This is a genomic window from Planomonospora sp. ID67723, assembly GCF_015711605.1.
In the GTDB taxonomy this organism is placed as follows: Bacteria; Actinomycetota; Actinomycetes; order Streptosporangiales; family Streptosporangiaceae; genus Planomonospora_A.
In genome coordinates this window covers 1,888,385-2,003,727 of sequence record NZ_JABTEZ010000002.1, presented here as the reverse complement: position 1 = coordinate 2,003,727, position 115,343 = coordinate 1,888,385, and the positions used below count along the sequence as shown (strand labels likewise).

Genomic DNA, 115,343 nt, shown 5'->3' with positions numbered 1-115,343 from the left:
GTGCCCGCCGACGTCGAGGCCCTGCGCCGCCGGGACCCCGGGGCGGCCAAGGCCTGGCGGCACGCCGTGCGCGAGGTGCTGGGCGGCCTCATGGCCGAGGGCGCCCGCGTCACCGGATTTCACCAGAAATCGTGCTATGTCGTAGAAAGGCCCGGCTGACCGGCCGGGAAGCCCGGCGGGCGCACCGTCCCTCCCCTCCCCGCACCCCTCTTCCCGCACCGTCCCTCTCCCCGCACCGCGAGGAGTCGTGCCGGACTCCTCCCCGCGGCCGAGACCCGGGACCCCACCGTCAAGGAGATTCGATGGAGATCACCGGAGTCGAGCTGCGGCGGATCACGATGCCGCTGGTCGCACCGTTCCGCACCTCGTTCGGGACCGAGACGGCCCGCGACGTGCTGCTGGTCCGGGTCGTCACCCCCGGGGCCGAGGGCTGGGGCGAGTGCGTGGCCATGGCCGAACCCCGCTACTCCTCCGAGTACGCCGACGGGGCCGCCCAGGCCCTGCGCCGCTTCCTCGTCCCCGCCCTCCCCCGGCACGCCGACGCCCACGCCGCCGGCCGGGCGATGGAGCCGTTCAAGGGCCACCGGATGGCCAAGGCAGCCCTGGAGACCGCCGTCCTGGACGCCCGGCTCCGCGCCGCCGGCGAGTCGTTCGGGTCCTTCCTCGGCGCCGCCCGCGACCGCGTCCCGTGCGGCGTCTCGGTCGGCATCATGAACTCCGTCCCCGAGCTCCTCGACGCCGTCGCCGGTTACGTCGAGGAGGGCTACGTGCGGATCAAGCTGAAGATCGAACCGGGCTGGGACGTCGCCCCGGTTCGAGCGGTGCGCGAGCGCTTCGGCGACGACCTGCTGCTCCAGGTCGACGCCAACGCCGCCTACCGCCTCTCCGACGCCCACCACCTCGCCCGGCTGGACGCCTTCGGGCTGCTGCTGATCGAGCAACCCCTGGCCGACGACGACCTGGTCCAGCACGCCCGGCTGGCGAAGCTGCTGCGCACGCCGATCTGCCTGGACGAGTCGATCGAGTCCGCCGCGCACGCCGCCGCCGCGATCTCCCTGGGCGCCTGCGCCATCGTCAACGTCAAGCCCGGCCGCGTCGGCGGCTACCTGGAGGCCCGCCGCATCCACGATCTGTGCCGGGCGCACGGCGTGGCCGTCTGGTGCGGCGGCATGCTGGAGACCGGCCTCGGCCGCGCCGCCAACGTCGCCCTGGCCGCGCTGCCCGGCTTCACCCTGCCCGGCGACACCTCCGGCTCGGGCCGCTACTACGCCACCGACATCACGCCGCCGTTCGTCCTGGACGGCGGGCACCTGCCCGTCCCGACCGGCCCCGGCCTCGGCGTGGAGCCCGTCCCGGAGATCCTGGACGAGGTCACCGTCTCCACCGAGTGGATCGCCCTGTGACACCGTCCCCCCGGCACGGGCTCTCCCCCGCCCCCTCAGGACGCGGAACGCCGGTCCGCCGGCCGGGTCACTTCAGGACGGTGACCTCGGGGTAGCGCTTGGCGGGCCCGTCGAACAGCGGCTGTGCGCGCCCGCGCAGGTGGAGGTCGAAGAAGGCGCCGGCGTACGTGCGGGTGATCTCCAGCGAGCGCGTCCCGGAGAGGGTGCCGAACATCTCCTTGTCGCCGAGCCGGTCGGCCAGCAGCGGCGCGTAGTCGGTGAAGGATCCGTGGCCCGCGGTCCCGACCGCGGCCCAGCGCCGCCAGCCGGTCATGCGCTGCCAGTCCCGGGTCCAGGTGGGGTCGCCCACGCCCGGCTCGGTCCGTCCGGCGCCCAGCAGCAGGAACGGCTTGCCGAGCCCCTTGTCCGGGATCGGGATCCAGAAGGTGCCGTCCATGTTGATCCCGGCGCGCACCCGGGAGTCGGTGAGCATGGTGTGCGTGGCGCTGTTGCCGCCGACGGAGTGGCCGGCCATGCCGATCCGGGACCGGTCGATCAGGCCGGCGTGCTTCCAGGCCGGCTTCTTCCCGGTCAGCCGGTCGAGGACGAAGGAGACGTCCGCCGCACGGGTCCGGGCACTCTTCTCGCCGAATCCGGGCTCGTTCTGCGAGGCGCAGGAGACACAGGTCTCGGTGCGCCCTCCCGGGAAGGTCGTGGCGGCCTCGTGCGTGTGGTCGACGCCCACGACCGCGTAACCCCGGCTCGCCAGATCCTCCGCCAGCGCCGTCAGCGAGCTGCGGGGCATGCCGAAGCCGGGTGAGAGCACGACGAGGGGCAGTCCGCGACGACGCCCGAGCGGCGCGGCGTCGGCGACCGCGTTGGTCCGCGTCCGGCTCAGCGACTCCCCGGGCACGCCGGCGCCCTGCCCCTGCAGCAGCAGCTCCGCCTCCTTCACGGTCATGTACGGCGCCGTCCCCTCCTTGCCGGTCCTGGCGGGGTACCAGATCGAGACCATGAGCTCCCGGGCCTTCTGCTCGGGCACCCACGGGTCGGGGCGGGAGCCGTCCACCAGGTGCAGCGTCGTCACGCCCACCGCGTGCGGTCCCGTCGGCCGGGGCAGGGCGAGCGCACCGGCCGGATCCGGTGCGGTGGCGGGAGCGCCCGCGGCGGGCGCGGGCGGCGCCCCGGTCGCGGCAAGAGCGGTGACGGGAGCAACGAGGACGGCAGATGCGACAGATGCGGCCAGAGCACCGCGAAGTACTGATCGTGACATGCGGATCATCCTCGCGGCACCCGGCCGCGCGCACCTCGGCCGAAAAGGCACTCGGCGGATACGACTTCCGCAGGAACCCCTACGCCGGTGGTCGCAGTCGCACGCCACGCGGACCACGACGAAAGGCGGTGCCCCTCAGCCCGTGGCGGGAGGCCGCACCGGGCGGGTCCCTCCTCTCATCGCCCGCCCGCAGGCGGGGCCGACGGCACCGCGGCCAGATGGTCCTGGAGTTCGGCGTGCCGGAACTGGTAGACCGGGCCGACCGCACGGAGCAGGCCGAGGCGGTGGGCGTCGTCCAGGAAGGACATCAGTTCCCGGGGGAGTCCGACGGTCAGGGCGAGGCGGGCGGTGGCGATCAGATAGGCCGTCCAGGCGTGGTGACGCCCGGCCACGAGCCCTGCGGTCACGCCGAAGGTGAGAGCGTAGACCAGCCCGACCGCCAGGCCGAAGGCGGGGGTCTCGGTGAACCCGGCTGCGAGCCCGCTCGCCAGGCCGCCCATCAGCGCGCCGGTGGAGCCGACGGTGGCGGCACGTACGAGGTTGAGGGTCCGGTCCGCACGCCAGCTGGCCAGAGGCGTGCCGGCCCGCCCCTCCGGGGACGGGGCCTCGGCCCATGCGGCGAACCCCGCCGCGAAGCCGTGGGCCAGGCCGACCGCCAGCCCGGAACAGATCCCGGCGACGAGGACGTCGACGATGGAATCGACCGTCAGCCACATCATGACCACCATCGCCAGCCCGGCGCCGAAGCCGGAGAGCAGCCCGCGCACCGGCCTGAACGAGGGTCCGGACCGGCGTCCTCGCGGCCGGAGGTCGGCGAAGCCCGGCGGCTGCCGCGCCCAGGAGCGCGCCGAGTGCGCGATCACGAGGCCGGCGGTGAGCCCGAAGGCCAGCCCGTAGGCCAGGCCGTGGACCGGGAACGGCGTGAACCCCTGGGCGAGACCGGTCGCGATCAGAGAGACCGCCGCGATCGTGAGCGCGACGACGAGGCCCAGCGCGAGCCGGACCATGAGGGTGACGGCGCGGGTGGTGCCGGCCAGCCGCCACCAGGCCAGGTCACGCGTACGGGGCGTGCCGTCGGCGTTGCGCGGGTGGGTGAGGTGGTGGGCCAGGTAGCCGAGCACGTACCGTACCCGGTCGGGGTCGTGGCGGCGGCGCGGCCGGAATACGTCGCCCGGATGGCGGCTGGGCGGACGGGTCTCGATCAGCGCTGCGACGAGCCGGTCGAGCAGATGGGCGCGGAGCGCCTCGGGGCCGGGGAACCGTACCGGGTCGAGCAGGGCCGCCGGATCGGCGTCCGGAGCGACGTAGACGGCGCGCAGCAGCCACAACCCGAGCGGGGTCGCGGCGACCCCGGCCAGCGCGCCGATGGGACCCGCCTCGGCGGCGGGAGCGGCGGCCAGGCCGGTGAGGATCCTCTCCCAGGCCGGTCCCGGCCGGACGGGAAGGCAACGTCGCAGGTATCCGGCGGCCGCGGCGGGGTCCAGCGGATCGGGTTCCAGGACCACCGCCGAGGTGAGCACGTCGCCGCCGCGCTCAACGGCGCCGCGGTAGTCATGGGTCCGGGCGGTCACGACGAGCTGGTCGGTCGCGCCGAGTGAGCGGTTGAGCGCGGCGATGACGGTGACCCGGGCCGCCGCGGGGAGCTCGTCCAGCCCGTCCAGCACCGGTAGGACATGTCCGCGGGCGGCCAGGATCACGGGCGCCTCGGAGCCCAGGCCCGTGGCGCGCAGCGCCGGATAGTCCTGGGCGAGCCGCGCCGCCAGCCAATCCTGCAGCAGTGGGAAGGCCGCGGTGTCCCAGTCGGCGACCGGCAGCAGCACGGGCACCGGCTCTTCCGCATGGTCGCGGCGGGTGGCCAGCAGTTCCAGCAGCAGCTGGACCGCCAGGGTGGTCTTGCCCGTGCCCGGCCCGCCCAGGATCACCAGGCGCCGGCGGCCCATCGCACGGAACCGGCCGGCCAGCGCGGCGATGTCGCCGCTCGACGCGGTCAGCGGAGACGGATCGGGAGTGAGGTTGGCCGGATGGTCCATCAGCCGATCGTCGCCGGTCAGCCGCCAGCGCACCGGGATGGGGTCGGGGTCGGCCAGCGACCGGAGCCTCGCCTCTGCGCGCCACTGCTGGTCGACCAGCCCGGCCAGCACCTCTCCGGCGTCCGCCACGGCATCCGCCGCCGGTGCCGTGGGACCGGTCCTGCGGGACCGCTCCGGCCGAGTCGATCGGGGTGACGGCTCCGGCGCGGAGACGGACGACGTCCCCGTCCCGGTCGCCGGAGGATCGGGGGACTGCAGCCGCCTGGCCGCCTCGCCGGCCTGCCGCCTGTCGCTTCGCAGTCCGGCCAGCCGTACCAGCAGTTCCCGGTAGGCCGTGTCCCAGGCCTGGGGCTCGCTCAGCTCGGCGGGCAGTGGCCGGCCGGACTCGCCGGCGATGCGCAGGCAGGTGTCGACGAAGACCTCGACATGCTCCTGCTCCGGCCGTACGGGACGGGTCTCACTGATCATTCCGGCGATCGTGCTGCGTTTCAGCCGCAGCGGGGGCTGCCCGGTACGGCGGCGGGGCGTCCGGGCGCTGGCCGACTCCAGATCCCGGACCGAGACCGCGGCGGCGTCCTTCAACGCCCGCAGCCGCCGCGCGAACGGCAGCCGGGGATCCGAATCGTCGAGCACTCCGAGCACCTCGCCCTTGCCGCGCTGCCGACCCCCCGGGTGTCCGGCGGCGCCGGACACCTCCCGCGCCCTGAAGCATAAGTCACCACCTGCGGCTCGGCAGTCCGCTCGGACGAACCGTCCGGGTCCGTTGCCGGACACCCGCCCGGACACCCAGCCTCGGTCGCACACCGGCCGCGGGCGACGCCTCGCCGGCGGCCACCGAGGAAAGGACTCCCCATGAAGCATCCGGCTCCCTGGCTCATCATCGGCGGCCTGCTACAGGCCGCGGCCGGCGTCTGCGGGGCGCTGGTCCCCCCGCTCGGGTTCGACACCCGCTCACCCGTCTGGTGGACGGTGTTCCTGGCTCTCATGCACGTGCCCCAGGCCGCCGGGTTCTTCCTGCTGGCGCGGTCGCCGCAGGCCGTGCCCTCCGCGGCCGGCAGGATGGGCCTATGGACGACCGCCATGGCGGTGGCCGCGTTCGTTCCCGCCGAACTGACGGCCCTCGTGTCGGCGGACGCGGCGGGCACGGTCTTCGCGATCGTCACGCCGGTGGCCGGGCTCGGCCTGCTCGTGGCGGGCGCGGCCACCGTGCGCCGCGGCCACCGCCCGGGCGCCGGGCGTTTCGTCCCGCTCATCGCGGGCCTGTACGTCTTCGTCGTCCTCATCCCGTCCCTGGCCGCGTTCGGGCCGGTCGCCGCCGTGCTCGCCATCGCCGGCTGGGGCGTGTGCTTCGCCCTGCTCGGCGCCGCCGTACACGAGCGGCTCCCGGAACCGCGCTGAGGACGGGACCGGCCGCCCCGGGCTGCGGCCCTTCCCGGATGCCGGGGCGGCCGCACCCAGGGTCGCGTGAGCGGATGTCCGCTCACGCGACCCTGGGTGTGGCCCGGACGCCGAAGTGCACGTACGGCGAGCCGTCGGCGAGCGTGTAGAAGACCACGGGGATCCAGTGGGGATCGCCGTCCGGACGCCCGACGAAGGTGGTCTCGTCGACCGGGACGAGCTCGAACTCCAGAGGCGGGCGGAGCCCGGCGAGGGTCCCCGTGGCCGCGCTGTGCAGCAGCAGCCGCCCGTCGCGGACGGTCAGCGTCACCCGGTTCCCGGTCCGCTCGTAGACACCGGCGTACCGCTCGACGTCCACCTCCACGGGCGACTCGGGCGGTCCCAGCGGCGGCGGCACGGCCAGGCCGAGCAATTCGTCGAAGAGCTCGGTGGCCAGGGCGTGCTGGAAGGCGGCGGTGCGGCCGCCGTTGGCCAGCACGCACGCCGCGGTCCCGCTGTCCGGCACCGCCCAGAGCATGGCGGCCTGGCCGATGGTGTTACCGCCGTGGGAGACGATCCGCTTGCCGTCCCACTCGTCCAGGACCCATCCGATCCCCCACTGCCTGCCCAGGGTGTAGGGATTGGGGATGTCCACCTGCGGTTCCCGCATCGCCTCCGGGGCGGCGAGCAGCTCCGTGCCGAAGTGGGCGCGGGCGAAGGCGACGACGTCGGCGGGGCGCGAGCAGATCAGCCCGGCCGGGCCGCAGGAGCGCATGAGGCCCCAGACCGGGCTGGGGACGCCGTCGAAGTGGCCGGTGGCGGCGCGGAAGCGGATGACGTCCTCGGGCAGGGTCCAGGTGTGGGTCAGGCCGAGCGGCTCGATGATCTGCTCGCGCAGTGCGGCGTCCCACACCTGCCCGGTCAGCCGCTCGACGATCCGCCCGGCGATGACGAAGCCGGAGTTGCCGTAGGACTGGGTGACGCCGAGCGGGTGGTTGCGGGCGAGGTCCGCACAGGCCGCGACGTACCTCTCCAGGCAGTCGTCGCCGCGGCCGGTGTCGAGGAACAGGTCCCCGTCGATGCCGGAGGTGTGCGAGAGCAGGTGCCGTACCGTGACCGTCCCGGCCAGTCCGGCGTCGGCGAGCCGGAACTCGGGCAGGATCTCGATGACCGGGGTGTCGAGGGTGAGCCTTCCCTGCTCCGCCAGGAGCATGATCTGGGTCGCGGTCCACACCTTGGTGACCGACCCGATCTGGAAGAGCGAGTCCGTGGTGACCTCGACCCCGGTGCCGGTGCTGAGCACGCCGGCGGCGAACTCGTGCACCCGTCCCTCGTGCAGGAAGGCCAGGTTCGCCCCGGGTACCTCGAACTCGGCGATCAGCTCGGCGAGCCGTCGCGCCCACCGTCCGGGATCCGTTGCTCCAGCCACACGATGCTCCTCTCCCCGGCCCCGCCCGTTGGAGCGATGATCCACGGCAGAGGCCGGGAAGGGAACCCCCTCGAAAGCCGGATCCCGGGCCGGTCGCGGCCGCCCCGGCGGGCACGGGGGTACGGCGGGCGCAGGCCGGCCGCCCCGGCGGAGAACCACCGGGGCGGCCGGCCGCGGGCATACCTTCGCGGGTCGGGGTATGGGCCGGCCATGGGAATGAGGAGTTCGACCACGAAACGGGCGGAGGGCGGCACCGGCGTGCGGGCTATCGTGGAGTCCGCCACGGGAGCCCGGCCGAAGACGCTCACGAGGACGCTGCTCGCCGTGACCGCGGCGGCCGTCGCCGGGAGCGCGGCCACCACGACCGCGTCCGGATGGTACCGGCGGCTGCGCAAACCGGCCTGGCAGCCGCCGCCCCAGGCGTTCGGGCTCGTGTGGACCCCGCTGTACGGACTGATCGCCCTGGGGGCCGCCCGCGTCCTGGACCGCCGGCAGGGCGCCGCCCGCCAGGCGTTCACCGCCCAGCTCACGGCCAACCTGGTGCTCAACGCCGGGTGGACCCTGGCCTTCTTCCGGGCGCGCTCCCCCAGACTCGCGCTCGCCGAGATCTCCGCGCTCAACGCCTCGAACGCCGTCCTGATCAAGCAGGCCTGGGACACCGACAGGACCGCCGGCGCCGCCCTGCTCCCCTACGGGGCGTGGACGCTGTTCGCCACCGCCCTCAACACCGCGATCGTCCGGCTCAACTCCGGGGACGGCCGATCCCCCGCATGACCCTCGGAGCAGGCCCCACCGTCACCGGGCCGACGCGCCAGGGCCGGTTCCTCAAGGCCGGCGCGGCCTCCGAGGCGGAGTCCGCCGTGGCGGTCACCGCGCGCCGGGGGCACCGGCGCCACCGGCGACGCACCGCCCGCCGACCGCCCGCCGGCCGCCCGGCCCCGCCGCCGTTCCGGGGCCGGGCTCCTGCGCTCAGAAGAGCTCGGCGAGCACCTCCTCCACCGGGGTGGCCCCGACCCCGAGGACCTTCTCGGTCTCGGAGAAGTCGGAGACGTACGGCACGCCCGGCGCCTCCAGCACCTCGTCGAGCTCCGCCCAGAACGGGTCGGTCAGAGCGAGCAGCGCCAGGTCGCGCTCGGTCAGCTCCTCCAGCCGGGGTGCGGGCGCACCGGCCCGCTCGGCCAGCCGGACCGCCAGCTCGCGGACCGAGGGCGTGACGACCGGCGCGTGCCAGGCCCGCCCCCAGGCCCGCTCGTCGCGGCTCGCGGCGATGAGCGTGCGGGCCGTGTCGCCGACGGATGAGTAGCTGTGCGGCAGGTCCAGTTCCTGCGGCACCAGGGCGAGCGCGCCCGCCAGTACCTTCGGCTGCACCATGAGGGTGAAGACCGACACCGCACCGGCCCCGTAGAACTGTCCGGCCCGCACCTCGGTGACCCGCGCGCCCGAGGCCGCGGCCTCCTCCCACAGGCGCGCCCTGATGCGGCCCTTCGGCCCGGTGGCCAGCAGCGGCAGCCCCGGCCCGATCGGGCCCTCCACCGGGCCGTAGGCGTACAGGTTGCCCAGCATGACGTAGGGCACGCCGGTGCGCAGCACGGCGGTCAGCAGTCCGGCCGCCAGTGCGGGGAACTCCTGGGGCCAGCGGTGGTACGGCGGCGCCGCGCAGGTGAACAGCGTGGCCGCCCCCTCCAGCAGCACGGTCAGCCGGTCGGCGTCGGAGGCGTCGGCGGCCACCTTCTCGACCAGCGGGTGGTCGGGCCCGCCGCCCTTCCTGCTGACGATCCTGACGTGCTCGCCGTCCCCGGCGAGCAGGAGAGCGGTGCGGGAGGCGGTCGCACCGGCCCCGATGATCACATGAAAGGTCATGGCCTCACCCTGCCCGCCGGGTCTAGGCTGCGGGCAGTGGCTTGAATGCCATCTATCCGGAGGATCTGGCCAATGCATCGTGTCGCCCTCGTCGTGGTCCCGCCCGTCATGAGCTTCGACGTCTCCATCCCGCACATGGTCTTCCTCAGCGTCGAGGCCGACGGCGCCCCCGGATACGCGGTCCGGACGTGCACGGCCGAGCCGGGCGCGACGGCCACGGTCGGCGGCCCCGAGATCCTCATCCCCCACGGCCTGGAGGCGGTGCGCGGGGCCGACACCGTGATGGCGGTGGGCAGCGGCGGCGGACCGGCCCATCCCGACGCGCTGCGGGCACTGCGGGAGGCGGCGGCGGCCGGGGCGCGGATCGCGTCGCTGTGCACCGGGGCCTTCGTGCTGGCCGAGGCGGGCCTGCTGGACGGCCGCCGCGCGACCACCCACTGGGGCCTGGCCGCCGAGCTGGCCGCCCGCCACCCCGCGGTCGACGTGCGGCCCGACGTGCTCTACGTCGACGACGGCCAGGTGCTGACCTCGGCGGGAGCGGCCGCCGCCATCGACCTCTGCCTGCACCTGGTGCGGCTCGACTACGGCGCGGCCACCGCCAACGCCGCGGCCAGGGCGGCGGTCGTCTCACCGGTGCGGCCGGGAGGCCAGGCCCAGTTCATCGAGACGCCGCTGCCGCCCGAGCGCGGCACCTCGCTGGCCGAGACGAGGGCGTGGGCGCTGCGCCGGCTGGACCGCCCGCTGGCCCTGAAGGACCTGGCCGGGCATGCCGGCACCAGCGTGCGGACCCTGACCCGCCGTTTCCACGCCGAGACCGGCCTCAGCCCGCTGCAGTGGCTGCTGCACCGGCGCATCGACCGGGCGCGCGAGCTGCTGGAGACCACCGGCCTGCCGATGGACCAGGTCGCCTGGCGGAGCGGGCTGGGCAGCGCCGACTCCCTGCGCAAGCACCTGGTCGCCCGGCTGGGGGTCACGCCGACCGCCTACCGTGCCGGCTTCACCCGGATGGGGCGCTGACCGCCCGCCGGCGGGCGGCATGCTTGCACCTATGAGTTCATCCATGAGTTATCGCGTGTGCGTGGTGTGCCTGGGGAACATCTGCCGCTCCCCCATGGCGGAGGTCGTGCTGCGCAGGACGCTCGCCGAGCACGGGCTGGACGGGCTCGTCACGGTCGACAGCGCCGGCACCGGCGGCTGGCACCAGGGCGGCCCGATGGACGAGCGGGCCGCCGCGACGCTGGCCGAGCACGGCTACGACGGCTCCGCGCACCGGGCCAGGCAGTTCCTCAAGGAGTGGTACGGCCGGGTGGACCTGGTGCTGGCGATGGACCGGGAGAACCTCCGGGCCCTGCGCCGCCTGGCCCCGGAGGGGGCCGACGTGCGGCTGTTCCGGTCGTTCGACCCGGCCGCGCCGGAGGGCGCCGAGGTGCCCGACCCCTACTACGGCGGTCCCGAGGGCTTCGCCGACGTGCTGGAGATGGTCCGGGCCGCGTCCGAGGGCCTGGCCAAGCACCTGTCGGACAAGCTCCGTCCCTGAGCCCTCGTCACCGTCACGGGCCAAGCCGGAGCAGAAGGAGCTCTCCCCTGACCGCGATCTGGCCGCGGTGCGCCGGGATCCGCCCGCCGGCCGGCGGGCGGGGCGGGGCGGGGCGGGGCGAGCGGATGATCACTTCCTGCGGGAGACGGCCACCCCGGCCAGGCAGAGCAGGCCGCCGGCGAAGGTCAGCCAGCCGGGTACCTCTCCGAGCACCGCCCAGGACATCAGCACCACCAGGGCCGGGACGACGTAGGTGGTGGCGCCCATCTTCCCCGCGGTGGTGCGGGCCAGCGCGTAGGCCCAGGTGGTGAAGGCCAGGGCTGTCGGGAAGACCCCCAGGTAGACGACGTTCAGCAGCGCGGCCGGCGGGGCGGCGGCGACCTGCTCGATCAGTCCGCCGGCGAACGGCAGGCAGGCCGCCGTCCCGACGAGGCAGCCGAAGGTCGTCACCTGCAGTGCCGAGGCGTGCCGCAGCGCGGGCTTCTGGCAGACGACGCCTCCGGCGTACGAGACGGCTGCGAGCAGGCAGAGCAGCACGCCCAGGATCGACGACCGCCCGCCTCCCGACATGGAGACCCCCACCACGACCGCTCCGGCGAACGAGACCGCCATCCCGGCCATCAGGTTGCGGGGGAACCCCTCCTTCAGCAGCCAGCCGCCCAGCAGTGCGATCAGCACCGGCCCGACGTTCACGACCATCGCCGCGGTGCCCGCGTCCACCTCCTGCTCGCCCCAGTTCAGCACGACCATGTAGAGGCCGAACCAGAGCACCCCCGCACCCGCGATCCCCGGCCACGCCGCCCGCGGCGGCCACCCCTCACGCCGCGCCAGCAGGATGGTCCCCAGGACGGCCGAACCCGCCAGCAGCCGCCCCAGGGCCAGCGGGCCGGGTGAGAAGTACGGCGCGGCGCCCCGGATGGAGACGAAGGCCGACGCCCACAACACCACCGTGACCCCCGCCGCCGCGAGCGCCCGGCGATCGACCCGGGCCCGTACTGAGATGTCCTGGTTCATGTGTCGAACCCTAGGGGGCGGGATCTTCGGTCCGTACCGAATTATTCGGACCTCGTTCTGGTGGCCCGGGACCGGGCGCCCGGTGTTCCCCGGCCGGCCGCCGGAGCGCGTTGCGGTGGACGCGTGCCGCGGGGAAGATACGGAGCCTGCGGTTCAGGATCTTCGGGGGCGCTCCCCAAGGAGGCAGTGGTGTCGGACGAGTTCGACGTGATCGTGATCGGTGCCGGCCCGGCCGGGGAGAACGTGGCGGGCCGGGCCGTACGCGGGGGCCTGAGCGCGGCCGTCGTGGAGGAGAACCTGGCGGGCGGCGAGTGCTCCTACTGGGCGTGCGTGCCCAGCAAGGCGCTGCTGCGCCCCGTCGAACTGGCCGCCGAGACCCGCCGGGTGCCCGGGCTGGCGCTCGGCCCGATCGACGCCGAGGCCGTGCTGTCCCGGCGGGACGAGGCCGTCTCCCACTTCGACGACGCGGGTCAGGTGGAGTGGGTCGGCGGGCTGCCCGCGGAGTTCGTGCGGGGGCGGGGCCGGCTGGACGGCCCCCGGCGGGTCCGGGTGACCCTGCCGGACGGCTCCGAGCGCTCGCTGACGGCCCGGCACGCGGTCGTGCTGGCCACCGGGAGCCGCGCGGTGGTCCCGCCGGTCCCAGGCCTGGCCGAGGCCGCGCCGTGGGGCAGTCGCGAGGCCACCGCCGCCAAGGCCGTACCCGGCCGGCTGGCGGTGATCGGCGGCGGGGTGGTGGCGTGCGAGATGGCCCAGGCCATGCACGGCCTCGGCGCGGCCGAGACCACGGTCCTGGTCCGCGGCCGGGGCCTGCTGGAGCGCATGGAGCCGTTCGCCGGGAAGCTGGTGGCCGAGTCGTTCGCCGCCGCCGGCATCGCCGTACGCACCGGGGTCGAGGTCGTCCGGGTGGAGCGGCCCGCACCGGGCGGGCCGGTCACCGTGCACCTGTCCGAGGGGGCGCCGGTCGAGGCCGACGAGCTGCTGGTGGCCACCGGCCGGCGCCCGGCCACCGGCGGCCTGGGCCTGGAGACCGTCGGGCTGCCCGCCGACCGGCCGGTGGAGGTCGACGACAGCATGCGCGCGAGCGGCGTCGAGGGCGGCTGGCTGTACGCCGTGGGCGACGTCAACGGCCGCGACCTGGTCACCCACATGGGCAAGTACCAGGCACGGGTGTGCGGGGACGTCATCGCGGCCCGGGCCAAGGGCGAGGACGACGGCCGGCCCGCGCTGCGTGACGTGGCCGGCGGGTACGGCGCGCCGCAGGTGGTCTTCACCGACCCGCAGGTCTGCGCGGTCGGCCGCACCGAGGCGCGGGCCCGTGAGGAGGGGTTCGGCGTGCGCGCGGTCGAGTACGACCTGGGCTCGGTGACCGGGGCCTACCTGCTGGGCGACGGGTACAGGGGGCGGGCCAAGGCGGTGGTGGACACCGAGCGGCGGGTCCTGCTGGGGGTGACCTTCGCCGGGCCGGGCGCAGCGGAGCTGCTGCACGCGGCGACGATCGCGGTCACGGCGGAGGTGCCGCTGGAGCGGCTCTGGCACGCGGTGCCGTCGTTCCCCACGGTCAGCGAGATCTGGCTGCGCCTGCTGGAGACCTACGGCCTGTGATGCGATCACCCCGATGGCCTGGGAGTCTTCGTCTCCCGTTGTGATCATTCCGATAGCGGGGATACGTCCTCCCGCCGGAGTGATCACCGCTATGCTGGCGGCGAAACAGCGTGACACCAATACTGGAGTCCCGACATATCGGACTCCAGTATTTATTTTTCCCCTTAGCCCGCCCAATCTTTGGCAGCCCTGATGGCCAGCGAGACCCAGACGGTTGTGAGCTGTGTTCCGACACCGGAAACAAGCTCAGGGGATATAAAGGCATTGGAACCGGCACGGGGGAGGAAACACGGTGTCCGGATCCGCGACGTAAAGGACTTCCGGCGGCTCTGGACCGGCTCGGCGCTATCCATGATCGCGTTCCGGACCCTGGGAGTGTCCTATCCCCTGATCGCCCTGGCGATCACGGACTCCCCCGCCGCGGCGGGATGGGTGGGGTTCGCCTGGACGGTTCCCGGCGTGCTGTTCTACATCCCGGCCGGCACCCTGATAGGCCGGCTGAAACCGAGGTCGGCCATGCTGTGCGCCGAGGCCGTCCGCGGAACCACGGTCATCAGCGTCTTCGCCGCGCTTTCCCTCGGATCGCTCTCGATGGCCCACCTCACCGCGGCCGCCGTGGTGGAGGGCGCGATGTGGGCGCTGCACTCGCTGGCCGAGACCACCCTGATCCCCTCTCTCGTCACCCGCGAGCAGCTCCCCCGCGCACTCGCGCGCAGCGAGACCAGCTTCCACATCGCAGTCATGACGGGCAGGCCGCTCGGCGGGCTGCTGCTCGGGCTGGGACAGGCGGTGCCCTTCGCGGTGAACACGGTGCTGTTCGCCCTGTCCTTCGGCTCCCTGCTGCGTATGGACGACAAGGGCACCCGGTACCGGCACGGCCCCAACATCCTCATGGAGATCACAGACGGCGTGCGGATCCTCTCCCGCCATCCCTTCCTGTACATCTCGATGGCGCTCATCGCGACCACCAATCTCATGATCAACGCATTGATCATGGTGTTCCTCACGGGATCGGCCGGCCTGTCCCCGTTCGCCGTCGGTTCGGTGCTGGCCGCCGGAGGGCTCGGAGGGCTTCTGGGCTCTTTCATGGCCCTGCGGATAGCGGTTCCTCCCTACATGCCGTTCGTCCAGATGTGGGCGTGGGTGGTCGCGCTCCTCATCGCCGCGGCCGGTCGGCAGCCGGTGTTCTTCGGTTTCGCGACCCTGCTGACGGGGTTCTTCGGGGCTCTCAACAACGTCACCGTCAGAACGTTCGAGGCCGATCGGATCGCCCCGCGCAAGCTGGCGCGGGTGGCGAGCGTGTCTCGGCTCGTCACCCGCGGATCGATCGCCGCGGCGGCACCCGTCGGCGGCCTGCTCGTCGCGGGCTTCGGCATCGAGAGGGCCGCCGTGCTCCTGTTCGCCGCGATGGCCGTGATCGCGACGGCCGTGACGTCCATTCCCTCCGCACGAAGAAGCCTGGGAGTCGTGCCGAGATCCCGGGCCGGAACCTGGACGTTTCTCAGGCCGGAGGAGTCCGGGCTATCCGATCCGCCTCCTCCCTGAGATGGGCCGGTAGCGCCGGCGACTGCGCCGCTCTCGCCTGGCGGGCCAGTTCTGCCGCCGCGCCGCCGTCACCGGCGGCCTCTCTGACCTTCGCCGCGTAGAGCAGCGCCGGGCCATGGTCCTCCGCCTCGGGCAGCAGTTCCGCGATCTCCCGCTCCGCCTCGGCCGCCCGGGCGGTCAGGGACAGCGCGAGGGCATACGCGGCTCGGGCGGAGGGCCACTGCAGCGGCCGGATCCGCTCGAGATCGCGCAGGGCGGCGTTCCCCTGCCCGGTGACGGCCAGGATCTCCCCACGTGCCCTCAGGGCCTCGGCGGTGTTTCCCTCCCTGGACAGCACATCGTCGAGAACGTCCCGGGCCGCGTCCGGATGGCCGTCATGCCAGAGCGCCCAGGCGAGCTCGGTCTGGATGGCGGCGTCGTTGGGAACGCGGCGGATCGCGGAGAGCAGTTCCCGGACCGCGACCGAGGGGCGCCCCTGGGCGAGTCTCAACCGGCCGATCCCGGCGAGCAGGCGGCCGACGGCCGAGGTGGCCCCCAGCGTCTCGAACAGGACGGCGGCGGTGCGGTAGTGCGTGACGGCCTTCTCGTAGTCCTCGCGCCGGTGTGCCACGTTTCCGATGAAGGACTCGATCTCCGCACGGAGCCGGGTGTTGTCACCGCACCGCTCCAGCGCCTCCTCTGCGTGCTTGGCGGCCAGCCCGAACTCCCCGTCTCGAAGAGCCAGCTCCGCAGCGCGCAGATATTCTTCCGGCCCGTCCGAGCGCTCCACCTGTTCGGTGGTGCGGTCGTTCTGGGTGATCGGCTGGATGAGACGATCATGGGAGAGCTCGCACCACCGGGTGCCGGCCTTGATCTCCTCGCGGAGAATGTGGCGCTCCACCAGCGCTCTGATCACATAGTTCGGCTCGCCGGCCGTGAGGGTCTCTCCCTGATAGACGATCTCCCGCGTGCCGAGGTCGGTGATGAAGTTCCGCCGCAGCCAGGATCTCAGTCTGTCGGCGTCATCACCGTAATGGGCGTGGGCCACTTCTCCGATCATCTGCTCGGAGAAGTCGGTGAGGGACCGGTCGGCGTTGGCGAAGCGGCGCACGTGATCGGAGGTGATGACCTCCACATCTGCGGGGAGGAAGCGCCACATCGCCGAACAGACCACCTGCAGGTGGACGGGCTCGACCGTTTTGGCGTCGGCCACCACCTCCTGACCGAGCATCCGGCCCACCCGGACCATCCGGAGCCCCTGAACGAGGGCGTCTGCGGCACCGGGGGCGAACGAGCGCCACGTGTCCTCCAGAGGTCCCTCGGTGGCGCGTACCGCCGCGGCCGGGTCCAGGAAGCCCAAGGGGAAGCGGCCCCTGGGCATTCCGGAGAGCTTGGGCTCGTGGGGCAGGATCGCCGCCAGGTAATCCTCCCGGATCGAGATCAGGAGGCGAAGGTTCGGATCATCGTCCAGTGCGTCGACGAGCTGGCCGATGAACCACTCGCGGTACGGCTGGCGATGGGCGAAGTCTCCGAACAACTCCTCGGCCTGGTCGATCGCGACGAGGGTGAGAACCGGATCGCCGTACGGGTCGTAGCGGCGGGGACGCCCCTGCAGGAACCCGCGGAGCGTCAGGCCCGCGAGCCTGGTGGGCGTCTCCACCGGCGCCCAGGAGGACAGCAGGGCGAACACGTGCGGGTTGTGCTGGGAGAGCGCGGCCGAGGGGAAAGCCGAGCCGTGGGAGACCCGACCGATCGGGAGGACGTCGGTGGTCCCAGGGTCGAGCAGTGGCAGCACTCCGGCGTGGATCAGCGATGTCTTGCCCGCGCCCGATGGCCCGTAGAGGATGGTCAGCCGGTTGGCCTGCCACAGATCGGCGAGCTCACGGGACTCCCTGGCTCGCCCGAAGAACCTGTCGCTGTCCTTGCGGCGGAATGCTCTCAGCCCGACATACGGCTGCTCCTGAGACTCGGTGCGAAGGTCGTCCCGGTTCATCATGGCACCGTTCCCATCCTCCGGCGCAGTTCGGCGCAGAACTCCGCCGCGGTCCCCCAGAAGATGGAGATCCGCCATTGTTCGTAGTATCTGGCGATCTGACGCTGCATCTCCTGCATTTCCGCCCGCGTGATGTCGGGCGTCGGGACGAGTTGAACACTCACGTTCCGGCGGCGGTTGATTCCCGGGACCGCCCTCAGCAGGGCACCGAACATGACACGGAACGTCCAGTCCTGGAGGCTGTACCCGATGAACAGCAGCGGACGCTGCGTGAGCGCGGCCAGGATCGCGGGAGGCAGCATTCTGGGAGCGGTCCTTCCTCCCTCCGCGGCCAGGCTGGTCAGGAACTCCAGGTAGTCGTCCTCGGCGAGAACCATCGACTTCGGATCCTGAAGACTGCCGTGCAGATGGTAAACGAGCGGCGCGTCCCGGTGAGGATTCCAGCCGGCCTCGCTTCCGAACAGTTCCTCGTCGTACTCCATGCCCTCATTCCACGGGCACAGCGCCGTGTTCGGCTGTTTGCCGACCGCCTTCAGCGACTTGAAGATGAAGTCGTCGTAATTGGTGGTCAGATAGACTGGCACAGGAAAACGGGCCAGCAGGCCGTGAGGTTCCAGCGGGTCCAGGAAATCGGGAGGCCCGCCGACCCCGAGTTCCGCGCAAACCTGCTTCTTCACGTATACGGCCTCACCGTATTTCATCGTCGCGAACTGCGCCACCCGGGGAAGATCATGATCGTCTTTATAGGGGTAACCCCATCTGACCGCCATCTGCCGGCTGAGACTCCTCCCGGTGGGAAGGGTGCCCGCGCAGGCACCGGACCCCAGGAACGGAGTGCAGTCTCCCGTCCTCAACTGGTGAATAAGGTGCTCCCACTCACCCTCTCCCATGTCATGCACGCACGGCACCACCTCACCTCTCGCGAGCCCGGACGGATCACGGACCCGACGCCGCACGTCCCCATCGGCACGGCCGGCAGCGGCGGGGCCGGAATCCGGCGCACTTCCCGCCGCCGCAGAGCAGGAACGCGACCCCTTCACGACCGTATTTCCACCGCACCGCGACCGGAAGGGCGGGACGGTCGCTTATATGGAGCTGTCAAACTTGGCGCACGGCGCCGAAGTCCTGCCCGGGGCGGCGACCCACTCCTCCAGAATCTTTCGCAGGGGCACGCTGTCGATCTCCGAGATGGCCGCCAGCGACAGTCCGCCCGGATCGACGAGGGCGGCGGCTCGAGGCTCGCCTTCATGCATTTGCACTCCTTGCGCCACGGCCACACGGGCCGTACGGATTTCGGTCCTCCGAAAGGAGGGGGAACGGCCGCCCTTTCAACGGGGTGGAGCTCTCCGGTGCACTTTTGTTCAATTCTGTAATGCCGCGCCCCCCGAATCAACCTCTAGGATGACCTCACGAGCTTTCCGGCATTACACGGCGGAGGCCACATTGGCAGAGCTTTCACGCACGGCACACGCGGCGCCGGAACGGCAGCCGGAGGTCTGGGAGAAGGTTCCTCCGCGCAACAGGAGCTTCACGGGCCGGGAAGACCTCCTCGCCAAGCTACGCCAGGGCATCAACACCGTGACCGCCGTCGTGCCCCAGCCTCAGGCACTCCAGGGATTGGGCGGTGTCGGCAAGACCCACCTCGCCATCGAGTACGCCCACCGCTACCGCTCTCACTACGACCTCGTCTGGTGGATCCCCTCGGACCAGCGCGTCCTGGTGCCGTCGGCGCTCGCGAGCATGGCGCCCGCCCTGGGGCTTCCTCCCGCCTCCGCCATGGGCGTGGAGGAGGCGGCCGAGGCCGTGCGCCGGACACTGCAGAGCGGCGAGCCGTACCACCGCTGGCTGCTGATCTTCGACAACGCCGAAGAGCCGGGTCAGATCGAGGAGTTCATTCCGCGCGGACCCGGCCACGTCCTCATCACCTCGCGCAATCCCCAGTGGGAGAACCACTTCGAGACTCTCCAGGTCGACGTTTTCGATCGCGAGGAGAGCATGGAGTTCCTCAGGAAACGCCTGAAGCGAAACATCCCCGAGGAGGAGGCCTTCCGCCTCGCCGAGAAGCTCGGCGACCTTCCCCTCGCGCTGGAGCAGGCCGGAGCGCTGCAGTACGAGACCGGCATGTCGACCGACGAGTACATCGAGCAGCTCGACCGGGAGGCCGGCCGGCTGCTGGGTATGAACCGGGCCACGGGGTACCCGATGTCGATGACCGCCGCGTGGAGGGTGTCGGTCTCTCTGCTGGAGGACCGTCTTCCCGAGGCGATCAAAGTCTTGCGATGCTGCGCCTTCTTCGGCCCCGAACCGATCCTCCGGGACGTCTTCCGCAAAGGCCACAAGGCCCTCCCCCGGGAGAAGAACGCCACGGACCTCCAGCTGGGCTCGATCCTGGCGGACCCCATCATGCTGAGCAAGGCCCTGGGCGAGCTGCGACGCTTCGCCCTGGCCCGGGTCGACCCCGACACCCGTACCATCCAGGTCCACCGCCTGGTCCAAGCCCTGCTCCGAGACGACCTGCCGAAGGCCGAGCAGGACAAGGCCCGCGCGGAAGTCCATCTCCTGCTAGCAGGTGCGGCGCCCACATCGGAGACCACCGCCAAATGGGACGACTTCGAGGGGATGCTGGCCCACATCGGCCCCGCCCGGGTAGCCGAGAGCGAGGACCCACGGGTCCGGGAGTTCGCTCTCAACAGCGTCCGCCACCTCTACGAGGCGGGTGACTACCAGCTCGCCCTCGACTTCCTGGAACGGTTCATCGCCAAGTGGACCGAATCCAGCGGTCCGCTCCACAAGGACGTGCTGGTGGCATGGACGCACCGAGGCAACATCCTGCGCGGCCTCGGCCGGTACGCCGAGGACTACGAGAGCGGCCGCAAGACCCTTCAGCAGATGCGGGAGACCCTCGGCCGGGAGCACCCCGACACCCTCTGGGCCGCCAACGGCTACGGAGGCTCCCTGCGATCCCACGGCGAGTTCCTTGCCGCGCGGGACCTGGACGAGGAGTCCCTCACAGCTCATCAGCGGCTCTTCGGACCGGACAGCCCGGCGACCTTGCGCGTCATGTACAACCTCGCGCTCGACCACGTCCTCACCAGTGACTACGCCAAGGCACAGGAACTGCACCAGGAGGCATACCTCGGAAAGGTCGACGCGGGGGATCTGATCAGCAAGAGCTCGCTACTGCGGTCGTGGAACGCGCTGGCGCAGGTGCTGCGGCTGCGCTGCGACTACGCGGAGGCGTGCGACCTGGGCGACGAGGCCCACGAGTACGGCATCAAGGAACTGTCCCTCGACCACCACCTGACCCTGCTCACGGCCAAGGACCTGTCCATCGCCCGGCGCCGGACGGGCGAGCTCGCCGAGGCGCTGGAGCTCGCCCGCGACACGCACGCCCGGCTCCAGCGGATCTTCGGTGACGACCATCCGGATACGATGGCCGCCGCCGTCAACGTCTCCAACACCCTGCGCACGGCCGGGGAGATCGACGAGGCGTTCGCAATCGCGAGCGAGGCCGTCTCCCTCTACCCCCGGGCGTTCGGCGACGACCACCCCTTCACCCACGCGTGCCGGGGCAACCTCGCGGTCCTGCACCGGTTGCGCGGTGACGCCGCCGAGGCCAGAGCCATCAACGGGGCGGCCAGGGAACGACTGATCGCCAAGGTCAGCCGGAACCACCACTACACGCTGACCTGCGCCGTCAACCTCGCCACGGACCTCGCCGCCCTGGGTGAGACGGCCGCGGCGCGGGAACTGGGCGAGGACACGCTCGAGAGGCTGCGCGAGCTCTTCGGCCCGGACCACCACCTGACGCTCGCCTGCGCCTCCAACCTCGTCCTCGACATGCGGGCGGCGGGAGCGGACAAGGAAGCCGACCTGCTGCACGCCGACACGGTGAGCCGTTTCGATCCACCCGGGGCATCGACCTCGGACCCGCCCGACCTCATCGCCGTCCACGAGGGGCGGCGCGTCGACTGCGACTTCGACCCGCCGCTGACCTGACCCGGCCCTGACGCGGTGGCCGGGTCAGGGCCCCGTCCGGCCCGGGTTGCGCCTGTTCCAGGCATCCCGGTGCCAGCCGGCCTCACGGTGGGCCTGTCCCGCCGCCGCGAGGTCCACCGGTTCCAGGAGCATGGCTTCGAGCGTGCGCCGCATCCCGGTGACGAACTCCACCCCGGCCTCCGTAAGGCTCTCGCTCTCCAGAAGCGTGCAAGTGACCAGGTATGCGCCCTCTCTCCAGCGAGCGAACTCCACCTGCGCACGGAACGCCGCCGCGCCCCGCTCCATCCCGCGGCGGCAGCGCCAGAAGTCCGCCACCCCCATGAAGGCGTAAGCGCCCTGCAGCAGTCCGTAGACGGGGCGGGGGTCCGGCCTCCACGGGGCGTAGTGACGCCGCCCGTCGTCCGGCAGGGTCAGGGCGACCGCATCGGTCAGCGCTGTGAGCTTGGTGTGCTGGATCTCGTGGGCGAACGTGGCGCCGAGGCCGAGGCCGTTTCCGGGCTCGGAGAGGGCGACGGCCCCGAACGTCTCCTGGGCGGTTCCGCTGTTGTCTCCGAAGGCCCGCGGCCTGAGGGGAGTGAGCACGGAGATCGCCGAGGCGACCTCCTCCGCAACGGTCCAGTGATCGGCGGTCAGGATGCGCCAGGCCTCGACGAGGCGTGACCGCCAGGTACGGCGCCGCCCGGCGGTGAGCCGTCCCTCCAGCTCGTGCGCCTCCGGCCACCGGTAGGGATCGAGATCGTCCAGGATCATGCCGATCCCGGGAGCCGCCGGGAGCCGGTGCAGGACCCGCCAGCCCGTTCCATCACAGGAGGGATCCACCCGCACCGCGAACCGGCCGACGCCGAGCTCGGCTCCGATCCCGTCCGGCCGCACGGCGACGTCCACCACCCCGTCCGGGCCCCGGGGAAGCACGGCCTCCCCCAGCGACGGCAGCATGAGCCTGCCTCCGGTGACGGGCAGCCGGACCCGGCATGCGGTCTGCGACCTGATCGCGGCCACCACGGCCATCGCGCCCAGCCGCCCGGGATCGTGGCCGCCCGCGTTCGGCCCGCCGGGGCCGTCTCCGGCCGCCGTCCTCTCTGTCAGGGCCAGGTAGGTCCGCCACGCCCACGCTCCCACGGCGGGATACCCCAGCACGCCGACGACCGCGTCCGCCGTACGGCTCTCCACCTCTGACAGCAGGTCGTACGCGTGGACCGCCAGATCGGCGTGGGGGTGACCGGTGGTCCTCGCCTCGTCCACGATGCCTCTCACCAGCAGCATGGTCTTGTCCCGCTGCAACGCGCGCAGCTCTCCTGCAGCCTCGGCCCCTCCCCCGCCCGCCGCCAGCTCGGTGAACGCCTTTCCGGAGACCTTGAGCGACGGCAGCTTCATCGGCTTCCCTTCAGACGGGCGACGTCGCGGGCGAGCCTCGTGCGGATGTGCGTGATGAGCCGGTAGAGGTCGGCGCAGTAGACGGAGGGGCCCATGAACCCGTCGACGAGGTTGTAGCGGTGGGCGTACAGTCCGCCGCCGCACACAGAGACGACCTCGCAGGCGTGGCACACCGGGGCGAGGGCCAGCTCGCCGATCTGCCGGGCCACGATCGCGGGGTGGCAGAGAACCGCGTCGAAGGAGTCACGCAGGACGTGCATCCGGGTGGCCGCGGCCCCGTGATAGCTGGACTTCAGGATGTCCGACTGCTCGATGCTGCCGTCGGTCTCCACCACGGCCATGCGCGCCGGTGACAGCCCGATCGCCTCGGTGCGCGAGGCCCGTCCCGTCAGCAACCGCATGATCTCGGTGAAGAACCGGATCTCCGTCTCCGACGGCGAGCCGTACCATCGGTCGAAGATCGGGATGAGCCAGTCGGCGTACGGCGTGACGGACGAGCCGGGGTCGCGGAAGGGAGGAGGCGTGGCCCAGTTGCCGTGCGGGAGCAGGAAGTCGACCGCCGGGGGGTCGAACGCCAGGAGCGCCTCGTAGGTCGCCAGCGGGTCGTTGCGAATGTCGATCGTGCACAACAGGCCGCTGAACAGATGGTGGAAGGGGCCGAAGGCCAGCCGGTGGAGCGAGGCCGAGACGATCGCGTGGCTCCCCCTTCCGTCGGCGAACCGCCGGTGCCGGTCCTGGGCCTGCTCGTCGCCGTCCAGGCTCACCCCCACCCGGATCTCCAGCCGGTCGAAGAGCCGCAGGAACTCCTCTCCGAGGCGGAGCCCGTTGGTCTGCACTCCCACACGGACCCGTGTGCCGACGTCGGCGGCCTCGCTCCTGATCGCGCGCACGGCGTGGGAGATGAAGTCCGGTCCCGCAAGAAGCGGCTCCCCGCCGTGCAGGACCACCTCCACCTCGGCCAGCTCGTGCGCCGCCGCATGCTCGGCGATGCGCGCCGCCGTACGCTCCACGATCGTCTCGGACATGCGCCGCGGCTGCGCCTTCCAGGACTGGTCGGCCATTTCGTACATGTAGCAGTATTCGCAGGACAGGTCACAGCGACTGTGTATCTTCAGGATGAACTGCTGAAAAGCCAGAGGCTGCCATCCCGAGGCGAGCAGGCCGTCCACGTCGAGTGTGGCCGGAAACGCGTTTTCGGGCGACAGATTTTCAGGTCCAGGATTCTCCGACAAAAGGGGTACACCCTCTCTTGCTTCATTCCCTATGTCGCATGATTCTGCACCGATAGTCAAGAATCGTTCTCCCGGAGGAGAGGACATCACGGAAAGCAGCCAATTCGCTACGCGAATGCCCGCGCCGGTTGCTGGGCGACCGCGGGTTAAACGGGACGACCCCGGACCCTCGCACGGACGACGCCGGTGCAGGCCCGGGACTTTGACGATCGAGCGTCCGCCGGGCCAGCCTCGTTCCTGTGGATGTGCCCGTGTTTCTTGAGTCATGCCCTGTGCGAGGCAGCCGGTTCCGGAGATGATGCGATCACCGAACACGTCGAGCAAGGAGGCGCCTGTGCGTCTGGGATTCAGCATCGGCACCCTGGGACCTGTCGCGTCCGCTCCCGACGAGCATCTCAAGCTCGTCAGGGAGGCCGAGCGGCTGGGGTACGAGTCGGTCTGGGCCTCCGAAGGGTACGGCGCCGACCCGGCGACGACGCTGGCCTGGCTGGCGGCCGGCACCGAACGCGTGGAACTCGGCAGCGGGATCATCCAGATCTCCGGCCGCACCGCCGTCGCCACCGCCATGGCCGCGGCGACGATCGACCGGCTGTCCGGCGGCCGGTTCCGGCTGGGCCTGGGCACCTCCGGCCCGCAGGTGACGGAGGGCTGGCACGGGCGGCGCTACGAGCGCCCGCTGGCCCACCTGCGCGACTACGTCCAGGTGGTGCGGACCGCGCTGGCCCGCGAACCCGTGCGCCACGCGGGCCCCACCCTTCAGCTGCCCCTGCCCGACAGCCGCGGCAAGGCGCTGAGCATGGCCATCGGACCGGTACGGCAGCCGCTCCCGATCCACCTGGCGGCCATGGGCCCCAAGGCGATCGCCCTCGCCGGCGAGATCGCCGACGGCTGGCTGCCGATCCACTTCCCGCCCGAGCACGTGGCGGAGTCCCTCGACCACCTGCGCTCGGGCGCGGCCCTGGCCGGGCGCGACCCGGCGGAGATCGCCGTCTCCCCCATGGTGATGGCGATGGTGGACGACGACGCCGACTACGCCCGCGACGTGGTGCGCCCGATGCTCGCGCTGTATCTGGGCGGCATGGGCAGCAGGGAGGTCAACTTCTACAACCGGCTCGCCCACCGCCTGGGCTTCGCCGCCGCGGCCGCCCGGGTGCAGGAGGCCTACCTCGGCGGCGGGATGGGCGAGGCCATGGAGGAGCTGCCCGACGACCTGGTGGACGCGCTGGCGCTCTGCGGCACCCCTGATCGGGTACGCGAGCGGCTGGACGCCTACCGCAAGGCGGGGGCGACGACCCTCGTCGTCGGGCTGAACGCGCCCACGCTGGACGACCGCCTGGAGCAGCTCGGCTGGCTGGCGGAGCTGAACTCCTGACGCGCCCTCCGGGTTCCGCGGGATCGCCTCCTGATCCCGCGGAACCCGGCCCGCTCTACGAGAGCCCCGCCGCGATCAGCTCGGCGAGGCGGTCCGGGGCTGGCGGACGATGGCGGCCGGAGCCGCCTCCTTCGCGGCGCCCCGCCCGCGCATCTCCTCGACCAGGGCCGCCATGCCCGTCACCGTGGGGACCTGGAACAGGGTGCGCATGGGGAGCTTCACCCCGGCCTTCTTGCGCAGCAGCGCGATGAGCTGGACCGCGACGAGCGAGTTGCCGCCGAGCTCGAAGAAGTCGTCCTCCACGCCGACCCGTCCCGCGCCGAGCACCTCGCCCCAGAGCCCGGCCAGCATGCTCTCGGTCTCGTTGCGGGGCGCGACGTAGCCCTCCGCGCCGGACCCGCCGCCGTCGGCCGCCAGGTCCAGCTGCTCGGCCACGGTCTCCTGGGTGAGCTCGCGCACACCCGCCACGAACTCCGCCAGCCCGGTCGCGTTGACGACCGTCTGCGGGCCGAGGCCCGCGGCGAGCAGGCGTCGGAAGGCGTCCGCGCCGTTCGCCGGCGAGATGCCGCGCTGGGCCCCTTCCAGGTCCACGCCCGCTCCGGCGGCCGCGGACTCCTCGGCCACGACGGGCTGCTCCGCCGTCTGCCGGGCGCCCTCCCCGACCGTGGCGGCGACGGCGCCGGTGTCGACCCGGCGGAGCACGAAGTCGGAGATGTCGGCGAGCACGCGGCCGTCGTCTCCGTAGAGCGTCAGGTCGACGGAGACGATCTCCCCTCCCCCGGTGTCCCGGTGCCGGGCGTGGCTCCAGATCCGGGCCTGCAACGGTGCGTGCACGGTGATCCGGCCGTAGCCCAGCGGCAGGTAGCTGTGCTCGCCCGCGGCGCTGACGAACGCGGTCGCCTCGTCGAGCAGAGCCGGGTGGAGTCCGAAGCGGCCGAGCTCGCCGGCGGCCTCGGGCGCCGCCTCCAGCCGGGCGAGCTCCTCCTCCTGCCCCAGGTGCACGGCGCGCAGGCTCCGCCAGCGGGGCCCGAAGGCGACCAGGCCGGACGCGGAGGCGAACATGTCCGCAGCCTCCTCGCGGGAGCCGTACGAGCACCGGTCCAGCAGCTCGTCCAGGTCGGCGGTCTGCGCGTCCGCGGGCACCCACGCCGCTCCGCCCCTGGCATGCGACCTGGTCGTTCCGCCGACGACGCTCACCACCTCGAACTCCACGCCGTCGCCGCCGGGCGAGAACAGCACCCGCAGCTCGGCCGAGGCGCCCTCGGCGACCGCCAGCGGCGCCACGAAGGCGACGTCGCGCAGCTCGACGGCGTGGCCGGGTCCCGGAGCGGGCACGGTCACCTCGAAGGCGTGGCGGACCGTCTCCAGGTAGCCGGTACCGGGCAGCACCGGTTCTCCGGCGACGCGGTGCTCGGCCAGCAGCCAGTGGGTGTCCGGGGAGATCGTCCCGGAGACCCAGGGCAGCCGGTCGGCGGAGTCGTGCCGGTGGGTGAGCACGGGGTGGTCCAGCGGGCTGACCCGGTCACCGCGCTGCAGCGCCCGGAAGGCCACCGGCGCGGCGACCTCGGCGGCCATGCCGACCTCCAGCCAGGCGCCCCAGTTGACCGAGATCACCTGTCCGGGCCAGATCTGCGCGTAGGCGTCGAGGAAGTTGTTGGCGGCGCAGTAGTCGACCTGGCCGAACCCTCCCGCCACCGCGGTCACCGAGGAGCACAGCATCACGAAGTCCAGCTCCAGATCGCCGAACGCCTCGCGGAGCGCGATCGTGCCGGCCAGTTTGGGCGCCATCACCCGTTCGGCCTCCGCGCGCTCCTTGACCTCGGCCATGCCGCCGCCGGGCAGGCCGGCGGCGTGCACGATCCCGTCGATCCGGCCGAACCGCGCGAGCGTCTCCTCGCGGGCGCGCAGCACGCTCGCCGGGTCGGTCACGTCCGCGGCCAGCACGAGCACCTCGGCACCCGCCTCCTCCATCCGGCGGACCGCCGCGACGGCCCGGGCGGTCCGGTCCGTCCCGCCGCCGAGCGCCTCCCACTCCTCCCGCGGGGGCAGCCCCGAGCGGCCGAGCAGGACCAGCCGGGCCCGCACGCGCCGGGCCAGGTCCTCGGCCAGGGTGAGGCCGATCCCGCCGAGGCCGCCGGTGACGAGGTAGACGCCGCCCTCACGCAGCCCTTCCGGCGTGCCGTCCCGGCCCGGGGCGGCCACCGGCACGGGCTCGTAACCGCGCACCCAGCGCCGCCCGGACCTCAGCACCACCGGAGAGGGCGGCGTCCCCTCCTCGGGGACGTCGAGCCCCGGATCCCGGGCCAGCTCGGCCAGCACGGGGCCGAAGCCGTACGGCGCCGCGCCGGGCTCCGCTGCGGCCTCCAGGTCGATGTGACGGACCGACAGCCAGGGCGCCTCCAGAGGGACGACCTTGGCGATCCCGGCCACCGTCGCGTGCTCGGGGCGGCGCAGGTCGGGGCCGAGCACGCCCTGCGTGCCCGCGGTCAGCACGTCCAGGTGCACGCCGGACTCCCGCTCGGCCGCCGACAGCGCCTGGACCAGGGTGAGCAGGCTGAAGAAGCCGAGATCCTGCGCGGCCAGGGTTGCGGCGGCGTCGCGGGCGGGCGTGCCGTCGAGCGCCCAGGCGTGGACGATCCGCTCCGGCACCCCGACCTCGGCGATCAGGGTCTCGTAGTCCTCGCGGGAGCCGGGCCGGATCGTGATCCCGCCGTCGGCCGTGCGGCCGTACCGCTCTCCGGCGGCGACGGTCAGCACCTCCGTCCCGGCCGCGCGCAGCGCCGCCGTCAGCGGGGCGGCGGACGGGCCGGCGAAGACGAGGCAGCGGTCGGGCCCCGGCGCGCCGGAGACGGGGACGGGCTCCTGCCGCCAGGCGGGAAGGCTGAACCACTCCTCCACGGGGAGCGCGCCGGTGCGCGGCGGGACCGGGTAGATCAGCTGCGGGTCGGGCAGGATCGGCACCCAGTGGTGGGAGCGTTCGAAGGGGTAGCCCGGCAGCGGGACGCGGCGCCCGGGCGCTCCGAGGGCCTCCGGATCGATCGTGACCCCCGAGGTCCACAGGGCCCCTGCGGTGGCGTAGAGCACCTCCGGGTCCGGCTTGGGATCCGCGGGGCCGGGCAGGCTCGCCAGCGGCGCGGGGGCGCCGGAAGGCAGCTGGGTCCTGGCCAGACCGGCCAGCTGGCGGCCGGGCCCGCACTCGACGAGCCGCCACTCCCCCTCCGACAGGAGAGTCGCCACGCAGTCGCCGAACCTGACCGCCTCCCGCAGGTGGCGGGTCCAGTAGGCGGGGTCGACCGCGTCCTCGGCGGTGATCCACGTCCCGGTGACGTTCGACAGGAAGGGCAGGGCGGGGGCGTTGCGGGGGGTCGAGGCGACGACCTCGTGGAACTCCGCGAGGATGGGGTCCATCATGGCCGAGTGGAAGGCGTGCGAGGTGCGCAGCATCGTGCGCCCCACCCCCTGCTCGGCCAGCCGCGCGCCGTACTCCTCGATCAGGCCGGTGGGCCCGGCCACGACGCAGGTCCCCGGCCCGTTGACGGTCGCGACCGACAGTCCGTCGGGCAGGTTTTCCCGGACCTCCGCCTCGTCCAGGCGGAGCGCGAGCATCGAGCCCGGCGGCATGCTCTGCATCAGCCTGCCCCGGGCGGCGACCAGGCGCAGCGCGCCGGGCAGGTCGAAGACCCCGGCCACGGTGGCCGCGACGTACTCGCCGATGCTGTGGCCGATCATCCCGGCCGGTTCGACGCCCCAGGAGCGCCACAGGCGGGCCAGCGCGTACTCGACGGTGAACAGCGCGGGCTGGGTGAGCGCGGTCTGCCGGAGTCTGTCGTCGGCGGCCTCCCGCTCGTCGTCCCCGGGGAAGAGCAGCTCCCGCAGGTCGAGGCCGAGCTCGTCGAGGAGAAGCCCGGCGCACTCGTCCACGGCCTCCCGGAAGACCGCCTCGGTGCGGTAGAGCCCGGCCCCCATCCCGGCGTACTGCGCGCCCTGGCCGGAGAACAGCCACGCCACACGCGGTGCCGAGCCCGCCGCGCCCTTGACCAGGCGGCGGGGGTCGGCGAGCGCGCGGGCCGCGTCCTCGGTGTCGGCGGCGACGACGACCGCCCGGTGCTTCATCTCCTTGCGCCCGGTGCGCAGCGTGAAGGCCACGTCCGCCAGGTCGAGGTCCGCCGCGCCGGACAGCCGGTCGGCGAGCCTTCCCGCCATGGCCTCCAGCGCGGACGACGTGCGGGCCGACAGCCGCAGGAGGTGGACCGGGCGGTCCTCACGAGGAGCGGGGGGGACGGCCGGGGCCTGTTCGAGTACGGCGTGCGCGTTGGTGCCGCCGATGCCGAAGGAGCTGACGCCCGCCCTGCGCGGGAACCCGCCGGTCTCCCACTTGGTGAGGGTGGACACGACGTGGAAGGGGTTCTCGCCGAAGCCGATGCGGGGATTGGGGCTCTCGTAGTTGAGGCTCGGCGGGATCATGCCGTGCTCGATCGACAGGACCGTCTTGATGAATCCGGCGATGCCCGCGGCGGGGCCGAGGTGCCCGATGTTGGTCTTGACCGAGCCGATCCCGCACCAGCCGGCCTCCGCGGTGTCCTTGCCGAACACGCTCGACAACGCCGCCACCTCGATCGGGTCGCCCAGGGAGGTGCCGGTGCCGTGCGCCTCCACGTAGGTGACGGTGCGCGGGTCGACGCCGGCCAGGTCCAGGGCCTGGGAGACCGCGACGGCCTGCCCCTCGACGCTCGGCGCCGAGAAGCCGACCTTGGTGGCGCCGTCGTTGTTGATGGCGTTGCCGATCACGATCGCCCGGACGTGGTCGCCGTCGGCGAGGGCGTCCGACAGCCTCTTGAGCACCGCGATGCCCCCGCCCCCGCCCCAGATGGTTCCCGCGGCGGATGCGTCGAACGCCCTGCAGTGCCCGTCCGGGGCGTAGATGCCGTCCTGGTGGTACTGGTAGCCCCATTCGGGCGGCATCTCGATCGACACGCCGCCGCTGAGCGCCATGTCGCACTCGCCGGAGCGCAGCGCCTCGCAGGCCACGTGGATGGCGACCAGGGAGGAGGAGCAGGCGGTGTGCAGAGTGAGGCTGGGGCCGCGCAAGTCGAGCTTGTAGGACACCAGCGTCGACAGGTAGTCGGGGTGGTTGCCGGTGTAGATGGCGAGGTTGCCGACGGAGGCGTGCGTCTTGCGGTCCCTGCGGATGAACATCCACTGGTACTCGTCGGAGCCGATCGCCCCGTAGACGCCGACCTCCCCCGGGTAGCGCGCGGGGTCGTAGCCGGCGTCCTCCAGCGCGCTGTGCGACAGCTCCAGGAACATCCGCTGCTGCGGATCTCGCAGCTGCGCCTCACGGGGGGACATTCCGAAGAAGGCGGCGTCCAGGGCGCCGTAGTCGTCGGCGATGGACGCCGCGCGCACGAAGTTGGGGTCGTCGAGCAGGTAGTCGGGTACGCCGAGCGCGGCCTGCTCCTCCCGGGTGTAGAACCTGACCGACTCCACTCCGTCGATGAGGTTGCGCCAGAACGACGGGACGTCCGGAGCCCCCGGCATCCGGCACGCGAGCCCGACCACCGCGATCGGCTCGACCGCATATTCCTCGGTCATTCCTCATTCTCCTGTCTTCCGGCCGGGTAGGGCCGGCGGGATGGTGCCCTTCGGGACGGGGTCCGGGCCTGCCGGGCGGCGATCCGCCGGGAGGCGCGTTCCGGACCCGGGGTGCGCCCGGCGCCGTCGAGGTGGGCGGCGAGGGAGCGGACCGTGGGGAAGCGGAAGAGGTCCACGATGGGGACGGCACGGCCGAGCAGCGCGGCGAGCCGGGCCTGGACCTCGGCGGTGGCGAGCGAGTGCCCGCCGATCTCGAAGAAGTTCTCTCCGGCGGAGATCCTCGGCAGGCCGAGCACCTCCCGCCACACCCCGGCGACGAGCCGTTCCGTCGCGCCGGACGGCTCGTCGGCGCGCGGGCCGGCCGGGCGCGGCACGGGTTCGGGCAGCGCGGCCCGGTCGACCTTCCCGTTCGGGGTGAGGGGCAGCGCGGGCAGCAGGACCACCTCGGCGGGGACGGCGTGGGCGGGCAGCCGGTCGCCGAGGTGCCGCCGGAGGCCGGCCGGCCGGACCCCCGCCCTCGCGGGGACGGCGTAGGCGCGCAGCACCGGCCCGCCCGGCCGGTCGGCGACCGCCGCCGCCGCGGCACGGACGTCCGGATGCTCCATGAGCACGCCCTCGATCTCGCCGAGCTCGACCCGGTAGCCGCGGATCTTCACCTGGCCGTCGGCCCGCCCGGCGAGCACGACCCGCCCGGCGGGGTCGTACCGGCCCAGGTCGCCCGTCCGGTACCGGCCCGTCTCGCCGTCCGCCTCCGCGGTGAAGCGCTCCTTGGTGAGCTGCTCGTCGAGGTAGCCCTCGGCCAGCCGCCGGCTGCGGATCACCACCTCGCCCAGCTCTCCCACCGCGGCCGGCAGCCCGTTCCCGCCGAGCACGAGCAGTTCCGCGCCGCCGACCCCGTGCCCGACCGGGACGGCGTCGCCGTGGTCGTCCTGGCCGCCGTGGTCCGCCCGCTCCTCCCGACCGCCGCTGTCACCGCCGGTGATCTCGAAGACCGCCTGGACCTGGGGCGTCTCGGTGGTGCCGTAGGCGTTCACCAGGCGCGCGCCGGGCGCGACCTTCCGGAACCGGGCGGCCTGCGCCCACGTGAGCCGGTCCCCTCCGAGCAGGACCAGCCGCAGGTCCGGCAGCGGCACCCCGGCGGCGGCCACGAGCACGGCCAGTTGCGGGGTGAGGTGGGCGACGGTGACGGCGCGGTCCCGCAGCCAGGCGGCCAGGCGGGCGGGGTCGCGGATGTCGTCCTGGTCGGGCACGTGGAGCGGGCCGCCCAGGACGAGTGGGGTGAAGGCGTCGCGGAGCAGGGGGTCGTGCGCCAGCCCGGCGAGCAGAGCGAACCGGTCCCGCCCGGTCAGGCCGTACGTTCCGGGGTACCAGTCGAGGAAGCGCGCGAGCGGCCCTTCCGCCGCCCGTACGGGTTTGGGATCGCCCGTGCTGCCGGAGGTGAAGGAGAGGTACCCGCGTTCCCCGGCCGGCACGACCGGCCCGGGCCCCGTTCCCGCCTCCGCCTGACTCCCCGCCGGAGGAAGGGGCTGCACCGGCGGAAGGCCGGCCAGTTCGGGCGGCGGAGCCGTACCGGGGCAGCACAGCAGCGCGCGTGCGTCCACGGCGGCCGCCTGGGCGGCCAGTCTGGCGGGCGGGAGGGCGGGGTCGAGCACGGCCCAGCGGGCCCCGGCGGCCAGCACCCCGAGCAGCAGGGCGGGCAGCTCGCACCGGCGGGCGGCCAGGACCGCGACGGCCTGGCCGGGGCCGGCCACGGCGGCGGTCGCGGCGGCGGTCCGTGTCGCCAGGTCGGCCAGCTCGCCGTAGGTCAGCTCGCCCCCGGCGCCGGAGACCGCGATCCTGTCCGGGTGCTCGGCCGCCCTGGCCAGGACGCGTTCCACGAGTCCGCCGGCGGCCGGGCCGGGCGGGGCTCCGGCGGCTCCGGCGGGTGCGGTGAGTACGGCGGGTGCGGCGGGTGCGGCGGTCGCGCTGCCGGGCAGCGGGGTGCCCGGGGGACGCATCGGCGCGAGCCGCACGGGCAGTTCCGGGGCGGCGACCAGCTCGCCGAGCAGGTGGACGTAACCGGCCAGCAGCGCCTCGATCCGCTCGGCGTGGAACAGCCTGGGGTTGTACACGGCCTGGAACACGTAGCGGTCGCCGCGCTCGCCGACGTAGAGGGTCAGGTCGAACAGGGAGCCGGGCAGCCCGGGCGGGAGCGGGCGGGCGCTCACCCCCGGCAGGTCCAGGCGGGGTTCGGTGAAGTCGTACATGTTGAACAGGACCTGGATCAGCGGGTTGCGCGACAGGTCGCGTCCCACTCCCAGCCTCTCGACGAGGCGCTCCAGCCGGACGTCGAGGTGGGCGAAGGCGTCGGACAGCTCCCGCTGGCACGCGGTGACGTGGCCGGCGAACGCCCCCTCGTCCGTCACGGCCAGCCGTACCGGGACGACTTGCACGAGGCAGCCGACCAGCGGCTCGAACGCCGGATCGCGGCGGTCGGCGACCGGTGTTCCGACGATCATCTCGGACTGCCCGGTGAGCCTCCTCATGACCTGGGCGAACGCGGAGAGCATCACGGCGTACGGCGTCGCGCCCAGCCGGGCGGCGAGTGCGCGGACCCCGGCGCCTGTCTCGGCGTCCGCCTCGGTCCGGACGGAGGCTCCCTCGAAGGTCTGCACGGCGGGGCGCGGAAGGTCGCGCGGCAGGTCCAGTACGGCGGGCGCCCCGCCGAGGTGCTCCACCCGCCGCTCCAGGGCCGCGGTGTCCTCGCGCGCGGCGAGCCAGGCCGCGTACCCGGCGAAGGAGGTGGCGAGCGGGACCGCGGGGTCGCCCCGGTAGGCACGCGCGATGTCGTCGTAGAGGACGTCCTGCGACCAGCCGTCGAACACGATGTGGTGCGCCGTGACGGCCAGCACGTGGTCGTCCTGCGCCAGCCGGAGCAACCGTGCCCGCCACAGCGGTCCCGCCGCGAGGTCGAAGGGCGTGCGGGCCTCCTCCTCCAGCCACGCCCCGGCCCACTCCGGCAGGTCGCCGTCCGCCCGCGCCCCGGCCGGGGACGGCTCTCCCGCTCCGGCGTCGACCGGGAGCGCGATCTCACCCGCCGGGTCGACGGCCACGCGCGGCACGCCCCCCGACTCCTCGATCCGCCAGCGCAGCACCTCGTGCCTGGCGGAGACCGCCGACAGCGCCGCGCGCAGGGCTCCGGTGTCGAGCGGGCCGGTCAGCCGCTGGGCCATGGCGATGTTGTGCACCGGTGTGCCGGGGGCCAGGCGCTCCACGAACCACATCCGCCGCTGCGCGGGGGAGAGGGCGGGGGCGGCGGCCGCGACGGGCGGGTCCTCGATCGGCGGGGCCTGCCCGGCCCGCAGGGCGAGGCCCTCCACCGTGCGGCCGGCCAGGACGTCCTCGACGGCGATCTCCCTGCGCAGCTCGGCCCGGAGCCCGGCCACCAGGTGCATGGCGAGCAGGGAGTGGCCGCCCGAGGCGAAGAAGTCGTCGTCGAGGCCCGGCTCGGGCACCTCGAACGTCCTCGACCAGACGGCGGCGACCGCCCGCTCCACCGCGTCCCGGGGAACCCGCCCTCCGCCGGAGGGGGCTTCCCGCGGCGCCGGGCCCGCTCCGGCGGGGAGGCCGTCCGCCTCCCGGCGGGGGTCCTCACCGCGGGAGCGCAGGCGGCCGAGATCCACCTTGCCCGCCACGGTCAGCGGCAGCGACGGCAGGCGGACGACCCGGGTGGGGACCATGTAGACCGGGAGCCTGGCCAGGCAGTGGTCGCGGATCCCGTCCAGACCGGGGGCGGACTCGGGGGCCAGGTAGGCGGTGAGCTCGGCCATCCCGCCGGGCCCGGAGTCCAGGTCGACCACCGCGTGGCCGACGTCCGGGTGGGCGCGGAGCACCGACTCGATCTCCCCGATCTCCACCCGCTGGCCCTGCACCTTGACCTGCCGGTCCAGCCGTCCGAGGAAGCCGATCCGGCCGTCGGCCTCCAGCACCACCCGGTCGCCCGTGCGGTAGAGCCGGGAGCCGGGCGGGCCGTAGGGGTCGGCGACGAACCGTTCGGCCGTCAGACCGGGCCGGTCGAGGTAGCCCCGGGCGAGCTGGGGGCCTCCGATGCACAGTTCGCCCGGCGTGCCCGGCGGGCAGGGGGCGAGCCGGTCGTCGAGGATCCGGGCGGTGCACCCGGGCAGCGCGTGGCCGATCGGCAGCGGCCGGTCCCAGGTGCCGGTCAGCTCGCCGCCGACCACGCAGACCGTGGTCTCGGTGGGGCCGTACCAGTTGTGGAAGCGCCGGACTCCGGGGCGCGACCAGCGGGCCACCTGCTCGGGACCGGCCGGCTCTCCGGCGGTGAGCAGGTCGCGCAGCAGGGGCAGCCGGTCCGGGTCGAGCAGCGGGAGCAGTGCGGGCGGGACGGTCCCCCAGGTGACCTCGTGGTGCTCCAGGAAACGCTGCAGGCGCGCCGGATCGGTCCGGTCGCCGTCGGGGACGAACATCACCGAACCGCCCCTGGCCAGCGGGGCGAACACGTCGAGGACCGACACGTCGAAGCCGAGCGCGGCGAAGCCGATGCTGCGGCACCCGGAGTCGAGGCCGAACAGCTCGCCGGCCATGGTGACGAAGGACACGGCGGCGGCGTGGCTGACCACGACGCCCTTGGGCCGCCCGGTGGATCCGGAGGTGTACAGGACGTAGGCCGCGTGATCGGGATGGGCAGGGCGCGGCGGAGCGGGCGTCCCGGCCGGACGGGCCGCGGGCCCCCGCCGGTCGTTGCCGTCCCCGGGCCGTCCGTGCGGCTCCTCCGCCCCGGTCCCGGCGCGCGGTCCCGTCAACCGTACCGGGGCCCCGGCGAGCAGCTCGCGTCCGGTGTCGTCGGCGACGACCGTGCCGATGCCGGCGTCCTCGATGATCGTGCGCAGCCTGGCGGGCGGGTGCGAGGGGTCCAGCGGCACGTAGGCCCCGCCCGCCATCATGATTCCCATCACCGAGACCAGCAGGTCGGGCGTGCGGCGGCCGCAGACGCCGACCCGGGTCTCCGGCCCGACGCCCGCCGCGCGCAGGCGACCGGCCAGCGCGCCCGCGGCATCGGCCAGCTCACCGTAGGTCAGCGTCCGGTCCCACTGCCGGACCGCCGTCGCGTCCGGCGTGCGGGCGGCCTGCCCCACGACGAGATCGTGCAGGAACTGCCCCGAGGTCATTGGCTCACCGCTCCGTCATCGATCGGTCCACATATCGGTGCTCAGCCGGGTCCGGCCGCGGGGCACCGCGACCGCCGCCAGCGCCTCGCCCAGCGGCGTGTGCAGGGACAGGAAGGTCACCCACCAGCCGGCGCCCGCGGGCCACGGCCCCGGGTCGGCCAGATCGGGGAACCCCGCCTCGGCCTGGGCGTGCGCCCCCGCGCGGGACAGCGCCCGCCTGGCCGTCCTGGCGCGGAGCTCCAGCCAGGGCCGGTCCTCCTCGGCCGCGTCCGCTACCTGCTCCCACTCCCCCGGCCCGAGCCCGTCCTCGTGAGAGGGACCGGGGAAAGCACGGCGGGAGGCGCTGTGGGAGGCGCTGCGGGAGAGAGCGTGGGCGGCGCCGTACGCCTCCAGCAGCCCCACGGCCGCGCCGACGGCGCCGCCGCGGACCGTCGCCTCGACCGCCAGGCCGTCCGCCCGGTCCACGGCGCGGGAGAGGCCGCCCGCGTCTCCGCCGGACGTGCCCTGCGGCTCCCCGGCGGGGAACACGCGGACGTGGACCTCGTCGTCCTCCATGGGCGGCGGGCCCGCGCCCCTGCCGGGGCCGGGGCCCGCGAGATCCCCGGCGATCAGCCGGGCGAGCTCCGCGGGACCGTCCTTGAGGAAGAAATGGCCGCCGCGCAGGGTCCGCAGGGCGAATCCGGCGCGGGTGTGGCGCGCCCAGCCGAGCATGTCGCCCGGCGGCACCTCCCCGTCGTCGAGACCCGCGAACGCCACCACGGGGACGTCCAGCGGCGGCTCGGGCGCGTAGCGGTACCGCTTGATCCAGGTGAAGTCCGCCCGCAGCACGGGCAGGAGCAGCTCCCGCAGCTCGGGTACGTCCCTGAGCTCCTCGGGGGCACCGGCGCGCCGTACGAGCTGGTCGATGAACGCCTCGTCGGGCAGGTCCGCCGCCGCGGCCAGCGGCACCCTCCGGTCGGGGGGGTGGGCGGCCCCGGCGTAGAGCCTCAGCGGCGGGGGCAGCCCCCGGCGGCGCAGCTCGCGTGCCACCTCGAAGGCGATCCGGGCGCCCATGCTGTGCCCGTAGAGGGCGTACGGCCGTCCCGTGTGCGGGGCGATCTCATCGGTGATCCGCGGCACGGAGAACTCGGGTGGCTCCTCGATCCGGTTCTCCCGGCCGGGAAGCTGGACGGCGACGACCTCGACGGCGTCGCAAGCGCCTTTCAGGCCGTAATAGGCACCTGCCGCCCCTCCCGCGTAGGGGAGGCAGAGCAGTACGGAGGTGTGTTCGGGAGGGGGATTCGGGCGGGGGGTCGAGGGGAGGGTGGGTCGCGTAATCGAGAGGGGCTCGATCGCCATGTGCCAGGTACTCCTCCGCGGGGTCACATCGCCCCGTACGGTTCAGAGGGATTTAATGCGCACGACAAATCACCTTATATCCACCCGCACAACCCGGCGTCAACCTTCATTAATTTTGTCCGATACTCGCCGTTTCGGACACACCGATTCACAAAACAGTCATTTATGACCTCCTCCCCATCTCGACTTGGCCGGGGCAGATATGGATGAATGTCCTCCATCCGATGTAACGCGCCGCCCACCCGAAAGTGAGCCAGGTGTGACATCCACGCCCGACCTGTCCTCGAGCAGTCTCCGGCTCTCCGACACCAAGCGGGCCCTCCTCGAACAGCGTCTGCGCCGCCGCACCCCCGTGCGGGCCACCGCCATCCCCCCGCGCCCTCCGGACCGGCCGGTCCCGCTCTCGTTCGGACAGGAGCGGCTGTGGTTCATGGAGCAGTTCGCCCCGGGGAGCGCCGCCTACACGATCCCGATCTCCCTGCGGCTGCGCGGCCCCCTCGACCCCGACCGGCTGGAGCTCGCCCTGCGCGCCGTCGTGGCACGGCACGAGAGCCTGCGGATGCGCTTCCCCGCCGACGAGGACGGCCGCCCGTACGTCCTCGTCGGGGAGACCGCCGACATCGAGCTGCGCCGCGCCACCGCCGACGAGGCGTCCGCCGCGGACATCTTCAGCGCCGAGACGGCCCGGCCCTTCGACCTGGCCGAGGGCCCGCCGATCCGCTCGACCCTGGTCCGGCTGGCGGAGGACGACCACGCGCTGCTGATCACGGTCCACCACATCGCGGCCGACGGCTGGTCCACCGAGATCCTCACCGAGGAGCTGCGCGCCCTGTACGGCGGGGCCGACCTGCCGGACCTGGAGGTCCAGTACGGCGACTACGCCCTGTGGCAGCGCGAGCGCCCGGTCGCCGAGGCGGATCTCGACTACTGGCGGGAGCGGCTCGCCGGGGTTCCGCCGCTGGAGCTGCCCGCCGACGGCAGGCGCGCCGCCGAGCAGACCTTCACCGGCGCCTCCCACGGCTTCCGCCTGGACCGCGAGCTGACCGATGCGGTGGCCGGGCTCGCCGGGGAGGGCGGCGCGACCCTCTACATGGCGCTGCTGGCGGCCTACCAGGTGCTGCTCGGACGCCACTCCGGGCAGGAGGACTTCGCGGTCGGCTCCCCGGTGGGCGGCCGGCCGCGCCGCGAGCTCGAAGGCATGATCGGCCTGTTCGTCAACGTGCTGGCGATGCGCGCCGAGCTGGACGGCGACCCGACCTTCCGGGAACTGCTCGCCCGGGTCAGGCGCAGCGCCACCGAGGCCTACGCCCACCAGGAGCTGCCCTTCGAGCGGCTCGTCGGGGAGCTCGGAGTCGTCAGGGACGTCTCCAGGCCGCCGGTCTTCCAGGTCGTCCTCACCCTGCAGAGCTACCGGAACGACCGCCAGGACGGCTGGCCCGGCCTGACGGCCGAGCCGTTCGACATGGAGGCCCGGGCCGCCCGATTCGATCTCGAACTCTTCCTGGAGGAGGAGCCCGACGGGCTCCACGGGATCTTCATCTACAACCGCGACCTGTTCGGCGCCGAGACGATCGCGAGCCTGGCCTCGCACCTCGAGACGCTGCTGCGTGCGGCGGTGGCGGAGCCGGACACCCGCATCTCGGAGCTGGAGATCATCACCCCCGGCGAGCGGGCGCGGATCCTCTCCCACGCCGCCGGCCCGCGCGAACCCCACGACCGCGAGGCCACCCTCGCCACCCTGTTCCAGGCGCAGGCGGCACGGACCCCGGACGCCGTGGCCGTGGAGTTCGAGGACGTGAGGCTGACCTACGCCGAGCTCGACGCGCGGGCCGGCCGGCTGGCCCGCCGGCTCCGCGGGCTGGGGGTCGGTCCCGGCTCGCGGGTCGCGATCTGCGCCGAGCGCTCACCCGAGCTGGTCGTCGGCCTGCTGGGCGTGCTGAAGGCGGGCGGGGCCTACGTCCCGCTGGACCCGGACTACCCCGCCGACCGGCTCGCCTTCATGCTCGCCGACGCCGAGGTGACGGCCCTGCTCCTCCAGCGGGCCGTCGCCGACCGCCTGCCGCCGACCGGTGCCGTCACGGTGCCGCTGGAGGAGGGGTGGGATGAGACGGCGGACGAGCCGGCGGGCGAGCCGCCGCCCTCCGCGAGCTCCTCCGACATCGCCTACATGATCTACACCTCGGGGTCGACGGGCCGCCCCAAGGGCGTGCCCAACACGCACTCGGCGATCGTCAACCGGCTCGACTGGATGCAGCGGGCCCACCGCCTGTCCGGCGGGGATGTCGGGGATGTCGGGGATGTCGTCCTGCAGAAGACCCCGGCGGGCTTCGACGTGTCGGTGTGGGAGTTCTTCTGGCCCCTCATCACCGGCGCCAGGCTCCTGCTCGCCCGCCCCGGCGGGCACCGGGACGCCGCCTACCTGCGCGACCTGATCGTCGAGCGGGGCGTCACGACGATGCACTTCGTGCCGTCGATGCTGGCGGCGTTCCTGTCCGAGGAGGGGATCGAGCGCTGCACCTCGCTGCGGCGGGTCGTGTGCAGCGGCGAGGAGCTGGCCCCGCACGTGGCCGAGCGGTTCTTCGCCCGGCTGCCGGGCGCGGAACTGTACAACCTGTACGGCCCGACCGAGGCGGCCGTGGACGTCACCCAGTGGCGGTGCGTGCCGGGGGACGCCACGGTGCCCATCGGGCGCCCGGTGCAGAACACCGAGCTGTACGTCCTCGACCGGCACCTGCGGCCCGTGCCGTTCGGCGTCCCGGGCGAGCTGCACATCGGCGGTGTCCAGCTCGCCACCGGCTACCACGCCCGCCCCGGCCTGACCGCCGAGCGGTTCGTGCCCGACCCGTTCGGCCCGCCGGGCGCGCGCCTGTATAAGACGGGAGACCTCGTACGGCTCCGCCGCGACGGGGCGATCGTCTTCCTCGGCCGGATCGACACCCAGGTCAAGATCCGGGGCCAGCGCATCGAGCTGGGCGAGATCGAGTCGGTCCTGCGCGAGCAGCCGGGCGTGGGCGAGGCGGTGGTGACCGTCCGGGAGGACGGCGCGCCCGGCGACCGGCGGCTGGCCGCCTACGTCGTGCCCGAGGCGCGGCCCGACGCGGCGGCCCCGGAGGCGCCCGGCCCGCAAACGGCCGTCTCCGGCCCGGCGCTCGACCCGGCCGGCCTGCGCGCGGCGCTCAAAGCCGTCCTGCCCGACGCCATGGTGCCCTCCGCGATCGTGGTGCTGGACGCGCTGCCGCTGAGTCCCAACGGCAAGCTGGACCGGGCGGCGCTGCCGGCCCCGCAGCGGCACGGCGAGGCGGGCGGGCGGGGGGCCGAACCCCGCACCCCCGCCGAGCGGGCCATCGCCGGACTCTGGCGGGAACTGCTCGGCGTGGAGACCGTCGGCGTGGACGACGACTTCTTCGAGCTGGGCGGCCACTCCCTGGTGGCCGTCCAGGCGGTCGCGCGCCTGCGGAAGGTGCTTCCCGGGCTGGAGGGAGGGCGCGCGGTCGGGGTCATGGACCTGTTCAAGCACCCGACGGTGCGCGCCCTGGCGGAGCTGGTGGAGCGGACGGACGTGCCGCGGGAACCCCGGTCCCTGCTGTACGAGCTGACCCGGCCGGGCCCCCGGCGGAGCATCACCTACGTCTGCGTCCCGTACGGCGGCGGCCAGGCGATGGTCTTCCAGCCGCTGGCGGACGCGCTGCCCGAGGAGTGCGCGCTGTACGCCATGGCCTTCCCCGGGCACGACCCCGGCCTGCCCGACGAGGAGACCAAGCCCCTGGACGAGATCGCCGACCAGTGCGTCACGGAGATCCTGGAGGGCATCGAGGGCCCGCTGGCGATCTACGGCCACTGCGGCATCGGCGGCGCGCTCGCCGTGGAGGTGGCCCGGCGGCTGGAGGCGCGCGGCCGGGACCTGGAGGCGGTCTACATCGGCGCGATCTTCCCGTTCGCCCGGCCCACCGGCCGCATCGCGGGACCTCTGGGCCGGCTGACCCGTCTCGACCGGCTGCGCGGCGACCGGGCCTACGAGAACCGGATGAAGTCGATGGGCAACGACGTCTCCGGGCTCGACGAGGAGCAGATCAGGTTCATGGTCCGCAACCAGCGGCGGGACACCCTGATCGCGGAGGAGAGCTTCACCCGGCTGCTGGCCGAGGAGATCGCCCCCCTCCGCGCGCCGGTCGTCTCGGTGGTCGGCGAGCAGGACCCCGCGACGGACTACTACCACGAGCGCTACCGGGAGTGGCACTTCCTCAGCCCGGTGACGGCTCTGGTCATCCTCGACGAGGCCGGGCACTACTTCCTGAAGTACCGGGCCGAGGACCTGGCGGAGATCCTGACCAACACCCACATCGCGATGGGGTACGGCGCCGCGCACACCCTCGACCGCACCTCACGCGGCCCGGCCGCGGGCTGGTGGATCGAGGAGACCTCCGCCCTCCCCGCAAAGGCCCCCGACGCCGTCCCGGAGGCCCCGGGCACCCGCCCGCCCGCGCCGCGGCCGGGCGGGACGGCACGCCCGGCTCCGGCGCGCGCGAGCGGGCGGGCCGCGCCCGACCCCAGCATGCGGCGCTTCATGATCGTCGCCCTGGCCCAGCTGGTCTCGATGACGGGCACCGCGATCACCGACTTCGCGATCCCCGTCTGGATCTATCTGACGACCGGGTCGCTGGTGGACTTCGCCCTGTTCACCGCGCTTTCGATCATGCCGGGCGTGGTGGCGGCACCGCTGGTCGGCGCGCTGGTGGACCGGGCGGGCAAACGCCGGATGATGACCGCGGGCGCCTGCCTGGCCGGCGGGACCCAGCTCGTCCTGGGCGCGCTGCTGTGGACGGGGAATCTGGAGATCTGGCACTTCTACCCGCTGACCGCCTGCCTGTCGGTCGCCCTGATCTTCCAGCGTCTGGCCTTCACCACCGCCCTCCCCCAACTGGTGCCCAAGCAGTATCTGGGCCACGCGGCCGGCATCGTGCAGATGGTGATGGGCACCTCCCAGTTCGTCGCGCCGCTGGTGGCCGTGGCGCTGCTGTCCTCCATCGGCCTGAGCGGCATCCTCGCCGTCGACGTGGCCAGCTTCGCGGTGCTGCTGGGAGTCCTGGCGCTCGTCCGCTTCCCCGCCACCATGGCCCACGTGCGCAGGGAGACGCTGACGGCGGAGATCGCCAACGGTTTCCGGATGTCGTTCGGCAACCGCCACCTGCGGGCCGCCCTGCTCTACTTCGCGGTCCTGAACGTGATGCTGGCGGCGCTGCTGCTGTCGATCTCGCCGCTGGTGCTGTCCTTCGCCACGCTCTCCACCGCCGGGCAGGTCTCCTTCGCGGGCGGCGTCGGCGCCACCCTGGGCGGTCTGGTGATCGCGCTGTGGGGCGGCCCGCGCCGGCGCCGGATGCGCGGGGTGCTCCTGGCCACGTTGCTGCTGAGCCTCTTCGCCATCGTGACCGGCCTGCACGCCTCCCCCCTGATCGTGGGCGTCGGCGCCTTCGGCCTGTGGGGCAGTCTCTCGATCGTCAACGGCATCTTCATGACGATCGTGCACGTGAAGGTGCCGCAGCGCTTCCACGGCCGCGTCATGGCGGTCAACCAGATGATCTCGTGGTCGACGCTGCCGCTCGGCATGGCCGTGGTCGCCCCGCTGGGCGAGCGCCTGCTGGAGCCGCTGCTGGCCCCCGGCGGCGCCCTGGCCCCGACCGTGGGCGCCGTGATCGGCGTGGGCGAGGGGCGGGGGATCGCCTTCATGTACATCGTGCTCGGCCTCGGTATCGCCGTACACGTGCTCGTCTCCATGCGGATCCCCGTACTGGCCCGGTTCGACGACGAGGTGCCCGAGGCCACGCCCGACGACCTGGTGGGGGCCCAGGCCCTGCGCGAGCGCGCGGGCAACCGGGTCAGCCTGGCCTGGAGCGCGCCCGCGTTCGCCAAGGCGCTCACCATGCCGCTGTCGCCGGAGAAGGCGTCCGCCCTGCTGGGCACCGAGGTGGAGCGGGTCGTGCTGCGCACCGGCGGGGAGATCAGCGCGGTCTACGAGGTCCGCTGCGCCGACCGGGGCCTGCCGCACCCGGACCTGATCGTGAAGCTCTACCCCGACCTGTTCACCGCCAGGCTCCGCAAGGAGATGCTCGTCTACGACCTGCTGCGCGGCAGCGGCGTCCCGGCGCCCGCCGTCGTGAAGTGGGACGAGTCCAGGCGCGACCTCCCCCACGCCTACCTGGTCATGACGAAGGTCGAGGGAAGACCTCTGTCGGAGGTGTCCGGGGCCCTGCCCGAGCCGGTGATCGCGGGCCTGTACCGGGAGATGGGGACCGCGCTGCGCGCCCTGCACGGGGTGGAGTTGCAGGAGTTCGGCCCGGTCGACGGGGTCCGCGAGCCGACCAACGAGGCTTATCTGGGCGGGCAGCTCGACCTGCGGACGGCCCAGTTCGCCGAGTTCGGCGGCGATCCGGCCCTGCACGCCGAGATCGTCGAGTACGTCGCGGCCCGGCGCCACCTGCTCGCGCGCTGCCGCACGCCCGTCCTGTGCCACCACGACTTCCACGAGCGGAACGTGATGGTCGCCGAACGCGACGGGTCATGGCACCTGACCGGCGTCATCGACATGGAGAACGCCCTCGGCGGCGACCCTCTCATGGACCTGGCGAAAACCGACTACTTCGCGGTCAGGGACGATTCCGTGCGCCGCCGGGAACTGCTGGCCGGATACGGCGAGCTGCCCGCCGACTGGGCCGTGCGCGTCGCCCTCTACCGCCTCTACCACGCGCTGGACCAGTGGGGCTGGCTGGCCACCATCGGCGAGACCGACGCCCTGGCCCCCATCACCGGCGAGATCCGCAACTGCCTGAAGGACTCATCGAAGGAGAGCCGTTGACCGGCGATGTCTTTCCCGCCTCGTTCGCCCAGGAGCGGATCTGGTTCCTGAGCGAGCTGCAGCCGGGGCTGGCGGTGTACAACATCGCCGCGTGCTCCTCCCTGCCCTGGATGCGGCCGGTGGACCCCGAGCTGCTGGAACGCGCGCTCGGCCTGCTGGTGCGCCGGCACGAGCCGCTGCGCACCTCGTTCGCCCTCCGGGACGGGCAGGTCGTGCAGACCATCGCCGCCGACGTCCCCGTGGTCCTGGCCAGGAGCGACGTGTCGGGCGCGGACGATCCCCGGGCGGAGTTCGAGCGGATCGCCGCCGAGGAGTCGTCGGCGCCGTTCTCCCTCGACCGGGCCCCGCTCTGGCGGGCCCGGCTGGTCTTCCTGGGACCGGACGAGACGGGCGAGGACGAGTGGCGGCTGCTCTTCGTCGCCCACCACACGATCTACGACGCCTGGTCCGCCCAGCTCTTCGCGGAGGAGCTGGGCGAGCTCTGCGCGGCGCTGCGCGAGGAGCGCCCGCCGCGCCTGCCGGAACTGGCGATCCAGTACGCCGACTACGCCGTCTGGCAGCGCGACCGGCTGGCCGACGGCGCGCTCAAGGCCGACCTGGACTACTGGCGGGAGAAGCTGGCCGGGAGCGTCCCGTTGGAGCTGCCGCCGGACCGGCCCCGCCCGGAGGAGTTCGGCTACGCCGGCGCCACGGTCGGGTTCTCCGTCCCGGACGGCACGTCCGAGCGGGTCGCCGAGCTGGCCAGGCGGACCTCCACCACGCCGTTCATGGTCCTGCTCACCGCGTTCGCCACGCTGCTGGCCCGCTGGACGGGCCGGACGGACGTCGTGGTGGGCTCCCCGGTGGCCGGTCGCGAGCCGCCGGAGCTGAACCCGCTGATCGGCATGTTCGTCAACACGCTGCCGCTCCGGATCGACCTGGGCGGCGACCCGGCGTTCGGCGAGGCGCTGGAACGGGTCCGCACCACGGTCCTGGAGGCTCTCGACCACCAGGACGTGCCGTTCGCCAAGCTGGTGGAGGCTCTTCGGCCGCCGCGCGACCCCGGCCGGACCCCGCTCTACCAGATCGGCTTCAACCAGCTCCCGATCGACGCCCACGGCCGCCAGCTCTCCACCGGGACGGCCAAGACCGACCTGACCCTGGAGGTGCAGAGCCCGCAGGGCCGGCTGAGCGGCTGGATCGAGTACAGCACCGAGCTGTTCGAGGAGGGCACCGTCCGCCGCCTGCTCTCGGCCTTCCTGGTCCTGCTGGAGGCGGCCGTCGACGACCCGGAGCGGCCGGTCTCCCGGCTCCCCCTCCTGGACGCCGGGGAGCGCGGCCGGCTGCTGACCTCCTGGCACGGCCCCGCCTCGCCGTATCCCGGCCGCTGCCTGCACGACCTGGTGGCGGAGCAGGCGGCGCGGGCACCGGATGCTCCGGCGATCGTGTCGGTCGGCGCGTCCGGCCCGGTGACGCTGACCTACGGCGAGCTGGAGGAGCGGGCCGACAACCTGGCCAGGCGGCTGCGCCAGCGCGGGATCGGCGCGCAGGCGCCGGTGGCGGTGTGCCTGCCGCGGGACGCCGAGCTGGTCGTGGCGCTGCTGGCGGTTCTGAAGGCCGGGGGCTGTTACGTGCCGCTGGACCCGGACTACCCGGCCGACCGGCTCCGGTTCATGCTGGCCGATTCGGGCGCCGGGCTGCTGCTGACCCGTTCGGTCCTGGTGGAGCGCCTGCCCAGCGACCACCCGCCGGCGATCCTGCTGGACGCGCTCCTGTCCGGCCCCCTCCCGCCGCTGCCCCCGGAGGAATCCTCCCCCGACGCCCTCGCCTACGTCATCTACACCTCCGGGTCGACGGGCACCCCCAAGGGTGTGATGGTCCCGCACCGGGGCGTGGTGAACCTGGTCACCGGCCTGGGTTTCACTCCGGCGGAGCGGATGCTGCTGCTGACCTCCCTCTCGTTCGACATCGCCGCACTGGAGATCTTCGGGCCGCTGCTGGCGGGCGGGACCGTGGTGATCGCCCCGCCGTACGGGACGAACGGCCTCGGCTCGCTGATCGCGGAGGCGGGGGTGACCACGGTGCAGGCGCCGCCCTCGGTCCTGGAGGAGATCCTCCGGCACCTGCCCGCCGGGCTGCCCCGGGTCTTCAGCGGCGGCGAACCGCTCTCCGCCCGCCTGGCCGACCGGATCCACGAGGTCGCAGGGGAACTGTGGAACCTCTACGGGCCGACGGAGACGACGATCTGGTCGACGGTCCACCGGACGTCCCGGGAGGCCGGGGCCGTGCCCATCGGCCTGCCGGTGGCCAATACCGTCGCCCACGTGCTCGACGGGGCGATGGAGCCGGTCCCGCCGGGGGTGGCCGGCGAGCTGTACCTTGGCGGCGACGGCCTGGCCCGCGGCTACCGCGGCCGCCCCGGTCTCACCGCCGAGCGCTTCGTCGCCGACCCCTTCGGGCGCGGCACCCGCCTGTACCGGACCGGCGATCTCGTACGGCGGGCGCCCGACGGCACGATCGAGTTCCTGGGGCGCGTCGACGACCAGGTCAAGGTGCGGGGCGTGCGGATCGAGCTCGGCGAGGTGGAGGCGGCGCTGTCGGCCCATCCCGGGGTGCGCAGGGCGGTCGCGTCGGTGCGGGACGACGCCCCCGGAGGCCGGGCGCTGGTCGCCTACGTCGACACGGAGGTCCCCGCCGGAGAGCTGCGGGCGTTCCTGCAGAACCACCTGCCCGCGACGATGCTGCCCAGCCTGTACGTGCGGGTCGGCGACTTCCCCCGGCTGCCCAACGGGAAGCTGAACCGGGCCGCCCTGCCCGCGCCGCACGCGGACGGCGGCCCGTCCCCGGCGGCGGAGCCGTCCACCGCGGGCGAGGAGCTGGTGCACGAGATCTGGTGCGAGGTCCTGGGCCGGGCGAACCTGGGGATCGACGACGACTTCTTCGACGTGGGCGGCCACTCGCTGCTCGGCACCCGGGTCGTCGCCCGGATCTGCTCCGAGATCGGCATCGACCTGCCGCTGAACGTCCTGTTCACCACCCGCACGATCCGCCGCCTCGCGGCCGTCGTCGAGGAACGCCTGGCCGCCGAGATCGACCAGTTGACCGAGGAGGAGGCCGAGTCGCTGATCGACGGACGCGCCTGAGCCGCGGAACCGGTGACCCGGATGCGGTGGGAGGCGGATCCGGGGGTAGGCGGAAGGCATGGCACCTTCCGCACCCGGCCAGGCGGGAACACCTGGACTGACCGCACCGACATCCGAGCTCCCCGAGACGTCCGGCCGGGACGGGAGGCGCGGCTGGACCGGGGCCGTGCGAGCGCTGGCCCGCGGTACCGCCGCGCTGCGCGGCGGGCGGGCCCTGCACACTCGCGGGCAGTCCTTCCTCGCCACCTTCGAAGTCATCGACCATCCCGACATCTACCTGGGCATCCCCGCCCTTGACGACCCGGGGGAGGTGGAGGTCCCGGTACGCCTGTCGAAGGGCGCGTCCCTGCCGGGGCGGTTGCCCGACGCCCTCGGCCTGGCGATCCGGCTGCCGTGCGGATCGAGCCCGTCCGGCCATCTCGACCTGCTGCTGACCACGACCGGCTGGCCGAGGTTCCTGCCCTTCCCCAGCACGGGATTCACCTCCGGCGTCTTCTCCACGCTGGTCTCCTACCGGCACGCGGCCGGGCGGATCCGGTTCCTGGCCGTCTCGGCGGAGCGCACCCGCAAGCTCCCCGCCGACCCCCGCGAGCTCGCACCGGCGGTCGAGGCCGCGCCGCTGAACTTCGTCCTGGGCATCGAGGGGTTCTACCAGCGGCCGCTGGCGCGCCTGACGGTCCACACCCCCACCCCGGACGGGGAGCGGCAGGCGTTCGACCCGGTGCTGAACAGCCATCCGGCCCTGCAGTTTCACGGCTGGCTGCGGCGGGCCCGCGCGGCCGCGTACGCGGGCTCCCGGCTCGGCCGCGACGTACGGCACGGCCGGGGCGAGCACGGCGGCCAGGAAAGCCCGAGCGGGCGGCGGAGTCCCGGTCACCGCCCCGAGCGCGTCTCCTGAAAATTCCCGGAAACGAACAAGTCAATCAAGCGTCAGGCCTTTTCCCGACTTCCTAGGTCATACGATTGCCTGACCCGTTCCAGGTTGATGCCTGCCCCCTTCCGGGCCGAGAGATGCGATGGTGAACATGGCTGAGACCGCCGACGCGACGAAGCGCGGGATCGCGAAGGCCGGTGACGTCGAGGAGCTGGACCTGCGCCAGCTCCTCGCCGGGCTCACAGCCGTGCGCGACGGCGACTTCGGCACGCGCCTGCCCGACGAGGGCGACGGGCTGCTGAAAGAGATCGCCACCGTCTTCAACGGCATGGTGGACCAGCTCTCCCTGTTCACCTCCGAGGTGACGCGCGTGGCCCGCGAGGTCGGCACCGAGGGGCAGCTCGGCGGCCAGGCCGACGTGCCCGGCGTCTCGGGCACCTGGAAGGACCTCACCGACTCGGTCAACGCCATGGCCGGCAACCTCACCGACCAGGTCCGCGACATCGCCCAGGTGGCCACCGCGGTGGCGACCGGCGACCTGTCGCAGAAGATCACCGTCGACGTCCGGGGCGAGATCCTGGAGCTGAAGAACACCCTCAACACCATGGTCGACCAGCTGTCCTCCTTCGCCGACGAGGTCACCCGCGTGGCCCGCGAGGTCGGCACCGAAGGACGCCTGGGCGGCCAGGCCGACGTCAAGGGCGTCTCCGGCACCTGGCGCGACCTCACCGACTCGGTCAACTACATGGCCGGCAACCTCACCAACCAGGTGCGCAGCATCGCCCAGGTCACCACCGCGGTCGCCAAGGGCGACCTGTCGCAGAAGATCACCGTGGACGCCCGGGGCGAGATCCTGGAGCTGAAGAGCACGATCAACACCATGGTCGACCAGCTGTCCTCCTTCGCCGACGAGGTCACCCGCGTGGCCCGCGAGGTCGGCACCGAAGGACGCCTGGGCGGCCAGGCCGACGTCAAGGGCGTCTCCGGCACCTGGCGCGACCTCACCGACTCGGTCAACTACATGGCCGGCAACCTCACCGACCAGGTCCGCAACATCTCCCAGGTGGCCACCGCGGTCGCCAAGGGCGACCTGTCGCAGAAGATCACCGTCTCGGCGCGCGGCGAGATCCTGGAGCTGAAGAACACCCTCAACACCATGGTCGACCAGCTGTCCTCCTTCGCCGACGAGGTCACCCGCGTGGCCCGCGAGGTCGGCACCGAAGGACGCCTGGGCGGCCAGGCCGACGTCAAGGGCGTCTCCGGCACCTGGAAGGCGCTGACGGAGTCGGTGAACGTCATGGCCGACAACCTGACGGCGCAGGTGCGCAGCATCGCCGAGGTGACGACCGCGGTCGCCAAGGGCGACCTGTCGCAGAAGATCCGGGTGGACGCCCGCGGCGAGATCATGGAGCTGAAGGAGACCATCAACACCATGGTCGACCAGCTCTCGGCCTTCGCCGACGAGGTCACCCGCGTGGCCCGCGAGGTCGGCACCGAGGGCAACCTGGGCGGCCAGGCCACCGTCCGCGGGGTCTCCGGCACCTGGAAGGACCTCACCGACAACGTCAACGTCATGGCCTCCAACCTGACCAGCCAGGTGCGCTCCATCGCCCAGGTGGCCACCGCGGTCGCCAAGGGCGACCTGTCGCAGAAGATCACCGTGGAGGCCAAGGGCGAGGTCGCGGCGCTCGCGCAGACCATCAACACGATGGTCGACACCCTCAGCGCCTTCGCCGACGAGGTCACCCGCGTGGCCCGCGAGGTCGGCACCGAGGGCGAGCTCGGCGGTCAGGCCCGCGTGCCCAACGTGGCCGGCACCTGGAAGGACCTCACCGACAACGTCAACTCGATGGCCGACAACCTGACCAGCCAGGTGCGCTCCATCGCCCAGGTCACCACCGCGGTCGCCAAGGGCGACCTGACCAAGAAGATCGACGTGGACGCCCGCGGCGAGATCCTGGAGCTGAAGACCACGATCAACACCATGGTCGACCAGCTCTCCTCGTTCGCCGCGGAGGTCACCCGCGTGGCCCGCGAGGTCGGCAGCGAGGGACGTCTGGGCGGCCAGGCCGAGGTGGAGGGCGTCTCCGGCACCTGGAAGCGGCTGACCGAGAACGTCAACGAGCTCGCCGGCAACCTCACCCGGCAGGTCCGCGCGATCGCCGAGGTGACCAGCGCCGTGACCTCGGGCGACCTGACCCGCTCGATCACCGTCGACGCCTCCGGGGAGGTGGCCGACCTCAAGGACAACATCAACTCGATGGTGAAGTCGCTGCGCGAGACCACCCTGGCCAACCAGGAGCAGGACTGGCTCAAGTCCAACCTGGCCCGGATCTCCGGCCTCATGCAGGGACACCGCGATCTCGCCGTCGTGGCCGAGCTGGTGATGAACGAGCTCGCCCCGCTGGTGCGCGCCCAGTACGGAACGTTCCTTCTGGCGGAGGAGGCCCAGAGCGGGCAGGAGCTGCGGGTGGTCGGCGGGTACGGCCACAGGGAGACGGGCCGCCGCCACGGTTTCGGCGACTCCCTGGTGGGGCAGGCCGCCGTCGCCAGGCGGCCCCTCCTCGTCGAGGACATCCCCGCCGGATACATCACCATCGCCTCGAGCCTGGGGGCGGCGGCCCCGGTCAACCTGATCGTGCTGCCGATCATCGTCGAGGACCAGGTGCTCGGCGTGATCGAGCTGGCCAGCCTCAACCGGTTCACCGCGGTGCACCGGGCCTTCCTTGAGCAGCTGGTGGAGACCATCGGCGTCAACGTCAACACCATCGTCGCCAACGCCAGGACCGACGCCCTGCTCGCCGAGTCGCAGCGGCTGGCGACCGAGCTCCAGATGGGGCAGGAGGAGCTGCAACGTTCCAACGCCGAGCTGGAGGAGAAGGCGGAGCTGCTCGCCCGGCAGAACCGCGACATCGAGACGAAGAACAGCGAGATCGAGCAGGCGCGCCAGGAGCTGGAGGACCGCGCGCAGCAGCTCGCGCTGGCCTCCAAGTACAAGAGCGAGTTCCTCGCCAACATGAGCCACGAGCTGCGCACCCCGCTCAACTCCCTGCTCATCCTGGCCCAGCTGCTCGCCCAGAACCCGGCCCGCAACCTGACCGCCAAGCAGGTCGAGTACGCCAACGTCATCCACTCGGCCGGCACCGACCTGCTCCAGCTGATCAACGACATCCTGGACCTGTCCAAGATCGAGGCGGGCAAGATGAACCTCAGCCTCGAACCGCTGCCCCTGCGGCAGCTCCTGGACTACGTCGAGGCGACCTTCCGCCCGCTGACCACGGAGAAGGGCCTGAGGTTCGACGTCACCGTGGCCTCCGACGTCCCCGCGGAGCTCCTCATGGACGAGCAGCGGCTCCGGCAGGTGCTGCGGAACCTGCTGTCCAACGCGGTGAAGTTCACCGAGAAGGGCTCGGTCGGGCTGCGGGTCGAGCGCATCGAGAAGGAGGACCTGCCGGGAGGACGGGGGCAGGGGACCCTCGCCTTCCACGTGGTGGACACCGGGATCGGCATCGCGGAGGAGAACCTCTCCCAGATCTTCGACGCCTTCCAGCAGGCCGACGGCACCACCAGCCGCAGGTACGGCGGGACCGGACTGGGACTGTCGATCAGCCGCGAGATCGCCGCCCTGCTCGACGGCGAGATCCGGGCGGTCAGCGCGGTCGGCAAGGGCAGCACCTTCAGCCTCTACCTGCCGATCGTCGAGCCCCCGCCCGGCTCGTCCAGGGCCGCGGGGAACGAACCCGCCGAGGAGAGCGCCGAGCCGGAGGCGGCGGCCCCTGCACGGCCCGCCGGGCCGGAGGCGGACAGGCCGTCCGACGGGGACGGGCGCCGCCTGCTCGTCGTGGAGTCGCGCCCCAACGGGCTGCTCTCCCAGCTGGCCGAGAGCGTGGTCGCCGACCTGGCCGAGACGCACGGGCCGGTCCTGGTCGCCACCGCCAACGACCCGGGCACCGCGCTGGAGGCCCTGACCCGCGACGACCACCACTGCATCGTCCTCGACCTGGGAATGCGGCAGGACGCAGTCGCGGAGTTCCTGCGCCTCCTCGACGAGAATCCCGCCCTGGGCGAGCTGCCCGTGCTCGCCCACCACACCCGCACGCTCACCCGCCCGCAGGAGAACCTGTTGCAGGGCCGCTCCAACGCCCAGTCTCTGGAGCGCCTGCCCAGCCTCGACGAGCTGCGCGAGCGCATCACCCTGCACCTGTCGGCGCAGCAGCCCGGTGACGTGCTCCCCCTGGTCCAGCCCAGCCCCGACGAGCGGCCCCGGGTCCCGGACGAGCCGGACACCGTCCTGGCGGACCGCAAGGTCTTGGTCATCGACGACGACGTGCGCAACGTGTTCGCGCTGACCAACATCCTCGAGCTCCACGGCATGCAGGTGCTCTACGCCGAGAACGGCCGCAAGGGCATCGAGACGCTGTCGCGCAACGAGGACATCGACCTGGTGCTGATGGACATCATGATGCCGGAGATGGACGGCTACGCGGCCGCCTCCGCCATCCGCAAGATGCCCCGCTTCGCCGACCTGCCGATCATCGCGGTCACCGCCAAGGCCATGCAGGGCGACCGGGAGAAAGCCCTGTCGGCGGGGGCGAGCGACTACGTCACCAAACCGGTCGACGCCGAGGAACTGCTCACCCGCATGCAGCGGTGGCTGGACATGTGAGCCGCCCCGCCGGGAGGTCCTGCGGTCGGCGGGGGAAGGTTCCCGCGCGGGCTTTCCCCTGCCGAGCCCGGTCGATATGATCTCCGCCTGATCTCGCCGTCGAAGGAGACCGCTCCATGGCCGAGCTGACACGCGTACCCGTCGGTGTCGATCCCAGCGTGCCGAGTTCCGCCCGCGTCTACGACTACCTGCTCGACGGCAAGGACAACTTCGAGATCGACCGGGCCCTCGCCGCCCGCCTGCTGGAGGTCGCGCCGGACACCCGGCTGGTCGCCAAGGCCAGCCGGCGCTTCCTCGTCAGCGCCGTCCGGCACATGGCGGAGAGCGGGGTGCGGCAGTTCCTCGACCTGGGCGCGGGCATCCCCACCTCGCCGAGCGTCCACGAGATCGCCCGGGAGATCCACCCCGACGCCAGGGTCGCCTATGTCGACTACGACCCGGTCGTGAAGCTGCACAACGAGGTGATCCTCTCCGTCGGGAAGGACGTGATCAGCCTCCAGGCGGACGTCCGCGACCCCGGAAGCATCATCGGAGCCCCGGAGATCACCGAGCTCGTCGACTTCTCCGAACCCGTGGGAGTCCTGCTGCTCGGGGTGCTGCACTTCGTCACCGACGCGGAGGACCCCGCCGGGATCGTGCGCGCCTTCCGCGACCGCATGGCACCGGGCAGCCACCTGTTGCTCTCCCACGCCATGGCCGAGAGCGCCCCTGAGGCCGTAGCGCAGCTGAAGGCCACGACCGCGGGCTCTCCGGCCCAGCCGACGTTCCGCACCCACGACCAGGTGCTGGCCCTGTTCGACGGGTTCGACCTGGTCGAGCCGGGACTGGTGCCGGTGCAGGACTGGCGGCCCGACCTGGAGGAGCCTTCGACGAAGCTGCGCGTCGAGGGCGGTCTCGGCCGCAGGAGCTAGAGGGCTCCGCGGCGGCTCACGGCTCCCGCCACAGGCGGCCCTCCTCCGCGAGGGGATCGTGGGCGAGGCGTCCGGGCGCGTCGAAGATCCAGGTCGGCCGGCCGTCCTCACCGAACGGCGGCCAGCCGGGATCCCCGGTGGTCACGAAGGCGACCCAGGCGGCGTGCATGTCACGGGCCAGACCCGGCGGCGGGTTCGGACCGCACATGCGGCCCACCCCCTCGGCGTCCAGGTTGTCGAACACGAACGGCAGGTCCACGCAGTGGCCCGCCCCCACCACCCCGCCGCGCGCCGGTGAGCGCCAGCGGAACTCGTAGGCGTGCACCGGCCGGCCCGCCTCCGCGCACGCCTCGGCGAGCCGCAGGGTCGGCACCCGGAAGATCCGGTCGGTCAGGATCTGTCCCAGCACGTCGAGACCGGCGGCCAGTCGTTCCTCGTAGAACCGCCGCACCCGCGGGCCGGCGTCCAGCGCACGCAGGGCGTCGTGGTACTCCTCCTCACCGGGGGGACCGGGCTGCGACCTGACACTTTCGTTGAACTCCTCGGCGGTGGCCCCGATGAGAACCGCGGCCGGGTGCGCCGAACCGTCCCGGATCATGTCGTACGGGCTGCGCGACACGACCTCGCCGTCGTTGACCGGGTTGAATCCCTTCGGGCCCGGCCGGAAGATCGCGCCGAGAGGACCGGGGCCGGGCTCCTCCGAGCCCAGCGAGCCGTACGCCGCGACCAGTTCCTCGGGGGCGAAGGCGGAGAACGCCTCGGCCGTGGGCGGCACGCCGAGCCGCGCGGCGAGCGCGCGGGCGGCCTGCCTGGCGGGCTCGACCGGCTCCCACGCCACCGCCCCGCCGCTCATGTCGATCACCCGATGGAGCAGGCCGGCGGCGCCGGGCACCGCGAGCAGGGTCATGCTCGCCTGGCCGCCCGCCGACTGCCCGCCGACGGTCACCGCGCCCGGGTCACCGCCGAAGGCCGCGATGTTGTCGTGGACCCAGGCGAGCGCCCGCACCCAGTCGAGGACGCCCAGGTTGACCGGGGCCCCGTCGAGGGGGAGGAAGCCCTCGACGCCCAGGCGGTAGTTGACGGCGACGAACACCACCCCGTCGCGGGCGAAGGTGGTCCCCCGATACCACGGGCTGGCGTTGCTGCCCCCGTTGAAGGCGCCGCCGTGGATCCAGACCAGCACCGGCAGCCCGGCCGACCCGGGGTCGGGCGTGAAGACGTTGAGGTTGAGGTAGTCCTCCCCGGCGATGAGCGGCTCGGGGACACCCTCGGTGTAGTCGCTCGGCGGCTGGGGGGCGGTCGGTCCGTAGGCGTGGCAGTAGCGCACCCCGTCCCAGGGACTCGGGGGAACCGGCGCGGCGAAGCGCCGCCGACCGGCCGGAGGGGCTGCGTAGGGGATTCCGAGGAACTCGGCCACACCACCGGCCCAGTGCCCGCACACCCGTCCGCTCGTGGTCACCACCTGGGGGTCCATGCCCTTTCCCTACCCCGCCACGGACCTCGCGGATCGGGGCCGGGCGACCGGGACCGGCGGCCCGCGGCGGCTCAGGTAGAGGCCGCGAGCGGCTCGTCCCCCTCCGCGGCCGCCAGGATCTCCTCCGGCGACGCCGCTCCGGACAGGGCCAGCGAGGTGTTCTCCCGCACCTTGCGCTCGATCAGGTCGAGGACGGGTGCGCACAGATCCACGTGCTCGAACCCGCCGAACGCCGGGAAGGAGTTGGTCTCCAGGATGACCGGGCCGTCCGCGCCGCGCAGCAGGTCGGCGCTCATCAGGTCGAGACCGGACGCGCGGGCCGCGCGCTCGGCGACGCTCACCTCCTCCTCGGTGAGGGCGACCGGGCGGCACACGTCCCCGGGCCCGTTGGAGCGGAAGTCACCGGGACGGCCGCCCGTCTGCTCGACCGCCGCGACGAACTTCCCGCCGACGACGATCACGCGGTGGTTGCGTCCCGCCGCCTCGGCGACGAACCGCTGCACCAGCAGCGGAATCCCCCGCTCCCGGATCGAGGCTGCCTTGGCGAGCAGTTCGTCCTCCTCACGCGCGAGAGTGACCTCCGCGCCCCTGGCCCCGTCCGGCTGCTTGAGCACGACCGGGTAGCCGTACTCCCGGGCGAACAGCCGCAACTCCCGGTCGTTGGGGCAGAAGGCCGTGGCGGGGGTGGGGACGCCGTGCGCCACCAGCCGGACGTGCGTGGCGAACTTGTCGGCCGAGCGCAGCACGGCGTCGACCGAGTTGAGGTGCGGGACGTCCTCCCCCACCGCGCCGAGGACGACGAGCCCGCCCAGCGCGTCGGTGGACATCTGGTGAATGATCCCGTCGGCCTCCAGCGGCACGCCGTCGGAGCAGAGTCTCGGCCCCCGGCTGTCGAGCGCCACGCTGAGCTCGTTCCACGGGACGACGCACGGCAGGTGTCCCCGCCGCCGTGCCCCTTCCTCCAGGTATCTGATGTCATCGTTCGCCGGACCTTCACCAGTTATGATCAACAAGCGAAGTCCGGGATCGTTTACCCCATTTTCCATACTCTCCGTATTTCCGTGATTACATAAAGTGATATCCCGCCGGGAGCAACGGTTCTCCACCGCGGCGGGAGTCCGGCCGCCCGGCTCAAGCGGGGCACCGGCCGTACGGAAAACCGGTTGACGGGGCGCTTAGCCTTAACGGGCTCTTCGCCGGGAATGGTGAGGGGCGTCAACTGAAGACCGTGAGGAGCGTGCTGCCTGCCGATGCCCCCTGATACCGAACCCACCGGCCCAGATCCCCGCACCCGACAGCTCCACCCGCGCCTCGCCAGGGCCGGCTCGCTCTGGCGGATGAAGTCCTACCTGCGCCCCTACACCGCCCGCCTGGCCGTCATCTGGGTGACCTCCTTCACCGGGATCGGGATCGGCATCGCCATCCCGCTGATCGGCCGGGAGATCATCGACGGCCCCGTCGCCCGCCGCGACCCCGGCGCCCTGCTCCCCCTCGCGCTGCTCGCCCTGGCCCTGGGCGTGGTCGAGGCACTCCTCGTCCTGGTGCGCCGCTGGCTCCTGGCCGAGGCCGTCCTCGGGCTGGAGACCGCCATCCGCGACGACCTCTACCGGCACCTGCAGCGGCTGCCGATGAGCTTCCACGGCGCCTGGCAGTCCGGCCAGCTGCTGTCACGCGTGACGACCGACCTGTCGGTCATCCGGCGCTTCCTCGGATTCGGCATGCTCTTCCTGGTGCTGATCAGCGTTCAGATCACCGTGGTGACCGTGCTGCTGCTCCGGCTGTACTGGCCGCTCGGCCTGCTGGTCGCCGCGTCCGCGGTGCCGGTCGTGATCACGTCGATGCGCTTCGAACGCGGCTACATCGACGTCTCCCGCCAGGTCCAGGACGAGCAGGGCGACCTCGCCACCGTCGTCGAGGAGTCCGCCGTCGGCATCCGCACGATCAAGGCGTTCGGCCGCGGCCGGCACGTCTTCGAGACCTTCGACGACGGAGCGCGCAAGGTCTACCGGACCTCGATGGAGAAGGTACGGCTCTCGGCCAGGTTCTTCACCTTCCTGGAGGTGATCCCGAACGTCACCCTCGCCGTCGTGCTGCTGCTCGGCGCCCTCGCGGTCGGCTCGGGCCTGCTGACGCTGGGCACGCTGGTGGCCTTCACCACCCTGATGCTGCAACTGGCGTGGCCCATCTCCTCCCTCGGCTTCATCCTGGCGATGGGCCAGGAGGCGATGACCGCGGCGGACCGGGTGGCGGAGGTGCTCGACACCGAGCCGGACATCACCGGAGGCGCGCAGGAGCCCGGGAGCCCGCGCGGGCACCTGCGCTTCGAGGGTGTGGAGTTCCGCTTCCCCGGGGCCGGCGAGCCGGTGCTGCGCGACGTCTGGCTGGAGGTGCGGCCGGGCGAGACGGTGGCGGTCGTCGGCGCGACCGGGTCGGGCAAGACCACGCTGACCTCCCTCGTCCCCCGGCTGCACGACGTCACCGCGGGGCGCGTCACGATCGACGGGCACGACGTGCGCGACCTGTCGCTGCCCGCGCTCCGCTCGATGGTCGCCACCGCCTTCGAGGAGCCGACCCTGTTCTCGATGAGCGTCAGGGAGAACCTCACGCTGGGGCGGCCCGACGCCACCGAGGAGGAGGTCGAGGCCGCGATCGAGGTCGCCCAGGCCGGGTTCGTCCACCGGCTGCCGTGGGGGCTGCAGACCAGGATCGGCGAGCAGGGCATGTCCCTGTCCGGCGGCCAGCGCCAGCGGCTCGCCCTGGCCCGGGCGGTCCTGTCCCGGCCGAGGGTCCTGGTCCTGGACGACACCCTGTCGGCGCTGGACGTCGAGACCGAAGCCCTGGTGGAGGAGGCGCTGCGGCACGTGCTGCGCGAGGCCACCGGGATCGTCGTCGCGCACCGGGCCTCCACCGTGCTCCTCGCCGACCGGGTCGCCCTGCTGCTGGACGGCACGATCGCGCACACCGGCCGTCACCACGAACTCATGGCGACCGTGCCGGAGTACCGCGCGCTGCTCTCCGCCGATCTGGACGGCGGCCCCGGTACGGCCGGCGGACCGGCCGGGGGTTTCGACGACGGTTTCGACGACGGCATGGACGATCTGGACGCAGAGGGGGCCCTGCGATGAGCGACACGACCGCAACGCGCGACTGGCGCGGCGTGGCCGCCGAGAGCCAGGACGAGCTGACGGACCAGATGTCGTTCCTGCTCCGCAACCGTTCCAGGCGGCTGCTCGGCGACGTGCTGAGGCCGTACCGCACCCGGATCGCCGTCCTCGTCGCGATCATCGTGATCTGCAACGCCGCCTCGCTCGCCATCCCCTTCCTGGTCAAGGTGGGCATCGACGCCGGCATCCCGCCGATGCGGTCGGGCGAGGGATCGGGCGCGCTGATGACGGTCGTCGCGGCGGTGCTGGCGGCGGCGGTGATCCAGGCGACGACCCGGCAGGTCTTCCTCAGGATGGCCGGCCGGATCGGCCAGAGCATCATCCTGGAGCTGCGCAGGCGGGTCTTCCGCCACTTCCAGCGGCTGTCGCTCTCCTTCCACGAGGACTACACCTCCGGCCGGGTCGTGTCCCGGCTCACCTCCGACATCGACGCCATCTCCGAGATGCTCCAGTCGGGTTTCGACAGCCTCGTCACGGCCGTGCTGACGCTGACCGGCACCGCGGTGCTGCTGCTGGTGCTGGACGTCCACCTCGGCCTGGTCGCCCTGCTGCCGCTGCCGGTCCTGCTGCTGTTCACCCGCTGGTTCCGGCGGCAGTCGAGCCTTGCCTACCGCAGGACCCGGGAGACCGTGGCCCTGCTGATCGTGCACTTCGTGGAGTCGATGACCGGCATGCGCGCGGTCCAGGCCTTCCGCGGCGAGCCGCGCAACCAGGAGATCTTCTCCCGGCTCAACGCCGACTACCGGGACGCCAACGTGCGGAGCATGCGCCTGATCGCGGTCTTCATGCCGGGGGTCAAGCTGATCGGGAACGTCACGATCGCCGCCGTCCTGCTCTACGGCGGCTGGCTGGCCGTCGGCGGCGAGGTGACGGTGGGCGTGCTCGCCGCGTTCCTGCTCTACCTGCGCCAGTTCTACGAGCCGATGCAGGAGATCAGCCAGTTCTACAACACCTTCCAGTCGGCCGGGGCGGCGCTGGAGAAACTCTCCGGCGTGCTGGAGGAGAGACCCGCGGTGGCCGAACCGCGCGAGCCCGTGACCCTGGAGCGGCCCAGGGGGCGGCTGCGGTTCGACGGGGTCGAGTTCTCCTACCTGGACGGCACCCCGGTGCTGCCCAGGACGGACCTGACGATCCCGGCGGGGCAGGTCGTGGCGCTGGTCGGCGCCACCGGGGCGGGCAAGACCACGCTGGCGAAGCTGGTCGCCCGGTTCTACGACCCGGTCTCCGGCCGGGTGCTGCTGGACGGAGTCGACCTGCGCGACCTCGGTGAGGACGCGCTGCGCGAGGCGGTCGTCCTCGTGACGCAGGAGAACTTCCTGTTCACCGGCTCGATCGCGGACAACATCAGGTTCGGCCGCCCCGGCGCGACCACGGCCGAGGTCGTCCGGGCCGCCCGCTCCGTCGGCGCCCACGACTTCGTCTCGGCGCTCCCGGAGGGCTACGACACCCAGGTCGGCAAGCAGGGCGGCCGCCTGTCGGCGGGCCAGCGGCAGCTCGTGGCGTTCGCCCGCGCCTTCCTCGCCGACCCCGCCGTACTGATCCTCGACGAGGCCACCTCCAGCCTGGACGTCCCCGGCGAGCGGCTCGTGCAGCGGGCCATGCGGACGATCCTCTCCGGCCGGACCGCTCTGATCATCGCCCACCGGCTCTCGACCGTCGAGATCGCCGATCGGGTGCTGGTGATGGACGGCGGCCGCATCGTGGAGGACGGGCCGCCCGGCCGGCTCATCGCGCGGGCGGGCCGGTTCGCCGGCCTGCACCGGGCCTGGCTCGACAGCATCTCCGACCGCGGCCCGGACCGTCCGCGGACCCACGGCTAGGGCCGGCTCCCCCGCCTCCGGTTCCGCCGGAGGCGGGGGCGTGCGGCGATCCCCCGCCGTGTCTCCTCCGGACGAAGCCGCTCAGATCAGGCCGCGGTCGCGGGCGTAGATCGCCGCCTGGGTGCGGTCACGCAGTCCGAGCCTGCCGAGGATGCGGGAGATGTGGTTCTTGACCGTTCCCTCGCTGAGGTAGAGGCGCTCGGCGATCTCACGGTTGGTGGAGCCCCGGGCCACCAGCCGGAGCACCTCGGTCTCGCGGTCGGTCAGCGCCGGATCCGCCCCGCCGCCGGGCGGGCCGGCCACCGGGGGGCCATCGGGCCCGGGACGGGTGAGCGCGGCCGCCAGACGCGCCGCCGCCGCCGGATCGAACTGCACGACACCGGCGTGCGCGAGCCGTACGGCGGCGGCGAGCTCCCTCGCCGGCAGGTCCTTCAGCAGGTAACCGCTCGCACCCGCGTGCAGCGCCTGCACGACGTACTCCTGGTCGTCGAAGGTGGTGAGCATGACCACGCGGCAGGCCGGGGCACGGCGCCGCAGCTCCACGGTGGCCTGGATCCCGTCCATCACCGGCATGCGGACGTCCATGAGGACCACGTCCGGCGCGAGCTCCACCGCCTTCTCGACGGCGTCGCGGCCGTCGGACGCCGTTCCCAGGACCGTGATCCCGGGCTGGATGCCGAGCAGGGAGGCGATGCTCTCGCGGATCAGCCCCTGGTCGTCGGCGACCAGGACGCTCACCTGTTCACCCGTCATGGTCTGCCTTCCCGCGGGGCGCCGACGGCATCGACCGTGCCCTGTCCCCGCGCGGGACGGTGACCGTCAGGCAGGTGCCGGTTCCCGGGCCGCTGTCGATTTCGACCCGGCCACCGGCGAGTTCCGCCCGCTCCCGCATGCCGAGCAGGCCGAAGCCCTCCCGCCCGGGAGGCAGGCCCGTGCCGTCGTCGGCGACGGTCAGCCGGGCCCCGGACTCGTCGAAGGCGACGGCGACCGAGACGCGGGTGGCGTTGGCGTGCCGCCGGGCGTTGGTGATCCCCTCCTGCGCCGCCCGGTAGAGCGCGGTGAGCGTCTGGGCGTCGTAGCCGTCCTCGTCCCCGCTGAACTCCAGGGTGACGGCCACCCGCCCGTCGTCGGCCTGGTCGTCCACGAGGCCGGCGAGCGCGGAGGAGAGCCGGAACGGAGCCGGATCGGCCCGCAGCGTGCGGACCGAGTGCCGCACGTCGTCCAGCGCGCGCCTGGCCGAGCGGTGCGCGTCCTCGATCGCGCGCTGCGCCTGCCCCGGATCGAGGTCGCGGAAGGCCGTGGCCTTCTCCAGCAGCACGACGACGGCCGTGAGATGGTGGCCCAGGTCGTCGTGGATGTCCCTGGCCACCCGGTTGCGCTCGGCCGCGGCCGACAGCTCGGCGACCTGGGCGGAGTAGGCGGCCAGCCGCCGGTGGGACGCCTCCAGCCGGGTTCTGCCGCGCCGCTCCTCCACGGCCGTGGCCGCCATCGCGACGGTCAGGACCAGGCCCACGAAGAACATCAGCAGGTCGGAGACCTGCTCCAGGTCGGTGTACCAGCGGGGGGTGCCCAGCTCGTAACCGGCCACGACGAGTCCCCCGCAGGCCGCGGCGAGCGCGACGGCGACCGTCCGGCCGAAGGAGAAGTAGGCGGTGAACGGCACCAGGACGAACAGCACCCGCGACAGTCCCGAGCCGTCGGCCGCGGCCACGACGACGAACAGGGCCACCCGCGCGCAGAGCGAGACGACCGCCGGCCACGACGCGGTGCCGGTGGGCGGGTGCAGGCGCTCCACCAGGTCGAGCGCGAACAGGGCCGCGATGCCACCGACGAACTGTGTCATATGGGTGGTGCCGAGGCCCGCCAGTCCGGCGTACAGGCCCGCTGCCAGCACGGTGCCGTAGAGCACGGGCGAGACCCACGGTACGGACCGCACGGAGGACACCGCGATTGAGGGCACAGCGTAAGCCTACGGCCGCTGGGAACCGCGGGCCGCGGCTCGTGAGGCGGGGGCCGTCCGGCCGGAGAACCGGCCGGACACTCGGTTCCGCACGGTCTAGCGACCGCTCGCCGATGCCACCGGGACACCCTGCCGCGCGGCCGGGCCCGCCGTCGCCGTCCCCGACCACACCAGTGCCGACATCCAGACCAGCACTCCACACGCGATCACGTGCATGGCGCTGGTGAGCAGGGTGTCGGGCAGGGACGACAGCACCGTCAGGAGCACGAGCGAGACGATGTAGACCAGCGAGGCCGGGAGCGGGAACACCCGGGCGCGCATCATGGAGACGCCGAACAGAACGGTTCCGGTGACGAAGACCGCCATGCTGCCGAGCACCGCGATCCTGGTGGGGCCGGACATCAGATCGGCGACGACCGGCCCGTCCAGGAAGAAGAACACCAGGTTCAGCGTGAACGACACCCCGCCGAACAGGCCGAGACCGATCAGGTTCACGGCGTAGGCCACGGCGCCGAATCGCCCGGCCGCGGCGCTGTGGTGCAGGTAGAAGGCGGTCAGCGCCGGGGTGCCGAAGACCGCTCCGAGGCCGACGACGAAGCTCGTGAGAGCGGTCTCGCCGGTGAACGCCTCGATGATCCCGGGCACTCCGAGAGAAAGGCCCAGCAGGACTCCGCAGACCGCGCCGAAACGCGCCAGCCATGGTGAGGACGTCAAGGTGATGCTCCTTGTTCGTGATGGGGCGGAGGGAACGACCCGACCCTAGGAGCGCCGGGGGGACCGCCGGCAGTGCCGGACGGCCACACCTCCGGCCGGAGGCCACGGGCGGCACGCCGGCTCGCGGGAAGGACGGCACGTGCCCTCCGGCACGTGCGGGAGGCGGCGGCGGGGCGCCCTGCCCCCTCCGGTGGAGAGGCCCGTGCCGGGCGCCGACCGGCGCCCTCGCCACGGCATCCGCACGGCACGGTCGTCACGGATCGTGTTCGTTCGTTTTTCCTAAGTAGCGACCGGTGCGCGCCGAATAGTCGGCCGACAACAGCAAGCGCGCAGACCACCGTTCGCCCGCGGGTCTGCGCCGAGCCCGGCCGGTTACCCGCATGCCCGAAAGCGTGTCCCCGGACGGTTCCCTCGGTCGGCGGGAGCCTCCCCATGTCGTGAGGCTCCACCGCGCAGCGGGCGGCAGGAAGAAGGGGACGCATCTTTGTCCGTTCTGTCGCGTGCCGCGTACCGCGGAGGCTTGTCCGCCGGTCTCGCCCTCGCCGGTGTCATCGGCTTCGCCGTCCTTCCCGCCGCGGCGGCCGCCGCGGATACCCCGGGGATCACCGACGACCTGTCCGCCCCGGCTCCCTTCGCGGAGATGCAGGCCCGGATCGCCGAGATCGAGACCGAGCTCCAGGCTCTCCAGGACCCGGCCGCGTTCGCCCAGCCGCAGCTCTCGGGGACCACGGAGGCGACGGACACGACGACCGCCACGACGGCGGACCGGGCCCGGACCGCGGAGCTCCCGGCGCTGGACTCCCCGACGGCGCTGGATCCGTCCCAGGCTCTGAAGACGCTGGAGTCCCTGGCGCGGGGGGCGCAGAACGAGGGCACGTCGAACCAGGGCACGTCGAACCAGGGCACGTCGGCCTCGGGCGGCGCCCGGGTGCAGCAGATGATCACCGCCGCCCTCAGCAAGGTCGGCGAGGGCGAGGCCTCGGACGGCACGACCTTCTACGGCAAGTGGTACAACGGCTACACCAAGCAGAAGGGCTTCGCCGCCGCCCCGTGGTGCGACATGTTCCTGGGATGGGTGGCCGTCCAGTACGGACTGCAGGACCAGATGGGCGTCTTCGCCTACACCCCCTGGCACGCCGAGTGGTTCAGGAAGCAGGGCCGCTTCGACCGCAAGCCGCGTGTCGGCGACCTCGTCTTCTTCGACTGGGGCGGTTCCAAGAACATCTCGGCCATCGACCACATCGGGATGGTCACCGGGGTCAACCCCGACGGCTCCGTCTCCACCGTCGAGGGCAACGTCAGCGACAAGGTCGTCACCCGCACCCGCACCATGGGCACCATCGTCGGCTTCGGCCACCCCGCCTACGGAGGCTGAGCGTCCCGCGTCGTCGGCGAGATCGGCCGGAGGGCGGCTCCGCGGTGACGTTCCGTCGTCACCGCGGAGCCGCCCTCCGGCCGTCGAGCAGGCCCGGTTCATGCCCCCGAAAGGGTTGATCAGCGCTTTCGGTCCGGCGTTCTCACGCCACCGGGAGATTTCCCCGGCCGGTTCCCGGGGTATGACCACTCTGCGTTGCGTATCGTCTTCCGTAGCGGCCCAGCGGTGGCCCGACCCGTTCCGCGTCCGGTGACGGCCCCGAGGAGGCGCGCGGACCCGTCCTCCACCAGGAGGAGTGCTCTCCCCGCCCGATCCGGTAGGTGATAGGGAATGCCCACCGAAGAACCGTTCGACGGCTGTGCTCCGACCCGCGGTCACGTGACGGAGCTGCGCATCCACGGGGTGGCGGGGGCCACGCCCGGATCCGTCCTGTTCCCCCGCTGTCCCAGCCAGGTGAAGTTCGTCGGAGACCCCGAACGCGACAGGGTCGGCATATATCTCCCGGCCGACCGCGGCACCGGCGTCGCCTGGCGGCTGGAGGCCTACGTGTGGGGCGATCTCACCTCGGGATCCCGGTCGCGGGCGTTCTGGTTGCTGCTTCTCCCCTTCGCCCTGGCCAACATCGCGTTCTACATGACGCCGCGCTGGGCGCCGGACGGCCGCGAGCGCCTGCCGTGGCTCCGCCGGGCGGTCGACGCCGGGCAGCGGCTGTTCGCGCTCTCCCTGACCGGCACCCTGGTCGTGGCCCTCATCGGGACGTCCATGGACGTCGTCGGCTGGCAGGCCACCCGGACCGTGCACGACTTCACCTTCCTGGCGTGGGCGGCCACCGCCGGCGAGGACGACGCCCGGCGGCGGCTGGCCCTGGCCTCGCTGTTCCCCGCACTGGTGCTGACCCTGGTCTGGTGGCTCGGCAGGAAGTCCTGGGCCCGTTTCGACGCGCGCGAGGTGCCCGAGGCCGAGCCCGATCCCGTGACGGAGGGCGTGCCGCTGGCCGACCGCCGGATGTGGAATGGCGGCGACCCCGTCGGGCGGCTGCGCTCGCTCCACATCTCCTTCGGTTTCACGCTGATCGCGCTGGCCCTCGCCCTGCCCTTCGCCTCCGGCCCGCCGTTCGGCGCGCTGCTCGCCGCCGGGCCGCCGGTGCTCGCCCTGACGGTCGCGCTGGTGGCCCTGCCGTACGCGGCCGTCCGGCACCGCCCGGGCCGGGAGCCGGTGTGGTCGCGGCTGCTGACGAGGGCCTGCGTGGCGCTCCGCACATCCGCCCTCGCCCTCTACGGCCTGGCCTTCGCCTCAGGAGCGGCCGGGGGCGGAGGGCCGGTGCCGGACGCCGACCGGGCGCTTCCCGGCTTCCACGGCATGCTGGAGGCGCTCTTCTCCTCGCAGGTCGTCCTGCTGGCGGCCGTCGCGGCGGGGACGGCCGCCATCGCCGTCCGGAGCAGGGAACCGGCCGATCCGGCCGTGCCCTACCCCCGGGCCGTGCTCGGCCTGGCCGGCCCGGTGACGCTCCTGATGGCCTGGTCCCTGGCGGCGGTCTTCTCCATCGGGCTGGCGTTCGCCGTGGCCGAGGCCGTGGGAACGCCCTCCTTCACCGGTGGCGCCGAGGGGATCGTGCTGTCGGGCCCCTACTGGTGGTCGACGCTGGCCATGCTCGTCGCCGCCCTCGCGGTCGTCCTGCTGGCCCTGTGGCTCGTCATGGTGTGGCGGCGGGAGTCGAGACGGCTGCTCGCCGTGCTCCGGGACAGGTATCCGGCGCACACCGAGTACGTCAGCCGCGTCTGGGCCGCGGCCGGGCTGACGGACCGCACCGAGACGGTGGTGACGGTCATCGCGGCGCTCGCGGCGGTCTCGGCCGCGCTCGCCGCGCTCCTGATCACCATGGGCATCGGCGACGTGCCGACGGGGCCGGCCGTGGCGCTGGGCATCCTGGTCACGGCCGGGGTGGCCGTCGGCCTGATCGTCGTCGGCTGGCGGGCGTACGAGCACCCCGCCCTCCGCTCGACGGTGGGGGTCCTGTGGGACGTCACCACGTTCTGGCCCCGCGCCACGCATCCGCTCGCCCCGCCCTGCTACGCCGAGCGGGTCATCCCGGATCTCCTGGACCGGGTCCGGCTCCTCGTCCGGGACGAGCAGAACACCGTCGTGGTGTCGGGTCACAGCCAGGGGAGCGTCATCGCGGCCGCCCTCATCCTGCAACTGGATCCCGCGGACCGGTGTCACACCCGCCTGCTCACGCACGGCTCACCGCTGCGCCGCCTCTACGCGCGTTTCTTCCCCGCCCATTTCGGGCCCGGCACCCTCCGGGCGCTCAGGGACGCCGTCGCCGCCCCCGCGGGCGAGCCGGGCTCCGCGCGCCCCAGCCTCTGGCGCAACCTCCACCGTGTCTCCGACCCCATCGGAGGCCCGGTGTTCGCGGCCGGTTATCCCTGGACGCCGGCCGACGGCGGCATCGACGAGTCCCTCTGGGACCCTGCCGCCCCCTCCGGCGGTCCGCGGGCCGATCGGAGAACGCCTCCGCGCTGCTTCGGCCACGCCGACTACTATCTCGACCCCGCGTATGACGACGCCCTCCGGAGATTGATCACCTAGGGATCGGCCGCGGGTTGTCTCCGGTCTGGCCGGCAGCGGTGGGTGACCGCGTCGGCCGTACGGCTCCCGCCCGGCGGGACGGCGGAGATCGCCCTCTCGCCCGCGTGCGCCCGCGACTGCCAGGATGGGCGGGAGCGAACGCGAGGTGACCGATATGACGGACATCAGGACGGCCGGTGCGGCGGAGACCGCCGAGAGCGCGCAGGTGACCGGCTTCTGGCGGGCGCTGGGGCTGCCGGGCCTGATCGACGTGCACACGCACTTCATGCCCGAGCGGGTGCTGGCCAAGGTCTGGGACTACTTCGACTCCGTCGGCCCGCTGACCGGGCTGCCGTGGCCCATCACCTACCGCATGGAGGAGGACCGGCGGGTGGAGACGCTGCGCGGCTTCGGAGTGCGCCGGTTCACCTCCATGCTCTACCCGCACAAGCCCGCCATGGCCGCCTGGCTCAACTCCTGGTCGGCCGAGTTCGCCTCCCGGACGCCGGACTGCCTGCACACCGCGACGTTCTTCCCCGAACCGGAGGCGGCGGGCTACGTCACCCGCGCCCTCGACGAGGGGGCCCGGGTGTTCAAGGCCCACCTGCAGGTCGGCGGGTACGATCCCGGTGACGAGTTGCTGGAGCCCGTGTGGGGGGCGCTGGCGGAGGCGGGCGTCCCCGTGGTCACGCACTGCGGGTCCGGCCCCGCGCCCGGCAACCACACCGGGCCCGGACCCATCGGGCGGGTGCTGGCCCGCCACCCGCGCCTGCGCCTCGTCGTCGCGCACATGGGCGTGCCGGAGTACGGCGACTTCCTGGACCTCGCCGAACGCCACCCTGGCGTGTTCCTGGACACCGCGATGGTCTTCACCGCCTTCAGCGAGGCGCTCTCGCCCTATCCTCGCGAGGATCTGCCGCGCCTCACGGATCTGGGTGACCGGATCCTGCTCGGCACCGACTTCCCCAACATCCCTTACCCCTACCTGGAGGCGCTGGAGGGTCTGGCGGGCCTGGGGCTGGGCGACGACTGGCTGCGCGCCGTGTGCCACGACAACGCGGCACGGCTGTTCGGGGTGTAGGCCCGACGACCCGGCCGTCGCGTGCCGCGGGAACGCCCCCTCGTCCGGTACGGCCGACGTCCCCGGAGAGCGGCCTCCGCCCGGCCTCGGCTCCGGCCGGAACTGTCCGCGCGATGTCGTACGGTCCTCATATGTGCCGAAGCATCAAGACCCTTCGCGAGCCCTACGCCAGTGACGTGACAGGTGAGGACGTGCGCGCCGCCGCGCTGCAGTACGTCCGCAAGATCTCCGGGTTCCGGGCCCCGTCGGCGCGCAACACCGCCGCCTTCGAGCGGGCCGTGGAGGCCGTCGCCGCCGCGACGCAGGCGCTCCTCGACGACCTCGACGTGCGGCCCGGCGGGATCCGGCCCTAGACCGGCGGGGGCGATCCGGTCCACTCGCCGCCGCACCTAAAATGGTTGAAATTTAAATGTCAGGAGGACCGCCGGCATGATGCAGTTCGGAATCTTCAGCGTGGGCGACGTCACCGCCGACCCCACCACCGGCAGGACTCCGAGCGAGCACGAGCGGATCAAGGCGATGGTGGCCATCGCGCTCAAGGCGGAGGAGGTCGGTCTCGACGTCTTCGCGACCGGCGAGCACCACAACCCGCCCTTCGTGCCGTCGTCCCCGACGACCATGCTCGGCTACATCGCCGCGCGGACCGAGCGGCTCATCCTGTCCACCGCCACGACGCTGATCACCACCAACGACCCGGTCAAGATCGCTGAAGACTACGCCATGCTGCAGCACCTGGCCGACGGGCGCGTCGACCTGATGCTGGGCCGCGGCAACACCGGGCCGGTCTACCCGTGGTTCGGCCAGGACATCCGCCAGGGGATCCCGCTGGCCGTCGAGAACTACGCGCTGCTCCACCGGCTCTGGCGCGAGGACGTGGTCGACTGGGAGGGCCGCTTCCGCACGCCCCTGCAGGGCTTCACCTCGACGCCCCGGCCGCTCGACGGGGTGCCCCCGTTCGTCTGGCACGGGTCCATCCGCAGCCCGGAGATCGCCGAGCAGGCCGCCTACTACGGAGACGGGTTCTTCGCCAACAACATCTTCTGGCCGAAGGAGCACTTCATCCGGCTGATCGGCCTGTATCGCGAGCGCTTCGCCCACTACGGCCACGGCACCCCCGAGCAGGCGATCGTCGGGCTCGGCGGGCAGGTGTTCATGCGCAAGAACTCACAGGACGCCGTGCGCGAGTTCCGCCCGTACTTCGACAACGCGCCCGTGTACGGCCACGGCCCGTCGCTGGAGGAGTTCACCGAGCAGACCCCGCTCACGGTGGGCAGCCCGCAGGAGGTCATCGACAGGACGCTGACCTTCCGGGAGTCCTTCGGCCACTACCAGCGCCAGCTGTTCCTGATGGATCACGCCGGGCTGCCGCTGAAGACCGTGCTGGAGCAGCTCGACATCCTCGGCGAGGAGGTCGTTCCGGTGCTCCGCAAGGAGTTCGCCTCCGGCCGGCCCGACACGGTGGCGGACGCCCCCGTGCACGGAGCCTCGGCCGCCCGCCGCGCGGACGGCGGGCCGTCCGCGCCCTGACCGCCTCGCGCCGGGACCCGTGAGGCTTTCCCTCCGGCCGCAACCGTCCCGCACCCTGAGCGCACTGTTCCCGCCACGTCCGGCGGGCTCAATGGGAGAAGAGGGCCGATCGGCGGCCCGAACTTCCGAATGGGAGCCCCCGTGGTGCAGGGACGCCCTGCCTCATCGTGAAGGATCTTCGTTCTCCATGACCTCTGCCGCTCGTGCCGTCTCCCGTACCCGTGTCCTCACCGCCGTCGTGGGCTTGGCCCTGACCGCCGGGACGACCCTGGCCGCCGGGGCCGCCCACGCGGAGACCGAGCGGAAGGTCATGCTGAAGGGCTCCACCACCGCCTCCTACTTCTGGGACGACGGCTCCGGCCGCGCCGGCGACACCGGCCTGCCCGCCTCCGGCAAGCCCATGCAGAAGGGCCTGGCCGCCAGCCCGAGCTGGCCGCTGCTGACCGAGGGCTACGTCGTCCACAAGGGCAGGACGGCCCCCTTCTTCGTCGGCGACCGCGGGCCCGGCGAGCCGTCCAACCGCGGCATCATGCTCGATCTGGACGCCAAGACCTTCGCCGACCTCACCGGCGGCACCTTCAACCCGCGCACGCTGACCGTGCAGGGCAACGGCGGTCTGGGCCACATCAAGGTCGACTACGTCATCACCAAGTGGGGCCCGGGCGTCGGCAAGAAGAACCACCCGGTGCCGTTCTCCACCCGCGCCTGGTCGGCCAAGGACACCAACCCGGCCGAGCCCGTGCTGCTCGCCGGGTCCGCCGCGGCCCGGCCGGAGGAGCCGGAGAGCCCGGCGAAGGCGCCCGCCCCGGACGCGGGCAACGCGCACACCTCCGCGGCGGCGCCGAAGCGGTCGGCCGCCCCCGCCCCCACGGGTGGCACCAGCGGCAGCGGCAGCGGCAGCGGCAGCGGGACGACGCCCCCGGCCACGCCCGCCGCTCCGGGCCAGGCCGCCGGAACCGGTACGCAGTCCCCGGCCACCGCGAGCCTGTCGACGATCCCGAGCCTGCCGCCCCTGCCACCGCTGCCGTCGCTGACGCCTCTTCCGGCTCTGCCGTCGCTGACGCCTCTCTCACCTCTGCCGACCGCTCCCACCTCGTCGCCGGCCCCGACGCCGGCCGCCTCCACCCCCAGTCGCATCGTCACCCCGGCCGTGCGCTCCTCCGGCGCGGGACCGGACCCGGCCGCGGAGCTGGATCGGGCCGAGGCCGTGGCCGCCCTCTCGGCCTCCGGCGGTTCGGGTGGCATCCCCACCGGGCTGCTGCTGTCCGTCCTGATCGCCGCCGGTGGCGGGGCCTACCTCGGCGGACGGTTTCTGAGCCGGGATACGCCGGACGGTCCGGCCGCCGGGACGGCGCGGCCCGCCCATGACGAGATCCGCGCCGGGACCGGAACCCCGGCCGACGCGTCCGACGCAGGGTGACGGCTGCGCCTCGGTTGCCGTCCGGCCGGCGGCGGTGCCGTCGTGCGCATCCCGGTCTCAGTTGAGACCGGTCGCCGCCGGTCGGACCACGGGCCTCCACCCGACCGGCGCGGTCACCGGCGGCTGCGGCGGGCCTGAGCGCGGTAGCGGTCGAGGACATCACGGCGAAGGAGGTGGCCGAAGCCCGCGGCTTCGATGCGCAGGCCGAGCTCGGGCTCGGTGACGCCGAGTGTGACGGCGGTGTCGGCGAGGTTCCAGCCGTCGGCGGCGAGCCGGGTCAGCAGATGACCGCGCCGGACCTGGTTCTCCGACAGGCGGAACGTCTTGAGATACGCGAGCCGGCCGGCTCCGTCGGTGATGAGCTCACCGATGTGGTTCTCACGCTGCCGTTCGAACGACGGCAGGAAGCGGGACAGACGGTACTCGCCCATCGTGTAGACATGCTGATACGTGTAGTCCGCACCCAGCAGCCCGTCCGCCATGACCTGGTCGTGGAAGGCCGCCCACTCGTCCTGCTGCCCTCGGGCCTGCGCGCGCAGATCGGCGAGCGAGCGCACCGTCGCGTCCGCGATGCGGGCGCGGAAGTCGGGCACCGGCATGCTGAGCATCGCGTAGTGGTAGATCAGCTCGCCGTACAGGTCGTGGACGAGAGTGGAGTGCAGGGCGCGGTAGTCATCGGGGTGCGGCACCACGAACGCGGCCGCGAGCGCGTCCGCGGCGTAGACGAGAACGCCGCACTGGCCGGGGTGGATCTCGAAGACGCGAAGGGCGTCCCCCAGCCCTCTGACCGCGGCGCCCGCGTACGCCTCCTCGACCCGGGGCGAGAGCCCGCGGTCGATCGCGCGGCGCGACCATTCCTCCCACGCGATCTCCGGCCCGCCGAAGTGCAGCGCCAGGTAGCCTTCGAGCGCCAGGTGCAGGGGGAGGAAGCGCAGCCGGTTCTTACCGGCTCGGCGGGCCATGCGGCGGTGGAAACGCAGCGGCACCCGGCTGGGCGCGCGGTCGCGCTCCGCCGGCCCCCGGAGCTGGGTTCCGTACGCCGCGGCGGGGGTGCCGTCCCGCGTCCAGCTCGCCACGAACCCGTGCGGGATGTAGGAGAAGTAAGCGCTGCGCGCGTCCACCTCGACGATGCCGAACTCCGCGTCGTAGAGCCGTGCGTCGAGCCGCAGGTCCTCGATCGGTTCCTCGCGGACGAGCGGGACGAGCCGTACGCCGCCCCATGCCTGCGCGGGGCGGGTGGAGAGGCCGGTGAGGGCGAGCTCCGTCATGAGCCCTCCCTCAGGAACTCCTCGACGCGGCGCGCCAGGTGGGCGCGCAGCTCGGAGATCCCGGTGCGCCCTTCCGCGAACCGGGCCAGCTCCACCAGGGCGACCAGGTTCTCGGCGTCGCGGATCCCGGCGGTCGGGACCGTGGGCGCCAGCCTCCGCACGTCGAAGTCGGCGGCGTCGTACACCGGGTTGAGGTGCACGACGCCGCAGGTGCGGTCCGGGTCGAGCCGGGTGCGCCAGATCCGCAGCACCTCTCCCGCGAGCCCCGGCGGCGAGTTGTCCCAGCCGTCGGAGACGATGACGAGGCGTTCGGGCCCGCGTTCGAGGCCGTCGAGGATGCGCTCGCCGAGCGGTGTCGCCCCGTGCGGATGGGCGAGCAGCGCGTCCGTACGGCCCGACAGCCACAGCGGCGTGTACTCGGAGGCCAGCGCCTCCAGGAGGAAGTGGCAGGCGAGCGCGACGGCGAGCGGACGGCGGCGCTTGTGGCCCGAGCCGGATGAGGAGAAGCTGTCGTCGAGGACGGCGGCCACCGCGCCCCAGCGTCCGGCCCGGTCACCCGCGGTCCGGCAGGCGGCCGCGCGCAGCGCCGCCGTCAGCTCGGCGCGGCGGCGCAGGCGGTCGTCCGGTGGGAGGGCGAGCACGTATGACGCCAACCGGGTCAGCGGCATCGTGGTGAGGTCGGCCCGCACCGCGTCGGCTCCCAGGCCGCGTGCCGACTCCTGCAGGCGCAGCCGCTCCAGCCGGGTGAGCCGGGGTGCGATGCGCTCCAGGAAGGCGGCGCGCGCGATGCGGTGCTTCGCCGCGAATCCCTCCGCCACCGTGTAGGGCAGGTCGTACAGCGCGGCCTGCTCGTAGTGGGCCCGCCGCCAGGTCTCCAGGATCGGTGTGGCGTAGGCGGCCGGCCGGTGCGGGGCGAACAGGAACGGCCCCAGTTCCCCGACCGGCCTCAGGTGGGCGTGACGGACGGCGCCCTTGACGGCGCCGCGGTACTTCACCGCGTCGAACGCGGGATCGGGACGGGCGGCCAGCCAGTCCCGCATGATCGCCCTGGTGCGCCGGTTGTTGACCCTCGCGCGGCGCAGCCGGCGAAACAGCCCGTACACCCGGGGCGGTGGCAGCAGGGCCAGCCGCCGGGCGATCAGGCGGCCCTCGGCCCGGCGCTGGTCGGCGTCCGCCTCCGCCGTCGTGGCCAGCAGGTTCCAGGCGATCATGACGGCGTTGTGGTCGTTGACGTCCAGGGCGAGGGTCGCCGCGTACAGGTCGCGGTAGTTGCCCATCAGGTAGCGATGCAGGAAGTCCAGCGAAAGGCTCTGCTCGTCCGCACCGGAGTGGAACTCGCGCTGCCCGGTGGAGGTGATCGCCGCGTTCACGAACAGCAGGACGTCGTCGGCGGCGATCAGGTCCGCGCCGGTCTGGGGGTGAGCTTCGATCGCCGCCTCCGGGTCGACGTGTACGGGGCCGGCCGGGGAGTGGAGGCACGAACTGCGAATCATCGCTTTACAGGCGGGTTCCGGAAGTCGCACCGGAGTCCCGCGGCCGGCCCTGGAAGGCTAACACCGACATATCACCTTCTCTGCCCTGTTTTCCTGCCGCCTGCCGGAGGGGGCGGGCCCCTCCGGCAGGCGGGCCGCGGGGCCGGAGGGGTCTCCCCCGGCCCCGCGGCCCGCCCGGCCGTCAGCCCGGCGCGGCCGTCAGGTCAGGTCCGTGCACTTCTTCGCGTCGGGATCCGCCGCCGCCTTCGGGACCCAGCGGATGTTGGCGAACGACGCGGAGAACGCACCCTCGGTGTAGACGAGGAAAGGCGTGTTGACGTTCTCCATGTCGAGGCCTCCCGCAGCGAAGCAGGAGATGGGGATCTTGACCGTCGTCTTCGTCCCCACGGGCATTCCCTGGAAGAGGGAGGTCGCGACGACCTCCGAGAAGCACGGGTAGACGCAGTGGGCGCTGATGACGGTCCTCGCGGCCGGGGCCTGGTGGACGATGGTGTCGAAGACCAGGGCGGCGTCGGAGTTGAGGTAACCGCGCAGGTCGGTGCCGCCCGCCGGGTTCTGCGTGTAGATCTGGGCGGGGCCGGTGCCGTTCCAGGTCGCCTTGAGGCCGTCCTGCTGAACGTTGACGTCGGACTGCACGACGCTGATCGCGGAGTGCGCCGCCTCGCCGTCGGGGCCGATCTCGGTGCCGCCCCAGTTGTCGGCGGAGCCGATGAAGCTCTTGTACGGGGCGATGTCGGTCCGGTTGAAGAGCTCCAGGTCCTCGGTGGCCTCACCGCCGCCGCCCGTCGAGCCGCAGGGGGACGGGGGCGCCGTCTCGTCGAGCGTCCCGACCGAGCCCGTCTGGCCGTAGCGCAGGCCGTACCCGAGCGGGAAGAGCGGGTCGTATCCCTCCTCGCCCTTGTTGAGCGGCGTCTGGCAGGCGGTCTTCGGCCAGGAGTACGGCAGCCTGCCGGTGTAGCCCCCGTGGTGCCTGCCCCGGACGAGCAGGTCGGCGACGCCGCCGCCCTCGGTGCCCGGCAGCCACGCCACGACGAAGGCGTCGGAGCGGTTGAGCTCCTTGTTGACCCAGAGCGGCCGGCCGGTGACGTAGACGGTGACCACGGGGGCGCCCTTGCCCTTGACCTTGTCGAGCACCGCGAGGTCGCCGGGGTAGAGCTTGGCGGCCTCCAGCGAGCGCCGCGCGAGGTCGCCGACGCCCTCCGCGTACGGCGTCTCGCCGATCACCGCGATGACCGCGTCGTAGGCCGCGGGGTCGACTCCGTCGGCCGTCTCGCTGAAGGTGACGTTGGCCTCGCCCAGCGCCTCGCGCAGGCCGCCGAGGATCGTGGTGCCGTTGGGGAAGTCGGCGTTGGTGTTGCCGGTGCCCTGCCAGGTGAGGGTCCAGCCGCCGGTCTGGTTCTGCATGCTGTCGGCACTCTTGCCGACCACGAGGACCTTGGAGCCCCTGGCCAGCGGGAGCACCTTGCCGTTGTTCTTGAGCAGGACCTGCGACTTGCGAACGGCCTCCCGGGCGAGCCGCCCGGCCTCCAGCGCGTCGGCAGAACCGGCGAAGGCGCGCTTGGAGGGCTTGGGCCCGTCGAGCACGCCGGCGCGCAGCTTCACCCGCAGGATGCGCGTGACCGCGTCGTCGATGCGTGCCATCGGGATCTGGCCGCTCTCGACCTGGGCGATCGTATTGGTGATGAACGCCTTCCAGTCGTTGGGGACCATGACGACGTCCATGCCCGCGTTGATCGCCTGGGGGCAGCTGGCGTTGGTGCAGCCGGCGACCTGGCCGATGCCGTTCCAGTCGGAGACGACGACTCCGTCGAAGCCCATCTTCTGCTTCAGGATGTCGGTGATCGCGCGCTTGCTGCCGTGCAGCTTGCCCTCGTTGATACCGAGTTCCTCGTTCGTCCAGCTGTTGAACGAGACCATCACGGTCTGGGCTCCGGCCGAGAGCGCGCCGTAGTAGCCCTGGGCGTGCATGTTGATCATCTCGGCCTCGGACGAGGGGTTGACGCCCTGGTCCACGCCCTTGAGGGTGCCGCCGTCACCGATGAAGTGCTTGGCGGTGGCGATGACGCCGTCGGCGCCGATGCGTCGCGGGTGCCTGCCCTGCAGACCCTTGACCGCCTCGTAGCCGTAGGCGCGGGTGATGCGGGGGTCCTCCGAGAAGCCTTCGTAGGTCCGGCCCCACCGGTCGTCGCGGACGACGGCGAGCGTGGGGGCGAAGGCCCAGTCCTGGCCGGTGGCGCGGATCTGCTCGGCCGTCGCCGCTCCGATGTCGCGGATCAGGCACGGGTCCTGCGTGGCGCCCAGGCCGATGTTGTGCGGGAAGACCGTCGCGCCGTAGACGTTGTTGTTGCCGTGGACGGCGTCGATGCCCCAGATGACGGGGATCTTCGTCCGGGTGGCGACCGAGGCGTCCCAGTAGGCGTCGGCGAGGTCCAGCCAGGCCTGCGGCGAGGCGTGCTTGTCGCGCCCGGGCCACGAGCCGCCGCCGTTGAGCACCGAGCCGATGCCGTACTGCTTGACCTCCTCGGGGGTGATCGCGGCGATCTCCGGCTGGGTCATCTGGCCGACCTTCTCGGCGAGGGTCATCCCGGCCAGGATCTTCGCCACCCGCCTCTCGTCCGCGGGGTTCTGCCTGATCCGGCTCTTGACCTTGGGCCACTCGGCGAGCGCCGGCAGGTCCTTCTCGATGCGGGCGCAGCCGCGCGCATCGAGAGAAGGCTTTCCGATCACCGGCTGTCGGTCTCCGGCCGCGGTCTCCGCGGCCGCACCCGGCATTCCGGCGACGCCTGAGGCCAGTACGGCGAGGCCCGCGAGCGCTGCGAGAGCGCTCCTGCGGACGCCCTGTCGGGCGGGGGGTCTGGTCATCGAGGATCCGTTCTTCGGGAACTGCAAAGGCTGTGGCGGTCCCCCGAGTCGCACAGTGCAGATCCTGACCCCGTGACATCGGTCGAGTCAATAGCTTCTTGAGAGCGCTCTCTCAAGAGATCCGGGATCCGTTGGCGGAGGTGCCGTGGAGAAAGGGCTCCACCAGCCCTTTCTCCGTCCCCTCTTCCCCGGCCCGCCACGGGAGCCGGACGATCCGCGAGTGCGCCCGAGAGCGCTCTCTAACGGATGACCGGACGTGGTGCGCACCGCCCGGCCGCGCTCCCGGACGGATCAGACGCCCTCACGTGTCGACGAGCCCACCCGGGGCATCGACGTGGGCACCAAGGCCGAGGCGCAGACGCTCATCGACGAGCCGGCCCGCACCCGGCGGAGGGCTCAGCGACCCGCCGGCGGGCACGGCCCCCAGGAGGTGCTCTCCCGCACCATGAGCCGGTAGCCGGCCCGCACCTCCTGCGGCGCGCGGCCGGACCTGCCCTCGATCCGCTGCCTGAGCAGGTCCACCGCGATCCGGGCCAGCTCGCTCTTGTCCGGGGCCACGGTGGTCAGGGTCGGCGTGCTGTAGCGGCCGTCCTCGATGTCGTCGAGCCCGGCGAGCGCGATGTCCCCGGGTACGCGCAGGCCGGAGGAGAGGATGGTGCGCAGCGCCCCCAGCGCCAGCAGGTCGTTGAAGCAGAACACCGCGTCGGGGGGCGTGCCCGCGCCGAGCAGGGCGGCCATCGCCGCCGCCCCGTCGGCCCTGCGGTAGCGCTCCACCGTGGCCACCGTCTCCGGCAGCCCGTGCGCGGCCAGCGCCTCCCGGTAGCCGGCCAGCCGGAGCGGTGCCGTACCGCTGATGGAGCTGTCCTGGGCGCCCAGCGCGGCCACCCGGGTGCGGCCGAGGCCGATCAGGTGCTCGGTGACGTCGCGGGCCGCCCGGATGTTGTCGATGGCCACGTGGTCGGCCGGGCCGTCGTGGATCCGCTCGCCCAGCAGCACCAGCGCCGTGTCGTCGGTGCGGGCCGCCAGCTCGTCGGCGCCGATCGCGATGGGACTGAAGATGAGCCCGTCGACCCGGTGGTCGCGGACTCCGTCGAGGATCTGGCGCTCGCGCTCCAGGCTCCCGTCGGTCTGCTCGATGATCACCAGCCATCGCTGCTCGGCCGCGGCGTCGATGACGAACCGCGACAGCTCGGCGAAGTAGGGCGCGTCGAGCTCGGGCAGGGCCAGGGCGATCACGCCGGTGCGCCCCTGTCGCAGGTTGCGCGCCGACAGGTTGGGCCGGTAGTCGAGCCGGGAGAGCGCCTCCTCCACCTTGGCCCGGGTCGCGGGCGCGACGTGCGCGTATCCGTTGACGACGTTCGAGACGGTCTTCACCGACACCCCGGCCAGAACCGCGACGTCCCGCAGGCTCGCTCCCACCCCGCTCTCACCTCCCTGGCCGTACGGCTGCCGCCAGCCGCACACGTTGTGACGGGGTCGATCGTAACGCCCCGGTATCGACCTGCGGGTGACCTGTTTACAACGTTGGAACAACGTTGTACAAACCACCTACCACGAAACGTCGCGTTAACAGAGAGGTCGCGTCTTGACGGCCACCGCTCGTCTCACACTTGATCCCGCCTTCCGGATCGCCCCCGTGGAGCCCCGGCTGTTCGGCTCGTTCGTCGAGCACATGGGCCGCTGTGTCTACACCGGCGTCTTCGAGCCCGGCCATCCGGCGGCCGACGCCGACGGCTTCCGCACCGACGTGCTGGAGCTGACCCGGGAGCTCGGGGTGACCCTGGTCCGCTACCCCGGCGGCAACTTCGTCTCCAACTACCGCTGGGAGGACGGCGTCGGCCCGGTGGAGGAGCGGCCCGCCCGGCTGGACCTGGCCTGGCGGAGCCTGGAGGGCAACGCCTTCGGACTCAACGAGTTCATGGCCTGGGCGGCCAAGGCCGGGGTGGAGCCGATGATGGCGCTCAACCTGGGCACCCGCGGCGTGGCCGAGGCGCTGGAACTGGTGGAGTACGCCAACTATCCCGGCGGGACCCGCCTGTCGGACCTGCGCCGCGCGCACGGCGTGGACAAGCCGCACGACGTGCGGCTGTGGTGCCTGGGCAACGAGCTGGACGGCCCCTGGCAGATGGGCCACAAGACCGCGCGGGAGTACGGCCGGCTCGCCGCCGAGACCGCCCGCGCGCTCAAGCGCTTCGACCAGGACCTCTCCCTGGTGGCCTGCGGCAGCTCCAACAGCGGCATGCCGACCTTCGGGTCATGGGAGGCCGAGGTGCTGGAGGCCGCCTACGAGATGGTCGACTACATCTCACTTCACGCCTACTACGACCCTTCCGACGGCGATGCCGACTCCTTCCTGGCCAGCGGCGCCGACATGGACCACATGATCCGCTCGATCGCCGCCACCGCCGACCACGTGGGCGCCAAGCTGCGCAGCCGCAGGAAGATCAAGCTCTCCTTCGACGAGTGGAACGTCTGGTACCAGAGCCGTTTCCGCGGCGAGTCCTCGCTGGAGTGGGCCGCGCACCCCCGGCTGATCGAGGACGACTACGACGTCACCGACGCGGTCGTGGTCGGCAGCCTGCTGATCACGCTGCTGCGCAACGCCGACCGGGTGGGCGTGGCCTGCCAGGCCCAGCTCGCCAACGTGATCGCCCCGATCAGGACCGAGCCGGGCGGCCCGGCCTGGCGGCAGAGCATCTTCCACCCCTTCGCGCTGACCGCCCGGCACGCCCGGGGCGAGGTGCTGCGGGTGGAGCCGGAGTGCGCGGCCATCGCCACCGCCAGGTACGGCGAGGTGCCCGCCATCTGGGCCACGGCCACCCGCGAGGAGGCCACCGGCGAGATCGCCCTGTTCGTCGTCAACCGCGACCGGCGCGGCCCCTGCGCGCTGGACGTCACGCTTCCGGCGGGCCTGGTCCCGGCAGAGCATCTGGAGCTCGCCGACGAGGACCCGGCGGCGCGCAACTCCGCCGCCGATCCCGACCGGGTCGCCCCGCGCCCCGGCACGGGGTTGCGCCTGGACGGCCGTCACGCCTCCCTTACCCTTCCACCCGCTTCATGGACTATTGTCCGCTTCGCCCCCCAGGAGTAAGAGATGACCAGTTCCTTCTCTCGCCGTTCCTTCCTCGGCCTGACCGGCGCCGCCGGTCTCACCGCCGCGCTGGCCGCCTGCGGTGGCGGCACGAAGATCGGTTCGGGTTCGTCGGCGCCCGCCTCCGCCGCGCCGACGTTCTCCGGCGGCGAGTACACCGGGCCCAAGGTGACCCTGGACTACTGGAACGGTTTCACCGGCGGTGACGGCCCGCATATGCGGGCCATGGTGGAGGCGTTCAACAAGGAGTTCTCCGGCCGGATCGAGGTCCGCAACGTCACCCGGCGCTGGGAGGATCTCTACCCGGCGATGCCGACGGCCATCTCGGCGGGCAAGGGCCCGGACGTGGCGGTCATCCACAACGACTGGGTCGGCACCTTCGCCGCCCGCCAGACGCTGATCCCGCTGGACGACGTGGTCGGCGCGCTGGAGCTGAGCGACGCGGACTTCATCCCCGCCGTCTGGAACGCCGGCGTCCTCGACGGCAGGCGCTACAGCGTCCCCCTCGACGTGCACAGCCTGGCCGACTACTGGAACAAGAAGCACCTGGAGAAGATCGGGCTCTCCGACGCCCCCACCGACAAGGAGTCCTACGAGAAGGCTCTCGTAGGCCTCAAGGACGCCGGGATCGCCACCCCGTTCTGGATGCCGAACAAGTGGCCGGCGCACCTGATGTTCATGAGCCTGCTCTGGCAGCACGGCGGCGAGCTCTACAGCGAGGACGGCGCCAAGGCGCTGTGGGGGTCCGAGCAGGGCGTCCAGGCGCTGAGCTGGATGGTGGAGCAGATCGACAAGGGTTTCAGCCCGGCGAAGGTCGCCATCGACACCCAGTACGCCGCCTTCAAGAACGACAAGGTCAGCTTCACCTGGGACGGCATCTGGCAGATCAACGACCTGAAGGCCAACGCCAAGTCCCTTGAGTGGGGCCTGTCCCCGGTGCCCAACATCGGCGGCACCCCGGCGGTGTGGAGCGCCTCGCACAACTTCGTGCTCACCTCCCAGGCGGGCAAGGACCCCAACAAGGTGCAGGCGGCGAAGGTCTTCATCGACTCCATGGGCCGCCAGTCGACCGAGTGGGCCAAGGCCGGGATGATCCCCGCCCGCAACTCCGCCCGCCAGGACCCCGCCGTCGCCGACCTGCCCCAGGTGCGCATGGCCCAGGACGTGAGCATCTTCCACTTCCTGCCCGCGCTGCCGGGTGTCGGCGACGTCCAGTCCAAGGCGCTGGAGCTGGCGGTGGCCAAGGCGGTGCTGAAGGAGTCGAGCCCCGCCGAGGCGCTGAAGGAAGGCGTGGCGACGGCCGACAAGCTGCTCGCCGACAACAAGCGGAAGTACGGGCGATGACCGTGCCGACCACCCGGTCACCCGGCCAGGAGTGCCGATGAGCGTGCTGACGAGGCCGAAGGGCCTGTCCGGGGCGGCGGGACCCGCCGCCCCCGCGGGGCGTGCCAAGCGGATGCGGACCTGGACTCCGTACGCCTTCCTGGCGCCCTACCTCGCGCTGTTCGCCGTCTTCATGGTGCTGCCGATCGGCTTCGGGTTCTGGACCAGCCTGCACGAGTGGGACATCAACCTCCCGGCCAAGCCGTTCGTCGGGCTGGAGAACTACACCGACCTGTTCGATCCGTCCAGCGTGGACGGGGGGCGCTTCTGGACGGCGATGCGGGCCACCGGCGTCTTCACCCTGTTCTCGGTGCCGTTGCTGATCGTGCTGCCGCTGCTGGCCGCCCTGCTGATGAACGGCCGTTTCCGCGGACGCAACCTCTACCGGGCCGTCTACTTCGCGCCCTACGTGCTGGGCGTGGCGGTCGTCGGCTTCCTGTGGCGGTTCCTGCTGGACGGCAACATCGGGCTGGTCAACCACTACCTCGGCCTGGAGGTGCAGTGGACCACCGACGTGCCGCCCGCCTGGGTCGCCCTGATCGGGGTGACCGTGTGGTGGACGCTGGGCCTGAACGCGGTCATCTTCCTGGCCGGGCTCCAGGACATCCCGCGTGAGCTGTACGAGGCGGCGATGGTCGACGGCGCCTCGGCCTGGCGCCGGTTCCGTGCGGTGACCCTGCCGGGCCTGCGGCCGGTCACGGTGTTCGTGATCAACGCCACGATCCTGGCCTCGGCCAACATGTTCGGCCAGTCCTACCTGATCACGGCGGGCGCCCCGGCGGACCAGACCAAGACCGCCATCTACCTCATCGCCGAAACCGGCCTGCGCCAGTTCGACATGGGGACCGCCTCGGCCATGAGCTTCATCCTGGCGGCCTTCCTGATGGCGGCCAGCGCCCTGGTGTTCGGGGCCTTCCGAGACAGGAGCAGGCGATGACCCGTGACACCCGCGGCGTACGGCGGGCGCTGCTCCACCTGGTCCTCGCGGTGGTGGCGGCGCTCTACCTCAGCCCGCTGGTCTACATGGTCTCCACCTCGTTCAAGACCCGCGAGGGCGCCGGGTCCACCGACCCCCAGTGGATCCCGGACCCCTTCACCGCCGACGCCTACCGGGAGATCCTCAGCAGCCAGGACAGCCCGATCCTGACCTGGTTCGTCAACAGCCTGATCGCCGCCACCGGGCATGCCGCGCTGGTGCTGGTCACCGCGGCTCCGGCCGCGTACGCGCTGGCCCGGCTCGACTTCCGGGGCCGTACCGCGATCTTCACCATGGTGGTGGCGACGCTGTTCGTCCCGCCGGTGGTCCTGCTGATCCCCAACTTCCTCATCGTCAACGAGCTCGCCTGGGTCGACAGCCTCCCCGCGGTGATCGTCCCCGCCGCGGCGGGCGCGTTCGGGGTGTTCTTCCTGCGGCAGTTCTTCCTCACCCTGCCGGAGGAGCTGGAGGAGGCCGCCGAGCTGGACGGCTGCAACCGCTGGCAGATCTTCACCACCGTGGTCCTGCCGCTGGCCCGGCCCGCCCTGGTGACGCTGTTCCTGCTGGCCTTCCTCACCAACTGGAACGACTTCCTCTGGCCGATCTACGTCCTGCTCAGTCCCGACTCCCTGACCCTGCCCGCGGGCCTGGGCAACTTCCAGGGCGCCAACAACATCCGCTACGACCTGCTGATGGCCGGGGCGGTGATCGCCAGCCTTCCGGTGATCGCGCTCTACCTCGTCGCGCAGCGCTGGGTGATCGAGGGAATCTCCAGGTCGGGTCTGAAGGGCTGAAGGCTCTGAGGCGGCGGTGCCCCGGGACGGCGGCTCCGGGACGGCGAGACGCCGGCGGGCCGCCGGCCCGGGGCACCGTCAGGCGGCCTGCTGCCAGGGGGTGACGTGGAGCAGGTCGTCGATCTGGGGGGCGGAGGCGGGCGGGGAGAACAGGTAGCCCTGCGCCAGCGGGCAGCCCATCTGCTGCAGCACGCCCGCCTGCTCGCGCGACTCGACGCCCTCGACGACGGTGGACAGGTCCAGGCTTGCCGCCAGCTCCACGATCGCCCGGGTGAAGGCGCGGGCCTGGCGGTGGTCGGTGTTGGTGAGCGGGGCGGTGAACGAGCGGTCGATCTTGAGGATGTCGACCGGCAGGGTGCGCAGGTACGACAGCGACGAGTAGCCGGTGCCGAAGTCGTCCAGGGCGATGCGTACGCCGTGGGTGCGCAGGTCGGCCAGGACGTCGATGATGCGCTGGGTCTCGGCCGGGCTGGTGGCCAGCAGCATGCTCTCAGTGATCTCCAGGGTCAGCGCGTTGCGCGGCAGCTGCGAGCGGACCAGGACCTCCAGGACCGTGTCCCGGAAGGTGCGCTCGCGCAGCTGGCGGCCCGAGACGTTGACGGTCACGGCGATGCCGTAGCGCTCGTGCCAGCGGCGCGCGTCGGCGCAGGCCCGCTCCAGTGCCCACCGGCCGATCTCGACGATCAATCCGGTGTCCTCGGCGACGGGGACGAACACGTCCGGCGGGACGGGGCGGCCGCCGGTGGGGGTCCAGCGCAGCAGCGCCTCGACCGCGTAGATGGCGCCCGAGGTCAGGTCGACGACGGGCTGGTAGGCCATGGCGAACTCGTCCCGGGCCAGGGCCTGGCGCAGGCCGGCGGCGATCTCGGCGTGGTGCAGGCGCTCGGCGCGCAGGGCGTGGTCGAAGACGACGATCCGGTTCTTGCCGGCGGCCTTGGCCGCGTACAGGGCCAGGTCCGCATCGCGCAGCGCGTCGGTGGCGTTGGCGACGGCGGTCTCGGCCAGCACGCCGACGCTGCCGGTGACGTACAGCTCGCGGCCGTCGAACACGTAGGGGGCCCGCACCGCGGCCAGCACCCGTTCGGCCGTGGACAGGGCCTCGGCGATGCCCGCATCCGGCAGCAGCAGGGCGAACTCGTCGCCGCTGAGCCGGGCCAGCACCTGCCCGTCGGCGGTCAGGTCGCGCAGGCGGCGGGCCACGACGGTCAGCAGCTCGTCGCCGACGGGGTGGCCGTAGGTGTCGTTGACGTCCTTGAACGCGTCCAGGTCCAGCAGCAGCAGCGCGGGCGTGTGGGCGGTGTCGGCGTGGGAGGTGATGGCGGCGTGCAGGGCCTCGCCCAGCAGGGTGCGGTTGCCCAGCCCGGTCAGCGGGTCGTGGGAGGCGCGGTGGGACAGGCTGCGCTGCAGGATCTCCTGCTGGTGCAGGGCGGTGCAGAGGTCGGCGGCCTGGGTCTCGGCCACCCGGGCGACCGTGGTCAGCCGCAGCACCAGCAGCACGGCCAGCAGCACGGTCAGCGCCGTGACCACCACGCCGTTGTAGGGGGCCGTTCCGGTGTGCATGAGCGTCTGGCCCAGGACGGAGACCAGCGGGCTGATCAGCGCCAGCGCCAGGAGCAGAGTCCCCCGCACTCTGCCGGCCGCGGGCCGCTTCCGGCGCGCGAAGGCCAGGGTGGGATGGAGCATGGCCGCGCCGACCAGGACCGACCAGCCCAGCCAGAAGGCGGTGGAGACGGCCGTGTACAGCTGGTCCGAGGCCTGGTTCAGCAGGTAGACGATGTCGGAGAAGAACATCGCGACGTAGGAGGCGCTCAGCAGCCTGAGCCAGGGCGCGCGGCCGTGGTCGAGCGCCATCCGCACCACGAGTCCGACGATGAACAGGTCGATGACGGGCAGGGCCAGGGCGAAGCCGAGATCAGGCCCGATTCCCGGGACCCGGTCGACGATCGGGTCGATGAAGAAGGCCCACAGCGGCATGGCCACGCCGACGGTGATGATGCCGGCGTCCAGCAGGCCCGCCCAGCGGGAGTCGGCGGCCCGCAGGTTCAGCAGGGCCAGCGCGGTCAGCGACAGGGCGTAGGCCGCCAGGGTGCTGAGCTGGTAGGCGGTGAGGAGGAAGGGGCTGCCCAGCCAGACCCAGCCGATGCCCCAGCCGACGGCGGACGCCATCAGGGTGATCAGGAGACCGATGCATACCAGTCGCCAGAGCCATGACCTGGCCCGGCGGCGGCGCATCCCGATCACGACGGCCACCGCCGAGGCTCCCGGGAGCAGCACCCAGGGCAGCACCTCCAGAACCGGCGAGACGCCTGCCGCGAACGGGGCGGCCACGGCCGCCACTCCCCCCAGCAGGAGGAACGCCAGCCAGGCGAGGGAACGGCCGGCCCGGTGCGATCCGGTGGCGCGTACCTTTGCGGGAGAGCTCTGGATCATGATCTCTTTCCTGAGGTAGCCGGTTTCCTCCATGAAGTCCGGTGAACGCCTATCGGCGGACAGAGTGAACAGTTGACGTAAAACCGCCAGGAATTCGTGACCGGCGACCCGTACCCCGCCGGTCGGCCGGAATGCGGGTGCCCGGGGCAGGGACTAGAGACGTTCGATGATGGTGACGTTGGCCTGGCCGCCGCCCTCGCACATCGTCTGCAGGCCGTACCGGCCGCCGGTGCGTTCCAGCTCGTGCAGGAGGCCGGTCATCAGCCGGGCCCCGGTGGCACCGAGCGGGTGGCCCAGCGCGATCGCGCCGCCGTTGGGATTGACCCGGGCCGGGTCGGCCCCCGTCTCCTTCAGCCAGGCCAGCACGACCGGGGCGAACGCCTCGTTGATCTCCACGACGTCGATGTCCCCGATCGCCATGCCCGCCTTCTTCAGCGCGTACGCGGTGGCGGGGATCGGCGCGGACAACATCCGTACGGGATCCTCCCCGCGTGCCGACAGGTGACGGATCCGGGCCCGGGGCCGCAGGCCGTGCGCCCGCACCGCCTCCTCCGAGGCGATCAGCAGCGCCGCCGCGCCGTCGGAGATCTGCGAGGCCATCGCCGCAGTGAGCCGCCCGCCGTCCACCAGGGGCTTCAGCGCCGCCATCTTCTCGGGCGAGGTGTCCCTGCGCGGCCCCTCGTCGTGCTCGACGCCCTCCAGCGGCGCGATCTCGCGCACGAAGCGGCCCTCGTCGATCGCCAGGGCCGCCCGCCGGTGCGACTCGTAGGCGAAGGCCTCCATGTCGGTGCGGGAGATGCCCCAGTGCTCGGCGATCATCTCGGCGCCGCGGAACTGGGAGATCTCCTGCTCCCCGTAACGCGCCCGCCAGCCCTTCGAGCCGGAGAAGGGGTCGCCGAAGCCGAGCGCCTGACCGGCGGTCATGGCGTAGCCGATGGGGACCTGCGACATGCTCTGCACGCCGCCGGCGACGACCAGGTCGGCGGTGCCGGACAGCACGGCCTGCGCCGCGAAGTGCACCGCCTGCTGCGAGGAGCCGCACTGCCGGTCGACGGTGACGCCCGGCACCTCCTCGGGCAGCCCCGCCGCCAGCCAGCAGGTGCGGGCGATGTCCCCGGCCTGCGGGCCGAGCGTGTCCACGCAGCCGAAGATCACATCCTCCACCGCCGCCGGGTCGACCCCGGAGCGCTCGACCAGCGCGGCCAGCACGTGCGCGCCCAGGTCGGCGGGGTGCACCGCGGCCAGGCCGCCGCCGCGCCGGCCCACGGGGGTGCGCACCGCTCCGACGATGTATGCCGCGGCTGTCGAAAAGGCCATCGACGTCTCCTCAGGTGGACAGGATCCCTTCCAGGACCATCACGATGTACTGCCTGGCGATCTCGTCCGCGCCCAGCGGACCGTCGCCCCGGTACCAGCTCGCGGCCACCCAGACGGTGTCGCGGATGAACCGGTAGATCAGCCCGGTGTCGAGGTCGGCGCGGAACACGCCGTCCAGGACGCCCCGGTCCAGCACCGACAGCCACATCTCCCGGAACCGCCGCTGGGAGTCGGCCAGGTAGGCGAAGCGCGGGTTCTCCGCCAGGTGCTTGGACTCGTTCTGGTAGATCACGACCGCCGGGCGGTAGGCGTCGATCATGCGGAACGACTCGGCCACCAGCGCCTGGAAGGTCTCCCGGGCGCCGAGGCCGGATCCGAGCACCCGGTCGTAGGCGGCCCACATGTCGGTGAGGAACGTCGCCAGGATCTCGTCGACCATCGACTCCTTGGAGTCGAAGTGGTAGTAGAGGCTCCCGCCGAGCATGCCCGCCGCGTCCGCCACCTCCCGGACCGTCGTGGCGGAGTATCCCCGCGAGGCGAAGACCTCCGCCGCCGCGGCGAGCAGCTCGGCCCGGCGCTCGGCCCGGGCTGCGGCGGTGCTCTCGGAGTCTCGGCGTCGTGGGCTCATCGCGGTGCTGACCTCTCAGGGGTGCTGGCTGGAGACGGAGACGACCTCTCCGGTCATGTACGAGGAGTAGTCGCTCGCGAGGAAGACGATAACGTTGGCGACCTCCCACGGCTCCGCGTACCGTCCCAGCGCCTCCTTCTCGGTGAGCTCCGCCAGCAGTTCCTCGGTCGTCACCTTGGCCAGGTGCGGGTGCATGGCCAGCGAGGGCGCCACCGCGTTGACCCGCACGCCGTACGGCGCCGCCTCGACGGCCGCGCACCTGGTCAGCGCCATGACGCCGGCCTTGGCCGCCGCGTAGTGGGCCTGGCCCTCCTGCGCCCGCCAGCCGACCACCGAGGCGTTGTTCACGATCACGCCGCGTCCCCGGGGCTGCATGCGCGTCAGCGCGGCCCGGGTGCAGCGCATGGTGCCGTTCAGCGTGACGTCGAGCACCCTGCTCCACTGCTCGTCGGTCATCTCCACCAGCCTGGCCGTGCCGCCGAGCCCGGCGTTGTTGACCACCACGTCCACCGGGCCGAGGCGCTCCTCGGCCCGTGCGAACACGTTCTGCACCTGCTGCTCGGAGGTCACGTCGCAGGGGACGGCGGCCACCGCGCCCGCGCCGAACTCCTTCTCCAGCAGGGCCAGGGTCTCCGTGAGCCGCCGTTCGTGGGCGTCGCTGACCATCACGCGGGCGCCCTCCTCCAGCAGGCGACGGGCGCAGGCCCCGCCGATGCCGGTCCCGGCGGCTGCGGTCACCACGGCCACCCGGCCGCGCAGCAGGCCGTGACCCGGGACGTAGGTCGGGGCGGGGACCGGAACACGGACCGGAACATGGGGGGATGTCATGCCCTCGCCCTTCCTCTCTTCGGCGGGCTCCACATGATTTACTCTACCAAACAGTTGTTAGAAAGAATGAAGGGCCCGATGCCGTGGATCTCGACCTGTCGCCCGTGGAACCCTTCCGCGCCGAAGTGCGGGACTGGCTCCGCGCCCACGTCCCCGCCGCCGCCCTGCCCTCGCTGGAGACCGAGGAGGGGTTCGCCGCCCATCGCGCCTGGGAGCGGGAGCTGCACCGGGCACGCCTGTCGGTGGTCTCCTGGCCCGAGCGGTACGGCGGGCGGGACGCGACCCCGCTGGAGTGGCTGGTCTTCGAGGAGGAGTACTACGCGGCCGGGGCACCCGGCCGGGTCAGCCAGAACGGCATCAACCTGCTGGCGCCGACGCTGCTGCGGCACGGCACCCCCGAGCAGCTCGACCGGGTCCTGCCGCCGATGGCCTCCGGCGAGGTGATCTGGGCGCAGGCCTGGTCCGAGCCGGGCGCGGGCAGCGACCTGGCCGCGCTGCGCGCGACCGCGACCCGGACCGACGGCGGCTGGCTGCTGAACGGGCAGAAGACCTGGAGCTCGCGAGCGGCCTTCGCCGACCGGGGCTTCGGCCCGTTCCGCTCCGATCCCGCCGCCGGCCGGCACCACGGCCTGACCTACCTGATGTTCCCGCTGGACGCGGAGGGACTCACCCGCCGCCCGATCGGCCGCATCGACGGCAAACCGGCCTTCGCCGAGCTCTTCTTCGACGACGTGTTCGTGCCCGACAGCGACGTGATCGGCGCGCCGGGCGAGGGCTGGAGGGTCGCGATGAGCACCACCGGCAACGAGCGCGGGCTCACCCTGCGCAGCCCGGGACGCTTCACCGCCGCCGCAGACCGGCTGGTCGCGCTCTGGCGCGAGCACGCCGATCCCGCCGACACCGCACTGCGCGACCGGGTGGCCGACGCGTGGATCAGGGCCCGCGCCTACCGGTTGAAGGGCTTCGAGACCGTCTCCCGCGCCGACGACGTCGGCGCGGAGTCCAGCGTCAACAAGGTCTTCTGGTCGGAGCTGGACCTGGCGCTGCACGAGACCGCGCTCGACCTGCTCGGCCCGGACGGCGAGCTCGGCGGCGAGTGGCTGGAGGGCTACGTCTTCTCCCTCGCCGGGCCGATCTACGCCGGGACCAACGAGATCCAGCGCAACGTCATCGCCGAGCGCGTGCTCGGCCTTCCCAGGGCGGCCCGGTGACGGCGGTGACGAGGCGGACGGGCGGTGAGGCGGCCCGGCTGCGCCGCCGGAACGACACGAGCGGGAGGCGACGGTGAAGTTCATCCTCGACGCCGAGCAGCGGCTGTTCGGCGAGACCCTGCACAAGCTGCTGACCGGGGCCGGGACCCCGGGCGTGATCCGCTCCTGGGCGGCCGGGGAGCCGGGACCGGGCCTGGCCCTGTGGCGCTCGCTCTCCGAGGCCGGGGTCTTCGCGCTGGCGGTGCCCGAGGCGGCGGGCGGGGCGGGCCCGCTCCCGGTGGAGCTGGTGACCGCCTTCCACGAACTGGGACGGCATGCCGTGCCCGGGCCGCTGGTGGAGACCGTCGCCGCCGCCGAACTGCTCTCCGGGATCGGCGACGAGGGACTCGCCGCCGCCTGGCTCCCGCGAATCGCCGGCGGCACGGCCGTCGTCTCGCTCGCCCTGCCTCCGGCCGTGCCGTACGCGCTGGACGCCGACATCGCCGACCTCGTCCTGACCGTGGACAGGGCCGTGGACAGGGCCGTGGACAGGGCCGGAGCCGGGGACGGCGGGGACGAGCTGCGCAAGGCGGTCCCGGGAGCGGTCCGGCCCTCGCTGGATCCCGCCCGGCGCCTCTTCCCGGTAGGGCCGGGCGGCGCTTCGGCCACCGGACCGGCGGTGCGCGCGGCGGCCGGGGCGGCCTACGACCTGGGCGCCCTGGCCTGCGCCGCCCAGCTGACCGGACTCGGACGGCGGCTGCTGGAGGCCACGGTGGAGTACGCCGCGGCCCGGCGGCAGTTCGGGCAGCCGATCGGCGCCTTCCAGGCGGTCAAGCACCGGCTCGCCGACGTGCTCGTGGGTCTGGAGTACACCCGGCCGCTGGTCCACGGCGCGGCTCTGGCCTACGGATCGCCGGACTTCGCGCGCGACGTCTCGGCGGCGAAGGCGGCCGCGTCGGAGGCCGCCTACGCGGCGGCCAGGGCCGCCCTGCAGGTGCACGGCGCCATCGGCTACACCGACGAGTACGACCTGAGCCTGTGGATCCGCAAAGCCCGGGCGCTCCACTCGGCCTGGGGCCCGCCTGCCGAACACCGCGCCCGGGTGCTCTCCTCCCTGGTGGGAGGCCAGGACCCCGGCGGAGGGCGGCTGCCGCCGCCGCGCGTGCGGTGAACGTGTCAGAGGGCCAGGACAGGCGTCCTGGCCCTCTCCCCGGCCGTACGCCGGAGTTGCCGGCTGTCAGCCCTCTCGGGGTCCCCAGGAGTAAGGGCTCCCCAGGAGTAAGGGTTGCGGCGTACATCGAAGGACGCAGGCGGAACCGCCCTGCGGACCGCTGACCCGCGCCATTCTGCCAACGGCAGTATGAGGGCATGGGAACAGATCCCGTGCAGCAGCCGCGGGCCGTCATCCTCCGCTGAACACCGAGCGGCTGCTCTTCGACACCACGATCCCCAACCTGACCGAGGAACTGGTCTGGCGGGGCGCCATACTCGCCGTTCTCGACCGCGCGCTCGGCACGCCCCGGCTGCTCGGCGGCGCGCGCGTGGGCTGGGGCCTGGCGCTGACCGCGATCGCCTTCGGCGACGGTGACCCGGCGAGCTCAGCGCGTCAGGGCGTTCCCCATACCGCGCAGGACCTCGGCGGCCCGGATGACGACGGCGTCGACGAGCTCCTCGCAGGAGGGCAGGTCGTCGATGAGCGCCACCACCTGCCCGGAGGCCATCACCCCGAGGTCCGGCCGGCCGTCCACCATCGCCGCCTTGAGCAGCATGGGCGTGTTGGCGGCCATGAGGACCTGGGACCAGGTGAGCTCCTTGCCGTGCTTCATGGCCAGGCCGTCGCGGATCATCTCCGGCCAGGACATGCCGGAGATCTTCCTGAAGCGGGCGGCGTTGCGCACCGCGCGGGCCAGCCCGGACAGCCGCCCCGCGCGTTCCAGGGAGTTCACCAGGGGCGTGCGCAGCACCCGGTGCGGCATGCCGTCCACCTGGCGCGTGACCACGGTCTCCGCCGTGTCCAGGTAGAGCCGCTTGACCGCGTCCGGGACCGGGCTGTCGGAGGTGAGCAGGAACCGGGTGCCCATGGCCACGCCCGCCGCGCCGTACGCCAGCGCCGCGGCCAGGCCCCGGCCGTCGAAGAAGCCTCCTGCGGCGATCACCGGGATGTCCACCGCGTCGACGACCTGGGGGAGCAGCAGCGTGGTGGCGACCGCCCCGGTGTGGCCGCCGCCCTCGCCGCCCTGGACCAGTACGGCGTCGGCGCCCCACGCCGCGACCTTCTCGGCGTGCCGCCGCGCCCCGACCGACGGGATCACCACGACGCCGGCGTCCTTCAGCCTGTCGATCAGCTCCCGGCGGGGCGCCAGGGCGAACGAGGCCACCCTCACCCGGTTCCTGATCAGCAGGTCGACGCGCTCGCCCGCGTCCGAGGCGTCGGCGCGCAGGTTCACCCCGAAGGGGGCGGCGGTGCGCGATCGGACCTCCTCGACGGCGGCGGCGAGCTGGTCGAGGGTCATGGTGGCCGAGGCGAGGATGCCCAGGCCGCCGGCGTCGGCCACGGCGGAGACCAGGCGGGGGCCCGCCACCCAGCCCATGCCGGTCTGCACGACGGGGTGGCGGACCCCGGTCAGGCGGGTCAGCGGCGTGTCCAGCAGCTGATCGATCATGTCCCGGCCTCCCCGCCGCGCGGCGCGTCCGGACCGGCGGCCCCCGCGTCCGGCGCCCTCCCGGTCATGCGCCGACCTCCCGATCGCGCAGGCCCTCCGGGTCGAGCACCTCGCGGATCAGCCGCAGTTCCTCCTCCGCCGGCAGGCGGGTCTGCGGCACGTCGCCGTCGAGCACGAGTTCGAAGCCGGTGGCGGCCACGACCTGCTCGACCTCCACCCCGGGGTGGACCGAGACCAGCCGCATCGCCCCGTCCGGCGTGCCGAAGTCGAACACTCCCAGACCGGTCACCACCCGGCGCAGGCCGTGGAAGCGGGAGGCTCGCGCTCCCAGCTCCGCCGCCCGGTCGTGGCCGACGCCGCTGACCACGTCCGCCCTCGGCACGAACACCCGGGTGGAGTGCCGGGGGATCCAGTAGCTGGTCGGATTGCAGATCGTGTTTCCGGGGGCGCCGCGCACACCGAGCAGCTGCGACGTCGGCCGGGCCCAGTCGCCGACGGCCGAGATGTTGGTGTTGCCGTACCGGTCGATCTGCGAGGCGCCCATCATCACGTGCCTGCGCCCGTTCTGCACCAGCCAGAGGTGGTCGCGGAACGGCAGCCACCCCTCGGCCGGACCCGCGGGCGCCCCGATCGGCACCGGTTCGGCGGTGAGCAGCGCGCCGCCGTCGGTGGTCAGCAGACCCGGTTCGAAGGTCAGCCTGGCCAGGCGGGCCCCCAGAGCCGAGCAGGTGCCCATCGCCGCGGCCAGGATCTCACCGTCGCCGCGCCAGGCCTCGGCGCAGGCCACCACGCAGACCTCCGCGCGGGTCGCGCTCATCGGGTCCCCCCTTCCGCACCGGCCGCGCTCCTCCGGGTTCCGCCGCGGATCGCGCTCATCGGGCCTCCTCCTCGTGCCAGCGCCGTACCGCCTCCTGGTAGGCCGCCTCGTCCCCGGACAGGAACCGGTCGGCGAACGCCGCCCACGCCTCCGGATCCGCCGCCGAGGCCGCGTAGTGGCGCTGGAACGCCTCGTCGCGGCCCCTGCTCGGCTCACCGTCCGGCCCGCATTCGGTGAAGTGGCCTCCCCCCGGCGTCTCCACCACCCCGGTGACGTGCATGCGGCTGATCAGCAGGGTCTGCGGCGGGCCCTCCAGCTTGCCGGGGTCCACCAGGCGCTCGCAGCTCACGTAGGCGCGGGCGGCGGCCTTGACGAACAGGTCGTCCAGGTAGGGATCGGGACCGAGGTACCGGCCGTTGCCCCGCGTGTCGGCCCGGTCCATGTGCACCAGCGCGACGTCCAGCGCCAGCGCGGGCACCGCGACCAGTTCCTCGGCGTCCTCCCCGGTCCCGCCGTACGGCGAGCGGACCGTCCTCAGCTCCGGATTGACCCGCATGACGTCCGAGCCGAGCCCGGCCCGGGTCGGCAGGAACGGCAGCCGGTGCGCCGCGGCGAGCAGGCCGAACATGAACATGCCCTCGTCGTACTCGGTGAGCTCGATCGTGCCGTGCTGCCGGGCGGCCCGGAAGTGCGGCTCCAGGGGGATCGAGTCGAGGGTCACGAACGGGGCGACCACCCGCCGGACCTTGCCGGCGGCGCACAGCAGGCCGACGTCGGCCCCGCCGTAGGACACGACCGTCAGGTCCTTCAGCCGGGAGCGGTGGATCGCCCGGACCAGGGCCATCGGCTTGCGCCGCGATCCCCAGCCGCCGATCCCGATCGTCATGCCGCTCTCCAGCGACCCGACGACCTCGTCGATCGACATGACCTTGTCCACCGCTCACCCCTCCCCGGAGACGAACGACTCGCGGTGCCGGTCCCCGGCGCCCATCAGGTTGAGCTCGAAGGTGAAGCCCTGCTCGAAGCGGTAGCTGCGGTTGACGTCGACCGGGTCGATGCCGTTCAGCGACTCCTTGGCCCGCCGGATGACGTACGGGTCCTTGCCCGCGATGCGCTCGGCGACCCCGAGGGCGGTCTCACGGAGCGCGGCGGGGGGCACGACCTCCAGCACCGAGCCGAAGGCGTGCAACTCGGCCGCGGTGACGTTGCGACACGTGTAGACCATGGCCCGCATCAGATGCTGGGGGACGAGGCGGGCCAGGTGGGTGGCGGCGCCGAGCGCGCCGCGGTCCACCTCGGGCAGGCCGAAGTAGGCGTCCTCGGCGGCGACCAGGATGTCGGCGTTGCCCGCCAGGCCGATCCCTCCGCCGAGGCAGAACCCGTGCACGGCCGCGATCACCGGGACCTCGCACCCGTAGACCGCCGAGAAGGCCTCGTAGCAGCCCCGGTTGGCCCCGACCAGCGCGCTGTGCCCCGAGGCGGCCTGCATCTCCTTGATGTCCACCCCGGCGTTGAATCCCCGGCCCTCCGCGCGCAGGACCACGGCCCGGGTCGCCGGGTCGCGCCCGGCCCGCCGTACGGCGTCCGCCAGGTCGAACCAGCCCTGCACGGGCAGCGCGTTGACCGGGGGCACGTCCATGACGATCTCGGCGACGCCGTCGCCGTGGTTCCTGGTGGAGATTCCCATACGCCACCTTTCCACCAAACATTTGTTAGAAAGTAAGGTAGCAGAGGGAATCCGCGGCGTCCTTCCCTCCTCACGCCCCCTGACGTGAGGAGGGAAGGACGGACGGCCGGCCCCGGGTGGCGATGTTGTGAGCGCGGGCCCGTTCCCGGCTCCTGCGGACGATCTCGTCGGCCCGCCTGGCGGCGACCTCGGCGCTCCCACCCGCCGGAACGGCGGCCGGCTCCCCCAGGCTCCACGCCAGGCGCCTCGCGTGGTCGGCGGCCTCCTCCTGCGCGACCAGCTCGCAGGCCCACATCTCCAGCGCCCGGCCCCACGTCCGCCGCGCCGTCACCAGATCGGCGGGGGAACCGCCGCGGCGGCGGGCCCGGTCGTACTCCCGGAAGTAGACCTCGACTCGCAGGCGCGCCTCGCGCAGCGTGCCGGGCACGGAGGAGAGCCCGGCGAACCGGGTCTCCTGCGGGGCCTGCTCACCGGCCTCCGGCGCGGCCCCGTCCCGCGCCTCCTCCCGGGCGATCAGCGACCGCACCCATTCCGTCAGCGCCCAGCTCCACGCCTGCCGCGACCGGGCCAGCTCGGCGGGCGATCCGTGCCCCGCGTCGATCGCCTGCCGCGCCCGGTCGTATCTGCCCATGGCCTGGCGCAACTCGCGGACGGCGTCCCGGAATATCAGCCGGGCGGCCTCTTCCGGACGCTCGGAACGTTCTTTCCACAGGTCTCTCACGGCGGGAGGCTACGACGAAAGACCAGATCACGCCATGGAAAGAGTCAAGAAAGCATCATGGGGCGGGCCGTTCGGCCGTTCTTTCGGGTATACAAGTTTCCCACTGACGGATTTTCGTGATTAATGCGGGGGAACTCTCCGGTGCCCCTCGCAAGGATGTACGGCGCGGCCAAGCCTGCCTTTCCATCCCTTTTGCTCAAAATCCCTGAATCAGGGCCGAAGGGATGGGAAGACACACGAGGACAGGATCAGAATGTCAAACGAGCTGTCGATCGAGCTCTGGCGCCGGGCTTTGGTGTTCACCGACGAGACGCCCTCCGTCCTGCTGGTGGACAGCGAGCCGACCGTGCTGCGGACACTCAGCCACCAGCTGGGCGGGGACTACCGCATCGTCACCGCCGCCGACGGACCCGCCGCACTGGAGGCGCTCGACCGGCACGGCCCCTTCGCGACGGTCGTGAGCGACATGAGGATGCCGAAGATGAACGGCATCGAGCTGCTGGAGCAGGTGCGGCTGAGGTACCCGCAGACCAGCCGCGTGCTGCACACCGCCCAGGCGGACCTCACCTCCGCCATCTCCGCGATCAACGACGGACAGGTCTTCCGGTTCCTGTGCAAGCCGTGCCCCGTCTCCCAGCTGCGCAACACCGTCCGTGACGCGGTGGAGCACCACCGGCTGGTGGCGGCCGAGCAGGAAATCCTGGGCAAGACCCTCCGCGGGAGCCTCCAGGCGATCTTCGGCTGTCTGGAGCTGGCCAGCCCGCAGGCGTTCGCCCGGGCCGAGCGCGTCCGGGACCTGGTCGGCGAGCTCTGCCGCGAGCTCGGGCTGAGCAACGCCTGGGAGCTGGAGACCGCCGCCATGGCCTCCCAGCTGGGCGCCATCGCCCTGCCGCACAGCGTGCTGCAGAAGCTGAACGGAGGGCTGCCGCTCTCCGGCGAGGAGCAGAAGCTGGTCGACACCATGCCCGGCGTCGCGGCCCGGCTCCTGGGCGACGTGCCGATGCTGGAAGGCGTCATCGAGATCGTGCGCGGGCTCCAGCCGGCGGACGGCGACGGGCTGCGGGCGCCGGCACGGCCGGCGGGACCGATGGTGCCGGCGGCCGTCGGCGTGCTGCGCGCGGCGATCGGGTTCGAGGGCTTCTCCAGCCGCGGCGTCACCGCGGAGAGGGCCATCGCCGTCCTGGAAGGCCAGGGCGGCTACGACGCCGACGTGCTGACCGCCCTGCGCCGGATCAGGGGGATCGCGGTCACCCGCCAGCCGGTCCGCGCCTTCCGGGTCAGCGAGCTCGAGGTCGGCATGCGGATCGCGGAGGACATCGTCGCCGTCAACGGCCTGGTGCTGATCGGCAGCGGCGTGCTCGTCACCGAGATGCTCCTGGAGCGGCTGACCCACTTCAAGCACACCGTGCAGATCGCCGAGCCGGTCTGGGCCACCGCGCCGAGCACGTCGTCCGCCGCGTCCGCGGCGGCGGCGGCATAACCCGTCCCCGAGGAGACCGGGTTCCCCGCAGTGCTCGCCCTCTCCCGGCCGGACCCCGGTCCCCCGGCCGCCTTCTCCGGTCCGCCCGGATTCCCGGCGGCCCGCAGCCCTGCCGGTCAGGTGTCGGCGGCCAGCCTGAACCCGGTGTTGCCGGTGCTGCTGTCCGGGGTGTTCGAGCTGCGGGCGGCGACGCGGTAGCGGTTGCAGTAGGAGGCGTGGCAGAGGTAGGAGCCTCCCCGCAGCACCCGGCCGGTCCCGGTCTCCGGGCCGCGCGGGTCCTTCAGCGGCCCGGCCGGGTGGTCGGCGGCGAACCAGTCGGCGCACCACTCCCAGACGTTGCCGACCATGTTGTACAGGCCGTGGCCGTTGGGCCGGTAGGACCGCACCGGCGCGGTGCCGAGGTGGCCGTCCTCCTCGGTGTTGTGCTCCGGGAATCGCCCCTGCCAGATGTTGCAGCGGTGCCGCCCGTCCGGGGTCAGCTCGTCACCCCACGGGTAGCGCGCCTGGTCCAGCCCGCCGCGCGCGCCGTACTCCCACTCGGCCTCGGTGGGCAGCCGCCCGCCCGCCCACGCGCAGTATGCCTGCGCGTCATGCCAGGACACGTGCACGACGGGGTGGTCCCGGCGGGTGCCGACCGTGCTGCCCGGCCCTTCGGGGGCGTGCCAGCAGGCTCCCTCGACCGCCAGCCACCACGGCGTCCGCACGGGCGAGGGCAGCGCGCGGCGCGCGCTCTCCGGCAGGAGCAGGTGGAAGACGTAGGACCAGCCGAACCGCTCGGCGTCGGTCACATAGCCGGTCGCCTGCACGAACGCCGAGAACCGGGCATTGCTCACCGCCGTGGGCGCGATCCGGAACGGCCGGAGCGTCACCTCCCTGACCGGTCCCTCCCCGTCGAGCGGGAACCCCGCCCGGTCGTCGGTCCCCATCCGGAACGCACCGCCGTCCAGCCGGACCAGCCCGACCGCCCCGCGGCCGGAGACGGCGGCCACCGGGCGGACCTGCCGCCCGGTGCGGCCCGGAGCGCAGCAGCGATCGGCCATCGGATTCCTCCGGTCTCACCGGCGACGGGGTGGCATCGTCCCACGCCCGCGGGTGCGGACCGTGCGCGACCCCGCCTCCGTGGACCCCGCCTCCGTGGACCCCCGGCCCGGTGACCGGCCGGGCCGGGGACCGGCCGGGCCGGGGACGGTCATTCGGCGGGAGGGGCGTAGGCGGCCGTGGTCCGGTCCGCCGCGGCCCGCGCCGCCGCCTCGCCCGCGCCCGCCGCGACGTTCGCGTCGCACCAGCGCTCGCTGCTGAGCGTCATGAAGCGCCTGCCCTCCTCGGAGGCGACCCACTCCCCCGCATCCTCCGGACTCACCGAGGCTCCGGAGGACAGGTGACCGGCCAGGCCCAGGAGTGCCATGTCCCAGCCGACGCCCACCGCGCCGGGGCCGAACTCGGCCCACCGCTCGTCGTCGACGTGGGCGATGTGCTCCAGCTCGAACCGGGTGCCGCCCTCCGGATCGGGCGTCAGCCGTACCTCGATCCAGCTGATCTCGCCGCCGTACTCCCAGGTGGCGGCGAATCCCTTGGGCGGGTCGCAGCGCTCGATCGTGCCGCTCGCGTTGCCCTGGAGCTGGTAGTTCCCGCCCAGGCGCAGGTCGCCCGTGACGGGCATGAACCAGCGGGGGATGCGCTCGGGATTGGTGCAGGCGTCCCAGAGGTCGTCGAGGTCGGTGTCGTAGGACTGGCTGACGGTCACGGTGCGCGCCTGCCCCGCCTCCAGCACCCGGCTGCCGACCTGCCGCCGGACGGAACTGATCTGGTGGGTCACATCGATCATGGAAGTCTCCCTTGCTCTGTAGGTCCTTCGCCGGACTCCCGGAGCCGTCGTTCACGCCTGCCCCGGGCCAGTTCCGTCGCCAGTGCGTCCAGGTGCGGAGTCCAGAAGCGCCGGAAACGGTCGAGCCACGCGTCGATCTCGCGCAGCGGTTCGGAGTTCACCGCGTAGAGGCGGCGGGTCCCCTCCGGCCGCACCGTCGCGAAGCCGCCCTCTCGCAGCACCTTGAGGTGCTGCGAGACCGCCGGTTGTGAGATGCCGAACTCCTCCCGGATGACCTCGCACACCGCGCCGGAGGTCATCTCCCCGCCGGCGAGCAGTTCCAGGATCCTGCGGCGCACCGGATCGCCAAGCACATCGAACGCATGCACGACATCACTATATCAGCATTGCCTTATATAAGTCATTGGCTATTGAAGTCGCGTCCGCCGGTGCTCGAAGCCCGCCCCGCCGCCCCGGGCTCCGGGCGTGCTCCCCGAACAGGCCGGGGTCCTCCGGGGCGTTATTCGATGGATCCGCCCCCTCCGGCCCCCTTACAGTCGCCGGAGCGTCACAACGTCACGGGGAGCCGATCATGCGGGTGCACTACCCTCGCACTCCTCACCTGCCCTGGTCGCCGGGCGTCTCTCCGGACGACGTGCGGGCCGGCGGGCTGCCGGGGCTGGAGGGCCGGGAGGTCGTCGTCACCGAGAAGCTCGACGGGGAGAACACCACCCTGTACGCCGACGGGCTGCACGCCCGCTCGCTCGACTCGGCGCACCATCCGTCCCGCGCCTGGGTCAAGGCTCTGCACGGCAGGATCGCCCGCTCGATCCCGACGGGCTGGCGGGTGTGCGGGGAGAACCTCTACGCCCGGCACTCGATCGGCTACGACGACCTGGAGAGCTGGTTCTACGCCTTCTCCGTCTGGGACGGCGAGCACTGCCTCGACTGGGACCGGACCGTGCGCTTCGCCCGCGGGCTGGGCGTCCCGGTGCCGCGGGTACTGTGGCGCGGCGTCTTCGACGAGCGGGCTCTGCGGGCCCTGAGGGTGGAACCGGCCAGGCAGGAGGGCTACGTCGTGCGGACCGCCGAGGGGTTCCGCAGGGAGGAGTTCGCCCGCCGCGTGGCCAAGTGGGTGCGTCCCGGGCACGTGCAGACGGACGAGCACTGGATGCTGGCGCCCGTCGTCGAGAACGGCCTGAGCCCGGCCGCGGCGCTGTGGGAGGTGCGCTCGGGGGCCCCGGCGGACGTGCCGTCGCTCCTGGCCGCGGTGGGCGTCGCGGCCGGGGAGCCGCACGGGCTCGCCCTCGCGGAGACCTCCACGGCGGCGGCCGCCGCATCCCAGGCCGCCGCGTCCCGGGCCTCGGCGCCGCCGGCCACCGCCGTCGAGCGCGCCGAGGCGGTCGTGGCCGACGTCTCCGCCCGGCTCGACCTGCTGGGCCGGACCGGCGACGCCCGGCTGGCGGGGGTGCTGGCCGCCCTGTTCCACGGCGCGCACCGCGGCTGGCTGGCGCCCCGGCTGGTGGCGTCCCTCGGCGTGCCCCTGGCACGGAGGACCGCCGACCTGGCCGATCTGCACGCGGGGCTGCACCTTCCCTTCCCCGACGAGGCGCGCAGGACCGGTCTGGTACGGCTGGCCGCCGCGGCCGACCTGGGGATCCTGCACGCGGTGGCCGCCGCGGTCCTGGCCGGGCGCGGTGACGGCGACGCCGCCGAGGCGCGCGAGCAGGTCGCCTGGTCCGAGCTCCACGCCGAAGAGGCCGGGCTGCTCGGCGAGGCGCCGCTGGAACCGCTCCGCGCGGGCCTGCGCCGGGTCCTCGGACGTGACTCCGGTACGGCGGGCCCGCGGCGGTCCGGACCGGCGGCCCCGTGGACGGCGCCCGGCGGAGGAGGCCGCGACGCGGCGGACCGGTGCTGGGCCGAGACGCGGGAGGCGTACGCACTGGGCCGGATCGCCACGGCGGAGGAGGCCGCGGCACTGACCTGGCGGTGGCGGTCGGGTGACTTCCCCCGGCTCGTCGTCATGGTGGGGCCGTCGGGCAGCGGGAAGAGCACCTTCGCCCGGAGCGTCGCGGGCACCGACGCCGTCGTCTCGCTCGACGACCTGCGCCAGGCCCGCGGCTCCCGGTCGGACCAGCGGGCCAACCCGGAGGTCCTGCGCGAGGGCCTGCGCCGGCTCGACGCGCTCCTGGCCGGCGGCGGGACCGCCGTCTGGGACGCCACCGCGCTGAACCGGCACCAGCGCTCCCTGGTGCAGGCCGTGGCCCGCCGCCGTGACGCGCTGACGACGCACGCGGTCATGCTGGTCCCGGACGGCGTGCTGGCGCGGCGCAACGCCGCCCGCGCGCATCCGGTGCCGCCGGAGGTGCTCTCCGCCCAGCTCCGCCGCTTCTCCCCGCCCGCTCCGGGAGAGGCGCACCGCACGTGGTACATCGGAGCGGAGGGGGACGTCCGCGACGTCGCCGGAGCACTCGACGGCGAGGAGGGATGAGCATGCGGACGAGCGAGGAGATCTACCACCGGGTCCGCTGGGACCCGCGTTTCGACCCGGCGCGCTTCGTCCTGGGGATCAACGTGCGCGGGGCCGCGCCCAAGCGCGTGCCGCTGCCCGCGTTCGTTCCCGGGGGCGACATCCCGTGGCACCGGATCCTGTTCGTCGAAGCGGACGGCGAGGTGGTCTGGGACCGGTCGGCGGGTCTGGACCGCATCGACTCCTCGCAGGCCGGGCGGGTGCGGGACCCGCGCCTGCTCCGGGCACCGTTCTTCACGGCCGTGACGCCGTCCGCCTGGGACCCGCTGGCGGGCTGGCGCCCGGCGGAAGCCGTACCGGCCGGGCGTGCGCCCGGCGCGGCCCGGCTGCGCGTGCTGACCTGGAACACCCTGTGGGACCGCTATGACAGCGACCGGATCGACACCGCCCGGCGCAGGCCGCTGCTGCTGGAGGCGTTGGAGCGGGCCGACGCTGACGTCATCGCGCTGCAGGAGGTCGAGGCGGAGCTGCTCGGCATGCTGCTGCGGACCCGGTGGATCCGCTCGGGTTACACGCTGGGCACCGACCCTGCGGGGCGGGACGTCGACGACAGCGGGCTGCTGCTGCTCAGCCGCCTGCCCGTGCGGGAGGCGGGCCGGCACGTCCTGGGCCCGTACAAAGCCGTCACCGCCGTCACGGTGGAGCTCGCCACCGGGCCGGTCGTGGTGGCCGCCACGCATCTCACCAGCGACCACGCCGAGAACGGGCCCGCCAGGCGGGAGGCCGAGCTCGCCAGGCTCGCCGAGGTGCTGGCCTCGGTGGAGGGGGAGGTGATCCTGCTGGGCGACCTCAACGACGGCGGGAGCGGGCCCGCCGGGGTGCTGGGGTTGCGGGACGCCTGGACCGAGGTCCGGGGGCCCGACGACCGGACGCCGACCTTCGATCCGCGGGTCAACCCGCTGGCGGCCGTCTCTTCCCTCTCCGGCCGGGCCTCCCGGCTCGACCGGGTCCTGCTGCGCGGCCCCGGCCTGAGCGCCGAGGCCGCGGCTCTGCTGGGCGACTCGCCGGCGACTTCCGACGGCCTGTTCGTCTCCGACCACTACGGAGTCGCGGTGGACCTCGCCGCCGGCGAGGAGAGAGGGCCCGGCTCCCCCGGCGTCCTCGACGTGCGGCCGACGGCCCGCACGGCAGTGGCCTGGATCCCGCCGGAGGAGCTCTGGCCGGCGGTCCAGGAGATCCGCCGCGAGCACGACCCCCAGGTCCGCAGGTGGCCGCCGCACGTCAACGTGCTGTTCGGTTTCGTGCCGGAGTCCGACTTCGAGGAGGCGGCCCGGCTGCTGGCCTCCGCCGCGGCGGGGGTCGCCCCGTTCACCGCGCGGCTGGCGGGCGTGCGATCCTTCCCCCACCGTGACGACTCCACGGTCTGGCTCGATCCGGCCTCGGGCGGGGCGGAGCCGTGGGCCGGGCTGCGCGCCGCGCTGGAACGCGGCTTCCCCCGTTGCCGGGGCCGCGCCGAGGGATACACCCCGCACCTGACCCTGGGCAGGACACCGGACCCGGAGCGGCTGGCCGCCGACTGCGCGGTACGGCTCGGCGCGATGCCGGCGCACGTCGGCGAGGTGGTCCTGCTCTCGCGCCGGGGCGAGGAACCCATGCGGCCCCGGGCGGCCGTCACCCTGGGGACGGGCGAGGTCCGCTGGCTCGACCACGGAGAGCACGCGCCCGGCGGGGCTCACGGACCTGACGCCGGCCGGCCGGGCCGCGCGCCCGGAGAGGGCCCCGGAACACAGGGAGGCTCTCCGGAGGGGGACGGCACGCGGGCGCGGAAGGTCGTGGAACGGCTGCGGGACGCGCTCCCGGAAGGGACCGTCCACGTCGCCGGCTCGCGGCGGCTGGGCTGCGCTCTGGCGGGCGCGGACCTGGACCTGGTGGCGGCCCTTCCGGGATCGCCCGATCTCGCGGACGTCGCAGCCCGGGTGCAGGCCGCGCTGCCGGAGGCGGCCGGGGTGCGGCGGGTGAGCGGGGCCAGGGTGCCCGGTCTGCGGCTGAGCGCCGGTGACCTGGACGTCGATCTGGTCGTCGTCCCGACCGGGGACCTCCTTCCCGCCGAGGCGGTGTCGCGCCGCGGCGAACTGGATGAGGCCTCCGCGATCGCGCTGAGCGCGGTCAGCGACGCGGAGGCGGTACTCGCCGCGGTCGACGGCGCGGACGGTGAGGTGGGAGGCGGCCGCGGCGGTGCCGCAGGCGCGGTGCCCGGCACAGGCGGCGCGAGCCGCGCCGGATTCACCCGGCTGGCCCGGGAGGTGAAGGCGTGGGCGAGGGCGCGGGGGCTGGACTCCGCGCCGTTCGGCGGGCTGCCCGGCCTGGCCTGGACCGTCATGGCGGCGCGGACGGTGTGCGAGTCCGGTGACCTCCCGCCCGCCGACCTGCTCCGGCGGTTCTTCGGCGGGTGGGCCGCGTGGGACTGGCGTGAGCCGATCGCACTCCGACCGGACATTCCCCTGCCCGAACCGGTCGGCGGCTCCGAGGCCGGCGTGCGCGTCATGACCCCCACCGCACCGGTCCGCCTCTGCAGCGAGCAGGTCGGCCCCGGCATGCGGGACCTCCTGACGCAGGAGCTCTACGGCGCCTGGGAGATCGTGGAGGCGGCGGCGGAGGCCGGCGGCGACCCCCGGCCGGCTCTGTGGTCCCCGCCGCCGCTGCACCGGCGGCACGCGGCGTGGGCGGTCGTGACCGTGCGGGCGGGACGGGGCGAGGAGTTCGGTGTGACGCTGGGCCGTGTCCGGGGCCGGGTGCGCGCGCTGCTCACCGCGCTGGAACGGGCGGGCACGCGGGACGTGCACGCCTGGCCCCGGCCGTTCGAGACCGGGCCGGAGCTGGCGCGGTTCGCGGTAGGGCTCGGCCGCACACCGCCGGACGCGGCCGGGCTCGCGGGCCTCACCGCTCCGTGGGCGGCGGGTCTGCGCGGGACGGAGGTCGGACGGGCGGAGTGCGGCGAGGTGCCGACGCTCCGCTGATCTCCCCGGCCCCGATCGTGGTGCTGCCGCCGTGCCCGGTGTGGACTGCCGTCTCGGGCGGCAGCACGAGCAGGCGGTCGCGGATCGAGTCGATGATGACGCCGAAGTCGGAGAACGACCGCCCGGTGGCACCCGGCCCGCCCTGGAACAGGGTGTCGCCGGTGAACACTGCGCCGAGTAACCAGACGTTGTTGTCGACGTCGAAGGTCTGGCCGTCGAGGCTGAAGGTCCCGGAGGTGACGGCGTGGTCGACGCGGGCACCCATCAGAGGACCACCACCGAACGGAGCACCTCGCCGTGGTGCATCCTGCCGAAGGCGGTCTCAACCTCGTCCAGCGCGATGGTCTCGCTGACGAAGGCGCCGAGGTCGAGCCGGCCCTGCAGATGCAGGTCGACGAACATGGGGAAGTCCCGGCTGGGCAGGCAGTCGCCGTACCAGGAGGACTTCAGCGCGCCGCCGCGGCCGAAGACGTCCAGCAGGGGCAGCTCCAGCGTCATCTCGGGAGTGGGCACGCCGACCAGGACCACGGTCCCGGCCAGGTCGCGGGCGTAGAAGGCCTGCTTGTAGGTCTCCGGCCGGCCGACCGCCTCGATCACCACGTCGGCGCCGAAGCCCCCGGTGAGCTCGCGGATCGCCTCCACCGGATCTGTGACGGAGGAGTCGACCGTGTGGGTGGCGCCGAAGCCCTTGGCCCACTCCAGCTTGCGGGCGTCGACGTCGACCGCGATGATCTTCGCCGCGCCGGCCAGCCGCGCCCCGGCGATGGCCGCGTCGCCGACGCCGCCGCAGCCGATCACCGCGACGCTGTCGCCGCGGGTGACGCCTCCGGTGTTGACGGCCGCGCCCAGGCCGGCCATCACACCGCAGCCGAGCAGCCCGGCCGCGGCCGGGCCGACGGCGGGGTCAACCTTGGTGCACTGGCCCGCCGCCACGAGTGTCTTCTCGGCGAACGCGCCGATGCCGAGGGCGGGCGAGAGCCCGGTGCCGTCGGCCAGGGTCATCTTCTGCACGGCGTTGTGGGTGCTGAAGCAGTACCACGGCCGGCCGCGACGGCAGGCCCGGCACCGGCCGCAGACGGCCCGCCAGTTGAGGATGACGAAGTCTCCGGGGACCACGTCACCGGCCCCCTCCCCCACGGCCTCGACGACCCCGGCCGCCTCGTGCCCGAGCAGGAAGGGGAACTCGTCGTTGATGCCGCCCTCGCGGTAGTGCAGGTCGGTGTGGCACACGCCGCACGCCTGGACCCTCACCAGGGCCTCACCGGGGCCGGGGTCGGGGACGAGCACCGTCTCCACCGACACCGGCTCGCCCTTCGCCCGGGCGACGACTCCGCGGACCTCATGCACCATCGGCTCCTGACCCCTTCCGTTCCGGGCCTCGTCCGTGCCCGTTCCGCCCCGAGGCGAGCGGCGCCCGGGAACGCGGCGGGATGTCCGCGCCGGGACCGGCACGCCCGGAGAACCGCTCTGTCCTCATCGGGAGCTTCCTTCCCCCGTGACGCGGCCGGCAGACACCGAATCAGGCATCAGGAAAAGCGATGTCTCCCGTGCCACGTCCCCGGCCGGCGCCCGGAGGCCTGAGCCGTACGCGGACGGTAGGGGGCCGGCCCGGAGCCGCACGGGCCGGCAGCCGGACCGGACGCGCACGCAGATCCGGCTGAGAGGCCCTCACCCGGGAAGGGTCTCCCCGCCGATCGGGGCGAGGATCTCACCGGTGTAGTAGGACGACAACCGCCCGGCCGCGAAGAACACGTACGAGGGCGCGATCTCGTCGGGGTCGGCGGCCCGCTTCATGGGTGCCTGCTTGCCGAAATCCTCGACCCGCTCCTCGGGGAAGGTCGCCGGAATCAGCGGTGTCCAGACCGGTCCGGGCGCCACCGCGTTCACCCTGATGCCCCGCTCGATGAGGTTCTGCGCCATCGCATAGGTGAAGGCGTTGATCGCCCCCTTGGTCGCGGAGTAGTCCAGGAGCGTCTTGTTGCCGCGCAACCCGTTGATGGAGGAGGTGTTGATGATCGCGCTGCCCTCGCGCAGATACGGCAGCGCCGCCTTGGTGACCCGGTAGTAGCTGTGGATGTTGACCGCGAAGGTGTGCTCCCACTGCTCGTCGGTCAACTCCTCCAGCGACTCGACCGGCGCCTGGTAGGCGACGTTGTTGACCAGGATGTCGAGGCCGCCGAGTTCGGCCACCGTCTGCTCGACGGTCGAGGCGCAGTGGTCGCGGTCGCTCAGGTCACCAGGGATCAGCACGCAGCGACGCCCGGCCGCCTCCACCAGCTTCCTGGTGTGGTTGGCGTCGTCGTGCTCGACCAGATAGGCGATCGCGACGTCGGCTCCTTCCTTGGCGAAGGCGACGGCGACCGCGCGGCCGATCCCCGAGTCGCCACCGGTGATCAGCGCGCGCTTGCCGGCCAGCAGGTCCCTCCCGGTGTAGTCGCGCATCTCGTCACGCGGCTCGGGCGTCATCTCCCCGCTGTGGCCCGGGTACGGCTGGCTCTGCGCCGGCGGTGTGGTGTTCGCTTCCTCTGGCATGTCCCTGAAGTGCCCGCGTCCTCTCCCGTCTAACGCCGGGGCGCGATCACGGCCTATCGCGCCCCGGCACGATCCGGTACGAGGAGTTCGGGAGTCTCCCACGTCTGCTCGGCCAGCAACCGGGCGACGTCACGCACGTCGTGCCGCACGCGGAAGGCGGCGCGCTGGCGGGCCGCTCCCGAGCCGCGGCGGCGCAGCCGGTTCAGCAGGTCCGTCACGAGGAGCAGGTCGCCGCTCTCCTCCAGGGCGGAGCGCACCCACCGCAGCAACGCGCCGACCAGCTTCCACATCGGTGCCCGGCGGCCGGTCAGCAGATCGACGCCCTCTCCCTCCAGCCCGTCGTGGGCCGCTCGCCAGTAGGCCGCCTCCAGCAGTGACTGGTCCACCTCGGGAGGCGGCAGGCCCTTCCTGACGTCGACGAGGGCTGTGGCGGCCAGCGCCCTGACCAGTCCGGCCAGCGCGACGGCCTCGTCGGCCGTCGCGCACGTGTCCGCGGTGCGGAACTCCAGGGTGGGCAGGTGGTGGGAGGGCCTGACGTACCAGTAGATCATCCCCCGGTCCATGATGACCCCGCTGTCGAGGAGGGCTTCGACGACCGCGTCGTAGTGCTCGGCCGAGGAGAAGCAGGGGGGCGGGCCGGCGCTGGGCCAGCGGGACCACAGTACGGCGCGCCAGCTGGCGTAGCCGGTGTCCGTCCCCTCGGCGATCGGGGAGTTGGCGGTCAGCGCCTGGAGCACCGGCAGCCAGAGGCGCACGTGGTCGCTCACCCGGACCGCCTCCTCGCGGTCGGCGATTCCGATGTGGACGTGGCAGCCGCAGACGCCCTGGCCGTGCAGGAGGGCGCCGTAACGGCGGGACATGCGTTCGTAGCGCGCGGACGGGGTCAGCGGCGGCAGGCCGGCGTTGCCGAGCAGCGCCGTACCGGACGCCATCAGGCACGCCCCGGCGCGCTCGGCCGCCGCGCCCACCGAGGCCCGCAGCTCTGCCAGGTCCCGGCGCAGGTTCTCCAGGTCGGTGTGGATGAGACTGTTGGTCTCGATCTGGAACCTGGCCAGCTCCGGCTGGACCCGTCCGGTGAGGGGGGCGCCGATCCGCCTGCGCACCGTCGGCGCGGCCGGCACGACCCTGCCGGTCTCCGGGTCGACGAGCAGGAACTCCTCTTCCACTCCCATGGTGAGGCGGGGGAAGGAGGAGGTTCCCGTGGTCGCGGAGCTCATTTCGCGCACCGATCGGCTGCGCGGTGCCACCGTGTGGGAGAACTGGCAGGTCCGGCGATGTAGAGCATGGTCGACCCCCCTTGCAGCCCGACACCAAAGCGGACAGAAGGTGTATATATCCGGTTCTGGTAGGAAAAATCCTGTCTGCCCTGCCGGTCATGGGCCGGAAGGCCGTCGCCGGGCCGGAGGACCCTGATGGCGGAAACGCAGGCGGGTCATGGCCGCTCATGGACGGCCGCCCCTCAGGGCGGCCGTGTAGGTGACATACCCCTGCGCGCGTACCGGGAATCTTCCCCGGCCGGCTGAATCGTCCCGGTGTTCGCCACCTTTGCGATGACAGCACCGTTCCATGCGCGATCGATGCTCAGGGCGGGTTCGCCGCCCTCCTCCCCCGGGCACGAGGTGTCGTAACGGCGTGTGGGGATGGGGCGAATGAGGATCGTGGGGATCGCGGGCGCTTTCCGCCCCGGGGCGCACGTTCGCAGGCTTCTGGACGCGGTGGCCCGGCAACTGCCCGAGTCGGCCGAGTTCGAGATCTGGGACGGGCTGGAGCGGGTTCCTCCCGTCGGCAACGGCCGGTTACCGGCCGAGGTGGACGAACTGTGCCGCGTCCTGTCCGCCGCGGACGGCCTGCTGATCACCGCGCCGGAGCACAGCGTCCTTCCCGTCCAGTTGAAGCACGCCTTGAGCTGGGCGGCGTCGCCGATGGCGGGCGGCGTTCTGGTGGGCAAGCCGGTCGCCGTGGTGACCGCCTGCGTGCGTCCCCACGAGGCGATGTGGACGCAGGTGGAGCTGCACTGGCTTCTCGGCGCGGGCGGCGCCGTCGTGCACCGCGCCGATCTTCCGGTGTTCCCGGCGGCTCGGCAGTTCAACGTCATCGGCAGGCTCGCCGACCCGGTGGCCCGGGAACGGGCGGGCAGTGCGCTCGAGGCGGTCTGCGCGGATGTCCGCGAGGCCCTGAAGACCAGGGCGGCCTGCCGCTTCTCCGGTCTGGCCCCGCTCGCGGCCCCGGCACCGATCCCGGTGGACGAGCTCGGCACCCGGCCCGCCGCCGATCCCGGTGGACGGCCCCGGCGCGCGCCCGCGCGAGCACGCCGTTCCGGCGGAGCCGAGCTGAGCCCGCAGCGGAGCTGAACCGGCCCGGGCGGGGCCGGGAAACCGCTCAGATGGCGATGACCACTTCCAGCGTGCGCGGGCCGTGCACGCCCTCGACCCTGTCGAGCTCGATGTCGCTGGTCGCCGAAGGACCGCTGATCCAGGTCAGCGGCGCGTCGGGGGTCAGCCGGGCGATCGCCTCGGGCACGCCCGCCACGATCTGGTCGGCCCGCACCACGCACAGGTGGTGGTCCGGGACCAGCGTCAGCTCCCTGCGTCCCTGCCCGGGCCCGGCGTCCAGCACGATCGTGCCGGTCACCGCGATCGCCACCGCGCACCCGGTGAGCACCGCGTCCGCGGCGCCGAGCTCGTCTCTCGCGGGGTCGGTGAGCACCGCGTCCGCGGCCTCCCGGGCGGGTCCGGCCCACTCGGCGGGCAGCCCGTCCGGCACGGCGATCCGCTTGCCCGCCGCCAGCTCGGCGAGCCTGGCGGGCACCAGGGCCACCGGCACCACGTGCACGATCGCCCGGTAGTCCGCGATCCGCTCGGCCAGCAGCCCGGCCAGGTCGTCGCAGGGAACCGCCGTGCGGTAGGCACGCGGAATCCCCGCCTCCGGAGCCTCCGGCGCCTCCGCGACGGCCCGCCTGATCCGGCCGAGGATCTCCTCGCGCGCGCTCATGATCGCTCCCACCAGTCTCTGAACGACTCCTCGGGGATCTCGGGCAGATCTCTGGTGTCGGTCCAGGCCGACGCCGGACCCGGCAGACGCCTGGGGATCAACCGCCTGAGGCGGACGGCGAGACGCTGCGCCCGCGACAACCGCGCCTGGTCGGCCAGGAGCCACCCGGCCGCGCGCATCGCCATCCGCTCGGAGCGCGGGTGACGGGCCCTGGCCCGCAGCTCGACCAGCACCTCGGGGATGTCGATCGCGACCGGGCAGACCTCCAGGCACGCGCCGCAGAGCGAGGAGGCATAGGGCAGGGAGTTGTCCAGCTCCGAGCCCATGCCGCGCAGTTGCGGGGTGAGGATGGCGCCGATCGGGCCGGGGTAGACCGAGCCGTAGGCGTGGCCGCCCGCACGCTCGTACACCGGGCAGACGTTCAGGCAGGCCGAGCAGCGGATGCAGCGCAGCGCCTGGCGGCCGACCTCGTCGGCGAGCACGCCGGTCCGGCCGTTGTCCAGCAGGACGAGGTGGAACCGCTGCCCCTCGGTCGCCCCGGTCCACATGGAGGTGTAGGGGTTCATCCGCTCGCCGGTGGAGCTGCGCGGCAGGAGCTGCAGGAAAACCTCCAGGTCCCGCCAGGTGGGCAGCACCTTCTCGATGCCGACCACGCTGATCAGCGTCTCGGGCAGGGTCAGGCACATCCGGCCGTTGCCCTCCGACTCCACCACCACCATCGTGCCGGTCTCGGCGATCATGAAGTTGGCACCGGAGATCGCGACCTTGCTGGAGAGGAAGCGCTCACGCAGATGCAGGCGGGCCGCCTCGGCCAGCGCCGCGGGCTCGTCGCTCAGGCCCTCCGGGGCGGGCCGCCCCCACGCGGCCATCCTGTCGCGGAATATCTCGCGGATCTCCGTGCGGTTGCGGTGGATCGCCGGGACCAGGATGTGGCTGGGCCAGTCGTCGCCCAACTGGACGATCAGCTCCGCCAGATCGGTCTCGTAGGCGGTGATGCCGTGGGCGGCCAGGTGCTCGTTGAGGCCGATCTCCTGCGTCACCATCGACTTGACCTTGACCACGTCGCTCTCGCCCGTCGCCCTGACCAGCTCGGTGACGATGCGGTTGGCCTCATCGGCGTCGGCGGCCCAGTGCACGTGCCCGCCCGCCCGCGTCACGGCCTCCTCCAACTGCAGGAGGTAGCGGTCCAGGTGGCGCAGGGTGTGGTCCTTGACCGCCCGGCCGGCCTCGCGGAGCTCCGCCCAGTCGGGCAGCTCCTCGACGACCCTGGCCCGCTTGCCGCGGATGGTGTGCGTGGCCTTGCGGAGGTTCCGCCCGAGCTGGGCGTCCTGCATGGCCTCCGCCGCGTTCTCACGGAAGCTCCGCGGCATGCCGATGAAGGTCACGCTGCCGCGCCCACGCCCCGCTCCGCTCATGTCGCCTCCGTCCTGGCCAGGATCTCGGCCAGATGCATGATCCGCACCCCCGTCTTCCGGCGCCCGAGCATGCCGCCGACGTGCATCAGGCAGGAGTTGTCGGCCGCGCACAGCACCTCGGCGCCGCAGTCCAGGACGTTGTCCACCTTGGCGGCGCACATGGCGGCGGAGACCTCCGGGTTCTTCACCGAGAACGTGCCGCCGAAACCGCAGCACTCCTCGGCGCCGGGCAGCGGGAGGAGCTCCAGACCGCGGACGTTTCCCAGCAGCGTGAGCGGCCGGTCCCCCAGGCGCAGGCCGCGCAGCGAGTGGCAGGTCGGGTGGTAGGTCACGCGGTGGGGGAAGGAGGCCCCCACGTCGGTGACACCGAGCACGTCGATCAGGAACTCCGACAGCTCGTGGACCTTCGGGGCGACCTCTGCCACGGCCTCGGCGAAGCCCCCTCCCTCACCCGCGGCCAGTCGGGGGTACTGCTCGCGCACCATCGCGGCGCAGGAGCCCGAGGGCGCGACCACCGCGTCGTAGTCGCGGAAGACCTCGGTGAAACGGCGGGCGAGCCGTACCCCCTCGTCTCGATAACCGGTGTTGACGTGCATCTGGCCGCAGCAGGTCTGCGCGGCCGGGAAGTCGACCTCGCATCCGAGCCTGCGCAGCAGCGACACGGTCGCGCGCCCCGTGCCGGGGAAGAGCGTGTCGTTGACGCACGTGACGAACAGGGCAACCCGCACGGCACTCCTTTCCGAGTATGGTCAGACCATACTATGGTCTGACCATACTCGGAAAGGGAGCTCCCGCATGGACTGGCAGCCCGTCAAGAAGAAGCGCACGTTCGAGGAGGTGCTCGCGCAGATCGAGCGGCGCATCACCGAGGACGGCCTCACCCCCGGCGACCGGCTCCCCGGCGAGCGGCAACTGGCCGAGCAGCTCCACGTCAGCCGCGCCTCCGTGCGCGAGGCGCTGCGCGTCCTGGAGACGCTGGGCGTGATCTCCTCGCAGGCGGGGCGGGGCCCCGACGCGGGAGCCGTGCTGATCTCGAAGCCGGAGAGCGCCCTGGCCGACCTGCTCAGGCTCCATCTGGGCACGACGAGCCTCTCTCTGGAGGAGGTGATCGACACCCGGCTGATGATCGAGCAGTGGGCCGTGCTGCACGCCCACGCAGCGCACACTCCCGAGGCGCTCGAGGCCATGGGGGCGGCCCTGGCGCGGATGGAGGAGGCGGCCACGCCGCAGGAGTTCGTCGACCACGACGTCGCCTTCCACCTCGGCGTCGCGATGCTCTCGGGCAACCGCCTGCTGGCCTCCACCATGCGGGCGCTCCGGCAGACCATCCACGGCTTCTCGGTCGCCGCCGTCGAGCGGGCCGGGCAGACCGACCTGCTCATGGCCGACCACCGGCGCATCTACGAGCTCGCCAGGGCCGGCGACGGTCCGGCGGCGGCCCGCGCCGTCACCGAGCATCTGGCCCGCGCCTACCCCCGGGCCCCGCGGGACCCGGCGGCCCCCGGCGAGCCGCGGACCTGAAGACTCAGCTCACGGGCCGGTCGTCGGAGCGCTCCTCCGTCCATCGGGCGATGGTGGAGGCCAGCTCGTCATAGTCGAAGGGCTTGGCGATGAAGTCGTCCATGCCGGCGGCCAGGCAACGCTGCCGGTCCTCGGCGAAGGCGCCGGCGGTCAGGGCGATGACGGGCGTGCGCCGGGCCGCCCCCTCCCTGCGGCGCAGCACGGTGGTGGCGGTGTAGCCGTCCATCACCGGCATCTGGCAGTCCATCAGGATCGCCTGATACTGCGTCTTCTCCGTCATCGCGATGGCCTCCTCGCCGTTGGTCGCGAGGTCGGCGTGGTAGCCGAGCAGGGTGAGGACCTCCATGGCCGCCATCCGGTTGAGCTCGTTGTCCTCCACCAGCAGGAGCCGGGAACGGCGGGAGGACGCCTCGGCGGCCTCACCGCCGACGTCGGCGGACGGCTCGGCCGCGGACGCCGGCGCCAGCCGGATCGTGCAGGTGAAGGTGCTGCCCCGGCCGGGCTGACTGGACACCCGCAGGTCACCGCCCATCGCCCGCGCGAGCCGGCGGGAGATGGCCAGGCCCAGCCCGGTTCCTCCGTACTCCCGGGTGGTGGAGGCGTCGGCCTGGACGAACGGGTCGAACAGCCGCTCCTGCTTGTCGGCGGGGATGCCGATGCCGGTGTCGGCGACCTCGATCACGACTTCCGGCGCCCCGTCCGGGAGCGTGCCGGTGAGCCCGGCTCGGACGATGACGCCGCCCCGCGAGGTGAACTTGACCGCGTTGTCGACCAGGTTGAGCAGGATCTGCCGGATCCTCGTGGCGTCACCGCGCACCAGGGCGGGCAGCTCCGGCCCGCACGAACCGGTCAGTGTGAGCCCCTTGGCCCTGGCCGTCTCGGAGAGCAGGCCGACGACGTCGCGGACGAGGGCGCCGGGGGCGAAGTCGGTCTCCTCGAGGACCAGCTGATCGGCTTCGATCTTGGACAGGTCCAGGATGTCGTTGAGGATCGCCAGCAGCGTCTGCCCCGCGGTGAGGATGCCCTGGAGCTGCCGGCGCTGCTCGCTGCCGAGCGGCCCGGCCAGCAGGACCGCGGCCAGGCCGATGACCGCGTTCATCGGGGTGCGGATCTCATGGCTCATGATGGCCAGGAACTGCGACTTGAGCCGCGACGCATCCAGCGCCTGGTCCCGGGCGGTGGCCAGATCGCGTTCGAACTGCTTGCGTTCGGTGATGATCGCCGCCACCAGCACGCTGGTGGCGATCAGCACCATGGTGTAGTTCTGGGTGGTCAGCAGGGTGCCCTGGAGCGATGGCTGCACGAAGGGGCCGACCCCGCGCCCCGCCGCGTAGATCACCACCACGGAGGTGAACAGGCTGGCCAGGCACGCTCCCACCAGCCGGAACCGGATCGCGGCCCACAGCAGCACCGGGACGACGAGGGTCAGCCGCCCGGCACCCAGGACGGGCCAGGCGGCCAGCGGGAGCGCGAGGGCGAGCAGCACGGCCTCGGCCACCCGGCCCCTGCCCGGGCGCGGCCGCCGGTGCCGGTGGGCCCACGCCGCCAGCAGCACCGGAGTCAGCGTCACCACGCCGATCGCGTCGCCGAACCACCACAGCACCCACGAGGAGGCCAGGTCGGCCGTCGGCACGACCCCGCCGGCCCACAGGGCCGCCACCCCGACGCCGGCGCCCGCCGCCGTGGCTCCCAGACCGGCCGGTACGGCCAGCGCCAGCACGTCCCGGATCCTGCCGACGGTCCGCTGGAAGCCCGTCCGGCGCAGCAGCCACCCGGCCCCGGCCGCCTCCAGGGTGTTCCCGGAGGCGATCAGCCCGGCCACCCAGAGCGGGACCCCGGTCGAGGCGTTGAACACCAACGCCCCGAGCAGGATCGCGGGCGCCGCGCGGTAGCCGTACAGCACGACGGCCGCCACCGCCAACCCGCTCGGCAGCCATGCCGGTGAGATGCCGGTGTTCACGGCGGCCAGCGCGAACGCCGCCTTCGCCGCCACGGCGTAGAGCGCCGCCAGCGCGGCGACCCCGCCGAGATACGCCGCGCCGCGGCGAAGCATAGGGCGACTCCTCCTGCCGGACCGGGCAGCCCCGGCTCCCGCAATCGGTCTTCGGACAGTCCGCGGATCGCCCGCCTCCGCACGCACTCACGGCACGGCCCCGATCGCGCCCCAAGACTACTCCGGAGCCGGGACGGCGGTCATGGCCACGCGCGAGGTCAGTCGGCCCCCTTCCACTGCGCGAGCAGCCTGTCGTAGTCGAGCGTCTCCGGCTCGCCCCGCTCGTCGGCGAGCTTCGGCACCGGGGCGCCCGGCTGGTCGAACCAGTACTGGGCGCCCTGCTCCGGGTTCAGCTTCGGCGCGCAGTCGCCGCCGTAGCCGCGGCGCTCCAGCCGGGAGAGGATGTCGTCCTGCTGCTTGGCGAGGTTGTCCATCGACTGCTGGGGGGTCGTCTCCCCGGTCACGGCGGTGGCGACGTTCTGCCACCACAGCTGGGCCAGCCTCGGATAGTCGGGCACGTTGGTCCCGGTCGGGGTCCACTGCTCGCGGGCGGGCGAGCGGTAGAACTCGATCAGCCCGCCGTACTTGGCGGCGTTCTCCGTGAAGTAGTCGCTCCTGACGTCGGAGTCCCGGATGAAGGTCAGCCCGGTGATGGACTTCTTCAGCGAGACCGTCTTGGACGTGACGAACTGGGCGTACAGCCAGGCCGCGGCCCGGCGCTCTCTGGGCGTGTTCTTCAGCAGCGTCCAGGAACCGGCGTCCTGGTAGCCCAGCTTGTTGCCGTCCTTCCAGTACGCGCCGTGCGGGCTCGGCGCCATCCGCCACTTCGGCGTGCCGTCGGCGTTGACGACCGGCAGCCCTTCCTTGGTCATGTCGGCGGTGAAGGCGGTGTACCAGAAGATCTGCTGGGCGATGTTGCCCTGCGCGGGGACCGGGCCGGCCTCGCTGAAGTTCATCCCGGCGGCTTCCTTGGGCGCGTAGCTCTTCAGCCAGTCCACGTACTTGGTGAGCGCGTACACCGAGGCCGGGCCGTTGGTGTCGCCTCCGCGGCTGACCGACGAGCCGACCGGGCGGCAGTCCTCCACCCTGATGCCCCAGTCGTCCACCGGCAGCCCGTTGGGGATGCCCGGATCGCCGTTGCCCGCCATGGACAGCCAGGCGTCGGTGAAGCGCCAGCCCAGCGAGGGGTCCTTGCGGCCGTAGTCCATGTGGCCGTAGACCTTCTTGCCGTCGACGGTCCCGTCACCGTTCACCTTGTTGGTGAAGAAGTCGGCGATGTCCTCGTAGGCGGCCCAGTTGACCGGGACGCCCAGGTCGTACCCGTAGGCCTCCTTGAACTGCTTCTTGATC

Annotated in this window: 76 protein-coding genes and 1 pseudogene (2 of these 77 running past the window's edge); 34 read left to right on the top strand and 43 right to left on the bottom strand. The window is 72.8% G+C overall.

Features of this window, described 5'->3' with window-relative positions:
* Positions 1-159 carry the 3' end of a GNAT family N-acetyltransferase gene (locus HS041_RS21405; RefSeq protein ID WP_196442418.1) on the top strand. It extends 624 nt beyond the left edge of the window, so only the last 159 of its 783 coding nucleotides appear in the window; its start codon lies beyond the left edge, outside the window; it ends in the stop codon at positions 157-159.
* 143 nt (positions 160-302) lie between these two features.
* Complete coding sequence (gene menC / locus HS041_RS21400) at positions 303-1,403, top strand: o-succinylbenzoate synthase (RefSeq protein WP_196442417.1); 1,101 nt, start codon at positions 303-305, stop codon at positions 1,401-1,403.
* A 67-nt stretch (positions 1,404-1,470) separates the two neighbouring features.
* Here menC and HS041_RS21395 read toward each other — a convergent pair whose 3' ends face one another.
* Positions 1,471-2,655 (bottom strand): alpha/beta hydrolase family protein, encoded by a 1,185-nt coding sequence (locus HS041_RS21395; protein WP_196442416.1) that lies wholly within the window; start codon positions 2,653-2,655, stop codon positions 1,471-1,473.
* A 176-nt stretch (positions 2,656-2,831) separates the two neighbouring features.
* Positions 2,832-5,318: an NACHT domain-containing protein gene (locus tag HS041_RS21390; protein ID WP_196442415.1), complete on the bottom strand. Its 2,487-nt coding sequence runs from the start codon at positions 5,316-5,318 to the stop codon at positions 2,832-2,834.
* 219 nt (positions 5,319-5,537) lie between these two features.
* Between HS041_RS21390 and HS041_RS21385 the strand changes: the two genes are divergently transcribed.
* Positions 5,538-6,083 (top strand): hypothetical protein, encoded by a 546-nt coding sequence (locus HS041_RS21385; protein WP_196442414.1) that lies wholly within the window; start codon positions 5,538-5,540, stop codon positions 6,081-6,083.
* A gap of 82 nt (positions 6,084-6,165) precedes the next feature.
* Here the strand turns inward: HS041_RS21385 and HS041_RS21380 are convergent, their stop codons facing one another.
* A complete protein-coding gene (locus HS041_RS21380) occupies positions 6,166-7,491 on the bottom strand; it encodes a serine hydrolase domain-containing protein (protein ID WP_196442413.1) in 1,326 nt (441 codons plus the stop codon).
* A gap of 210 nt (positions 7,492-7,701) precedes the next feature.
* On the opposite strand from HS041_RS21380, the gene HS041_RS21375 reads away from it, so the two are divergent.
* Complete coding sequence (locus tag HS041_RS21375) at positions 7,702-8,265, top strand: TspO/MBR family protein (RefSeq protein ID WP_196442412.1); 564 nt, start codon at positions 7,702-7,704, stop codon at positions 8,263-8,265.
* A 195-nt stretch (positions 8,266-8,460) separates the two neighbouring features.
* Here the strand turns inward: HS041_RS21375 and HS041_RS21370 are convergent, their stop codons facing one another.
* Positions 8,461-9,351, bottom strand: a complete 891-nt coding sequence (locus tag HS041_RS21370) for a Rossmann-fold NAD(P)-binding domain-containing protein (protein ID WP_196442411.1) — start codon at positions 9,349-9,351, stop codon at positions 8,461-8,463.
* A 72-nt stretch (positions 9,352-9,423) separates the two neighbouring features.
* Between HS041_RS21370 and HS041_RS21365 the strand changes: the two genes are divergently transcribed.
* Together HS041_RS21365 and HS041_RS21360 are read left to right on the top strand one after the other, a co-directional pair.
* Positions 9,424-10,368, top strand: coding sequence for a GlxA family transcriptional regulator (locus HS041_RS21365; protein WP_196442410.1), 945 nt, complete (start codon positions 9,424-9,426; stop codon positions 10,366-10,368).
* A gap of 43 nt (positions 10,369-10,411) precedes the next feature.
* Complete coding sequence (locus HS041_RS21360; protein ID WP_196442409.1) at positions 10,412-10,888, top strand: low molecular weight protein-tyrosine-phosphatase; 477 nt, start codon at positions 10,412-10,414, stop codon at positions 10,886-10,888.
* Positions 10,889-11,017: 129 nt separating this feature from the next.
* On the opposite strand, the gene HS041_RS21355 is transcribed toward HS041_RS21360, so the two are convergent.
* Entirely contained in the window at positions 11,018-11,902 is an 885-nt protein-coding gene (locus HS041_RS21355) for a DMT family transporter (RefSeq protein ID WP_196442408.1), read from the bottom strand.
* Positions 11,903-12,091: 189 nt separating this feature from the next.
* On the opposite strand from HS041_RS21355, the gene HS041_RS21350 reads away from it, so the two are divergent.
* Positions 12,092-13,504 (top strand): dihydrolipoyl dehydrogenase family protein, encoded by a 1,413-nt coding sequence (locus HS041_RS21350; protein WP_196442407.1) that lies wholly within the window; start codon positions 12,092-12,094, stop codon positions 13,502-13,504.
* A 192-nt stretch (positions 13,505-13,696) separates the two neighbouring features.
* Positions 13,697-15,049, top strand: coding sequence for an MFS transporter (locus HS041_RS21345; RefSeq protein WP_255529982.1), 1,353 nt, complete (start codon positions 13,697-13,699; stop codon positions 15,047-15,049).
* Here the strand turns inward: HS041_RS21345 and HS041_RS21340 are convergent.
* The 3 genes from HS041_RS21340 to HS041_RS21330 all read right to left on the bottom strand — a co-directional run bounded on the left by HS041_RS21340 (position 15,006) and on the right by HS041_RS21330 (position 18,274).
* Positions 15,006-17,024, bottom strand: coding sequence for a tetratricopeptide repeat protein (locus tag HS041_RS21340; protein ID WP_196442405.1), 2,019 nt, complete (start codon positions 17,022-17,024; stop codon positions 15,006-15,008). The two genes, HS041_RS21345 and HS041_RS21340, sit on opposite strands and share 44 nt — an antisense overlap.
* Positions 17,021-17,740: an SIR2 family NAD-dependent protein deacylase gene (locus tag HS041_RS21335; protein ID WP_196442404.1), complete on the bottom strand. Its 720-nt coding sequence runs from the start codon at positions 17,738-17,740 to the stop codon at positions 17,021-17,023. The genes HS041_RS21340 and HS041_RS21335 overlap by 4 nt, the downstream gene beginning before the upstream one ends.
* Before the next feature lie 366 nt (positions 17,741-18,106).
* A complete protein-coding gene (locus tag HS041_RS21330; RefSeq protein WP_196442403.1) occupies positions 18,107-18,274 on the bottom strand; it encodes a hypothetical protein in 168 nt (55 codons plus the stop codon).
* 190 nt (positions 18,275-18,464) lie between these two features.
* Between HS041_RS21330 and fxsT the strand changes: the two genes are divergently transcribed.
* Positions 18,465-21,020 (top strand): FxSxx-COOH system tetratricopeptide repeat protein, encoded by a 2,556-nt coding sequence (gene fxsT / locus HS041_RS21325; protein ID WP_230879167.1) that lies wholly within the window; start codon positions 18,465-18,467, stop codon positions 21,018-21,020.
* A gap of 24 nt (positions 21,021-21,044) precedes the next feature.
* On the opposite strand, the gene HS041_RS21320 is transcribed toward fxsT, so the two are convergent.
* A complete protein-coding gene (locus HS041_RS21320; RefSeq protein ID WP_196442401.1) occupies positions 21,045-22,394 on the bottom strand; it encodes an HEXXH motif domain-containing protein in 1,350 nt (449 codons plus the stop codon).
* Positions 22,391-23,563: an FxsB family cyclophane-forming radical SAM/SPASM peptide maturase gene (locus tag HS041_RS21315; protein WP_307845392.1), complete on the bottom strand. Its 1,173-nt coding sequence runs from the start codon at positions 23,561-23,563 to the stop codon at positions 22,391-22,393. Before HS041_RS21315 ends, HS041_RS21320 begins: the two co-directional genes overlap by 4 nt.
* Before the next feature lie 397 nt (positions 23,564-23,960).
* On the opposite strand from HS041_RS21315, the gene HS041_RS21310 reads away from it, so the two are divergent.
* The gene (locus tag HS041_RS21310) at positions 23,961-24,998 is read left to right on the top strand and encodes an LLM class F420-dependent oxidoreductase (protein ID WP_196442399.1); all 1,038 of its coding nucleotides are present in this window, start codon (positions 23,961-23,963) and stop codon (positions 24,996-24,998) included.
* 75 nt (positions 24,999-25,073) lie between these two features.
* Here HS041_RS21310 and HS041_RS21305 read toward each other — a convergent pair whose 3' ends face one another.
* Genes HS041_RS21305 through HS041_RS21295 form a run of 3 tightly spaced genes read right to left on the bottom strand, consistent with a single transcriptional unit; the run spans position 25,074 to position 37,096 of the window.
* The gene (locus HS041_RS21305) at positions 25,074-30,590 is read right to left on the bottom strand and encodes a type I polyketide synthase (protein ID WP_196442398.1); all 5,517 of its coding nucleotides are present in this window, start codon (positions 30,588-30,590) and stop codon (positions 25,074-25,076) included.
* On the bottom strand, positions 30,587-35,758 hold the full coding sequence (locus tag HS041_RS21300; RefSeq protein ID WP_196442397.1) for a non-ribosomal peptide synthetase: 5,172 nt from the start codon (positions 35,756-35,758) through the stop codon (positions 30,587-30,589). Before HS041_RS21300 ends, HS041_RS21305 begins: the two co-directional genes overlap by 4 nt.
* A 15-nt stretch (positions 35,759-35,773) precedes the next feature.
* Complete coding sequence (locus HS041_RS21295; protein ID WP_196442396.1) at positions 35,774-37,096, bottom strand: thioesterase II family protein; 1,323 nt, start codon at positions 37,094-37,096, stop codon at positions 35,774-35,776.
* A 259-nt stretch (positions 37,097-37,355) separates the two neighbouring features.
* On the opposite strand from HS041_RS21295, the gene HS041_RS21290 reads away from it, so the two are divergent.
* From HS041_RS21290 to HS041_RS21270, 5 genes are all read left to right on the top strand, one after another.
* On the top strand, positions 37,356-43,946 hold the full coding sequence (locus tag HS041_RS21290) for a non-ribosomal peptide synthetase (protein WP_307845391.1): 6,591 nt from the start codon (positions 37,356-37,358) through the stop codon (positions 43,944-43,946).
* A complete protein-coding gene (locus HS041_RS21285; protein WP_196442394.1) occupies positions 43,943-47,068 on the top strand; it encodes a non-ribosomal peptide synthetase in 3,126 nt (1,041 codons plus the stop codon). Before HS041_RS21290 ends, HS041_RS21285 begins: the two co-directional genes overlap by 4 nt.
* A gap of 58 nt (positions 47,069-47,126) precedes the next feature.
* Positions 47,127-47,966, top strand: coding sequence for a hypothetical protein (locus tag HS041_RS21280; RefSeq protein WP_196442393.1), 840 nt, complete (start codon positions 47,127-47,129; stop codon positions 47,964-47,966).
* Between the two features lie 127 nt (positions 47,967-48,093).
* Complete coding sequence (locus HS041_RS21275; protein ID WP_230879165.1) at positions 48,094-52,608, top strand: hybrid sensor histidine kinase/response regulator; 4,515 nt, start codon at positions 48,094-48,096, stop codon at positions 52,606-52,608.
* Between the two features lie 116 nt (positions 52,609-52,724).
* Positions 52,725-53,519, top strand: coding sequence for an SAM-dependent methyltransferase (locus HS041_RS21270; RefSeq protein ID WP_196442392.1), 795 nt, complete (start codon positions 52,725-52,727; stop codon positions 53,517-53,519).
* Positions 53,520-53,535: 16 nt separating this feature from the next.
* Here the strand turns inward: HS041_RS21270 and HS041_RS21265 are convergent, their stop codons facing one another.
* Both HS041_RS21265 and HS041_RS21260 read right to left on the bottom strand, forming a co-directional pair.
* Entirely contained in the window at positions 53,536-54,993 is a 1,458-nt protein-coding gene (locus HS041_RS21265) for a carboxylesterase/lipase family protein (RefSeq protein WP_196442391.1), read from the bottom strand.
* A 71-nt stretch (positions 54,994-55,064) separates the two neighbouring features.
* Positions 55,065-55,895, bottom strand: a complete 831-nt coding sequence (locus HS041_RS21260; protein WP_196442390.1) for an ATP-grasp domain-containing protein — start codon at positions 55,893-55,895, stop codon at positions 55,065-55,067.
* A 348-nt stretch (positions 55,896-56,243) separates the two neighbouring features.
* Here HS041_RS21260 and HS041_RS21255 point away from each other — a divergent pair, with 348 nt between their 5' ends.
* Positions 56,244-58,118, top strand: coding sequence for an ABC transporter ATP-binding protein (locus HS041_RS21255; protein ID WP_230879164.1), 1,875 nt, complete (start codon positions 56,244-56,246; stop codon positions 58,116-58,118).
* Positions 58,115-59,977: an ABC transporter ATP-binding protein gene (locus HS041_RS21250; RefSeq protein ID WP_196442389.1), complete on the top strand. Its 1,863-nt coding sequence runs from the start codon at positions 58,115-58,117 to the stop codon at positions 59,975-59,977. The genes HS041_RS21255 and HS041_RS21250 overlap by 4 nt, the downstream gene beginning before the upstream one ends.
* 81 nt (positions 59,978-60,058) lie before the next feature.
* Here the strand turns inward: HS041_RS21250 and HS041_RS21245 are convergent, their stop codons facing one another.
* From HS041_RS21245 to HS041_RS21235, 3 genes are all read right to left on the bottom strand, one after another.
* The gene (locus HS041_RS21245) at positions 60,059-60,730 is read right to left on the bottom strand and encodes a response regulator transcription factor (protein WP_196442388.1); all 672 of its coding nucleotides are present in this window, start codon (positions 60,728-60,730) and stop codon (positions 60,059-60,061) included.
* Positions 60,720-61,913, bottom strand: a complete 1,194-nt coding sequence (locus HS041_RS40120) for a sensor histidine kinase (RefSeq protein ID WP_196442387.1) — start codon at positions 61,911-61,913, stop codon at positions 60,720-60,722. Before HS041_RS40120 ends, HS041_RS21245 begins: the two co-directional genes overlap by 11 nt.
* 120 nt (positions 61,914-62,033) lie before the next feature.
* Positions 62,034-62,651 (bottom strand): hypothetical protein, encoded by a 618-nt coding sequence (locus tag HS041_RS21235; RefSeq protein WP_196442386.1) that lies wholly within the window; start codon positions 62,649-62,651, stop codon positions 62,034-62,036.
* Between the two features lie 520 nt (positions 62,652-63,171).
* Here HS041_RS21235 and HS041_RS39800 point away from each other — a divergent pair.
* From HS041_RS39800 to HS041_RS38540, 6 genes are all read left to right on the top strand, one after another.
* Positions 63,172-64,026 (top strand): CHAP domain-containing protein, encoded by an 855-nt coding sequence (locus HS041_RS39800; protein ID WP_196442385.1) that lies wholly within the window; start codon positions 63,172-63,174, stop codon positions 64,024-64,026.
* Between the two features lie 330 nt (positions 64,027-64,356).
* Positions 64,357-66,615 carry a hypothetical protein gene (locus tag HS041_RS21225; protein WP_196442384.1) on the top strand — a complete coding sequence of 753 codons (2,259 nt, stop codon included), beginning with the start codon at positions 64,357-64,359 and terminating at the stop codon, positions 66,613-66,615.
* A 154-nt stretch (positions 66,616-66,769) separates the two neighbouring features.
* Entirely contained in the window at positions 66,770-67,675 is a 906-nt protein-coding gene (locus tag HS041_RS21220; protein ID WP_196442383.1) for an amidohydrolase family protein, read from the top strand.
* Positions 67,676-67,806: 131 nt separating this feature from the next.
* A complete protein-coding gene (locus HS041_RS21215) occupies positions 67,807-68,028 on the top strand; it encodes a DUF2277 domain-containing protein (RefSeq protein WP_196442382.1) in 222 nt (73 codons plus the stop codon).
* A gap of 79 nt (positions 68,029-68,107) precedes the next feature.
* Positions 68,108-69,202: an LLM class flavin-dependent oxidoreductase gene (locus HS041_RS21210; RefSeq protein ID WP_196442630.1), complete on the top strand. Its 1,095-nt coding sequence runs from the start codon at positions 68,108-68,110 to the stop codon at positions 69,200-69,202.
* A gap of 187 nt (positions 69,203-69,389) precedes the next feature.
* Positions 69,390-70,622: a hypothetical protein gene (locus HS041_RS38540; protein WP_307845390.1), complete on the top strand. Its 1,233-nt coding sequence runs from the start codon at positions 69,390-69,392 to the stop codon at positions 70,620-70,622.
* Between the two features lie 113 nt (positions 70,623-70,735).
* Here the strand turns inward: HS041_RS38540 and HS041_RS21200 are convergent, their stop codons facing one another.
* The 4 genes from HS041_RS21200 to HS041_RS21185 all read right to left on the bottom strand — a co-directional run bounded on the left by HS041_RS21200 (position 70,736) and on the right by HS041_RS21185 (position 77,664).
* A complete protein-coding gene (locus HS041_RS21200; RefSeq protein ID WP_196442381.1) occupies positions 70,736-71,890 on the bottom strand; it encodes an ARPP-2 domain-containing protein in 1,155 nt (384 codons plus the stop codon).
* Positions 71,887-73,383 (bottom strand): hypothetical protein, encoded by a 1,497-nt coding sequence (locus tag HS041_RS21195; protein WP_230879163.1) that lies wholly within the window; start codon positions 73,381-73,383, stop codon positions 71,887-71,889. The genes HS041_RS21200 and HS041_RS21195 overlap by 4 nt, the downstream gene beginning before the upstream one ends.
* A 198-nt stretch (positions 73,384-73,581) precedes the next feature.
* Complete coding sequence (locus tag HS041_RS21190; protein WP_196442380.1) at positions 73,582-76,245, bottom strand: glycoside hydrolase family 3 protein; 2,664 nt, start codon at positions 76,243-76,245, stop codon at positions 73,582-73,584.
* A gap of 396 nt (positions 76,246-76,641) precedes the next feature.
* Positions 76,642-77,664, bottom strand: a complete 1,023-nt coding sequence (locus HS041_RS21185; RefSeq protein WP_196442379.1) for a LacI family DNA-binding transcriptional regulator — start codon at positions 77,662-77,664, stop codon at positions 76,642-76,644.
* A 166-nt stretch (positions 77,665-77,830) separates the two neighbouring features.
* On the opposite strand from HS041_RS21185, the gene arfA reads away from it, so the two are divergent.
* The 4 genes from arfA to HS041_RS21165 are packed head-to-tail and all read left to right on the top strand — an operon-like array spanning position 77,831 to position 82,489.
* Positions 77,831-79,336 carry an arabinosylfuranosidase ArfA gene (gene arfA / locus HS041_RS21180; RefSeq protein WP_196442378.1) on the top strand — a complete coding sequence of 502 codons (1,506 nt, stop codon included), beginning with the start codon at positions 77,831-77,833 and terminating at the stop codon, positions 79,334-79,336.
* 3 nt (positions 79,337-79,339) lie between these two features.
* Positions 79,340-80,680 (top strand): ABC transporter substrate-binding protein, encoded by a 1,341-nt coding sequence (locus HS041_RS21175; protein WP_196442377.1) that lies wholly within the window; start codon positions 79,340-79,342, stop codon positions 80,678-80,680.
* 37 nt (positions 80,681-80,717) lie between these two features.
* Positions 80,718-81,656 (top strand): carbohydrate ABC transporter permease, encoded by a 939-nt coding sequence (locus tag HS041_RS21170; protein ID WP_196442376.1) that lies wholly within the window; start codon positions 80,718-80,720, stop codon positions 81,654-81,656.
* Positions 81,653-82,489, top strand: a complete 837-nt coding sequence (locus HS041_RS21165; RefSeq protein ID WP_196442375.1) for a carbohydrate ABC transporter permease — start codon at positions 81,653-81,655, stop codon at positions 82,487-82,489. The genes HS041_RS21170 and HS041_RS21165 overlap by 4 nt, the downstream gene beginning before the upstream one ends.
* Before the next feature lie 78 nt (positions 82,490-82,567).
* Here the strand turns inward: HS041_RS21165 and HS041_RS21160 are convergent, their stop codons facing one another.
* The 4 genes from HS041_RS21160 to HS041_RS21145 form a co-directional block, all read right to left on the bottom strand.
* Positions 82,568-84,919: a putative bifunctional diguanylate cyclase/phosphodiesterase gene (locus HS041_RS21160; protein ID WP_196442374.1), complete on the bottom strand. Its 2,352-nt coding sequence runs from the start codon at positions 84,917-84,919 to the stop codon at positions 82,568-82,570.
* A 153-nt stretch (positions 84,920-85,072) separates the two neighbouring features.
* Complete coding sequence (locus tag HS041_RS21155) at positions 85,073-86,236, bottom strand: acetyl-CoA C-acetyltransferase (RefSeq protein WP_196442373.1); 1,164 nt, start codon at positions 86,234-86,236, stop codon at positions 85,073-85,075.
* Positions 86,237-86,246: 10 nt separating this feature from the next.
* The gene (locus HS041_RS21150; RefSeq protein ID WP_196442372.1) at positions 86,247-86,864 is read right to left on the bottom strand and encodes a TetR/AcrR family transcriptional regulator; all 618 of its coding nucleotides are present in this window, start codon (positions 86,862-86,864) and stop codon (positions 86,247-86,249) included.
* Between the two features lie 15 nt (positions 86,865-86,879).
* Positions 86,880-87,692 (bottom strand): SDR family oxidoreductase, encoded by an 813-nt coding sequence (locus tag HS041_RS21145; protein ID WP_196442371.1) that lies wholly within the window; start codon positions 87,690-87,692, stop codon positions 86,880-86,882.
* Between the two features lie 83 nt (positions 87,693-87,775).
* Between HS041_RS21145 and HS041_RS21140 the strand changes: the two genes are divergently transcribed.
* Both HS041_RS21140 and HS041_RS21135 read left to right on the top strand, forming a co-directional pair.
* Entirely contained in the window at positions 87,776-88,903 is a 1,128-nt protein-coding gene (locus HS041_RS21140; protein ID WP_196442370.1) for an acyl-CoA dehydrogenase family protein, read from the top strand.
* 73 nt (positions 88,904-88,976) lie between these two features.
* Complete coding sequence (locus HS041_RS21135; RefSeq protein WP_196442369.1) at positions 88,977-90,053, top strand: acyl-CoA dehydrogenase family protein; 1,077 nt, start codon at positions 88,977-88,979, stop codon at positions 90,051-90,053.
* A 427-nt stretch (positions 90,054-90,480) separates the two neighbouring features.
* Here HS041_RS21135 and HS041_RS21130 read toward each other — a convergent pair whose 3' ends face one another.
* From HS041_RS21130 to HS041_RS21110, 5 genes are all read right to left on the bottom strand, one after another.
* Positions 90,481-91,545: an NAD(P)H-dependent flavin oxidoreductase gene (locus HS041_RS21130; protein WP_196442368.1), complete on the bottom strand. Its 1,065-nt coding sequence runs from the start codon at positions 91,543-91,545 to the stop codon at positions 90,481-90,483.
* A 64-nt stretch (positions 91,546-91,609) separates the two neighbouring features.
* Positions 91,610-92,362, bottom strand: a complete 753-nt coding sequence (locus tag HS041_RS21125; protein WP_196442367.1) for a CoA-transferase subunit beta — start codon at positions 92,360-92,362, stop codon at positions 91,610-91,612.
* A gap of 55 nt (positions 92,363-92,417) precedes the next feature.
* On the bottom strand, positions 92,418-93,287 hold the full coding sequence (locus tag HS041_RS21120; RefSeq protein WP_196442628.1) for a CoA transferase subunit A: 870 nt from the start codon (positions 93,285-93,287) through the stop codon (positions 92,418-92,420).
* 15 nt (positions 93,288-93,302) lie between these two features.
* Entirely contained in the window at positions 93,303-94,049 is a 747-nt protein-coding gene (locus tag HS041_RS21115; protein ID WP_196442366.1) for an enoyl-CoA hydratase family protein, read from the bottom strand.
* Positions 94,050-94,119: 70 nt separating this feature from the next.
* Positions 94,120-94,770, bottom strand: a complete 651-nt coding sequence (locus tag HS041_RS21110; protein ID WP_196442365.1) for a hypothetical protein — start codon at positions 94,768-94,770, stop codon at positions 94,120-94,122.
* Positions 94,771-95,023: 253 nt separating this feature from the next.
* Between HS041_RS21110 and HS041_RS21105 the strand changes: the two genes are divergently transcribed.
* Entirely contained in the window at positions 95,024-96,250 is a 1,227-nt protein-coding gene (locus HS041_RS21105) for a response regulator (protein ID WP_196442364.1), read from the top strand.
* A 116-nt stretch (positions 96,251-96,366) separates the two neighbouring features.
* On the opposite strand, the gene HS041_RS21100 is transcribed toward HS041_RS21105, so the two are convergent.
* The 3 genes from HS041_RS21100 to HS041_RS21090 all read right to left on the bottom strand — a co-directional run bounded on the left by HS041_RS21100 (position 96,367) and on the right by HS041_RS21090 (position 98,443).
* Positions 96,367-97,290, bottom strand: coding sequence for a formylglycine-generating enzyme family protein (locus HS041_RS21100; RefSeq protein ID WP_196442363.1), 924 nt, complete (start codon positions 97,288-97,290; stop codon positions 96,367-96,369).
* A 149-nt stretch (positions 97,291-97,439) separates the two neighbouring features.
* A complete protein-coding gene (locus HS041_RS21095; RefSeq protein WP_196442362.1) occupies positions 97,440-98,075 on the bottom strand; it encodes an SRPBCC family protein in 636 nt (211 codons plus the stop codon).
* Positions 98,072-98,443: an ArsR/SmtB family transcription factor gene (locus HS041_RS21090; protein WP_196442361.1), complete on the bottom strand. Its 372-nt coding sequence runs from the start codon at positions 98,441-98,443 to the stop codon at positions 98,072-98,074. The genes HS041_RS21095 and HS041_RS21090 overlap by 4 nt, the downstream gene beginning before the upstream one ends.
* A gap of 203 nt (positions 98,444-98,646) precedes the next feature.
* Between HS041_RS21090 and HS041_RS21085 the strand changes: the two genes are divergently transcribed.
* Together HS041_RS21085 and HS041_RS21080 are read left to right on the top strand one after the other, a co-directional pair.
* Positions 98,647-100,545 (top strand): RNA ligase family protein, encoded by a 1,899-nt coding sequence (locus tag HS041_RS21085; protein ID WP_196442360.1) that lies wholly within the window; start codon positions 98,647-98,649, stop codon positions 100,543-100,545.
* A gap of 2 nt (positions 100,546-100,547) precedes the next feature.
* The gene (locus HS041_RS21080) at positions 100,548-103,541 is read left to right on the top strand and encodes a poly(A) polymerase (RefSeq protein ID WP_196442359.1); all 2,994 of its coding nucleotides are present in this window, start codon (positions 100,548-100,550) and stop codon (positions 103,539-103,541) included.
* Here the strand turns inward: HS041_RS21080 and HS041_RS21075 are convergent.
* The 4 genes and pseudogenes from HS041_RS21075 to HS041_RS21060 all read right to left on the bottom strand — a co-directional run.
* Positions 103,462-103,719: pseudogene (locus tag HS041_RS21075) on the bottom strand (MBL fold metallo-hydrolase); the annotation flags it as partial. The gene HS041_RS21080 and the pseudogene HS041_RS21075 sit on opposite strands and share 80 nt — an antisense overlap.
* Before the next feature lie 86 nt (positions 103,720-103,805).
* A complete protein-coding gene (locus HS041_RS21070) occupies positions 103,806-104,891 on the bottom strand; it encodes an S-(hydroxymethyl)mycothiol dehydrogenase (protein ID WP_196442358.1) in 1,086 nt (361 codons plus the stop codon).
* Positions 104,892-105,209: 318 nt separating this feature from the next.
* The gene (locus HS041_RS21065; RefSeq protein WP_196442357.1) at positions 105,210-106,073 is read right to left on the bottom strand and encodes an SDR family oxidoreductase; all 864 of its coding nucleotides are present in this window, start codon (positions 106,071-106,073) and stop codon (positions 105,210-105,212) included.
* Positions 106,074-106,126: 53 nt separating this feature from the next.
* On the bottom strand, positions 106,127-107,290 hold the full coding sequence (locus HS041_RS21060; protein WP_196442356.1) for a carboxylate-amine ligase: 1,164 nt from the start codon (positions 107,288-107,290) through the stop codon (positions 106,127-106,129).
* Positions 107,291-107,722: 432 nt separating this feature from the next.
* On the opposite strand from HS041_RS21060, the gene HS041_RS21055 reads away from it, so the two are divergent.
* Positions 107,723-108,424 (top strand): NADPH-dependent FMN reductase, encoded by a 702-nt coding sequence (locus HS041_RS21055; RefSeq protein ID WP_196442355.1) that lies wholly within the window; start codon positions 107,723-107,725, stop codon positions 108,422-108,424.
* Between the two features lie 28 nt (positions 108,425-108,452).
* Here HS041_RS21055 and HS041_RS21050 read toward each other — a convergent pair whose 3' ends face one another.
* Genes HS041_RS21050 through HS041_RS21040 form a run of 3 tightly spaced genes read right to left on the bottom strand, consistent with a single transcriptional unit; the run spans position 108,453 to position 111,207 of the window.
* Positions 108,453-109,064: a LutC/YkgG family protein gene (locus HS041_RS21050; protein ID WP_196442354.1), complete on the bottom strand. Its 612-nt coding sequence runs from the start codon at positions 109,062-109,064 to the stop codon at positions 108,453-108,455.
* Positions 109,061-110,434 carry a lactate utilization protein B gene (locus HS041_RS21045; protein ID WP_196442627.1) on the bottom strand — a complete coding sequence of 458 codons (1,374 nt, stop codon included), beginning with the start codon at positions 110,432-110,434 and terminating at the stop codon, positions 109,061-109,063. The genes HS041_RS21050 and HS041_RS21045 overlap by 4 nt, the downstream gene beginning before the upstream one ends.
* A gap of 41 nt (positions 110,435-110,475) precedes the next feature.
* Positions 110,476-111,207, bottom strand: coding sequence for a (Fe-S)-binding protein (locus HS041_RS21040; RefSeq protein WP_196442353.1), 732 nt, complete (start codon positions 111,205-111,207; stop codon positions 110,476-110,478).
* Positions 111,208-111,274: 67 nt separating this feature from the next.
* Here HS041_RS21040 and HS041_RS21035 point away from each other — a divergent pair, with 67 nt between their 5' ends.
* Positions 111,275-112,000 carry a FadR/GntR family transcriptional regulator gene (locus tag HS041_RS21035; RefSeq protein WP_196442352.1) on the top strand — a complete coding sequence of 242 codons (726 nt, stop codon included), beginning with the start codon at positions 111,275-111,277 and terminating at the stop codon, positions 111,998-112,000.
* 4 nt (positions 112,001-112,004) lie between these two features.
* Here HS041_RS21035 and HS041_RS21030 read toward each other — a convergent pair whose 3' ends face one another.
* On the bottom strand, positions 112,005-114,053 hold the full coding sequence (locus HS041_RS21030) for an MASE1 domain-containing protein (RefSeq protein ID WP_196442351.1): 2,049 nt from the start codon (positions 114,051-114,053) through the stop codon (positions 112,005-112,007).
* A 158-nt stretch (positions 114,054-114,211) separates the two neighbouring features.
* Positions 114,212-115,343 carry the 3' portion of an ABC transporter substrate-binding protein gene (locus HS041_RS21025; RefSeq protein WP_196442350.1) on the bottom strand. It continues 653 nt past the right edge of the window, so 1,132 of the gene's 1,785 nt are visible here — the last part of the coding sequence; its start codon lies beyond the right edge, outside the window; it ends in the stop codon at positions 114,212-114,214.

What these genes read in the sequence shown, in the direction of transcription:
- HS041_RS21035 (WP_196442352.1), top strand. Translation starts at nt 111,275, where the DNA reads ATGGACTGGCAGCCCGTCAAGAAGAAGCGCACGTTCGAGGAGGTGCTC.
- HS041_RS21060 (WP_196442356.1), bottom strand. Translation starts at nt 107,290, where the DNA reads ATGAGCTCCGCGACCACGGGAACCTCCTCCTTCCCCCGCCTCACCATG.
- HS041_RS21275 (WP_230879165.1), top strand. Translation starts at nt 48,094, where the DNA reads ATGGCTGAGACCGCCGACGCGACGAAGCGCGGGATCGCGAAGGCCGGT.
- HS041_RS21145 (WP_196442371.1), bottom strand. Translation starts at nt 87,692, where the DNA reads ATGACATCCCCCCATGTTCCGGTCCGTGTTCCGGTCCCCGCCCCGACC.
- HS041_RS21195 (WP_230879163.1), bottom strand. Translation starts at nt 73,383, where the DNA reads ATGATTCGCAGTTCGTGCCTCCACTCCCCGGCCGGCCCCGTACACGTC.
- HS041_RS21270 (WP_196442392.1), top strand. Translation starts at nt 52,725, where the DNA reads ATGGCCGAGCTGACACGCGTACCCGTCGGTGTCGATCCCAGCGTGCCG.
- HS041_RS21085 (WP_196442360.1), top strand. Translation starts at nt 98,647, where the DNA reads ATGCGGGTGCACTACCCTCGCACTCCTCACCTGCCCTGGTCGCCGGGC.
- HS041_RS21055 (WP_196442355.1), top strand. Translation starts at nt 107,723, where the DNA reads ATGAGGATCGTGGGGATCGCGGGCGCTTTCCGCCCCGGGGCGCACGTT.
- HS041_RS21365 (WP_196442410.1), top strand. Translation starts at nt 9,424, where the DNA reads ATGCATCGTGTCGCCCTCGTCGTGGTCCCGCCCGTCATGAGCTTCGAC.
- HS041_RS21130 (WP_196442368.1), bottom strand. Translation starts at nt 91,545, where the DNA reads ATGATCGATCAGCTGCTGGACACGCCGCTGACCCGCCTGACCGGGGTC.
- HS041_RS21265 (WP_196442391.1), bottom strand. Translation starts at nt 54,993, where the DNA reads ATGGACCCCCAGGTGGTGACCACGAGCGGACGGGTGTGCGGGCACTGG.
- HS041_RS21305 (WP_196442398.1), bottom strand. Translation starts at nt 30,590, where the DNA reads ATGACCGAGGAATATGCGGTCGAGCCGATCGCGGTGGTCGGGCTCGCG.
- HS041_RS21245 (WP_196442388.1), bottom strand. Translation starts at nt 60,730, where the DNA reads ATGACGGGTGAACAGGTGAGCGTCCTGGTCGCCGACGACCAGGGGCTG.
- HS041_RS21215 (WP_196442382.1), top strand. Translation starts at nt 67,807, where the DNA reads ATGTGCCGAAGCATCAAGACCCTTCGCGAGCCCTACGCCAGTGACGTG.
- HS041_RS21370 (WP_196442411.1), bottom strand. Translation starts at nt 9,351, where the DNA reads ATGACCTTTCATGTGATCATCGGGGCCGGTGCGACCGCCTCCCGCACC.
- HS041_RS21250 (WP_196442389.1), top strand. Translation starts at nt 58,115, where the DNA reads ATGAGCGACACGACCGCAACGCGCGACTGGCGCGGCGTGGCCGCCGAG.
- HS041_RS21385 (WP_196442414.1), top strand. Translation starts at nt 5,538, where the DNA reads ATGAAGCATCCGGCTCCCTGGCTCATCATCGGCGGCCTGCTACAGGCC.
- HS041_RS21170 (WP_196442376.1), top strand. Translation starts at nt 80,718, where the DNA reads ATGAGCGTGCTGACGAGGCCGAAGGGCCTGTCCGGGGCGGCGGGACCC.
- HS041_RS21125 (WP_196442367.1), bottom strand. Translation starts at nt 92,362, where the DNA reads ATGAGCGCGACCCGCGCGGAGGTCTGCGTGGTGGCCTGCGCCGAGGCC.
- HS041_RS21210 (WP_196442630.1), top strand. Translation starts at nt 68,108, where the DNA reads ATGCAGTTCGGAATCTTCAGCGTGGGCGACGTCACCGCCGACCCCACC.
- HS041_RS21150 (WP_196442372.1), bottom strand. Translation starts at nt 86,864, where the DNA reads ATGAGCCCACGACGCCGAGACTCCGAGAGCACCGCCGCAGCCCGGGCC.
- HS041_RS21050 (WP_196442354.1), bottom strand. Translation starts at nt 109,064, where the DNA reads ATGAGCGCGCGCGAGGAGATCCTCGGCCGGATCAGGCGGGCCGTCGCG.
- menC (WP_196442417.1), top strand. Translation starts at nt 303, where the DNA reads ATGGAGATCACCGGAGTCGAGCTGCGGCGGATCACGATGCCGCTGGTC.
- HS041_RS21375 (WP_196442412.1), top strand. Translation starts at nt 7,702, where the DNA reads ATGGGAATGAGGAGTTCGACCACGAAACGGGCGGAGGGCGGCACCGGC.
- HS041_RS21200 (WP_196442381.1), bottom strand. Translation starts at nt 71,890, where the DNA reads ATGACGGAGCTCGCCCTCACCGGCCTCTCCACCCGCCCCGCGCAGGCA.
- HS041_RS21175 (WP_196442377.1), top strand. Translation starts at nt 79,340, where the DNA reads ATGACCAGTTCCTTCTCTCGCCGTTCCTTCCTCGGCCTGACCGGCGCC.
- HS041_RS21070 (WP_196442358.1), bottom strand. Translation starts at nt 104,891, where the DNA reads ATGGTGCATGAGGTCCGCGGAGTCGTCGCCCGGGCGAAGGGCGAGCCG.
- HS041_RS21155 (WP_196442373.1), bottom strand. Translation starts at nt 86,236, where the DNA reads ATGGCCTTTTCGACAGCCGCGGCATACATCGTCGGAGCGGTGCGCACC.
- HS041_RS21330 (WP_196442403.1), bottom strand. Translation starts at nt 18,274, where the DNA reads ATGCATGAAGGCGAGCCTCGAGCCGCCGCCCTCGTCGATCCGGGCGGA.
- HS041_RS21105 (WP_196442364.1), top strand. Translation starts at nt 95,024, where the DNA reads ATGTCAAACGAGCTGTCGATCGAGCTCTGGCGCCGGGCTTTGGTGTTC.
- HS041_RS21220 (WP_196442383.1), top strand. Translation starts at nt 66,770, where the DNA reads ATGACGGACATCAGGACGGCCGGTGCGGCGGAGACCGCCGAGAGCGCG.
- HS041_RS21340 (WP_196442405.1), bottom strand. Translation starts at nt 17,024, where the DNA reads ATGATGAACCGGGACGACCTTCGCACCGAGTCTCAGGAGCAGCCGTAT.
- HS041_RS21345 (WP_255529982.1), top strand. Translation starts at nt 13,697, where the DNA reads ATGGCCAGCGAGACCCAGACGGTTGTGAGCTGTGTTCCGACACCGGAA.
- HS041_RS21360 (WP_196442409.1), top strand. Translation starts at nt 10,412, where the DNA reads ATGAGTTATCGCGTGTGCGTGGTGTGCCTGGGGAACATCTGCCGCTCC.
- HS041_RS21030 (WP_196442351.1), bottom strand. Translation starts at nt 114,053, where the DNA reads ATGCTTCGCCGCGGCGCGGCGTATCTCGGCGGGGTCGCCGCGCTGGCG.
- HS041_RS21080 (WP_196442359.1), top strand. Translation starts at nt 100,548, where the DNA reads ATGCGGACGAGCGAGGAGATCTACCACCGGGTCCGCTGGGACCCGCGT.
- HS041_RS21355 (WP_196442408.1), bottom strand. Translation starts at nt 11,902, where the DNA reads ATGAACCAGGACATCTCAGTACGGGCCCGGGTCGATCGCCGGGCGCTC.
- HS041_RS21165 (WP_196442375.1), top strand. Translation starts at nt 81,653, where the DNA reads ATGACCCGTGACACCCGCGGCGTACGGCGGGCGCTGCTCCACCTGGTC.
- HS041_RS21395 (WP_196442416.1), bottom strand. Translation starts at nt 2,655, where the DNA reads ATGTCACGATCAGTACTTCGCGGTGCTCTGGCCGCATCTGTCGCATCT.
- HS041_RS21190 (WP_196442380.1), bottom strand. Translation starts at nt 76,245, where the DNA reads ATGACCAGACCCCCCGCCCGACAGGGCGTCCGCAGGAGCGCTCTCGCA.
- HS041_RS21255 (WP_230879164.1), top strand. Translation starts at nt 56,244, where the DNA reads ATGCCCCCTGATACCGAACCCACCGGCCCAGATCCCCGCACCCGACAG.
- HS041_RS38540 (WP_307845390.1), top strand. Translation starts at nt 69,390, where the DNA reads ATGACCTCTGCCGCTCGTGCCGTCTCCCGTACCCGTGTCCTCACCGCC.
- HS041_RS21280 (WP_196442393.1), top strand. Translation starts at nt 47,127, where the DNA reads ATGGCACCTTCCGCACCCGGCCAGGCGGGAACACCTGGACTGACCGCA.
- HS041_RS21115 (WP_196442366.1), bottom strand. Translation starts at nt 94,049, where the DNA reads ATGGGAATCTCCACCAGGAACCACGGCGACGGCGTCGCCGAGATCGTC.
- HS041_RS21295 (WP_196442396.1), bottom strand. Translation starts at nt 37,096, where the DNA reads ATGGCGATCGAGCCCCTCTCGATTACGCGACCCACCCTCCCCTCGACC.
- HS041_RS21120 (WP_196442628.1), bottom strand. Translation starts at nt 93,287, where the DNA reads ATGTCGATCGACGAGGTCGTCGGGTCGCTGGAGAGCGGCATGACGATC.
- HS041_RS21300 (WP_196442397.1), bottom strand. Translation starts at nt 35,758, where the DNA reads ATGACCTCGGGGCAGTTCCTGCACGATCTCGTCGTGGGGCAGGCCGCC.
- HS041_RS21100 (WP_196442363.1), bottom strand. Translation starts at nt 97,290, where the DNA reads ATGGCCGATCGCTGCTGCGCTCCGGGCCGCACCGGGCGGCAGGTCCGC.
- HS041_RS21045 (WP_196442627.1), bottom strand. Translation starts at nt 110,434, where the DNA reads ATGCCGCGGAGCTTCCGTGAGAACGCGGCGGAGGCCATGCAGGACGCC.
- HS041_RS21225 (WP_196442384.1), top strand. Translation starts at nt 64,357, where the DNA reads ATGCCCACCGAAGAACCGTTCGACGGCTGTGCTCCGACCCGCGGTCAC.
- HS041_RS21320 (WP_196442401.1), bottom strand. Translation starts at nt 22,394, where the DNA reads ATGAAGCTGCCGTCGCTCAAGGTCTCCGGAAAGGCGTTCACCGAGCTG.
- HS041_RS21095 (WP_196442362.1), bottom strand. Translation starts at nt 98,075, where the DNA reads ATGATCGATGTGACCCACCAGATCAGTTCCGTCCGGCGGCAGGTCGGC.
- HS041_RS21065 (WP_196442357.1), bottom strand. Translation starts at nt 106,073, where the DNA reads ATGCCAGAGGAAGCGAACACCACACCGCCGGCGCAGAGCCAGCCGTAC.
- HS041_RS21160 (WP_196442374.1), bottom strand. Translation starts at nt 84,919, where the DNA reads ATGATCCAGAGCTCTCCCGCAAAGGTACGCGCCACCGGATCGCACCGG.